At 51.8% G+C, this 115,343-nt stretch carries 101 protein-coding genes, 1 tRNA gene and 3 riboswitches (2 of these 105 cut by a window edge); of the genes, 42 read left to right on the plus strand and 60 right to left on the minus strand.

What is annotated here, in order from left to right; translation table 11 throughout:
• The 4 genes from TREPR_RS16275 to TREPR_RS16290 form a co-directional block, all read right to left on the minus strand.
• Positions 1-1,170: the 5' portion of a hypothetical protein gene (locus TREPR_RS16275; protein WP_015709445.1), read on the minus strand. It extends 108 nt beyond the left edge of the window; 1,170 of the gene's 1,278 nt are visible here — the first part of the coding sequence; the start codon lies at positions 1,168-1,170; its stop codon lies off the left edge, out of view.
• 2 nt (positions 1,171-1,172) lie between these two features.
• Positions 1,173-1,721, minus strand: a complete 549-nt coding sequence (locus TREPR_RS16280) for a hypothetical protein (RefSeq protein ID WP_015709446.1) — start codon at positions 1,719-1,721, stop codon at positions 1,173-1,175.
• A gap of 13 nt (positions 1,722-1,734) precedes the next feature.
• Positions 1,735-3,306: a hypothetical protein gene (locus TREPR_RS16285; protein WP_041611262.1), complete on the minus strand. Its 1,572-nt coding sequence runs from the start codon at positions 3,304-3,306 to the stop codon at positions 1,735-1,737.
• Between the two features lie 173 nt (positions 3,307-3,479).
• Entirely contained in the window at positions 3,480-3,707 is a 228-nt protein-coding gene (locus TREPR_RS16290; protein ID WP_148257356.1) for a hypothetical protein, read from the minus strand.
• 94 nt (positions 3,708-3,801) lie between these two features.
• Here TREPR_RS16290 and TREPR_RS16295 point away from each other — a divergent pair, with 94 nt between their 5' ends.
• Entirely contained in the window at positions 3,802-4,527 is a 726-nt protein-coding gene (locus TREPR_RS16295) for a queuosine precursor transporter (protein ID WP_015709449.1), read from the plus strand.
• On the opposite strand, the gene TREPR_RS16300 is transcribed toward TREPR_RS16295, so the two are convergent.
• Positions 4,524-5,231 (minus strand): DUF3786 domain-containing protein, encoded by a 708-nt coding sequence (locus tag TREPR_RS16300; RefSeq protein WP_015709450.1) that lies wholly within the window; start codon positions 5,229-5,231, stop codon positions 4,524-4,526. The two genes, TREPR_RS16295 and TREPR_RS16300, sit on opposite strands and share 4 nt — an antisense overlap.
• On the opposite strand from TREPR_RS16300, the gene TREPR_RS16305 reads away from it, so the two are divergent.
• From TREPR_RS16305 to TREPR_RS18010, 3 genes are read left to right on the plus strand one after another with little or no spacing between them, the layout of a single operon-like run.
• The gene (locus TREPR_RS16305; RefSeq protein WP_015709451.1) at positions 5,208-6,065 is read left to right on the plus strand and encodes a tRNA threonylcarbamoyladenosine dehydratase; all 858 of its coding nucleotides are present in this window, start codon (positions 5,208-5,210) and stop codon (positions 6,063-6,065) included. The two genes, TREPR_RS16300 and TREPR_RS16305, sit on opposite strands and share 24 nt — an antisense overlap.
• The gene (locus TREPR_RS16310) at positions 6,058-6,804 is read left to right on the plus strand and encodes a tRNA 2-thiocytidine biosynthesis TtcA family protein (RefSeq protein ID WP_015709452.1); all 747 of its coding nucleotides are present in this window, start codon (positions 6,058-6,060) and stop codon (positions 6,802-6,804) included. The genes TREPR_RS16305 and TREPR_RS16310 overlap by 8 nt, the downstream gene beginning before the upstream one ends.
• A gap of 31 nt (positions 6,805-6,835) precedes the next feature.
• Positions 6,836-7,681, plus strand: coding sequence for a glucosaminidase domain-containing protein (locus TREPR_RS18010; RefSeq protein WP_015709453.1), 846 nt, complete (start codon positions 6,836-6,838; stop codon positions 7,679-7,681).
• A gap of 33 nt (positions 7,682-7,714) precedes the next feature.
• On the opposite strand, the gene TREPR_RS16320 is transcribed toward TREPR_RS18010, so the two are convergent.
• From TREPR_RS16320 to TREPR_RS16345, 6 genes are all read right to left on the minus strand, one after another.
• Positions 7,715-8,755, minus strand: coding sequence for an extracellular solute-binding protein (locus tag TREPR_RS16320; protein ID WP_015709454.1), 1,041 nt, complete (start codon positions 8,753-8,755; stop codon positions 7,715-7,717).
• A 69-nt stretch (positions 8,756-8,824) separates the two neighbouring features.
• A complete protein-coding gene (locus TREPR_RS16325) occupies positions 8,825-9,691 on the minus strand; it encodes an ABC transporter permease (RefSeq protein WP_015709455.1) in 867 nt (288 codons plus the stop codon).
• Positions 9,688-10,521, minus strand: coding sequence for an ABC transporter permease (locus TREPR_RS16330; RefSeq protein WP_015709456.1), 834 nt, complete (start codon positions 10,519-10,521; stop codon positions 9,688-9,690). The genes TREPR_RS16325 and TREPR_RS16330 overlap by 4 nt, the downstream gene beginning before the upstream one ends.
• A gap of 47 nt (positions 10,522-10,568) precedes the next feature.
• Positions 10,569-11,747 (minus strand): ABC transporter ATP-binding protein, encoded by a 1,179-nt coding sequence (locus TREPR_RS16335; RefSeq protein WP_015709457.1) that lies wholly within the window; start codon positions 11,745-11,747, stop codon positions 10,569-10,571.
• Between the two features lie 206 nt (positions 11,748-11,953).
• Positions 11,954-13,015 carry a KamA family radical SAM protein gene (locus TREPR_RS16340; protein WP_015709458.1) on the minus strand — a complete coding sequence of 354 codons (1,062 nt, stop codon included), beginning with the start codon at positions 13,013-13,015 and terminating at the stop codon, positions 11,954-11,956.
• A 157-nt stretch (positions 13,016-13,172) separates the two neighbouring features.
• A complete protein-coding gene (locus TREPR_RS16345) occupies positions 13,173-14,126 on the minus strand; it encodes an AraC family transcriptional regulator (protein ID WP_015709459.1) in 954 nt (317 codons plus the stop codon).
• 110 nt (positions 14,127-14,236) lie between these two features.
• Here TREPR_RS16345 and TREPR_RS16350 point away from each other — a divergent pair, with 110 nt between their 5' ends.
• Together TREPR_RS16350 and TREPR_RS16355 are read left to right on the plus strand one after the other, a co-directional pair.
• The gene (locus TREPR_RS16350; RefSeq protein ID WP_041611264.1) at positions 14,237-14,722 is read left to right on the plus strand and encodes a hypothetical protein; all 486 of its coding nucleotides are present in this window, start codon (positions 14,237-14,239) and stop codon (positions 14,720-14,722) included.
• Between the two features lies 1 nt (position 14,723).
• A complete protein-coding gene (locus TREPR_RS16355; RefSeq protein ID WP_015709461.1) occupies positions 14,724-15,332 on the plus strand; it encodes a sugar O-acetyltransferase in 609 nt (202 codons plus the stop codon).
• Between the two features lie 137 nt (positions 15,333-15,469).
• Here the strand turns inward: TREPR_RS16355 and TREPR_RS16360 are convergent, their stop codons facing one another.
• Entirely contained in the window at positions 15,470-16,729 is a 1,260-nt protein-coding gene (locus TREPR_RS16360) for a M20 family metallo-hydrolase (RefSeq protein ID WP_015709462.1), read from the minus strand.
• A gap of 36 nt (positions 16,730-16,765) precedes the next feature.
• A complete protein-coding gene (gene galE / locus TREPR_RS16365; protein WP_015709463.1) occupies positions 16,766-17,737 on the minus strand; it encodes a UDP-glucose 4-epimerase GalE in 972 nt (323 codons plus the stop codon).
• A 207-nt stretch (positions 17,738-17,944) separates the two neighbouring features.
• On the opposite strand from galE, the gene TREPR_RS16370 reads away from it, so the two are divergent.
• Entirely contained in the window at positions 17,945-19,006 is a 1,062-nt protein-coding gene (locus tag TREPR_RS16370; protein WP_015709464.1) for an InlB B-repeat-containing protein, read from the plus strand.
• Positions 19,007-19,275: 269 nt separating this feature from the next.
• On the opposite strand, the gene TREPR_RS16375 is transcribed toward TREPR_RS16370, so the two are convergent.
• On the minus strand, positions 19,276-20,043 hold the full coding sequence (locus tag TREPR_RS16375) for a GDSL-type esterase/lipase family protein (protein ID WP_015709465.1): 768 nt from the start codon (positions 20,041-20,043) through the stop codon (positions 19,276-19,278).
• 290 nt (positions 20,044-20,333) lie between these two features.
• Here TREPR_RS16375 and TREPR_RS16380 point away from each other — a divergent pair, with 290 nt between their 5' ends.
• Positions 20,334-20,666 (plus strand): helix-turn-helix domain-containing protein, encoded by a 333-nt coding sequence (locus TREPR_RS16380; protein ID WP_015709466.1) that lies wholly within the window; start codon positions 20,334-20,336, stop codon positions 20,664-20,666.
• Positions 20,667-20,773: 107 nt separating this feature from the next.
• Here TREPR_RS16380 and abc-f read toward each other — a convergent pair whose 3' ends face one another.
• Entirely contained in the window at positions 20,774-22,882 is a 2,109-nt protein-coding gene (abc-f, locus tag TREPR_RS16385) for a ribosomal protection-like ABC-F family protein (RefSeq protein ID WP_015709467.1), read from the minus strand.
• A 6-nt stretch (positions 22,883-22,888) separates the two neighbouring features.
• On the minus strand, positions 22,889-24,283 hold the full coding sequence (locus TREPR_RS16390) for an SH3 domain-containing protein (RefSeq protein ID WP_041611266.1): 1,395 nt from the start codon (positions 24,281-24,283) through the stop codon (positions 22,889-22,891).
• Positions 24,284-24,436: 153 nt separating this feature from the next.
• Between TREPR_RS16390 and TREPR_RS16395 the strand changes: the two genes are divergently transcribed.
• The 4 genes from TREPR_RS16395 (at position 24,437) to TREPR_RS16410 (ending at position 28,940) form a co-directional block, all read left to right on the plus strand.
• Complete coding sequence (locus TREPR_RS16395) at positions 24,437-25,048, plus strand: hypothetical protein (RefSeq protein ID WP_041611267.1); 612 nt, start codon at positions 24,437-24,439, stop codon at positions 25,046-25,048.
• Positions 25,049-25,227: 179 nt separating this feature from the next.
• Positions 25,228-26,946, plus strand: coding sequence for a glutamine--tRNA ligase/YqeY domain fusion protein (locus TREPR_RS16400; protein WP_015709468.1), 1,719 nt, complete (start codon positions 25,228-25,230; stop codon positions 26,944-26,946).
• Between the two features lie 9 nt (positions 26,947-26,955).
• Positions 26,956-27,741: an alpha/beta hydrolase gene (locus tag TREPR_RS16405; RefSeq protein WP_015709469.1), complete on the plus strand. Its 786-nt coding sequence runs from the start codon at positions 26,956-26,958 to the stop codon at positions 27,739-27,741.
• A 68-nt stretch (positions 27,742-27,809) separates the two neighbouring features.
• Positions 27,810-28,940, plus strand: a complete 1,131-nt coding sequence (locus TREPR_RS16410; protein WP_015709470.1) for a DUF362 domain-containing protein — start codon at positions 27,810-27,812, stop codon at positions 28,938-28,940.
• Between the two features lie 43 nt (positions 28,941-28,983).
• On the opposite strand, the gene TREPR_RS16415 is transcribed toward TREPR_RS16410, so the two are convergent.
• Positions 28,984-30,327: a TolC family protein gene (locus tag TREPR_RS16415; protein ID WP_169313434.1), complete on the minus strand. Its 1,344-nt coding sequence runs from the start codon at positions 30,325-30,327 to the stop codon at positions 28,984-28,986.
• 103 nt (positions 30,328-30,430) lie between these two features.
• On the opposite strand from TREPR_RS16415, the gene TREPR_RS16420 reads away from it, so the two are divergent.
• On the plus strand, positions 30,431-31,528 hold the full coding sequence (locus TREPR_RS16420; RefSeq protein ID WP_015709472.1) for an efflux RND transporter periplasmic adaptor subunit: 1,098 nt from the start codon (positions 30,431-30,433) through the stop codon (positions 31,526-31,528).
• Entirely contained in the window at positions 31,525-34,644 is a 3,120-nt protein-coding gene (locus tag TREPR_RS16425; RefSeq protein ID WP_015709473.1) for an efflux RND transporter permease subunit, read from the plus strand. The genes TREPR_RS16420 and TREPR_RS16425 overlap by 4 nt, the downstream gene beginning before the upstream one ends.
• Here the strand turns inward: TREPR_RS16425 and TREPR_RS16430 are convergent.
• The 29 genes from TREPR_RS16430 to TREPR_RS16570 form a co-directional block, all read right to left on the minus strand.
• Positions 34,641-36,611 (minus strand): TonB-dependent receptor plug domain-containing protein, encoded by a 1,971-nt coding sequence (locus TREPR_RS16430; protein ID WP_015709474.1) that lies wholly within the window; start codon positions 36,609-36,611, stop codon positions 34,641-34,643. The two genes, TREPR_RS16425 and TREPR_RS16430, sit on opposite strands and share 4 nt — an antisense overlap.
• Positions 36,612-36,642: 31 nt before the next feature.
• Positions 36,643-37,491, minus strand: a complete 849-nt coding sequence (locus TREPR_RS16435; protein WP_015709475.1) for an adenosylcobinamide-GDP ribazoletransferase — start codon at positions 37,489-37,491, stop codon at positions 36,643-36,645.
• Positions 37,488-38,534 carry a nicotinate-nucleotide--dimethylbenzimidazole phosphoribosyltransferase gene (cobT, locus tag TREPR_RS16440; protein ID WP_015709476.1) on the minus strand — a complete coding sequence of 349 codons (1,047 nt, stop codon included), beginning with the start codon at positions 38,532-38,534 and terminating at the stop codon, positions 37,488-37,490. Before cobT ends, TREPR_RS16435 begins: the two co-directional genes overlap by 4 nt.
• Position 38,535: 1 nt before the next feature.
• Positions 38,536-39,351 (minus strand): cobamide remodeling phosphodiesterase CbiR, encoded by an 816-nt coding sequence (gene cbiR / locus TREPR_RS16445; RefSeq protein WP_015709477.1) that lies wholly within the window; start codon positions 39,349-39,351, stop codon positions 38,536-38,538.
• The gene (locus TREPR_RS16450; RefSeq protein ID WP_015709478.1) at positions 39,348-39,878 is read right to left on the minus strand and encodes a bifunctional adenosylcobinamide kinase/adenosylcobinamide-phosphate guanylyltransferase; all 531 of its coding nucleotides are present in this window, start codon (positions 39,876-39,878) and stop codon (positions 39,348-39,350) included. Before TREPR_RS16450 ends, cbiR begins: the two co-directional genes overlap by 4 nt.
• Positions 39,879-39,891: 13 nt before the next feature.
• Complete coding sequence (locus tag TREPR_RS16455; RefSeq protein WP_015709479.1) at positions 39,892-41,193, minus strand: nitrogenase component 1; 1,302 nt, start codon at positions 41,191-41,193, stop codon at positions 39,892-39,894.
• Positions 41,162-43,363: a nitrogenase component 1 gene (locus TREPR_RS16460; protein WP_015709480.1), complete on the minus strand. Its 2,202-nt coding sequence runs from the start codon at positions 43,361-43,363 to the stop codon at positions 41,162-41,164. Before TREPR_RS16460 ends, TREPR_RS16455 begins: the two co-directional genes overlap by 32 nt.
• A complete protein-coding gene (locus TREPR_RS16465) occupies positions 43,356-44,165 on the minus strand; it encodes an ABC transporter ATP-binding protein (protein WP_015709481.1) in 810 nt (269 codons plus the stop codon). The genes TREPR_RS16460 and TREPR_RS16465 overlap by 8 nt, the downstream gene beginning before the upstream one ends.
• A gap of 9 nt (positions 44,166-44,174) precedes the next feature.
• Positions 44,175-45,188, minus strand: a complete 1,014-nt coding sequence (locus tag TREPR_RS16470; protein ID WP_015709482.1) for a FecCD family ABC transporter permease — start codon at positions 45,186-45,188, stop codon at positions 44,175-44,177.
• Positions 45,175-46,077, minus strand: coding sequence for an ABC transporter substrate-binding protein (locus TREPR_RS16475; RefSeq protein ID WP_015709483.1), 903 nt, complete (start codon positions 46,075-46,077; stop codon positions 45,175-45,177). The genes TREPR_RS16470 and TREPR_RS16475 overlap by 14 nt, the downstream gene beginning before the upstream one ends.
• Positions 46,070-48,097 carry a TonB-dependent receptor plug domain-containing protein gene (locus TREPR_RS16480; protein ID WP_015709484.1) on the minus strand — a complete coding sequence of 676 codons (2,028 nt, stop codon included), beginning with the start codon at positions 48,095-48,097 and terminating at the stop codon, positions 46,070-46,072. Before TREPR_RS16480 ends, TREPR_RS16475 begins: the two co-directional genes overlap by 8 nt.
• 27 nt (positions 48,098-48,124) lie before the next feature.
• Positions 48,125-48,682 (minus strand): hypothetical protein, encoded by a 558-nt coding sequence (locus TREPR_RS16485; protein ID WP_015709485.1) that lies wholly within the window; start codon positions 48,680-48,682, stop codon positions 48,125-48,127.
• Positions 48,683-48,860: 178 nt separating this feature from the next.
• Positions 48,861-49,120, minus strand: a riboswitch (cobalamin riboswitch).
• A gap of 10 nt (positions 49,121-49,130) precedes the next feature.
• Positions 49,131-50,585, minus strand: a complete 1,455-nt coding sequence (locus TREPR_RS16490; protein WP_015709486.1) for a cobyric acid synthase — start codon at positions 50,583-50,585, stop codon at positions 49,131-49,133.
• Between the two features lie 89 nt (positions 50,586-50,674).
• Positions 50,675-51,487 carry an ABC transporter ATP-binding protein gene (locus TREPR_RS16495; RefSeq protein WP_015709487.1) on the minus strand — a complete coding sequence of 271 codons (813 nt, stop codon included), beginning with the start codon at positions 51,485-51,487 and terminating at the stop codon, positions 50,675-50,677.
• Positions 51,484-52,566 carry a FecCD family ABC transporter permease gene (locus TREPR_RS16500; protein ID WP_015709488.1) on the minus strand — a complete coding sequence of 361 codons (1,083 nt, stop codon included), beginning with the start codon at positions 52,564-52,566 and terminating at the stop codon, positions 51,484-51,486. The genes TREPR_RS16495 and TREPR_RS16500 overlap by 4 nt, the downstream gene beginning before the upstream one ends.
• Positions 52,563-53,201, minus strand: coding sequence for a precorrin-8X methylmutase (locus tag TREPR_RS16505; RefSeq protein ID WP_015709489.1), 639 nt, complete (start codon positions 53,199-53,201; stop codon positions 52,563-52,565). Before TREPR_RS16505 ends, TREPR_RS16500 begins: the two co-directional genes overlap by 4 nt.
• Entirely contained in the window at positions 53,201-53,704 is a 504-nt protein-coding gene (locus TREPR_RS16510) for a cob(I)yrinic acid a,c-diamide adenosyltransferase (protein ID WP_015709490.1), read from the minus strand. Before TREPR_RS16510 ends, TREPR_RS16505 begins: the two co-directional genes overlap by 1 nt.
• Positions 53,701-55,176: a cobyric acid synthase gene (locus tag TREPR_RS16515; protein WP_015709491.1), complete on the minus strand. Its 1,476-nt coding sequence runs from the start codon at positions 55,174-55,176 to the stop codon at positions 53,701-53,703. The genes TREPR_RS16510 and TREPR_RS16515 overlap by 4 nt, the downstream gene beginning before the upstream one ends.
• A complete protein-coding gene (gene cobD, locus TREPR_RS16520; RefSeq protein ID WP_015709492.1) occupies positions 55,160-56,215 on the minus strand; it encodes a threonine-phosphate decarboxylase CobD in 1,056 nt (351 codons plus the stop codon). Before cobD ends, TREPR_RS16515 begins: the two co-directional genes overlap by 17 nt.
• The gene (gene cbiB, locus TREPR_RS16525; protein WP_015709493.1) at positions 56,176-57,165 is read right to left on the minus strand and encodes an adenosylcobinamide-phosphate synthase CbiB; all 990 of its coding nucleotides are present in this window, start codon (positions 57,163-57,165) and stop codon (positions 56,176-56,178) included. The genes cobD and cbiB overlap by 40 nt, the downstream gene beginning before the upstream one ends.
• Positions 57,162-58,655, minus strand: coding sequence for a cobyrinic acid a,c-diamide synthase CobB (locus TREPR_RS16530; protein ID WP_015709494.1), 1,494 nt, complete (start codon positions 58,653-58,655; stop codon positions 57,162-57,164). The genes cbiB and TREPR_RS16530 overlap by 4 nt, the downstream gene beginning before the upstream one ends.
• Positions 58,652-59,911: a bifunctional cobalt-precorrin-7 (C(5))-methyltransferase/cobalt-precorrin-6B (C(15))-methyltransferase gene (locus TREPR_RS16535; RefSeq protein ID WP_015709495.1), complete on the minus strand. Its 1,260-nt coding sequence runs from the start codon at positions 59,909-59,911 to the stop codon at positions 58,652-58,654. Before TREPR_RS16535 ends, TREPR_RS16530 begins: the two co-directional genes overlap by 4 nt.
• On the minus strand, positions 59,908-60,654 hold the full coding sequence (gene cobK / locus TREPR_RS16540; RefSeq protein WP_052299742.1) for a precorrin-6A reductase: 747 nt from the start codon (positions 60,652-60,654) through the stop codon (positions 59,908-59,910). Before cobK ends, TREPR_RS16535 begins: the two co-directional genes overlap by 4 nt.
• A complete protein-coding gene (cobJ, locus tag TREPR_RS16545) occupies positions 60,647-61,378 on the minus strand; it encodes a precorrin-3B C(17)-methyltransferase (RefSeq protein WP_015709496.1) in 732 nt (243 codons plus the stop codon). Before cobJ ends, cobK begins: the two co-directional genes overlap by 8 nt.
• Positions 61,371-62,162, minus strand: coding sequence for a cobalt-precorrin 5A hydrolase (locus TREPR_RS16550; RefSeq protein WP_015709497.1), 792 nt, complete (start codon positions 62,160-62,162; stop codon positions 61,371-61,373). The genes cobJ and TREPR_RS16550 overlap by 8 nt, the downstream gene beginning before the upstream one ends.
• Complete coding sequence (gene cobM, locus TREPR_RS16555) at positions 62,159-62,911, minus strand: precorrin-4 C(11)-methyltransferase (RefSeq protein WP_015709498.1); 753 nt, start codon at positions 62,909-62,911, stop codon at positions 62,159-62,161. The genes TREPR_RS16550 and cobM overlap by 4 nt, the downstream gene beginning before the upstream one ends.
• Positions 62,908-64,113 (minus strand): cobalt-precorrin-5B (C(1))-methyltransferase CbiD, encoded by a 1,206-nt coding sequence (gene cbiD / locus TREPR_RS16560; protein WP_015709499.1) that lies wholly within the window; start codon positions 64,111-64,113, stop codon positions 62,908-62,910. The genes cobM and cbiD overlap by 4 nt, the downstream gene beginning before the upstream one ends.
• A 3-nt stretch (positions 64,114-64,116) precedes the next feature.
• Entirely contained in the window at positions 64,117-64,806 is a 690-nt protein-coding gene (locus TREPR_RS16565) for an energy transducer TonB (protein ID WP_015709500.1), read from the minus strand.
• A complete protein-coding gene (locus tag TREPR_RS16570; RefSeq protein WP_015709501.1) occupies positions 64,803-66,770 on the minus strand; it encodes a TonB-dependent receptor plug domain-containing protein in 1,968 nt (655 codons plus the stop codon). The genes TREPR_RS16565 and TREPR_RS16570 overlap by 4 nt, the downstream gene beginning before the upstream one ends.
• Before the next feature lie 98 nt (positions 66,771-66,868).
• A riboswitch (cobalamin riboswitch) is annotated at positions 66,869-66,998 on the minus strand.
• Between the two features lie 83 nt (positions 66,999-67,081).
• A riboswitch (adenosylcobalamin-variant (AdoCbl-variant) riboswitch) is annotated at positions 67,082-67,161 on the plus strand.
• Positions 67,162-67,329: 168 nt separating this feature from the next.
• On the opposite strand from TREPR_RS16570, the gene TREPR_RS16580 reads away from it, so the two are divergent.
• The 3 genes from TREPR_RS16580 (at position 67,330) to TREPR_RS16590 (ending at position 70,972) form a co-directional block, all read left to right on the plus strand.
• Complete coding sequence (locus tag TREPR_RS16580; RefSeq protein ID WP_015709502.1) at positions 67,330-68,238, plus strand: sirohydrochlorin cobaltochelatase; 909 nt, start codon at positions 67,330-67,332, stop codon at positions 68,236-68,238.
• The gene (locus TREPR_RS16585; protein ID WP_015709503.1) at positions 68,235-69,194 is read left to right on the plus strand and encodes an ABC transporter substrate-binding protein; all 960 of its coding nucleotides are present in this window, start codon (positions 68,235-68,237) and stop codon (positions 69,192-69,194) included. Before TREPR_RS16580 ends, TREPR_RS16585 begins: the two co-directional genes overlap by 4 nt.
• Positions 69,195-69,844: 650 nt before the next feature.
• Complete coding sequence (locus TREPR_RS16590; protein ID WP_015709504.1) at positions 69,845-70,972, plus strand: uroporphyrinogen decarboxylase family protein; 1,128 nt, start codon at positions 69,845-69,847, stop codon at positions 70,970-70,972.
• A gap of 76 nt (positions 70,973-71,048) precedes the next feature.
• Here TREPR_RS16590 and TREPR_RS16595 read toward each other — a convergent pair whose 3' ends face one another.
• From TREPR_RS16595 to TREPR_RS16610, 4 genes are all read right to left on the minus strand, one after another.
• On the minus strand, positions 71,049-71,933 hold the full coding sequence (locus tag TREPR_RS16595; protein WP_015709505.1) for a Sir2 family NAD-dependent protein deacetylase: 885 nt from the start codon (positions 71,931-71,933) through the stop codon (positions 71,049-71,051).
• Positions 71,923-72,468: an epoxyqueuosine reductase QueH gene (locus TREPR_RS16600; RefSeq protein WP_015709506.1), complete on the minus strand. Its 546-nt coding sequence runs from the start codon at positions 72,466-72,468 to the stop codon at positions 71,923-71,925. Before TREPR_RS16600 ends, TREPR_RS16595 begins: the two co-directional genes overlap by 11 nt.
• 95 nt (positions 72,469-72,563) lie before the next feature.
• The gene (locus TREPR_RS16605) at positions 72,564-73,193 is read right to left on the minus strand and encodes a 4Fe-4S single cluster domain-containing protein (protein ID WP_015709507.1); all 630 of its coding nucleotides are present in this window, start codon (positions 73,191-73,193) and stop codon (positions 72,564-72,566) included.
• Positions 73,168-75,495 (minus strand): anaerobic ribonucleoside triphosphate reductase, encoded by a 2,328-nt coding sequence (locus tag TREPR_RS16610; RefSeq protein WP_015709508.1) that lies wholly within the window; start codon positions 75,493-75,495, stop codon positions 73,168-73,170. Before TREPR_RS16610 ends, TREPR_RS16605 begins: the two co-directional genes overlap by 26 nt.
• A gap of 191 nt (positions 75,496-75,686) precedes the next feature.
• Between TREPR_RS16610 and TREPR_RS16615 the strand changes: the two genes are divergently transcribed.
• Positions 75,687-76,718, plus strand: coding sequence for a DUF2804 domain-containing protein (locus tag TREPR_RS16615; RefSeq protein WP_015709509.1), 1,032 nt, complete (start codon positions 75,687-75,689; stop codon positions 76,716-76,718).
• Between the two features lie 6 nt (positions 76,719-76,724).
• A complete protein-coding gene (locus tag TREPR_RS16620) occupies positions 76,725-78,812 on the plus strand; it encodes a hypothetical protein (RefSeq protein ID WP_015709510.1) in 2,088 nt (695 codons plus the stop codon).
• A gap of 139 nt (positions 78,813-78,951) precedes the next feature.
• On the opposite strand, the gene TREPR_RS16625 is transcribed toward TREPR_RS16620, so the two are convergent.
• Positions 78,952-79,024, minus strand: a tRNA-Thr gene (locus tag TREPR_RS16625).
• Positions 79,025-79,185: 161 nt separating this feature from the next.
• Here TREPR_RS16625 and rpmH point away from each other — a divergent pair.
• The 11 genes from rpmH to TREPR_RS16680 all read left to right on the plus strand — a co-directional run bounded on the left by rpmH (position 79,186) and on the right by TREPR_RS16680 (position 88,733).
• On the plus strand, positions 79,186-79,341 hold the full coding sequence (gene rpmH, locus TREPR_RS16630) for a 50S ribosomal protein L34 (protein WP_015709511.1): 156 nt from the start codon (positions 79,186-79,188) through the stop codon (positions 79,339-79,341).
• Positions 79,342-79,364: 23 nt separating this feature from the next.
• Positions 79,365-79,769 (plus strand): ribonuclease P protein component, encoded by a 405-nt coding sequence (rnpA, locus tag TREPR_RS16635; RefSeq protein WP_015709512.1) that lies wholly within the window; start codon positions 79,365-79,367, stop codon positions 79,767-79,769.
• Positions 79,769-79,987, plus strand: coding sequence for a membrane protein insertion efficiency factor YidD (gene yidD, locus TREPR_RS16640; RefSeq protein WP_015709513.1), 219 nt, complete (start codon positions 79,769-79,771; stop codon positions 79,985-79,987). Before rnpA ends, yidD begins: the two co-directional genes overlap by 1 nt.
• A 39-nt stretch (positions 79,988-80,026) precedes the next feature.
• The gene (gene yidC / locus TREPR_RS16645) at positions 80,027-81,829 is read left to right on the plus strand and encodes a membrane protein insertase YidC (protein ID WP_015709514.1); all 1,803 of its coding nucleotides are present in this window, start codon (positions 80,027-80,029) and stop codon (positions 81,827-81,829) included.
• A 60-nt stretch (positions 81,830-81,889) separates the two neighbouring features.
• Positions 81,890-82,630 (plus strand): RNA-binding cell elongation regulator Jag/EloR, encoded by a 741-nt coding sequence (gene jag / locus TREPR_RS16650; RefSeq protein ID WP_015709515.1) that lies wholly within the window; start codon positions 81,890-81,892, stop codon positions 82,628-82,630.
• A gap of 174 nt (positions 82,631-82,804) precedes the next feature.
• A complete protein-coding gene (locus tag TREPR_RS16655; RefSeq protein WP_015709516.1) occupies positions 82,805-84,376 on the plus strand; it encodes an ATP-binding protein in 1,572 nt (523 codons plus the stop codon).
• 231 nt (positions 84,377-84,607) lie between these two features.
• Positions 84,608-84,946 carry a PilZ domain-containing protein gene (locus TREPR_RS16660; RefSeq protein WP_052299744.1) on the plus strand — a complete coding sequence of 113 codons (339 nt, stop codon included), beginning with the start codon at positions 84,608-84,610 and terminating at the stop codon, positions 84,944-84,946.
• The gene (locus TREPR_RS16665; RefSeq protein WP_015709517.1) at positions 84,921-85,907 is read left to right on the plus strand and encodes an SAM-dependent methyltransferase; all 987 of its coding nucleotides are present in this window, start codon (positions 84,921-84,923) and stop codon (positions 85,905-85,907) included. Before TREPR_RS16660 ends, TREPR_RS16665 begins: the two co-directional genes overlap by 26 nt.
• A 39-nt stretch (positions 85,908-85,946) precedes the next feature.
• Entirely contained in the window at positions 85,947-87,170 is a 1,224-nt protein-coding gene (locus tag TREPR_RS16670) for a THUMP domain-containing class I SAM-dependent RNA methyltransferase (protein WP_015709518.1), read from the plus strand.
• 22 nt (positions 87,171-87,192) lie between these two features.
• A complete protein-coding gene (locus TREPR_RS16675; RefSeq protein ID WP_015709519.1) occupies positions 87,193-87,789 on the plus strand; it encodes a TetR/AcrR family transcriptional regulator in 597 nt (198 codons plus the stop codon).
• A gap of 230 nt (positions 87,790-88,019) precedes the next feature.
• Positions 88,020-88,733 carry a pilus assembly protein PilZ gene (locus TREPR_RS16680; protein WP_245534755.1) on the plus strand — a complete coding sequence of 238 codons (714 nt, stop codon included), beginning with the start codon at positions 88,020-88,022 and terminating at the stop codon, positions 88,731-88,733.
• Between the two features lie 70 nt (positions 88,734-88,803).
• On the opposite strand, the gene TREPR_RS16685 is transcribed toward TREPR_RS16680, so the two are convergent.
• The 3 genes from TREPR_RS16685 to TREPR_RS16695 all read right to left on the minus strand — a co-directional run bounded on the left by TREPR_RS16685 (position 88,804) and on the right by TREPR_RS16695 (position 95,606).
• Entirely contained in the window at positions 88,804-90,972 is a 2,169-nt protein-coding gene (locus TREPR_RS16685; RefSeq protein WP_015709521.1) for a methyl-accepting chemotaxis protein, read from the minus strand.
• A gap of 248 nt (positions 90,973-91,220) precedes the next feature.
• Positions 91,221-93,389 carry a methyl-accepting chemotaxis protein gene (locus tag TREPR_RS16690; RefSeq protein ID WP_015709522.1) on the minus strand — a complete coding sequence of 723 codons (2,169 nt, stop codon included), beginning with the start codon at positions 93,387-93,389 and terminating at the stop codon, positions 91,221-91,223.
• A gap of 33 nt (positions 93,390-93,422) precedes the next feature.
• A complete protein-coding gene (locus TREPR_RS16695) occupies positions 93,423-95,606 on the minus strand; it encodes a methyl-accepting chemotaxis protein (protein ID WP_015709523.1) in 2,184 nt (727 codons plus the stop codon).
• A gap of 268 nt (positions 95,607-95,874) precedes the next feature.
• Here TREPR_RS16695 and TREPR_RS16700 point away from each other — a divergent pair, with 268 nt between their 5' ends.
• On the plus strand, positions 95,875-96,981 hold the full coding sequence (locus tag TREPR_RS16700) for an AI-2E family transporter (RefSeq protein WP_041611273.1): 1,107 nt from the start codon (positions 95,875-95,877) through the stop codon (positions 96,979-96,981).
• 85 nt (positions 96,982-97,066) lie between these two features.
• Here TREPR_RS16700 and TREPR_RS16705 read toward each other — a convergent pair whose 3' ends face one another.
• Together TREPR_RS16705 and corA are read right to left on the minus strand one after the other, a co-directional pair.
• The gene (locus TREPR_RS16705) at positions 97,067-98,155 is read right to left on the minus strand and encodes an L-threonylcarbamoyladenylate synthase (RefSeq protein WP_015709525.1); all 1,089 of its coding nucleotides are present in this window, start codon (positions 98,153-98,155) and stop codon (positions 97,067-97,069) included.
• Between the two features lie 10 nt (positions 98,156-98,165).
• The gene (corA, locus tag TREPR_RS16710; protein ID WP_041611274.1) at positions 98,166-99,221 is read right to left on the minus strand and encodes a magnesium/cobalt transporter CorA; all 1,056 of its coding nucleotides are present in this window, start codon (positions 99,219-99,221) and stop codon (positions 98,166-98,168) included.
• 119 nt (positions 99,222-99,340) lie between these two features.
• Between corA and TREPR_RS16715 the strand changes: the two genes are divergently transcribed.
• Positions 99,341-99,787: a PTS sugar transporter subunit IIA gene (locus TREPR_RS16715; protein ID WP_041611800.1), complete on the plus strand. Its 447-nt coding sequence runs from the start codon at positions 99,341-99,343 to the stop codon at positions 99,785-99,787.
• A 100-nt stretch (positions 99,788-99,887) separates the two neighbouring features.
• Here TREPR_RS16715 and TREPR_RS16720 read toward each other — a convergent pair whose 3' ends face one another.
• Together TREPR_RS16720 and TREPR_RS16725 are read right to left on the minus strand one after the other, a co-directional pair.
• Positions 99,888-101,105: a hypothetical protein gene (locus tag TREPR_RS16720; protein WP_015709528.1), complete on the minus strand. Its 1,218-nt coding sequence runs from the start codon at positions 101,103-101,105 to the stop codon at positions 99,888-99,890.
• Positions 101,106-101,133: 28 nt separating this feature from the next.
• The gene (locus TREPR_RS16725; protein ID WP_148257362.1) at positions 101,134-101,988 is read right to left on the minus strand and encodes a hypothetical protein; all 855 of its coding nucleotides are present in this window, start codon (positions 101,986-101,988) and stop codon (positions 101,134-101,136) included.
• Between the two features lie 102 nt (positions 101,989-102,090).
• Between TREPR_RS16725 and TREPR_RS16730 the strand changes: the two genes are divergently transcribed.
• Positions 102,091-103,977, plus strand: coding sequence for a glycoside hydrolase family 5 protein (locus TREPR_RS16730; protein WP_015709530.1), 1,887 nt, complete (start codon positions 102,091-102,093; stop codon positions 103,975-103,977).
• Here TREPR_RS16730 and TREPR_RS16735 read toward each other — a convergent pair.
• A complete protein-coding gene (locus TREPR_RS16735; protein WP_015709531.1) occupies positions 103,941-104,669 on the minus strand; it encodes a transglycosylase SLT domain-containing protein in 729 nt (242 codons plus the stop codon). The two genes, TREPR_RS16730 and TREPR_RS16735, sit on opposite strands and share 37 nt — an antisense overlap.
• Positions 104,670-104,819: 150 nt before the next feature.
• Here TREPR_RS16735 and TREPR_RS16740 point away from each other — a divergent pair, with 150 nt between their 5' ends.
• Positions 104,820-105,503 carry an L-threonylcarbamoyladenylate synthase gene (locus TREPR_RS16740; protein WP_015709532.1) on the plus strand — a complete coding sequence of 228 codons (684 nt, stop codon included), beginning with the start codon at positions 104,820-104,822 and terminating at the stop codon, positions 105,501-105,503.
• 17 nt (positions 105,504-105,520) lie between these two features.
• Here TREPR_RS16740 and pheT read toward each other — a convergent pair whose 3' ends face one another.
• The gene (gene pheT / locus TREPR_RS16745; RefSeq protein ID WP_015709533.1) at positions 105,521-107,278 is read right to left on the minus strand and encodes a phenylalanine--tRNA ligase subunit beta; all 1,758 of its coding nucleotides are present in this window, start codon (positions 107,276-107,278) and stop codon (positions 105,521-105,523) included.
• Positions 107,279-107,756: 478 nt separating this feature from the next.
• Between pheT and TREPR_RS16750 the strand changes: the two genes are divergently transcribed.
• The 8 genes in view from TREPR_RS16750 to TREPR_RS16785 are tightly spaced (at most 23 nt apart) and all read left to right on the plus strand, a layout consistent with a single transcriptional unit that may run on beyond the window.
• Positions 107,757-109,283 (plus strand): ABC transporter substrate-binding protein, encoded by a 1,527-nt coding sequence (locus TREPR_RS16750; protein ID WP_041611275.1) that lies wholly within the window; start codon positions 107,757-107,759, stop codon positions 109,281-109,283.
• 16 nt (positions 109,284-109,299) lie between these two features.
• Positions 109,300-110,217 carry an ABC transporter permease gene (locus tag TREPR_RS16755; protein ID WP_015709536.1) on the plus strand — a complete coding sequence of 306 codons (918 nt, stop codon included), beginning with the start codon at positions 109,300-109,302 and terminating at the stop codon, positions 110,215-110,217.
• A 1-nt stretch (position 110,218) separates the two neighbouring features.
• Positions 110,219-111,058, plus strand: coding sequence for an ABC transporter permease (locus TREPR_RS16760; protein WP_015709537.1), 840 nt, complete (start codon positions 110,219-110,221; stop codon positions 111,056-111,058).
• Entirely contained in the window at positions 111,055-112,068 is a 1,014-nt protein-coding gene (locus TREPR_RS16765) for an ABC transporter ATP-binding protein (RefSeq protein WP_201765747.1), read from the plus strand. The genes TREPR_RS16760 and TREPR_RS16765 overlap by 4 nt, the downstream gene beginning before the upstream one ends.
• Positions 112,065-112,895 (plus strand): ATP-binding cassette domain-containing protein, encoded by an 831-nt coding sequence (locus TREPR_RS16770; protein ID WP_015709539.1) that lies wholly within the window; start codon positions 112,065-112,067, stop codon positions 112,893-112,895. Before TREPR_RS16765 ends, TREPR_RS16770 begins: the two co-directional genes overlap by 4 nt.
• Entirely contained in the window at positions 112,780-113,871 is a 1,092-nt protein-coding gene (locus tag TREPR_RS16775) for a uroporphyrinogen decarboxylase family protein (RefSeq protein WP_201765748.1), read from the plus strand. The genes TREPR_RS16770 and TREPR_RS16775 overlap by 116 nt, the downstream gene beginning before the upstream one ends.
• Before the next feature lie 23 nt (positions 113,872-113,894).
• Positions 113,895-114,944: a C45 family autoproteolytic acyltransferase/hydrolase gene (locus TREPR_RS16780; protein WP_015709541.1), complete on the plus strand. Its 1,050-nt coding sequence runs from the start codon at positions 113,895-113,897 to the stop codon at positions 114,942-114,944.
• A gap of 17 nt (positions 114,945-114,961) precedes the next feature.
• Positions 114,962-115,343: the 5' portion of a M24 family metallopeptidase gene (locus tag TREPR_RS16785; protein WP_015709542.1), read on the plus strand. It continues 809 nt past the right edge of the window; 382 of the gene's 1,191 nt are visible here — the first part of the coding sequence; its start codon is at positions 114,962-114,964; its stop codon lies off the right edge, out of view.

The following is a 115,343-nucleotide window of genomic DNA, read 5'->3' on the forward strand; positions in this document are numbered from 1 at the left end:
AAGGTCCGAAACCGGCGCCCAGATGAGGCTACCTGATACTTCCCCGCCCAAGAGTGGGGAAAGGGAAATCTGGTCCAGATCGAGATCAAAAAAAGTTTTTGTATCAGTTCGGAAAAAATAGACTGCCGAAACTTCCACAAAAAAGCTATTGAGGAGCTTCCGGGCATAACCGCCCTGTACCAGGGCAATACCCGAAAAAGCAGGCTGTAACACCCTGCCTATAGGAATGCTGTTTATGGGGAGAAAGGCCCCTATCCTATCGCTCCATACCCCGGATGAAAAAGATGCACCCAGGGTCAGACGATCATTGGCGGCACTCGGGGGAAACCAGATCAGACCGGTTTGTGCGGCAAAGCTGAACGGCAGAGGCCCGCTCCTGTCCTCAAGTAAACCCAGAATGAGTCCCAGATCCACAGTAAAATTACCCGGGAGAGGCGCTTTCAACATAACTTCCCCGTATTGGGAATGTATCCAATCATCCTTCCCATTCAAATCAAACTGGCCTAGTACGCTCAGATCAAAAACGCCCCCTGAATTGAACAGGCTATTAATTTCCCAGCCTAAAGAAAAAACCATCCGTTTGGAAGCAAAATAAGTATCCCGATCAAAGTAGTTTGCAGAATCGCTGCTATTCATGGCAATATAGGCAGTCTTTTTGTAGAGTAGCCCGGTATAAAAGGCTCCGGCAGATAAACGGGTATTCCCCGGATGCCAAGCTACTGAAACACCGTCAATAAGTCCGTCCAATATGCTGTGCAAAGGTTCCTGATAGAGGATTCGCCCGACGTTGATACGCAGATTGGTTGCGAACCGGTAGGCCAATTCAAAGCGGTAAAGTTCCGGGATCGGCTGCCAGTACCAAGCTTGGAGCTTTGGTTCCGGTTGAAATTCATAGGGGGTCTCTTTTTCCCGTTTCATGGAAAATCCTCCGGAAAGGTAGAGATCTCCCTGTTCCCCCAGGGGAGCGGCGAACCAGGGGCTGATGGCGCCTGAGTATTCAAAATCGCCCTGGTCCTCTTCACCCCGGTTTTCGGTACTCTGTCCCCGCAAGACCAGGCCGAAATCCTGGGCGCCAACGGGACTTATTCCCAACAGGAATAACAGACCGAAAAGAAAAAAGCCCGCCCATTTATGGATACAGTAAAAAGGGTGATTACGAATATAAGTCATTTTCAGTCCCCCTGAGCCGACAGATCGGCGGTATTTTCCATACTGACTTTAGCCGGAGCGTTTTCCCCGGTATTTCCAACGCTAATTTTATTCGGAGAGATCTCCCCGGCATACTCAAGGGCCCGGCTCAGGATCCGCAGCAGCCGTTCACCGGAAACTTCCAGGGAAGCATAGGACCGGCCCTGCAGTACGTTTTGAGAAATCAACTCCCGGTAGGCGTAGCGGGGACCGGGAAAGATCGAATACATGAGGCCGCCCTTCAGGTCCAGGGACTGCATGATCAGGAAGGACACTGCCCCCAGGGTGATGGCTTCATCCGAACGGGCCTTTTTTGCGAGCCACCTATTTTCCTTTGCTAAACCGTAGGCTTCACCGGCGGATATCTCCACGGGAGCCGTTCCCGCCGCAGACAGGATAAGCCAGGCCGCATCCCCAGTACTGACCGCATCTACTACGAGAATCCGTTCAAGCTCCGCTGCAGTTTGGGCATGGGCGAAGGGGACAGAAAAAATAAAGGATAGGCAAAATAGTAACCCTATGTTTTTATTCATCTCTCAGCCTCCCTTAGGGCTCCGGAGCAGCCTGGGTCTGCCAGGACAGCGCCGGGTAGTCGTAGCCGGGTATCCACTTCCAATCAAGGCCGAAGCCGATCCCCCAGTTAAGCAAGGCCGTGTAGGCGCTTTCATTCGCCGCCCCGGTAAAATCGCTGCGGGATCGCGTGGTATTGCCATTCAAGATCATCGACTCAAGGTGTAGTTCTGAAACAGTATAATTGTTGACATAAAGGCCCGGTGTATCTTCTCTTCCGACAATTCCGTGGGTGCTGCCCGGGGTGCTGAGGGAGGAAACGCGGGTATTAAAGGCCGCACACCCTTCGACGACCCCATTAGAAGAAGTTCCTGCAATGCCCCCTGCAGCGGAACTAAGCCCTTCGGCGACAACGTCTCCCAGGGCGTAACAGTAGCGTATTTCGTCACCATATCCCGCGATGCCTCCTGCATACCCTCCTTGGCCTGGCCCCTTGACATTTACCTTTACCCAGGCATAGCAGCTATCTATGATGCTGCCGGATCCTGCGATTCCCCCCGCAATGGCAGACCCGCCGGAGATGACTTCCATGGTTCCCGAGACATAGCAGAGCGTAATACTTCCTGTGCCGGATGTTCCTGCCACGCCGCCTACAGTAGCACTATTGCTGGCGCCCGTGATTGTTCCCTTAATAACCCCGGTAAAGGAACTTTGTTTTATGGCGCCCATATTTTCCCCCGCAATGCCACCCAGGTATATTGAACCCGGGCCGGTATTGGAAAAATGGATATTCCCCAAAACCGTAATCCCCTCAATAATGGTACTATCTGCGGACCCTACAAGGCCGCCTAAATATTGGATGTCGTCGGAAATAATGGGTATTGATGAGGGCCCCAGATTACAGATCAGAGCCAGGTTTTTAATATGCCCCCCGTTGGTACGGCCAAAGAGGCCCAGGTATTGGGTCGGGGTATTTACAAAGCCATTAATAGTAATAGTGTGCCCCCTACCGTCAAATGAGGCTTTAAAGATACTGTCCTCTGCGCCTATGGGCGTCCAGGGCTGAGTCAGGGCTATATCGTTTTCCAGGATGAATTCTACTGCGCTGTCAGTTATGTACGGAATCCCCCAGGGCTCCGCAAGTCGCCGCAGTTCCGCCTCATTGTGGATATAGATACTCCCGGAGGCCGCATAGGCCACCTCGTAATCCGGATCCATCTGCATAGGAATTTTAGCGGCAAGTTCCTCCCCCGCCGTAACGACTATTTCTACGGTCCCGGAGCCCGCCAATACATTCGCCGTATCATAGGCCAAAACTTCAATGATCCATTTCCCCGGTTCCAGTGCGAGCATGAGGGTTTGATTTTCTTCCGCCACCAGGACTATGGTATTTTCAGCGCCTGTAAGGGTAATCCGGTACATAAGACTGCTGAGATTATCCTTGGATACAAGCGAGCGGGAAGAGCTGCCTGACTTGTCCGGCGCCGGGGAAGCCCTGCCCGGCATCTGCAGACTCAGGGTACCCTTGCCATAATCTGCTTCCGGGGGCAGGTCACAGGAAAGTACACTTAAAGCAAAAACGCATAATGCAGCCCCTTGAATCAACATACTCCACCGCAGAGCGACGGAGTATGTTGTTCTGTTGCGAATCAATCGAAATCCTACAACTACACTCAATAGCTTTTTCATACAGCCCTCGTGCTTTAACTATAGCCCGAAAGGCCCGAAGCCTTGTGTAGTATACTATTTTAAAATAGAGGCTCTTTCAAAACTTTCCGGTTTCATGTTCCTCGGACCCGTTGGGGCTTGGAGATGCCGTGCTTAAAGACATAGCCAACCCGGGAGGAAAAATCCCGGTATACCCGGAGCAGTACCGAAAGGTAGTACCCCACAAAGGGGGCGTAGTTGTTCTCCCCTTCGTGCCATTGGGCTGAACTTTCCACCAGGGATTCGTAGTATTGTTCCTTTGTTTCTTCAATCACCTTTTCAATGGAAATGTATTTCCCCACAATTGCCACGGATTGAATGGCATGCTAGGATAGGTACCAGGCATTTTTGCGGCGGTCATCCTGTTACCCGCCTTATCAAAACAAGGAGTTTTCTATGAATACCCGATCCTTCCGTTACCTCGACCTAATCATGGCCTTTTTCGTGGCGGTACTTATCACCAGCAATGTGGCGTCCTCGGCTAAAATCGTGGACCTGGGATTTTCGGTCCTGGGATACCGTCTGGCCTTTGACGGCGGAACCCTGCTTTTCCCCCTGTCCTACGTTTTCGGTGACATCCTCACCGAGGTCTATGGCTTCCGCGCTTCCCGGCGGGTCATCTGGGCCGGATTCGCCGCCCTGGCCCTGTCTTCCCTGATCTTCTTCTTCCTCCGGCTCCTCCCGGCGGACGGCGAATGGGAGGCTTATGCCGGAACCGCCGCCTATGACGCCATCCTGGGGGGCATGAGTACCGGGGGCATAGCCCTGGCGAGTCTTACCGCTTATTTGGTGGGGGAATTCTCCAATTCGGTGGTTCTTTCCCGAATGAAGGTGCTTATGAAAGGGAGGCTGCTCTGGGTCCGTACCATAGGCAGCACCCTGGTGGGGGAATTTCTGGACAGCCTGATCTTTGTCCTTATCGCCAGCATTACCGGGGTCTTTGGCTGGGAATTGTTTGTCTCCCTGGTGCTGACCAACTACCTGCTAAAGTGCTCCATCGAAGTAATCATGACCCCCCTGACGTACCTGGCGGTACATAAACTGAAGAAGGCCGAATCTGCGGATGTCTACGATGTGGGGATAAGTTTTAATCCCTTTAAGAGGGCAGAGGCAAACCCCTAGAGGATATCCGCCCCGTGGGCAATGGCCGCCACCAGGCAGCCGTTTAACACCGCCAGGGGCTCAAAGTCCAGAAATTCCGGGACGGTTTTATCGTAATAGATTTTGATGTCACAGGGGAATTCGTCGTCCGCCTCAAAGTATTTGATCAGCACCGGAATTTTAGGCAGCAGCCGGTATTGCCAGGCGTGTTCACCGGCGCTACGGCTTCCTTCGTAGATCATCCCCATATTTCTCGCAGCCCGGCGGAACAGTTCGTAGTCGTTCCCAAAGGCTTTCAGTATCGGTGCAACCATCCAATCGGGCCCTCTGGCGCCGCCGGAAACGAGCCCGCCGGTAAAGGTATTGAGCAGAGCAAAGTCGTACTGCGGTTCCGTATTGCCCTTTGAGATGGCGTAGTACACCAGGACGCTCAAAATATTGACGTCCACAGCCTTCCCGTCCAAAGGCCGCACCCCTTCCCGATCGACTTCATATTTTCTGCCGAGAAAGTCTATAGCCATGTTGTACCGGTCAACCAGATCAAAGCCCAGTCTGAGTGCGGCGTAGGAAAACTCGCAATCCTTCAGACGGGGAACTATAACTTCGTAGGTTTTTTCATAACCGTTTGCCATTTTATCAATGGTATAATAAGCGGGTCCCCTTGTCCACCACAGCCGCAATGGGTACAATTTAAGGGAATCATGGCTGTTAACCCAATTTTTCAACGGCTCACCCTCCTCACCGGCACTGAAGCCATGGACGCCCTGGCCCATACCCGGGTGATCGTCTTTGGGATCGGCGGTGTGGGGAGCTGGTGCGCCGAAGCCCTGGTCCGTTCCGGGGTGGGGCATATCGCCATAGTGGATTCCGATACGGTCTGCGTTACCAATATTAACCGCCAGGTCCAGGCTACCACTGCCGCCGTGGGGCAGTTCAAGGTTGATGTACTTAAAAAGCGGCTCCTGGAGATCAACCCCGGCTGCGATGTCGCCGCCTTCGGGAAGGTTTTTTCCCGGGAAAGCGCCGGGGATTTTGGCATTGAACAGGCGGACTATGTTATTGACGCCATCGACAGCCTGACCCATAAGCTGGACCTCATTGAGTATACCCTAAAAGCCGGGGTTCCCTTTTTTTCATCCATGGGTATGGCCCAAAAACTCGATCCTACCCGGCTTAAAACTGCGGATATCTGGGAAACCCAGGGCTGCCCCCTGGCCCGACTGGTCCGCGCCGGCCTGCGGAAACGGGCCTTCCAGGGCCACTTCACCGTAGTCTACAGCGCTGAGCGGCTCCCTTTGAACGCCGGCGTCTCTGTTGCCTGCGGTTCAGCCCAATGTCTCTGTCCATCCCGAAACGGCGCCGATGGGGCTACCGAGTGGTGCAGCTCCAAAAAGGTGATCAACGGGAGCGCCGTCACGGTCACTGCAACTGCGGGGATGATCCTGGGGAGCCTGGTGCTTCAGGATGTGTATGCCCGGTATAATCCGGCGCTACTTGCAACGCCGACTTCAGTCGGAGAGTCCCCCGCGCAGCTTCCCGCGGTACCGCTTCATGGCTAACCGCTTCCTCCGTACAGCCCGGGCGGACACGGTGGTGCAGAAGCTTACCGCCAAGGCCATCCTGGAACGGAACCTTATCGCTGAGGGGGACCGGATCCTCATCGCCGCCTCCGGGGGCAAGGACTCTACGGTCATGGCCTGGGCGCTTTCGGCGCTCAAACCGGCGCTGAAACGGGACTATGAGCTGGAGGCTATTCACATTTCCAGCGACTTCTGCGCGTGCTGCAAAAAGTCTGCTCTTTCCCAGCAGCTTGCCGGATGGGGCATCCCCTTTACGGATCTTTTTGTGCCGGTCATTGGCCGGCTCAAGGAGGGGGAGAAGATGAACTGCTACTGGTGTTCCACTCAGAGGCGGACAGAGCTTTTGAAATACGCGGTGGAAAACAATTTCAACAAGATCGCCCTGGGCCATCACCTGGATGACATTATCGAAACCTTCTTTATGAACATGACCGCCAAAGGGGAGCTTTCCACTATGCCCATGCTCCTTTCTTATCGAAAGTATCCGGTAAGCCTTATCCGGCCTTTGGGGTATTTGGAGGAACAACAGATCATAGCCTGCGCGGCGGAAAAGGACATACTCAAGGCGGTCTGTACCTGCCCCTACGGGATCAACTCCAAACGCCGGGATATGCGGAAGCGCATAGCCGAATTTACCGGCAATTCCGGAGCAATGAAGCGGCGTATGCTCAAGGCCCTTTCTACCGGGGAAAAGGCCTTGTCGGCTGAGAAAGAATGAAGTATTTTGGGCTTAACGCCGATAAAATTATATGCGGAAAAATTCGATATTCTTCATATTACTAATTATTGCAGGGGTATCCCTGTTTTTTTCCTGCGCTACTTCCCAGGCAATTCCCGTCTCCCGCTCCCGAACCCCGGTGGAACCGAAAAAACCAACCCTCCTGCCGAATCAGCCGCCTCAGGGAAATTCGCCCGCCGAGTCCGCAGGGGCGGGAAGGACGGCGTCCTCCTCCGGCAGGGCAACAGCGGCGCTTCCTGAACGGGTAACCCCTTCCGGGGCAGCCCCGGAGCGAATGGAAAACCCTTCGGTGAAATGGCCCCTCTTGGGCAAGGGCAGACTGGAAGCGGAAAAATTAGCGGCTTTTTTATTGAAAGTAAATGCAGAAGCGGACCCTGAATTTGTTAATCAGCTTTCAGAGCTTTACATTACGGAAGCAGCCCTGGAGGGTATCGATCACGATGTGGCCTTTTCCCAGATGTGCCTGGAAACAGGGTTCCTCCGCTATGGCGGCTTAGTAACCCCGGAGATGAATAATTTCTGCGGCCTTGGCGCCATAGGCCCGGAACAGCCCGGGGAACGCTTCCCCACTCCCCAGCTAGGCGTACGGGCCCAGATTCAGCACCTTAAGGGCTATGCCACCGAGGAACCGCTGGCCCAGGACCTGGTGGACCCTCGTTATAAGTACGTCCGCTACGGCTCGGCGCCTACCATTGAGGGCTTGGCCGGGACCTGGGCCGCAGACCGCAGTTACGCCGATAAGATCGTCAGTGTTCTGCAACGGCTCTACAATAATGCTGCCGGTCTCGCGAGGAAAGCCGGATCCGCAGCAACTGCCACTACAGCCGCAGCGGATCCGGCACAACCGAATTCGTAAAGAGGACCCCAGAAACGGGGTCCCCGGTTTTAATTACTCTCCGACCCGGATTGAAAGCCAGGCATCGTCGTAAAGTTTCAGGTCCGCTCCCACATCGTCCTTAAGCTCGGTATTGACAAGTTCCTCCGCCTGATAGAGGGGGGTAATCTTTTTCAACTGCCGGGCAGGAACATTGGCCGTAGCGGGAAAGCCGAAGTAATCGGTAAATTCCGCATAGATATCCGGCCGGTGGATGAAGTCGATGAATTTATAGGCCAGGTCCGCATTCTTGGCGCCCTTGAGCAGGCACATACTGTCGATATAGGCGGGACCGCCTTCAGGAGGAATAAAGAATGCGGTATGCGCCCTTTGTGCCTCCGAGATTTCTTCATATACCACTTCGGCGTAACCCTGGACAACCCAGAAGTCTTCGTCCGCGAATCCTTTGCCAAAGGCTTCAGCGTCAAACTTGATCAGGTTTGGCTTCCAGTAATTATTCACCAGATCCCGGGCGGCGGCAATTTCAGCGGGGTTTACGGAATTCACCGAATAGCCCAGATGGACCAGGGCGTCACCGAGCACTTCCCGCATATCGTCCAGCATGGTCATTTTCCCTTGCAGATCCTTACGACCAAAAATAGACCAGCTCTTTTCAAAGGCAGGTATCCGTGCAGTATTTACCGCAATTCCCGCCGCGCCAAAATAGTAGGGCACACTGTACTCCATGTTCGGATCGTAGGCCGCTTTCTGGAGCACTATGGGATCAATATTGCCCAAGTTGGATAATTTTGTTTTGTCGATCCGATCAAGCATTCCCTGCTTGATCATGATGGAAACATAGTCCCCGGAGGGGAAAACCAGATCGTACCCTGTGCCGCCGGACAGAAGCTTTGCGTAGAGCTCCTCGTTGGATGCAAAGGTGTCGTACACAATTTTGCAGTCATACTCTTTCTCAAATTTCCGCAGCACCGAGTCGGGAGTGTAATATATCCAGTTGTAGACATAAAGCTGCGTTTTTTTAGCGCAGCCGCTGAGCATAAACAGTGACAGTAGCGCTACTCCCAGCGCCGCGGCCAATACAGGTATTTTCTTCATCTTTTCTCCTCATGCTGAAAATTAGTTTTCAGCATCCTCCATGTATAATAAGAATCCCCAGGGAATTCTTTATTTTGCTGCGATGTATTTCAGGAAATTCCTGAGCAGATAGGTGAGAGCCACGGTCCCCAGGATCATCACCACCGATAGTGCGTTAATAACCGGGGATACCCCGAAGCGGATTGCCGAGTAGATATACAGCGGCAGAGTGGTCGACCCGGGGCCGGCTACAAAGTAGGTGATCACAAAGTCTTCAAGGGAAATCGTTACGGCGGTTAAAAACCCGGAGACTATGCCGGGCATACAGATGGGCACCGTTACTTTTAAGAAGGTTTGCCTTTCGTTTGCCCCCAGGTCGTGGGCTGCCTCGATGATGGAAAAGTCGAACTCGTCCAGCCGGGCCATTACCATGAGAAACACGAAAGGCAGGTTAAAGGTAGTGTGGGCAATAAAGATGGTGAGCAGTCCCAGCTTCATTTTGATTCCCGCAAAGAAAAGGGACAGGGAAACGCCGATTATGATCTCAGGGAGTATCATGGGAAGGAAGGAAATAGTCTGCACATAATTCCGCAGCTTGAACCGATACCAGTTGACCCCCACGGCGCCCAGAGTTCCGAAAACCGTGGCAGTCCCTGCGGAACTAACGGCGATAAGAATACTGTTCCAAAACGCCCGCCAGAGATCCCGGGAATGGAGAAAAAGCTGCTCATACCAGACCAGGGAAAACCCGGTCCACCGCATGCCCTTGGAGGCGTTAAAGGAGTATAAAATCAGTACCAGCAGGGGAAGAAAGAGAAAAATCAAGGCGGCGATAAAAACGGTCTGGGAAAAGGAAAAGGGCTTACGCTGGTATGCCCGCCGAGCATGACGGGCCGCTTCTCCCCGGGCGAACCCGGGTTTGAGGTTGGTGATGATACCTTTAATGTTGAGCTTCAATTTTCAGCTCCCTTGCTCTTCTGCTCAGAAGTTCTGCTGGCATCTTTCCTCTGGAGATTTATCATGATCAGGACCCCTGCGGTGGTGATCACCGTGAGCACCATGGAGATCGCCGAAGCCAGGGGCCAGTTCCGGGCCTTGGTAAGCTGATCCGCAATAACGTTGCCCAGCATGTAGGAATCCTTGCCCCCCACTAGGAGGGGGACCGCATAGGCCCCGAAAATGGGAATAAAGGTAAAGAGCACCGCCGTATACAGGCCGCTGCGTATGCTGGGGAGCAGTACCCGGATCATGGACTGGGCCTTGGTGGCCCCCAGGTCACGGGCGGCTTCCAGCAGGGAAAAATCGAATTTATCGATGGTGGAAAAAAGGGGCAGTATAGCATAGGGCAGGTACATATAGACCAACACCAATACTACCGTGCTCTGGTTGTAGAGAAAGTGGATATAATCGTCAATGAGCCCTATCCGTATGAGCATTTCATTCAGAAACCCGTTGTTCCCCAGGATGTTCATCCAGGCAAAAACCCTGATAAGGAAGTTGGTCCAGAAGGGAATGATGATCAGGAGCAGTAAAAATGTCTGGTTCCGGCTCCTGGCCATAAAGTAGCCGCAGGGCAGGGCGATAAGAATGGTAATAAAAGTAGCAATCACTGCGGTAACAAAGGTGCGAATGGTGATAATTATAAAGCTGGGGTTTCCCAGGGCCCGGTAAGCTTCCAGGGTAAATTCCCCCATGGACACGCCGCCGTACAGCCCCTTTCGCAAAAAACTGTAGAGCACGATGATTAAAAGAGGCGCCAGAAAAAAAATGGTGAACCAGACCGTCATGGGTGCCGAATAGAAGGGTCCGTAGTTACGCCTGGAGGAATAGGTACTCACGATTCTGCGACCCCGGCGGCTTTCTTGACTTCTACAATGTAGCCGTCGTTGGCGCCCCAGGAAAGGTACACCAAATCTTTCCAGATTATATCGGGCCCTTCGTCGGAATATTTGGCGTGCTGCTTGATCACCCTGATAAGAACGTTATTGGAATCGCTGGTCCCATCGGGCCTGTCCTGATCCAGTTTAACGTAGAATTTGGTCTGGAACCCCGAATAGATGGGCTCCTCAACAAAGCCGTGGAAGAGGTTGATGTCCCCCCGGGTGGTGGTGGGCTTTTCCTTAGAAATAAGTATCTTTTCCGGGCGAATGGTAAAGCTGACCTTCTGGCCCGGAACCACATGATCCACAGTGGTAACCTTGATGAGGCCCAGCTCCGGGATATCCAGTTCCACCATGTATTCGGTTTCGGCCTTTTGGAGCAGCTCAGCGCTCTTTATCACCCCGTCAAAGAGGTTGGTCTCCCCGATGAACCGGGCCACAAAGTCCGTGGCGGGGCTTTCATAAATATCGTGGGGGGTACCTACCTGGAGTACATCCCCCTGGTTCATGACCGCAATGCGGTCCGATACCGAAAGGGCTTCCTGCTGGTCATGGGTAACATATATGAAGGTAATACCGATCTTGTCGTGGATCTGATCCAGCTCGATGAGCATATGCTGCCGCAGCTTGGCGTCCAGGGCCGAAAGGGGCTCGTCCAGGAGCAACACCTGGGGCTCGTTGATCAGCGCCCGGGCAATAGCCACCCGCTGTTTTTGTCCCCCGGAAAGCTGGTTGGGCTTTTTTTCCGCATGGCTCTCCAACTGGACCAGCTTGAGGTATTCGTTGACCTTTTGGTCTATCTCGGATTTCCCGGCCCGTTTGATGCGAAGGGGAAAAGCCACGTTTTCGAACACCGAAAGGTGGGGAAAAAGGGCGTAGTTCTGAAAAACCGTATTGGCCTGCCGCTGGTTAGGAGGCAGGGGCAGCACATCGGCGCCATCAAAGGTAACATCCCCGGAGTCAGGGCTTTCAAACCCCGCAATAATACGCAGGAGTGTGGTTTTTCCACACCCCGAAGGCCCCAGGAGGGAGAAAAACTCCCCTTTTTTAATTTCCAAACTGACACTATTTAATGCCGTAAAATCACCGAAGAGCTTGGAAACACCTTCGATAACCACATCACTCCCTTTCAACCGTGCTCCTTCAACCTCCCTTCAAATACAGCTACGACAAAGTCGTCTACCGCCCCGGTAACCCGGTATTTTTCTTATTTGTTCTAAAAAGTACAATGCGGATTTTAAAGATTGTTGTCAATCAGCTAGCGAGTTTTTTTATTGTTTTTTAAAAGCGGGGTATGGTGTCGGGGATCTCACCCGGATATCTGTTCCACCCCATACCCTTATTCAGCGGGATAGACCCAGCGCTTCCCCCCCGGCCCTTCCAGGAGCAGGACTCGGCGGCCCTCCCGTTCTTCCTCCCCGGCTATTGCTTCCCGGCGCAGCCGTATCTTCCCCCCACCCCCGGGCAAGTCCACAGCATAGGCCGGCAGCCCCGGCCCGCCGATACGGGCCTGAAGCGCCTCGTAGATAGAAAGCCCCTGCTCCAAAGGCACCCGGAAATGGGCAGTCCCCGGGGCCAAGTCCAGCTGGAACAGGTAATAGGGGGAAAGCCCCAGGCAGAGGCATTCCCGGAAAAGCTCCTCCAGGGTTTCCACACTGTCGTTGATCCCCCGCAGGAGCACAGTCTGGACATGGACAGGTATCCCCGCATCCACACAAGCCGCCAGAGCCTCCCGCGCCGGCACCGCCAATTCCCGGGGGTGGTTGATGTGGACCGCCAGCCGCAATGGCCGCCACTGCCGGAACAGGCCGATAAGGCCGGGGCTCAGCCGTGTTGGTTCAGTAATGGGGACCCTGGTACAAACCCGGAGGAGTATGCCGGGCCGGGCTTCCCGAAGCCTCCGGAACAGCTCTCCCAGGGCAGCGTCCCCCGCAGTGAGCGGATCCCCACCGGACACCAGGATTTCCCGTATTTCAGGGTGTTCCCGCAGATAGCCCAGGGCCGCCTCCAGTTCAGCCCCGCCTATAAAGGCCTGCCCCCCGCCCACCCAGACCCGGCGGAAGCAGTAGCGGCAGTATCCCGCGCAAGCTCCCCCTGCCAGGAGCAGCGCCCGGTCCCGGTACTGGTGGACCAGCCGGGGCGAAGCTTGCCACAAGGCGGCGCCCAGGGGATCATCCAGGGCAAAGGAATCGGGGATCGCTTCCCGGGGATCCGGGAAAAACTGGCGGCGTATGGGGTCATCCGGGTCCGGGCCGGCCAGGGAGGCGAAGTGGGGGGTTACGGCAAAGGGCAGAGAAAAGCGACTGCGGAGTTCCCCAGCGTAGGCGCGTTCTGCCGGGCCGGCGGATGCGGCCAGTGCGGGGGGGAGGCGGTCAACAGTGGTGATCAGAGGAAAGGGCATATAGGGCGATAGTATACCTGTCCGGGCGGAAATTGAAAAGTATACTTAATTGGAGCTGGTGGAGGAGATACACTACTTCCAGTCTATCAGGTCAGCCAGCAACGGCTGGAACAGTTCTCGTTGTTTCTTGTCGGGTAATGTACCAAGCATTTTTCTCTTAAAATCTTGGAAGGGAATCCATATCCCTGGCACGCAGCTTCCGGCGGTATTTGCCGGGACTTATACCGATTACCCGCTTGAATATTTCTCCATAATAACTTGTTTTGGAAAAACCGGATATTAGGGCCACTTCGGTGATACTTACGTTTTCATTGGAGAGCAGGTTAAGGCTTCGGCGAACTCTCAAGTTTAACAGGTATTCAAAAACAGTCTGGTGGAGTGTCTGCTTGAAAAGCAGACAGCATTTGCTTCTGCATACCCGCCCTGCTGCGGCAATATCATCAAGCCCTACCTTTTCGCTGTAATGTTCGTTAATGAATGAAATCATCCGTTTGAGCGGGATGTCTCCCGGAACGTTTTTGTCTTCCATGGATAACGAAGCAGCAATCGTGTTAGCAAAGAGCAGCGACCAAAGCGCGTAGAATCGGCTCTGTATTTCCAGAACTGAATCATCGCTTGATTGCAAACAGAGCCGCGCTAGTGCACCAATTCTGACGGAGGCTTCACGGTACCAATTTTTTTCCGAATTGGGATCGTGAATTGAAGAATTGGTATTAGCCGGAAAAAACAAGGTCTCGTAACGGGTATCATAGAGGAGGGGATTAACAAAACGCTTTTCAATATACGGATCAGCACAGAGCAGGGAAGGATGCAGTAAAAGGCTGATAAACACACACTCCACAGCGCCGTGTTTACCGGAGCTGCCGAAATGCAGTTGGTTGGCATTGACAAAAATTACGTCCCCTGCAACAAGGGGGAAAAGTTTGTCATTCACATGATAGGTCATTTCCCCTTCAAGTATGATAATAAATTCAAGATCCCGATGCCAATGACAATCTGCGGCATATCCAATAAATTGGGAGAGCCTCTGGTTAAATGCATATATGGGCAGGTTTGACGAGGTGTACTGAACCTCTTCCGACATATCTTCCCGCACGCGTAATTTTTCCATAACTTACCTCATAAAAATACAATAGTTATAAAAATATAGAAAATATTGGTATACATCACCGATTTTCAAGAATATCCTGATATTCAAGAAATGGCAAGTGAGGAAAGAATATGCCTAAGAAAAGGGTTTTGCTTGTTTTGCCCGCTTTATTGGCAGTCTGTTTTTCAACTTGTGAAAAAGATGGATCCCCGGCCAATATATCAGGGCGGATGGCCGGCGATATCGCCTTTAATCAAGACAGGGCTATTTCTATGCCAGAGGATCTGGACATGAAATTGATGCGTCTGGATATAAAAATGATGCACTTGATAGGAGATTTATTTAGCCCCGGTTTCGCTTTCAACCCGTTCAAATCCGATATCCAGCGAGCTGATGGGGATGCCATGAATAAGGTTCAGGACATCTTAAAACGTGCAATTTATTCAGGAAATATGGAACAGATACAACAGGTAGAAGAAATCTTGGAATTATTTACGGGTTTACCGAAAAATGTCCGCAAACAGATGGACGAAAAAAATACGGTAAACACTCTTTCTGACCGGGAAAATATCGCAAGCTTTCTCGTCGGTATTAAGGCTATAAGCAAAGGAGAATAGTATGACCAATAAAGAGCGGAAAGAGCATGGATTGTATTACCGTTATGATGACCCCGAGGTAATGGGGCCGCAGCTCCAATATATGGAGAAATTGTACGATTACAATAACACCAGGCCCTTGGAACATGATAAGAAGCAGGGGCTTTTAAAAGAAATGTTTGCTGAAATCGGTGATGGCTGCCATATAGAAACACCGTTGAATTCAAACTGGGGCTGTCATCACGTACATTTTGGAAGTGGTATCTATGTTAATTTTAATTTATCCCTTGTGGATGATGCGGACATTTATGTAGGAGATCACTGTATGATTGCGCCGAATGTAGTTATTGCCACTTCGGGTCATCCTATACTGCCCATATTGCGTGAACACAATTATGTATACAACTTCCCGGTACATATCGGTAAAAACGTTTGGATCGGTTCAAGCGTTCAGATACTGCCGGGCGTAACAATCAGCGATAATTCAGTAATAGGCGCCGGAAGCGTAGTTAAAAATGATATTCCTGCAAATGTAGTTGCAGTAGGTACTCCTTGCAGGGTTCTTCGTGAGATTGGCGAAAGAGACAGGAAGTTCTTTTTTAAGGATAAAGAACTGGATGTATGGGAGTAAGGGGGAACAGCCTCCTGTTTACAGAATATATTGGTAGATATTACCAATTACTAAGGATATCCTGATATCCATAAAGAGCAAGGAGGAAAGAATATGCTCAGAAAACGGTTGATACATATCCTAAGTGAGCTAAACCCCTATCGTTCCTCTGTCATGAGCAGCGCCATCACCTTCGCGTCCCCCAGGATGTTATTCACCAGGGTATACTCGTTAGGCTGGTGGGCGGTGTCGTCCATACGGCTCCACACCACCGAATCACTGCCGGCGTTGCGGAGGAAGGCCCCCACGGTGCCGCCCCCTATGCCGATAGGCCGGGTTTCTACCTGATACACTTCCTTGACAATCTTTGAGAGCAGTTTTACTAAAGGCGCATCAGGGGAGGTGGGTTTTGACTCCTGGCACTGGGGAAGGGTATAGCTGATTTTGACCCCGTGCTTGGCTTCTATTTCCGCCTTGATACGGTCGATTTCCGCCAGCACTGTTTTGGCGGGATACCGGGGGAGGACCCGCATATCCATGCAGAACACGTCATCGCCGGGAATAGTATTGATGTTGGGGACGTTGGCCTCTTTTTTGGTGGGCTGGAAGGTGGAGTAATCCGGTTCAAAGAGAGGGTCGTGGTCGGGAAATTTCCGGGTAAGCTCCTCGTGGAGCCGCACCGCCAGTTCCGCCCCGGCAAGGTGGGCGTTTATGCCCTGGTCAGGCCGGGAACCGTGAGCCTGGGCGCCAATGGTGCTGAACCGGGCCCAGATGAGGTTCTTCTCCGCAATCTCGATGGTTTCCCCCTTGGGGTCCCCGCCATCGGGAATGAGGATCATGTCGTCTTTGCGGAATAATTCCGGAATAGCCGTACCCTGATTTTTGATGAGCCAGTCTATGCCGTAGGCGCTGCCATTCTCTTCATCGGCAGCGAAGAGCAGCTTTACTGTGTGGGCGGGGACTATGCCCTGCTTGACCAGGGCCAGGGCCGCTACTACCGATGCGGTAAGCCCCTGCTGGTTATCCTCCACACCCCGCCCGATAAGCCGCAAGCCCCGGCCGTCGCCGCCGTCGGCCTGAATCACTGTCCAGGGGTCGCTCTTCCACAAGGATTGTTCGCCCGGTGGCACTACGTCGATGTGGCTCATGATCCACAGCCGCTTAGTGTCCGCCTTTCCGGGAATGGTAGCGATCAGGTTAGGCCGCACCCCGCCTTTGGCCCGCTTGTCCGGGGCATCGTGGCGTTCCAGCTGGGTGATACCCTGGGCCCGGAGCCATCCTTCCAGATAGAGGCACTTGTCCAGTTCCCCTTCCCCGCCTGAGTCCGGGGAAATCGCAGGCCGTTTGGTCAGTTCCGTTTCAAGCTCCACCACTAAGGGGAAACTTTTATCAATAAAATTAAAAACTTGTTCCTTCATACTTTACACCTTACAATAAAATTATTGTTACAAATACTATTTTTTCCGATTATACGCATCCCAGCTGGTTTTTATCAACGTGTCCAGGTCCGAATACTTCGCGGTCCAGTTCAGCAGTTCGTGGGCCAGCTTTGCGGAGGCGGTGAGCTTAGCCGGATCCCCGGCACGGCGGCCTACGATTTTAGCGGGGATGGGTTTGCCGGTAATGCGCCGGGCGGCTTCCACAATTTCCAGCACCGAAAGGCCGGTCTCGCTCCCCAGGTTTACGATGAGGCTCTTGTCGTTTTTGCTGGTATAATTCAGGGCCGCCACGTGGGCCGCCGCAAGATCGCTCACATGGACATAATCCCTGACCCCGGTACCGTCAGGGGTATCGTAGTCGTTGCCGTAGATCTGCACCTCTCCCCTGATACCGCAGGCGGCTTCCATGATTATCGGGATGAGGTTTGCGGGGTTACTCTCGAGGCCGGGTATGCGGCCCCTGGGATCGTATCCTGCGGCATTGAAGTACCGGAGCGCCGCAAAGCGTATCCCCTTGAGCTGATCATACCAGCCCAGGAAGCGCTCAATTTCCAGCTTGGTAAAGCCGTAGTAGCTTTCCGGGTTGGCAGGGTGCTTTTCGTCAACCGGCAAATACTGGGGCTGGCCGAAAACCGCTGCACTGGAAGAAAAGACGATATTTTTTATGCCCCCCTCCACGGCGGCGTTCAGGATATTGACCGTACCATTGATATTGTTCACCGAATACTTTTCGGGCTTTACCATGGATTCCCCCACAGCCTTATAGGCTGCCAGATGAACCAGGGCGTCAAAGCCCCCCTTGGCCGCCCGAGAGAGGCCGGTATAATCCTGGATGTCCCCGTGGATAAATTCCGCTTCCGAGAAGAGGTTCTCCCGTTTTCCACTGGAAAGGTTGTCATAAATCGTGACCCCATGGCCCTGATCCAGGAATTCCCTGGCAACATGGCTGCCGATATACCCGGCCCCGCCGATAATTAGGATTTTCAAATAAGACTCCTTATTGGTGCAATTTTTTTCTCTGTTTAGACTATACTGGTTTTGAGGTGGTTTTCAATGGGGGGAATACGCTGCGGGTTTTCCGTACTTATTCGCCCTATGGTTCACAGGCAAGGGGCAATCTGCTATACTTACGATAATGGTACTCAGCGCCCATCGGCCCCCGTATGAGGCTAAAGAACAAAAAGGAGATGCCCTATGAAAACCGTTCTTGACAAGTTAATGGGTAATAAAGTATCGCTCACCCCCCCGATGGGTTTGCGCGGGCCTCTCGTCCGAGAATATAACAAACCTACTGTTTCCGTCCGCCCTTTCCGTTCTACCCTCGTCCTTGATTTGAAGAAAATTTCATGGGTTTTGATAATTTTAGCAGGACTTTCCTTAATGGCTTGTCCCGGCCCTGAAGACCCTAAGCCAACTGTACCAAATTATTTTACCATAACTTTTGATGCTACTGGCGGAATGGCTACTCCATCAAGACAAGTAATTTCTGGCGATGCACTAGGAACAGTACCTACACCTACAAGGTCAGGTTATACTTTTGCTGGATGGTTTACGGCTGCGAATGGTGGGGGAACTGAATATACAGCAACAACCACAATTACAGAATCCAAAACTTTGTATGCAAAATGGGTGCCAGCTACAAATCCGAAGCAAGTTATAGTTACCGGACTTTCCGTTTTTAACAGCAAAAGGTTTCAGGTATTGATTTCCACTGCACTAAATTATTCAAACGATACTATCGTCGCTGGCTATTATGATCCCGCTGGACCTACTATTTCCGATGGGTCAACGGGGGCGGTGGTAACATTATTCACAGAGGTTGAGCCTCAGCAGAGTCCCTGGACTGGTTCTGGTTCATATTATGTTGTGATCCTTATTAGAACTCCTGACGAAACTTATCATAAAGAGAGTGCGTTTATATCCATACAAAAAATCCCCTTTACTTCAGTATCCACAACGATTGTGTTTTCACCGCCAGATTATATTCAGGAGGGCGCTGACCCTGTCAAACTTCAAGGAACATGGAATGACACAGGCCCAGGAAATGCTACAGTTAAATTCACAGGGGCTTCTTATATCATTAACGAAGGTGGCCCAAATGAATCTACTGGAACCTTTGTAGTCAATGGTACTAACCATAAGCTAAAGATTACTGCTCCTGATTCAGAATTTGCGTATAGTTTCACAAATGATACTACTCTTGTATTGACAGATGGGCATGCCCAACTTAACGGAACGTATACCAAGCAGCCATAAGGGCATGCCTGGCGCTATGGGCTTGCGCCCGGTGTATCAGATACATGCCGCCTTTGCCGAGGGTTGATTACCACCGCCCACCCTAAAGACTGGGTAAGCCTTCGGTTTGTGTGGTGGCGATTGTCTTGAAACCATTGTAAAACATCGTTTTATACAGCTCGTCCACAATAAAAGCATTCCCCCGATACACCCGTGAAAAAAGCGCGCTGTACCGGTTCAGGTACTTTGTGCCGAATCAGCGGCGAATGAAATTTTTGATATTAGTCAAATTATTTGTTCTTTAAAACTTCTAAAATCATTCCCCCCCATTTCTTATATGCATCTCCAAACAAATGAACCCCGTCAGATGTGTACTTCCATTCTAGCCTGTCATCTTTTGACAGTAGTTCATTTACATCTAAATATAATATATTATTTTTTTCACAATACTCTTCCAATAAATAATTGATAGTTTTAACATACCCATTGAAATCTTTCCAGTACGAAGAATTAAAAGCAGTATATAGAATAGATTCTATACATACATCTATATTATGATTTTGAAGTTCTTTTATTATTTCTTTGATGTTATTCACAATTGTTTCTACAGTATAATAATTGTTATTTATTAATGGAATATCATTTGTTCCTATCATTAAAAAGCAGAGTTTCGGATTTAATTCATATATGTCCTCTAGTCTATGTAATACACCAAGTGTATAATCTCCCTCAATGGCCCGGTTTGATATACCAGGCAACCCTAATAATTCATTCCAGGCAACTCTGGCAGTAATTGAATCACCTAACATTACTATCGCGTATTTGCGTTTGTTGTATACGGAAAAATTTTCACGGCTTACATTTTGAAATACAAAGGCTGGAAGCTGAAAAGGTTCAGGCTTATACTCTATTTTTGTAGGCTCACTATTAATTGCTCTTAATTTTACTAATACCTTCTGCGGTACTTTATAGTGGAGTGAGATAATTGATAAAAAAATTAATGTGACTATATTAATTAAAACCAGCGAAAGTGTTAACCAGGATAGTTTTTTTCTCACAACGGTGCTCCTAAAACATTTCGATCCTGTTATTTCCAGAAAATTGGCGCATAAACAGGCCGCTCCTTAGTGGAAGTTTCATTGGAAATCTTAAGTATGCTTTGGTTCTCCGCCTTTTTTGCCCTGTTTCCCGTTATGGGACCTTTTCACAGAACCTACCGCTAATACATGTATAACAATTTCAATACATGTATTTTATCCGGTATTTTCGCATTGCGTCAACTCTATTACAGTTAAAACAACTGTAATAGAGTGTTTTCAGAATATGAGATTGCCTGTTTTATAGATAAATGACCCATTTCCAGGAGATGTTTATCAAAAACCTTCGCTATTTCCGTAAATTGCGGGGCTTAAGCCAGCTAAAATTTTCTGAATTGATAGATGTATCCCCCAACTACCTTAATGCCGTGGAAAATGGCAAGAATTTTCCTTCTCCGGAGCTTATGCAACGAATATCAGACAGGCTGGAAATATTACCTTATCAGCTTTTTCTGGAGTTTCCGTTGGAATTACACAAGTTATTACCCGGAGAAAAAAATGCAGTTATCCATGAATTGGCCCAAATTCGACAGAAATTCATCAGAGACATTGATGAAATTATAGAAAAGTACGGGCAATTTTAGCTTCCGGGCTACTCTGGAAAAGTCAAATCGAGAATAGTGGCAAATTTATCAAAAATTTCGCGGAATTTTGTCTGTTTTTGGTAAAATTCTCGATTTAATCTTCCCTGCTACCCCGCCGAAGCCTTTTCCAGCTCCGCCGCCTTGGCTTCCCATTCCCGGCCCTTCCCCTCGAGTTCTGCCGTTACCCCGTCCAGCCGGGCTTTTACCGCCCTAGCCTTCTCCCCGTTGCTGTAAACATCGGGCCGGCCCAACTCCGCTTCCAGGGCAGACTTCTCCGCTTCCAGCTCCCCAAGGTGTTTGAGGATTTCCCCTTCCTCCCGTTCCAGCCGCCGGGTAAGGGCCTGCCGCAGTTTGCTCATCTCCCGGTGGGCAGCCGCTCCAAGGGGCAGGGCGGCGGACCCGGCTTTGATCAGCATGGTTTTGGGAAGGCTTTCATGGGCAGACTCCACTTCAAGTTCCCCAAGGGGCAATGGCTCTGTTGAAACAGCAGTATTACTGTTGTCTATAGATCTATCGACAGTGATCCCAACAGTATTACTGCTTCCTACAGAACCGCCGGCACTGTCGCCGGCAAAGCCCCCGACCGCCTCCCGCTCAATGCGGTCCAGGTAGTAGCCGTAGTCCCCGTAGAAAAGCCGGGCTGCTGCGGGCTGTTCGGCGCCCCGGGCGGACAGTTCCAGGGTTTTGGTGGACAGAGCTTCCATAAAGGCCCGGTCGTGGGACACGAAGATGATGGTGCCTGAGTATTTTTTCAGGGTATCCAGGAGTATGTCCTTGGATTGCAGGTCCAGGTGATTGGTGGGCTCGTCCAGAATGAGCAGGTTCATGGGTTTGAGGAGCATCCTGAGCAGGGCAAGGCGGCTCTTTTCGCCCCCGGAAAGGACTGAGATGGGCTTGTACACATCGTCGCCCCTGAACAGGAAGGCACCCAGCATGTCCCGCACCCGGGGGATCAGTTCCGTGGGGGCCTCCCGTTCCAGGTACTCCACAACTTGTTGGGAGCCGGTCATGGTTTCTGCGGCATCCTGGGAGAAGTAGCCCGGCTGTATGCCTGCCCCGTATTGGACTGAGCCGCTGAATTTTGAATCAGAGCCGGCAAGGATGCGCAGTAATGTTGTTTTCCCCGCGCCGTTGCGGCCCACCACCACGAGTTTTTCCCCGGATTCCAGGGTCAGGCCCAGGCCGGACAGAATGGGCCGGTCACCGTAGGACTTGCCTATACCCTCCAGGGTCATGGCTATACGGCCCGAATGGGGAGGCCGGGGAAAGGCGATGCTGATCTTTTTCAGGGACTCGGGGATTTCGATACGCTCCATTTTTTCGAGCTTCTTGATCCGCTCCTGGACCATGGCTGCTTTGGTGGCCTTGTAACGGAAGCGACGTATCAGATCCTCCGCCTTGGCGATCTCCTCCTGCTGGGCGGCGTAGCGTTTAAGCAGGCTGTCCAGTTCGGTCTGGCGGACTTGTTCGTAGGCACTGTAGTTGCCTACATAACGTTTGAGCCGGCCCTGGAAAAGTTCGTACACCTCGTTGACCGTGACATCCAGGAAGTAGCGGTCGTGGGAGACCAGGAGGTAGCCCCCGGTAAAATTTTTCAGCCACAGTTCAAGCCAGGACCGGGCTTCAATGTCCAGGTAGTTGGTGGGTTCGTCCAGGAGGAGTATGTCCGCCTTTTCCAAGAGCACCTTGGCCAGGGCGATACGCATCTGCCAGCCCCCGGAAAATTCTTCGGTCTGCCGGTCCAGGTCCTCGGGGGAAAAACCGAGCCCCGATAGGACCATAGCAATGCTCTGGTCCCGGCTGTAGTAGCCGGAATTTTCCACCGCTTCCTGGAGCCGGTGGTGCTCCTCCAGCAGGGCAACGGTGCGGCTGTCATCGGCCTTTGCTGTTTCCAGGGTCCGGCCTATGGCTTCTATCTCTTCCAGCAGGGCGATGATCCCGCTATAGGCAGTCTCCGCCTCTTCCCGCAGGGTGGAGCCCCGGTGGACTATCCCCGACTGGGGTAGGTAGGAGACCCGGCAACCCTTTTGGACCGCCCGCTCCCCGGAATCGGGGGCGAGTTTCCCGGCGATAACCTTCATCAGGGTGGATTTGCCGGAGCCGTTGATCCCCGCCAGGGCGGCCCGGGAACCGGCTGCCAGATTGAGGCCCACTTCTTTCAGAATGTCCCGGTCCCCGAAGGCAAGGGAAACCCGGGTAAATTGTACAAATGCCATGGCTGCTCAAAACTCCAAGGGGCTTACAGGCTGGGCCGGGGTGATACCTTGCCGATCGGCCTTGAAGAAGTAGATAACCCGGGGGGAGGCTGCCCGGCGCAGGACCGTGATGCCGTTCAGGTTCTCAGGGGGCACATATTCTATCCTGAGCCCCTGCTCATCCGAGCTGTACATAAAGTTGATCCGAATACCGGAACTGCTTATGCCGTCAAAGTGCAGGGTAAAGGCCCCGGTATACCGTTCTTCCAGTTCCGTATCCAGGAAGAGGCCCATGTTCACGGTTCCGCTGCCCAGGGCTGAAGCGGGAATTACCTGGGGGATAAGGATGTTGTTGCCGGTCCAGGTAAAGGCGCCGTTCCGCAAGAAAGAAAGGGTGCCATAATTGGTGCTCTGGAAAACCGGCCCCAGGGCATAGAGGTTTTCCAAGAGGGTTTCCCGCCGTTCCGTTTCCTGGGCGATCAGGTCCCCCAGGTCCATAGGCAGGGTTACAAAGACCAGGGCTTTCAGGGCGCCGCCGTTTTCCGTGTACTGGACGGTCAGGACCGTGTCGGACTGCAAATTCATCTGGAGGGGGGCGCCCTCAAAACGCCAGGCCCGGTTTCTGGTCCGTTCGATCCCCGTATAGGAAAAACTCAGGTCCATGTTTGGCAGGTAGATTTGGGCAACCCCCGTATCCGGGTTCGGCAAAAAACGCCAGTGCATTTGAAGGTCCTCCAGATCCACCCTTCGGGAAGACACCATGGCCCCATACCAGTCGGGATACCATGTATTGGACAGGACCATATCCAGATCCGGGTCTTCCATATCCTCCACCGCCGCCGCAGGGACAACCCGGAGGGCGCCGCCGGTATGTTCAAAGAGTTTAAGCCGATAGGAAAAGCAGTACCCGGTGGAACCATCTTCGGTCAGTACCCGGTACCAATCCCCCGGAAGGGGGTCCCCGGTGGTGCTGATGGCGGGATTCCCCTCGACCCTGGCCAGGACTTTGATAATCTCCCCCATCCGCAAACGGTAGACCCGCCGCGCGCTGTTATCCGGATCATCCCGGATAGGCAGCCCGTCCTGGGCGGTTTCCGCATATAGCCGGGCATATTCGGCAAATTCCGCCGCCCGTTTTTCCGCCGCCTTTTTCCCCCCTGCCAGTTCCAGCTGCCAGACAGGGATTTCAAATTTGTTGGTACCCTTAGTTATCCGGTAGGCTTCGGGAATCCCCACCACCCACACATGGTCTATATTGGAACGGATGTACACGGGCAGCACGGTTCCCGAAGGGATCGGGGGATCCTCGGTAGACCAAAGCAGCACCCCCCAGCCCAAGAGCCGGGAACAGGAGCTTAGCAAAACGCCCAGGAGTATACACAAGAAAAAGCCGGACAACCGGGCTAAACCAAGAGACCGCATAAAGTTTACTTTACCGGAGCATGGGGGAATTGTGAAGGGGGGCTTCGATCTACGCACCCTCCACGCCCTCACAAAGAGTACGACAATTTCACTCAACTATATATCGGCATTTCCCTTGACACTCTTCGCATTTATCAGCATCTTATACCATATATGTACAACTGTTCGCCCCATGCCAACGAAGCCATCCCTCAGGAATACAGGAAAATCGCCGAGGATCTGTTCCCACCGGGGTTTCCCAAGCCAGGACAGGGGCCATCTCTGAAGTCGGCGGAGGCTTTTGCGGAGATTTTGGGGATTGGGGCGGATTATAAGCGGCTGCTTTATACCCAGCGTTCCGGGGCGGAGATGGCCCACTTTCTGGGGCATTTTCAAAACAATCTGGATCTACTGATTCAGAAAACCTGGGTGGAAAAGAGCGACGAGGCCCGGAAAGAAAAGCTCCAGGACCGTATCCCCGGGTTTATCGCGGAAATCGAGGGGGGGGATTACCGGAAGGCGCTGAAGGAATTCGGCGGCGTTCTGGAGGAGTTAACCCATTTGCTTTTCGGCGCCCAGAGCCACAAGGATGATTTTGCTGAGTATGCTTTCAGGATCGATCTTCAAATGGGGCTTTTTTGGTGGTATGGGGGGCAGATTGGCTGCCTCAAGTCGGCTTACGACGGAAAACAGGGGAACGGGGTGGCCAAGGGGGTCAATGATCCCTGTAACGAGGGGCTTTGGGCAGTATTGCTCCTGGGTATCTGTTATCTTACTAATTTTTAAGTGCTTATTGTTAAAAAACCGTTTTTATACTATTTTATTCGAAGCCGGGTCAAAGACCCGGCAGTACAATAAATTTCTTATCGAACGACGATACCCCACCCTTTAGGGTGGGGAGAGTCATTCTCACGGACTGGTGAGCCGGATTACGAGCCCTGTCCGTCGTGAGGGAGAATTTTAATATGCCAGAGAATGTGCCGGAAACCGCATCGGACTTTATCAGCGAATTCATCAAAGAGGACCTCAAAAACGGCCGGTTCGGCTATGTCCATACCCGGTTTCCGCCTGAGCCTAACGGCTGGCTCCATATCGGCCACTGCAAGGCCTTCTATATCGACTTTTCTATGGCGGAACGCTTCAAGGGCAAGTGTAATCTCCGCTTTGACGATACCAACCCGGAAAAAGAGGATATCTCCTACGTGGAGGCTATCAAACGGGATGTCAAATGGATGGGTTATGACTGGGAGGATCGGGAATTTTACGCTTCCGACTATTATGAATACCTTTACGACCTGGCGGTGAAGATCATTAAAAAGGGTCATGCCTATGTGGATGACCTTACGGACGAAGAAATGAGCGAATACCGGGGAACGGCGGTGGAGGATAAAAACAACATCACCAATACTCCCCCGGGGCGGAATAGCCCGTACCGGGACCGGTCGGTCGAAGAAAACCTGGACCTCCTGGCCCGAATGCGGGCGGGAGAATTTCCCGATGGAGCGCGGACCCTGCGGGCCAAGATCGACATGGCCCACCCCAACCTGCTCCTGCGGGACCCGGTGATGTACCGGATCCGGCGGGAAACCCATTACCGTACCGGCAATAACTGGTGCATCTATCCTATGTACGATTTCCAGCACCCCCTTTCGGACGCTAAGGAGGGGATTACCCACTCGCTCTGCTCATTGGAGTATGAGATACACCGGCCTTTGTACGAATGGTTCATTAACGAAGCGGAGGTGTTCCCCAGCCGACAGATCGAATTTGCCCGGCTTAACATCACCCATACGGTGCTTTCCAAGCGCTGGCTGCTCAAGCTGGTCCAGGACAACTATGTCTCGGGCTGGGACGATCCCCGGATGCCCACCATCGCAGGTCTACGGCGCCGGGGCTATACGCCAGAGGCTATACGGAGTTTCATTTCCCAAATCGGGATTGCCAAAACCGACAGCATGGTGGATATCGCCTTCCTCGAATACTGTCTCCGGGAGGACCTGAATAAGCGATCCCCCCGGATCATGGCGGTGCTCAAGCCCTTAAAGCTCATCATCGAAAATTGGGAAAATGGTAAGGCCGAGGAACTGGAAGCGGTGAACAACCCTGAGGACCCGGCGGCGGGGTCCCGGAAGATACGCTTTACCCGGGAACTCTGGATTGAGCAGGACGACTTTGAGGAGACGCCGCCGCCTAAATACTTCAGGCTTTTCCCGGGGAATTCGGTGCGCCTGCGCTACGGGTACATTGTTACCTGCACGGGCTTTGACAAGGATGCTGCGGGTACTATTACTGCGGTGCGCTGTACCTATGATCCGGAAACCAAGGGGGGCAATGCCCCGGACAACCGCAAGGTAAAGGGCACCATCCACTGGCTTTCCGCAGAAGACGCTGTCCCCATGGAGGTGCGTATCTACAACCACCTGTTTGGGGTGGAGCGGCCCATGGATGTGGCGCCGGGGAAAACCTTCCTGGACAACCTCAGCAAGGATTCCCTGGAACTTATTTCAACTGCCTACGGCGAACCGGGCCTGGCCAAGGCGGCGCCGGGGGACCGGTTTCAGTTTGAACGGCTTGGGTATTTTGTACGGGATCCCGATTCCTCTGCCCGGGGTACGCCGGTCTTTAATAAAACTGTGGGGCTCCGGGACACCTGGGCAAAAATCGGACAGAAAACTGTCAAATAGGAGAACAATATGATTGTACGTGGTAATGTGTATTCTGAAGTGCTGCATATCGAGACGGGGATAAGTGTGCTGGCCCCGGACACGCACCGGGACAAGGGCTCCTGTAAAGTTGTGTATCTTTTCCACGGCTTGCATGGGGATCACAATTCCTGGCTTGACAGCACTATGCTTCAGACCCTTGCCAAGGATTATAACGCCATCTTTGTCATGCCTGAGGTAGGGAGGAGTTTCTACGCCGACATGAAACATGGGTATGACTACTTCACCTATGTCAGTGAAGAGCTTCCCGAAATCAGCAAGAAGGTGTTTAATATTTCTGCGAAGCGGGAAGATACAGCGGTGATGGGATGTTCCATGGGAGGTTACGGCGCCTTGAAATGCGCGTTAACCAAACCGGATCAATATGGTTTCTGCGGAGCTATTTCCTCGGCTTGTTTATTTATTGATGAACATCTTAACAGTTTACAGAAAAATGCTGACTATTGGTTAAAGACCGGCGGACCGGAAGCAGAAGCCATACTCCGGGACTTTTATGCCATATTCGGCAACGATCTGTCCTACACCGAGGGTGATGAAATTATTAAACTGACCAGGAAAATTGCTTCCCGCTCGGTAAAACCGAAGATCTACGCCGCATGCGGAACTGAAGATCCTCTCCAGAAAGAGAACATCCGCTTTAAGGACCAGATTGAAAAACTGGAATGGGATTATACCTACGAAGAATGGGCCGGCGTTCATGACTGGCAGTTCTTTAACGATGGGTTAAATAAAGCACTTCAGGTGTGGTACTCTTAGGGATTGTACGGGGTCCTTAATTCTGCCGCATTGAACTACAACAAAACTATAAAAGAGGGGGTATCGGAGTGGGAACATCGAAAGTGTACTTTACCGATATGCGCTGCAAGGTCGGAGACAGTTTGCTGAATAAGCTGGATCGTATAATTACGAAAGCCGGTATTGAGCAAATTGATTTTAAACAGAAGTATGTCGCCATTAAGATCCATTTTGGCGAACCGGGAAACCTGGCTTTTCTAAGGCCGAATTTTGCCAAGGTGGTGGTGGATAAAATCAAGTCCCTGGGGGGTATGCCTTTCCTGACGGACTGCAATACCCTCTATGTAGGAAAACGAAACCAGGGGCTTAACCATCTGGATGCGGCGAACGAAAACGGTTTCTGGCCCCTGTCTACAGGCTGTCAGAACATCATCGCCGACGGTATCCGTGGAACTGATGATGTGGATGTGCCCATAAACGGCGGTGTCCACTGCAAGGTGGCCCATATAGGCAAAGCTATCATGGACGCGGACATTGTAATTTCCCTAAACCACTTCAAGGGGCACGAAAACACCGGCTTCGGCGGGGCCCTGAAAAACATCGGCATGGGGAGCGGCAGCCGGGCAGGTAAGATGGCCATGCACAACGATGGTAAACCCCAGGTTAATGAAAGCGTTTGTGTGGGTTGCAAGATCTGTACCCGGTTCTGTAACCACAACGCCATCAGTTTTGCTGACGGAAAGAAAGCCTCCATCGACCATAATAAGTGCGTGGGCTGTGGCCGCTGTATTGGTGCGTGCAGTAAAAACGCCATCTTTACCAAGTGGGATACCACCAACGCAACCCTGAATGCCAAAATTGCCGAATACACCAAGGCGGTGGTGGATGGCAGGCCGAATTTCCACATCACCGTGGTAAACCAGGTTTCTCCCTATTGCGACTGCCATGGAGAAAGCGACACGGCGATTGTCCCGGATGTGGGCATCTTTGCCAGTTTCGATCCCGTTGCGCTGGATCACGCCTGTATTGACGCGGTAAACGCAGCTCCATCGATCAAGACCAGTATCATCGGTGAACGGGAAGAAACCCACAAGGATAGCCACGGAAACGCGGACCACTTGATGGATATTCACCCCACCACAGACTGGCGGACCCAGATTGCCCATGCGGAAAAGATCGGCCTGGGCAGCGGAGATTATGAACTGATTACGGTAAAATAGTAAAACTGCTCCCCTCCCGGTTTTACCGGGAGAGACTGCCGCCTTAGTTATTGCTGAAGACGCTTTCCAGCTGAATCGCCGTAACCAGGGCGGCAAGTTCCTCCTGAAGCAGGGTGATGCGATCTCGGTACCAGGCAAGTTCCTTTGCCAGGTATTCCCGTTCCTGGCCGTAGCCGCTCTTCCAGGCCGCCTCGGCCTGATCCTTCTGGGCCTCACCAGCCTCAATCTTTAAGGACAGATATTCCTGCCGGTATTGGGAAAGTTCCAATTGGCGCAGAGTCTTTTCCAGATACTCCTCCAAATCCCGCCGGCCCTTTTCTTCCTCCAGCCTGGCCTGGGCAAGGCTCTCATTTTTCTGGCGGACAGTCTGATAAAGGCCCCAGTCAAAGATAGTGCTCCGTATCCCCACGGAAGCAGTGAAATTGAGTGACGGGTCCTGCCAGCCGCTGTACCCAAGCTGGAGGAAGAGGCCCAGATCGGGTTTGCCATAGATTTGCCCACGGGAAGCCGCCAGGAGCCGCTCCGAAGCCTGGGTTTGAAGGGAAAGCATTTTGAGCCCCAGGTTCCGCTCCTTGCTGAGAGCCAGGAGCCGTTCCTTGTCCAATGGGGAATAACCATGATCATCCTGGTCCGTTTCTGAGGAAAAGCGGATCGAGTCGGGGTCCAGATCATTCAGCCCTGTCAGGGTCTTAATCGCCAGAAAGGCATTATCCCAGGTTTCCTGTATGCCGTAGTCCCCCAGTTTCACTTCCGCCGTGAGGAGCTTGGATTCAAGCAGATCCGCCCGGAGGAGGAAGCCGTTGGCAAAACTTTCCTCGGAAATTACTATGAGCCGGTCGGCACTGCGCCGCTGTTCTTCCAGGATTGCACGGATACTGCTCAGGTAGGCCAGGGTATAGAGATGTATGTCCAGGGCGGTCCCGATATTCCGCCGCTCCTGTTCCATTTGCAGCGCCGAGGCACGGCTCCCCAGGTTCGCCGCTTTAACAGAATTATTAATACGGCCCCAGGTAAATAGGGGCTGTTCCAGGCTCAGGCCGAATTCATAGCGGGTATTATCGCTGAGGCTCATAGTGATGTCCTTATCGGGAAGGGCGGGGAAGGGAATCGAGCCCATACCAGGTACCGCAACCGGCCCACCCGGATAGAGGGCGCCTTTTTCAACCTTTACCCCCGGGGGATTGGTCATGTAGCTCATATTGCCGGTGAAGCGCAATACCGGAAACCGGGAGGCACGGGCTGAATTGAGGGCCGATTGGGCTTCACGGCTGCGGCTTGCGGACAGAAGATAGGTATTGTTCCGTCCAAGAGCCTGGGACAAAAGCTTGTCCCGATCCCATTCCTGTCCATGAGATTGTATATAAACACCAACTAAAAACAGTCCCACAAGGAAAAACCTATATATAGGCTTGTGATTTTTGTTCTTTTTTATTATTCTTATCATTGTAATTCTGCCTATAATTGTAATCAAAAGGGACGTTTTTGAATAGATGAGTGCCGCTAATAACAAAAAAAAATCACCTGTAAAAATCACCGCCTTTATTATTTTGGGAGCCTTACTTCTGGCTGCCCTTTGGTCAATTTTTTTGAAGCCCAAGGCTGCAAAGGAAGAATACCTTGCTCCGGTGATTACCCTCTACCCCCAATGGGGAAAAATTGAAAAGAGCATTAGAATCACCAGTCAGGTGGAAACCGGCAGGCTGATTACCCTGGTTCCCCGGGTAGGGGGAACCCTGATACTTCTGGATGCGGACCCGGGAAAACCGGTTACAATAAACCAACTTCTGGCCCAGGTGGATTCCGTGCCCTATGACCTCACCGGACTCCAGGCTCAGTCGGCCTACCATACCGCCCGGTCCACCTATGAGCGGGTCAGCAATCTTTATAACAACCAGGCGGCTACCCAACAGCAATACGAGGAAGCCCAAATGGCCTATGAGGCGGCGAAGGCCCAGAATGACCTGGCCCAGCTTAACCGGGACTATTCCAATATCCGCTCCCCCATAGACGGGATCGTGCTCATGCGCCACAGCACCGAGGGAGCTGTGGTCGCTGCCGGAACACCTCTGATCACTCTGGGGGACCTGGAGGATCTGCGGATCACCGCATCGGTGCCGGAAATACACTACCGGTTTTTTGCGGAACACTGGGAGGATATGCCGGTACGGATGCAGGTTCCCGCTTTTGGGGATGAAGAGTTCCTCCTTCAGAGCAGGAGCCTGGCCCCCTATGTGTCCCCGGAAAACCGAAGCTTCCTGGTGGAATACACCATCCCTGATGCTGCGACACGGGGGCTCAGGCCGGGTATGTTTGCCAATGTATCCTTTGTTCTGGAAAGCCGGGACAATGTTTGCTACCTCCCCTTTAAGGCCATGGGGTCCCAGAACCGGCTCTGGTTTGTGGATGAAAACAAACGGGCCCAATTTATAGAATTTATCCCGGCGTTTTTTAACGAAGAGGTTTTTCAAATCCCCAAGGAATACGGTAAGACCCAATTTATTCTGGAAGGCCAGCATTTCATAACCCCCGGGCAAAGGCTTAACATACTGCCCCAGGTTCCGGGCAGTGCCGGAGCGCCTCTTCCATGAAAATCGCTGATTATGCAATAAAACACCCCGCAGTCATTCTGATGAGCCTGATCATCCTCTTGGTATTTGGCCTGATTGCCGGGCTGAGCCTTAACCGGAATCTTGTTGCGGACATCAGTATTCCTACGGCTATAGTGGCTACCACCTGGCCGGGAGTTGGCCCCGAGGATATTGAAAAGGAAATTACCAATCCTCTGGAGGACGCTCTGGGTACCCTGGAGGGATTAAAGCAGATCAGTTCAAGTTCCCAGAATTCGGTTTCCATGATCACCCTGGAATTGGGATATAACGAAGATATCAATAAACGTATTCCTGATATACGGGAAAAGATCAACGCCGCCATGGTGGATCTTCCCGATGATATTTCCGGCCCCCCGGATATATTTCCTTACAGCACATCCCAACTTCCCATCATGACCATCCTGGTGGAAGGTCAGGGCGACCGGAGCGAGCTGTCCGTCCTCTGCCGGGACGAGGTGATCCCCGCCCTCTCCCGAATTCCCGGTGTGGCGGCAGTGAACATGAGCGGGGACAGCCAGGATGTAGTGGAGATCCTGGCAAATCTTGAGCGGCTTAAGGCGGTGGGCCTTTCGGTACTGGATATTGCAAAAATCATCCCTGCGGCCAACGTTTCCCTTCCCGGCGGGGATGGGGTTTACCAGGGCTACAATCTGAATATCAGGACCGAGGGCCGCTATGGTTCCCTGAGAGAAATCGAAGATCAGGTACTGGCCTTCAAAGACGGCCGGTACATACGGCTCAAGGATGTGGCCGAGGTCGTTGTACGGGAAGATCGTCAGGATAACTACGTGATCAACCATGGCAGAGATTCCCTGGCTCTCTTTATTGAAAAACAGCGCCAAGGTGACAGTATCACCATAAGCGATACAGTCCATGAGATTTTGGGAAACCTGGAAAAAGAATACGCCGGGGGTATCAGCTTCGTGTTTCTCAAGGATGATAGTGGTAATATTTCTACCTCCATGAGTTCGGTATTCCAGTCTGCCATCATGGGGGCTATTCTGGCGGTACTGATACTCTTCCTGTTCCTCCACAACAGAAACACTACCCTTATCATCGGTCTGTCAATCCCTCTGTCGATTCTCTTTACCTTCATCGGACTCTGGGCAAAGGGATCAACCCTGGATCTGATAACCCTGGCGGGACTAACCTCGGCTATCGGCATGGTGGTGGACGCCTCCATAGTAATCCTGGAAAACACTCAGCGCCATTTTGATTCCGGCATGGACCGCAAGAAAGCTGCGTCTCTGGGGGCCGATGAAGTAGGCGCCGCAGTGATAGCCTCCACCGCAACCACACTGGCGGCTTTCTTTCCTATTATATTCCTGTCTGGTCTGGCGGGACTCATCCTTCGGGATGTAGCCTGGACCATTATCTTTGCCCTGTTCAGTTCCGCGTTTGTGGCAATCATCGTGGTCCCCTTCCTCTGCGCACTGTTCCTCAAACCCGAAAACAAAAGCTCCCTGAGCGCCCGGATCGGTGGGATTTCAGAAAAGTGGATAGAAAAACTTTCCGATCTCTACCAGAGGACGCTTCAGGGCGCCATGAATTCCCGGAAATCCTTCCTCCTGGGAACAGTCTTCCTCATGGTATTGAGTTTCCTTTCCATGCGGCTTCTGGGATTTGAATTTCTGGCCCAGACGGACATGTCTGAAATAGAGGTAAGCATAGAGACCCCCGGGGGCTACACCCTGGAAATGACCCGGGCTAAGGTCATGCTTCTGGAACAGGAAATTTACCGGATTATCTCGGAGACCGAAACATCCTATTTTGTGGTGGGCAAGGCAGATGCCTTTGGGGTACGGAAAGAAAAAAATCGGGCCTATGGTTCCATCAGACTTTCCGGGGTTAGCAAGCGGAAACAACATGTTACTAAAATTATCAGCCGGCTCCAGGAAGAGGTCCCCCGGCTTATTCCCGATATACGGGCGACCTTCAGTAATGGCGGGGTATCAAACTTACTTTCCCTGGCCACCGGAGGAAGCGGATTTCTAATCCATGTTTACGGAAACGATATGGATACGGTACTTGCCGGAGCTGAACAGATCCGCGACTATATGCGCCGGGACCCCAATGTGGCGGATACGGATCTTAACATACGCTTTAATCAGCGGGAAATGACCGCCAAACTGGCCCATCAATACCTGGGGACCATGGGGCTCTCCTCTTATGAAACTGCCATGATGAACAGGGTTATCTTTAACGGTCTGTCCCTGGGAACCTATTACGGGGGGATCAATAATATTCCTATTGAACTGCGGACAAACTTTACCGGGGGAACTATTCCTCAGGACATACTCTACAGCCTGGAACTCAACACATCAGATGGGAGACGGGTTTCCATGGCGAATGTAGCGGAACTGGAAACCACAGAAAAAATATCCCAGATAGTCCACCGCAATAAGTCCCGATCTATCACGGTGAGCGCCAGCCTCATGGATCCCAATGTCAGGGAAACTTCCCGCCGGGTCACCAGCCTGATCCACACCCAGGGGCTGGTTCCCGGAGTAAGCTGGGAAATAGGCGGTTCCACCGAGGAAATGCTTTCCTCCTTCCGTTCCCTGATAATCGTTCTTGCTATCGCCATCTTCCTGGTATACGCAGTAATGGTGATACAGTTTGAACGATTCACCCAGCCGTTGTTGATCATGTCCTCTATTCCCTTCACCCTGATCGGCATCACCGGGGGACTCCTCCTCTTCGGTGGCACCCTCAATATTGTCTCCCTTTTGGGGATCATCACCCTGGCGGGGGTGGTGGTTAATAACGCTATTGTGCTCATCGACTACACAAACATGCTCCGGGACCGCTATGGGATTTCTCTGGAGGAGGCGATCATGACCGGCGCAAAATCCAGGTTGAAGCCCATACTGATGACCACCCTGACCACTCTGCTGGGGGTAATTCCCCTGTCCATAGGCCTTGGGGAAGGGTCGGAACTCTACGCGCCCCTGGGGCAGAGTATCTTCGGCGGCCTTTTCAGCTCCACCTTCATCACCCTGTTTTTCATTCCCGTCCTCTACCTAATCATGGAAAAACGAAAAGAACGGAAAAAAGCTGCAAAAGGACAAGTGCTAAATTCTGTACAAAATTAGGTATCACCTTCAAACCCGGTACGCAGCCCCAGCATAAGGGTAAATCCTTGTCCGGGGTACCTATAATAGGATTCGTAGGAATAGTTAAGGGCATTGCGTAGGGTCAGAAAAGCGCTAAAGTTTCTGCTGATTTGTTGGCTGAGGTTCACGGTAAGCAAAACATGGGGATCCAGTTTTTCGCCGTTGTCAGAGTCGCCGTACCGGAGACTTTCCACATGACCGGAAATTAGCAGGGACCCCTCTTTTTGCGGGAGCGGACCGGGCCTGGAGGAACCAATTTTCCAGGGCAGCTCCAAAGAAATGCCCCCGGTGTGGACCGGTGTATAGGGCGCCCGTTTATCCGAAGCAAAACCGTATCCTTCCCCCAGAAAATAGCTTAACTGATACCGGTAGGAAAGGGAGAAAACCAGCCTGTCAAAGAAGCTGTAGAGGGGAATATCAAAACCAATCCTGGTATCGGCGCCGAAAGACGCGGTTTCCCCTACATTCTGAGGAATGAGTATCGTTGATACAGCCGGATCGGGAAGCCAGTGAACAGTATCCTTATTCCACTGGGCAAAAATGGCGTTATCAAAATTCAGCCATTCAGTGATGATCCAGAGCGTACCAAGGTCCCCGCCCCAGCCATCTTCAGGTTTAATGGCGCCGTTACCCTTGGCGTCACCGCTCTCCCAACGGAGCTCCTGTATGTTGGGATACTTAAATATCCGGTAGTAATTGTTTCTGAAAGTAAGAAAATCGGCAGCATACCAGAAGATACCCAGTTTCGGTGCCGGCGCTATATAGAAGCCGCCGCCAGGATCGGAGCTAAGCATAGCCTTAATCGACGGGACAATGAGCAAGCTGTCATGAAGCCTGAATTCTCCGCCAAGAGAAAGACCGCCCTGGTGAAGTTCCTGAGAATTCTTAGCAGTAAGGGAGCTGTAATGATAGTCCCCACCAAACATAATAAGGGACCTTTCCCCGAAACGCCAGCTCCAGCGATTCAACACAGAGATTGTATATTCCTCCTGGTTATGAAAACCCGGTTCCCGATCATAATACAGGATCTGCCAACCGCTGTTTATTCCCAGTTCAAACCCTTTATCCCGATCCGGGGTAACAGGAATATTGAAGAGAAAATTATTCCTGAAGGAAAAATAATCCGGGTTTTCTTCCTTACTACCGTAGTAAAGGTCTCCAGCAACAATTATTTTGGCAGAGTCCGGTAAGTGCATGGTTAAGGCGGCGGATCCTCCCAAGTCCCAGAGACCGCCTTTATCCTGCCGCCGGGTATACCCACCATCCCGGTAGAGAAAGTGATTGCCTGCCTGGTTAAAAAAAATGTCCGCTCCCAGAGAGAACCGTTCCATGCCCACCCCCGCAGAAAAGACAGCGCCCTGGGTATCCAGCAGATCAATTAACTGGGGATTCTGTTCCTCACCATTATTGCGATAATAGCTTCCCGGCAGGGCGGCGGTATTCGAAACCTTTCCCTGAACCCGCCAACCTGATTCCTGCCCTTCACCGGTAATAAGATTGACAACCCCGCCTGAAGATCCCGGTATGTTGTACAGGGTATCCGCGCCGCCGTAGTAAATCTCTATCCGGTCCACTGCGTTAAGGTCCATGTGTATCAGGGTCAATTCCCCGGGAAGCAGGAAATCTATGGGCATCCCATTTATCAGGAAAACGGCGCCCCGGGCATCAAAACCCCGAAGGCTTATATTTCCTGTATTGCCGTAGGGGCCGGAACTGATAACGTTTGCGTCAAGTGCTTCCTGCAAAAGGGTCGCTATATCCGGGGCATTATACTTTTCGATCTCTTCCCTGGTAATAATCCTCTTTAGAACAGCCCTTTCCGGCAGCTCCACCCCCAGCTCATCTGCGGCAGAATAATCCGGCGGAAGCTCAGGGAAATTTACCGGCTGGGCGGAAAGTTCCGAAGGGAATAGCAGCACAAAAAGACAGAGTAATAAGGGAAGCATGATTCATACTACCCAAAGCTGGAACTCTAATCTAGGCGGCAACGCTGAGAATGATATAGGCTACGCTAAGGTGGAGCAGTTCTCCGGTCTCAATTGCGGCGCCAAGTGCATCACCGGTATACCCTCCCAGGGACCGGTGGTAGACCCGGGCGTAAAACAGCGCAGCCAGGGGGCCGGACAGGCACAGTGATATTGCCAGGAGGGGCATTATCGGTATAATTTCCTGGAAATTCCACGTGGGAAACGCCGGACCGCCAAGGACTTCAGCGCCAAAAACAAAGGTGCCCAGCTTAAAAAAGCCCCAGGCCAGGAGGCCCCAAATTATCAATGCGCTTAGAAAACCCAGGATCGCGCGGAAGGCCTTGGCATCCTTAGCCAGTGCGCCGAGGCCGCCAGGATTTGCCGGCTTCGCCAGACAGGGAATCAAGGCGCCGCCGAATCTGCCGCTTATGGGATAGGCCAGGAGCAGGACAGCGTATTGGTGGAAAAAGGGAAGCAGGGCGCTAAGCAGAGCAGCCTTAAGGGAAAGATCCGCAAACCCTGCAAAAAACCCATAGACCCCAACCCGGGAATCCTTCAGTATAGCCAGACGCTTTTCCCGATCAACCGTTCCCAGAAAAGCGTCAGCACTGTCCATAAGCCCGTCTAAATGAAAAAGATTAAAACAGAAATACTGCACTATAAGAACAATAATACTGATGACCAGGGGCTCGCTCATTATCAGAACAAGCCCCTGGGACACCAGAAAGACCAGCAAAGCCGGACATACGCCTATGACAGGAAGGTAGAAATCCATCCTGGAAGCATCAAAGGTAAAATGAATTTTAACCGGAATCCGCGAAACAAGACTGAATGTTGACAGAAACCGGTCTAAGATCAATATTTTTCTTCCTTTGTTTCACCACCTGAAACATGGGCCTGGGAAAAGGAGGCCATCTCCCTCGCTGCCCGGACCCCCAGTTCAATGATGTGTCCGCCGATAACCGCACCGGTACCTTCTCCCAAGCGCATATCAAGGTTCACGATGGGATCAAGCCCCATACGATCCAGCACCGGCTTGTGTCCGACTACCTTGGAAAGGTGGCCCGCAAAAAGCCAGTCAGAAACCTTAGGGTTGATCATATAGGCCATATAGGCAGCGGAAGTAACCGGAAATCCGTCGATAACACAGGCAATGCCCTTACCCTCAAGTCCCAAAATAAGACCGGCCATCATGGCAAAATCAAAGGACCCAAGTTTTTGAAGAATGGCCTTCCCATTCTTGGGAGAATTCCGGAGTTTCACACTTTCCTGGATGATATGCCGCTTATGTTCAAGCATCGTCTTATCGATGCCGGTTCCCCGGTCTACCATATCATCAATATTAAAGCCTGCAGCAACCAGCATTGCTGCGGCAGTACTGGTGTTACTGATACCCAGGTCACCGATAGCAATTATATTCAAACCCCGATCTGCAGCATCCTGTGCCAGGACTTTCCCCTGAGCCAGGGCCTTTTCTGTTTCTTCCGGAGTAAGGGCATCCTCCTTAAAACTGTTCCGGCAGCCGTTGCCAACACGGGCCCGTACAAAGGTGCATCCCGGTTTTACTTCCAGGTCCGGAGGAAATTCCTCCCCTATCACCCCTGCGTCAACCATGATGATTTCCCAGCCTGTACCCCCTGCCAGGGCGTTGATTCCTGCGCCGCCTGAAAGAATGTTCAGTACCATCTGCCGGGTAACCTCCTGGGGATACAGGGATACTCCTTCCGTAGCAATGCCGTGATCGCTGGCAAATACGTAAACCCCCTTTTTCTCAACCCTGGGAGGAACCTTCCCCTGTATTTCAGCCATTTTAATACAATAGCTTTCCAGCTTTCCCAGGCTTCCCCGGGGTTTGGTGAGATCATCCAGATGGGCTTCCATCTTAATCCTGATGTTTTCCATTTTATGCCTCCTTGCGGCTTTTAATTTGGTTATATTGTTTTATTGAGTTTATACCTGCCTCTGCTTCTTCCCAAGAAAAAAGTTCAGTATTGATAACCCCGCTAAACTGTGTGAGCAAGGGGTACAATTCCCGGAACCAGGGATCCTCCCCACGGACTGGCCGGTGATCCACAAGCCGCCCGTCAAGGGCGGCTTTCTCCCGATCAAGGCCGTGAAGATGTATCTCACCAATCCTGTCCCGGTGTTCTGCGAAAAAAGCTGCAGGGCTTTTCCCTTCCAGAAGGAGATGCCCCGTATCCATACAAATCCCCATATTCTCATCAAGATAGGGCAGCAGGGCATCAAATTTTCCCAGATGAGTGTTCTCTACCAGAAAGCGATGGGGTGCGGCTTTCGACGATCCCGATTCCGGTGGGTATTTCTTTGCCCAGCCCTTAACCAGGGATCCTAAGGCCGAGGCGTTTTCAGGATCCCCGGGGTGAACAATAAAATTCCGTACCAGGGGATTAAGCCGCCTCACCAGCTCTTCGTGTTCCGGTAAAACAGTATCCGGCAGGTGAGCTGTAAAAACAAAACGGTTCGTGAATTGCAGTATCCCTTCCCATTCGGCATCAAGCTGTTCCCTGATTTCATCATTGTACAAAAAAAACAGTAATTCTACACCCCGTATTTCCTTCTTATCATCCAGAAAACCCAGATTTTCCAGGTAAGTACCGGGAATAACCCAGGATGGGACCGTAAGACAGCCTTGAGGGAATAAAACTGCGTGGGAAACTGTGTTGCAAGCAGCGCTTTGTATTAAAGATTTATCCATCATTTTACCCTCATGGGAATACCAGAAATCATGAACTCCACCCGATCCGCAGCAAAAGCAATCTTCCGGTTTGCCTCTGCCAGGAGCAGATTGTAGCGCCGGGTAGTTTCATCAAAAGGGACATTCCCCAATCCGGTTTCGTTGGTAACCACAATACAATCTTTCATACCGCCAATAAAAAAATCCAAAATCCGGGAGAAATCATCCTCCCGCTTATAATACATAATATTGTTCACCCACATGGGCAGACAGTCCACCACCGCCCGCTGTCCTGCACCGCTAATTACCCGGTCCAATTCCAGGGGCTCCTCAATGGTTATAAATCCCTGCGCACCCCCATTGACCCCGCCGATTACCGCCCGCTCCTCCTGATGTTTCTTTATGCGGAGTTTCATCTCGCCGTCCAGGGCTTCCGCAGTGGCGATAAAAGAAACCGGTGCCGCCGGAGAGACCCGCCACTCCTGTATCGCTATATCCAGGGCCCGCCGGGATTTGCCCGATTTAATTCCTCCGGTGATAAGAATGATCATAATCCCTTTCCTTCTAATGTATTACATACCGCAGACCGTTCAAAATCTGTTCCAACAGAAAAAGTGCACCCTCACCGCCAAAAATGGACTTTTCGGTGATGTCCATGTATCCCAGGGACGGCAGATAAATTTCTATACCGCAGAATTGCTGCCCATATAATTTTAATTCCGCAATAGTATTACCATCGGCCAGTAAAATATGTGTGGGTGCTTCTATAATAGATTTTTGTAAAGTTTCCCCATAATGTATAACCTCAAGAAAGTCCTTCAGTTTTTGTGTGAAATGCGGGTCAGAATCAGGGAGAACCGAAACCGCCGCAGGGATCATCCCCAGGTAGCCGCAGAACCACCTGGTCAGGGTGTATGCAGTTGAAGCCTCAGCCTTTAGGGAGAATAGGGCCCCCTTGGGCAGCCCCAGGAGGGACGAGAACCGTGAAAGGTACAGGTATGCCCGGCCCCTGGCTTTATCAATGGTATCCAGAGCCTTTCCAGGATCAGTATCCAAGGCTTCACAGACCTGCCGCACAAAGCCGGCGGCGGCGTCAAACCCGATGGGGGGACCTTCCCCGGGACAGAGTGAAGGTATGCCGAAGCCGGTCCGTAGGTACTCTCCAATCTCCCCGCCGTATTCCGCATAAACCACCACGTTCAGGGCGGCTTCGGGGATGCACCGGATCGTTGCAGCGCTGTCCCCCCCGCCTGGGGCAGCTATCACCTCAATACCGCAGAGATCCAGCAGGCGTTTCAGGACCAGGTAATTTTGATCGTAGTATTTCTGATAGATACAAAGCCCAAGGAGATTCACCGCCTTTTTTTTAGGCTTCCCCGAAGCTTCCAGGCCGAGAACTTTTAATGCGCCTATGAGGGCATTTTGATACCCCGAAGCAAAGCTGCCGGAAAACCCTGTGTTCTCCACGGAAAAACAGGGGGTGTCCCGGACTTCCATCTCCAGAAAGCGCTCTAAATCGTCGCCGATAAGGGCCGCTCCGGGAGAATTGATCACAGCTATAAGGGCAAAGTTCTTTTTTACCGCTGATTTGAGCAGGTCCGCAATTTTAGTACCGCTGCCGAAAACATAATCATTCCCATCCAGGTATGTAGAGGGCACCCGGGACTGTCCGAAATAAAAACCCTCGGTATGTTCAAGGGGGTCATAAGTGGGGGTGCGGAAAAACTGGTTGTCGCTGATGGCGCTGTGATAGAATTTACACCCTGTAGGTCCGTTCAACACGGTACAGGCGTCCTTTATTCCCTCTATAGCAAATATGGCGCCGGAGAAGCTGTCAGGAGCAATATTTTCTGAATAGTAATTCATCCTGCCTCCAGCCTTCCTTCAAATTCATCCTGAATATTTCCGCCCAACGTCTTGCCAACAGAATTCCACTCAGAAACCCTGCAGTCGGACTCAGTGGTATGGTATCAGTCAGGATGGACTGATCCTGATCATTTGAGCTGTAGTTCGTAATCAGCAGGTCCGGCATAATTCGGGCAACATCAGCCTTCCGCCGGGTGTTTTCATAGGAGATATGCAGTTCAAGAATATGATCTTTGAAATTTGTAGTAAAATGATTGTCCTGAGAAAAATTCAGAATCCCCACAAAGACGACATTCATTCCCAGATCGACCGCAGTCTGTAATATCCAGTCAATATCCTGATTATAGGTGACCACCATCAGCCGTCTACCTTCTAATTGGGGCCTAATCTGTTCAAGCTCGTCCTGGTATTGTTTCTGATAATCTAGGGTGATAGATTCAATAAGGTCTCTGCTTTTATGAAAATACTCACCAACACTGCGGACCCAGTCACAGCTTTCCCTGAAACCTATGGGGAAGGGCTTGTCCAGGAATTCCGCGCCAAATTCCGTTTCAAGAAAAGTCCTGATGGTTCTGCCCATATAATCCCCGTAGGCCAAAATATTAAGCCGCCCCCGTTTAAACCGGCTGATTTCTTCTACCGTGGTTTCACAGATAAAGTGACAATTCACCCGGATGCCGAAGCGGTCCAGAATGTCCTTCACATACCTGAAGCTTGCATCCCTGGCGTTGGTTTCCGACTTTTCAGCAACAATATTAACCGTGTCATCCTCAGCTTCAAATTCCCGGTCGATAAGCCTCCGGGCGGTTTCCATGTATGCCATCAGTATACCCTGGAGATAATCTCCCTGAAGGTTGCCATCGGTAAGTAATGGGATAATCTTTATAGCATCATCCTCCAGGTCCCGGACAAAGCGGATGTCATCACCGATAATCCCGCTGGGACAGCTTGTGAGGACAAAGATAACCCCTGGCTTGCGCGGGGAACTTCGTTGCAAGTAGCGTGTCTTGGCCTCAATGACTTTTTCCCGCAGTTCTTCTATACCGCCGAAGATCATAACCCCTTCGTTCATTTCCGAAGAAACCACCGGCGGGGAAGAACCGTAGGGGAGGATTATTCCCCGTTCCAGGATAAAGCGCCGGGGAACAGAGGTGATGCTTTGGTAGGTAATATGGGAGCAGCTTCTGGGACCATGGGCGATACTAACGCTGTCATCCACCTGGGTGGTGATGCTCATGGCGCCGCTAAAGGCGCAGCCATGGAGGGGTTCATGTGACACAAGGCTCTTGGAAAAGAAGGCTGGCTTTTTTGCTGCCCTGTCAATATCCTGAGGCAGCTCTTTCCGCACCCCGGCAGCGGGGGCTTTTTTGCCGAGGATCCGTTCTTCCAGGTTCTCGTCAGAAAGGGGCTTGGCAGAATAGAGCTCGCTCTGGGAATAAACCTGATCCGCTAGGAAAGAAAACTGTTCCCCCAGCTCCGAGTCCGGGAATGCCTCCACCAGGCACATACCTGCTTTTTCACTGTCTGAAAAGAGATCGCTCCTTGGGAACTGGGCAATAAGGGGGAGCCCCACGGCATCACAGAAACGCTTAACCCGGTCTTCCTCTTCCGCTAGACCCCGGGAATTGAAAATTATGCCCCCGGCGCGGCCCTTCTTCAAATCATAATTATTCAGCCCCCGCAGAATATTATTGGCGGCATAAATTGACATAAATTCACCGGAAGTAACGATATACACTTTTTCTGCATAGTCCCGGCGTATGGGCACCGCAAAACCGCCACAGACCACATCCCCCAGAACATCGTAGAGTATCCCGTCGTAGTTATTATCTTTAATACCCAGCCGTTCCAGAAGTTCAAAGGTGGTCAGTATACCCCGGCCCGCGCAGCCTACCCCCGGCTCCGGCCCTCCCGCTTCTACACAGTGAACCCCGAAGGCGCCCAGGTGAACCACGTCGGAAAGGCAACACTGATCCGGAGTTTTCCCCTTGAGGTAATCCAGTACCGTAGTGATCCGCTCCCCATGAAGCAGAAACCTGGTAGAATCGTGCTTGGGATCGCAGCCTATCTGTAAAATACGCTTCCCCTGCCGGCCAAGAACCGCAGAAATATTCGCGGAGATAGTTGATTTGCCGATTCCGCCCTTTCCGTATACTGCAATCTCAGGCATGTTTAACTTCCTGTTGATCCATGTCGCATTCTTTGTGTTCCCCGGTACTCCGCCAATTTTCCAAGGATTCCAGCATAAAGCTGCGGATATCCATATCGTAAATGGAATTGAGGGTTTCCCCGTCCAGAACCTGGTTCGGTTTGCCGTAGGAAACCAGAGTGCCCTTGTGGATAATAGCGGCGTTATCGCCGTAATAATGGACCATGTTCAAATCATGTAAAACACCAACAACAGTTTTATTATTATCCTTGGCCCAGGTGATGATATATTGCAGTAACTCTATCTGATGTTTCAGATCCAGGTGGTTGGTTGGTTCATCCAACAGGATGATTTCCGGATTCTGCGCCAGGGTCCGTGCCAGGAACACCCGCTGTAATTGCCCCCCGGATAATTCATTTATCATCCGATCCTTTTCACTGTAGAGTCCCAGCCTGTTAAGTATATCCGCAATAATATCCCTATCCTCAGAAGACAGGCTTTTAAGAAACCCCTCAGTGTGGGCATAACGTCCCAGGGAAACCGTATCATAAACGCTGTAGGGAAAATATATCTCCGACATCTGGCCCATGAGGGCAATTTTTTTCGCAAGCTCTTTTCGGCTGAAGGATGACAGATCCCGGCCATCTATGACCACCTTTCCACGATAGGGAAGGATACGGGCTACAGACTTGAGGAGGGTACTCTTACCGCAGCCGTTAGGTCCCAGGATACAGAGAAATTCTCCCTTCTCCGCCTTCAGATTAATATTGTGGATAACATCAAGGCCATCATACCCGCTGCTTAAATTTTTTATTTCCAACATATATACCCCCTACTTCTTTTTAAAGTATACCCATGCAAAGAATGGCGCACCTATCAATGCGGTTATAGCCCCCACAGGAAGTTCCGAGGGAGACACAATGGTCCGGGCTATAAGATCGGTTACCACCATCAGGCTTCCACCAAGAATAAAAGACATGGGTATCACATACCGGTGATTGGACCCCACAATTTTTCGTGCCATGTGAGGCGCGATAAGATCCACAAAACCGATAACACCGCTTAATGAAACCGCCGCCCCGGAAAGGATGGTTGAAAAAACAAACAGCCGCCTCCGCACCTTTTCTGTTTCCACGCCGACGGATTTTGCCTGCTCCTCTCCAAATGTAAGAATATCCATTTCCCTGGTGTACCGCAGTATCCCCAGGGTTCCAATAACAAAAAAGGGAAGCATCAATCTAACATAGGACCAGCCCTTGAGGGCAAAGCTCCCCATTTGCCAGTATATCAGATTCCGGAGTTCTTCCCGAAACAGGGCGAGCAGGGTGGTAAGCAAGGCGCCGATAAAGAGGGTAAACACCATACCAAAGAGAATGATTGTGTTATTCGACATGGTCCTGTCTAACTTTGAGGAAAGGGAAATGACGATATACACTGTTAACAAGCCGAAAAGAAACCCCGTAAGGGGCAGGGTAAATCCGCCAATCAGAGGGATCGTAAACCCCGTAAGCATGATCAGCGCCGCCCCCAGGGTCGCCCCCGAAGAGACCCCCAAAATATAGGGAGAGGCGATCTGGTTTTTCAGAACCGACTGAATCACGGCGCCGCCCATGGCAAGGGAACCGCCTATGATAAAGGCTAACAATACTCGGGGCAGCCTGAGGGTCCATACGATAGACACATCCCGCATCTCAATACCTTCCGTGAGGTGTATGGAAAATATTTTTTCAACAATAATCCTCAGGGTATCATATATAGAGATATAGGTACTCCCGACAGAGGCCCCAATGCATACTATCACTGCTGCAATTATGACACCGATAAGGATCTTCTTAGAACTTTTCATATTTATCCGGATAAACCGCCTTTGCCATCTGCCGCAAGGCCAGGACTATGCGGGCCGAAGGCCGGGCTGCCGAATTGGTATCCACCAAATAAATAGCATTGTTTTTTACCGCATTGATATATTCAAATCCTTCCCTGTTTTTTATTTCCCCAACGGGATTGTATCTCTCCTGGATGTTAGTGATTATGACATCCGGATTTCTCTCCAGAATAGACTCAGCGCCGGGGAAGATAACACCAATCTGATCGGAAAATATATTTACAGTTCCAATGATGGTCATCATCTCATGCAAATAGGTATTCCGCCCTATGGTTACCAGCTCCGGCGCCGGGGATATTTCGAAATACGCCGTCTTTTTGTCCTCGATTGTATTTCCTATAGCAGCTATTTCATCAATCTGGCTTTTAAAGGATCGTACCAATTCCTTGCCCCGATCCGGCACATTCATCAAATCGGCGATAAATTCTATGTCCCCGCATATACCATCAATATCACTGCTCAAGGGTATATACACCACTGAAATACCTGCTTCCCGGATCAACTTAAAAGGGTCATCCCCTGCTCCGATTTTATTATGACCGTTAGAAATTATCACATCCGGATTGAGGCCGATTATAACCTCCGCATCGGGGAAGAAAAAATCTATCAAGGGCAGGTCCTGGTTAACCCCTCTTACACCCAGAGAGTATTTGTCTATGGCGGTCAGTTTATCTGCAAGTCCCAGATCAACTAATATCTCTGTACTGGATGGAGCAGTGGAAATAACTTTATTGACGGGACCGGATATTGCCACGGAGTTCCCGCCCCGGTCGGTTACAAGCCGTGCATTATTCCCGCCGCATCCGGCTAATAACAAGGCTGCCGCAAACAAGGCAGAAAACTTATTCACTTTTTTTCTCCTTGCCGGGTTCAATGTTTATCCGCATACCTATGGTTGCGGTAAACCCGGGCACGGGATATGATTCTTTGGATTCATAGAATGTATTGAGCAGATTCCGAAGCGCTAAAAAAGATGACAAATAATTATTAATTTTTTGATTCACATTAATATTGAGAAGAAAATAAGGGTCCATGGGAGCACTATTATCTCTATCAGAATACCGCAAAGCCTCATAATGCCCCGAAAGCTGAAGGGAGCCGGTTTTCCATGTAAACTCCAGAGATGCGCCGACAGTGTGCATGGGCATATAGGGGATACGTTTATCCGAAGCCCAGGTAAAGCCATAACTAAGCAGGTAACTTAAAAGATATTGATAGGAAAGGGAGATTCCAACGGTTTGAAAAACACCCTTGGATAGCGGCATCACATATTTTACCCTGGTGTCGTTACCAAAATACATCGCCTCCCCTACATTTTCGGGTCTCCAGGTAGTGCCCACAAAAGGAGCCCAGTGAATTGAGTCCTCTGTCCATTGGGTATACATCGTAGTTTCGATATTCAAAAACTCTTTATAGGCGTACAGGACCCCCAAATCCCCCCCCCAGCCGTCTTCGGGTTTAAGGTCCGGATTACCGTTCATACCCCCGCCGGACCAATAGAGATCCTGAAAATCAGGCTGCTTAAAGCTGCGGAAATAATTGTTTTTCAATCTGAGCGAATCGCTTATATTCCAAAGAAGACCAAGCTTTGGAACTGCTACAGCGGGCATACTGGTTTGGGGGCCGCTAAAAACACCCTTGACCGAGGGTATTATGAGAAATTGCTCAAGGGGCTGAAATTCAGCGGTAAGGTAGATTCCGCCGTCATGCCGGTCATGAAAATTAAACTCCGTTGAATTAAGGAAAGCATACTGGTAATCCGCTCCCATCATCAGGGTAAGTTTTTCACCGGGATACCAGGTCCAGCGGTTTATCCCCATAATAAGATGTTCATCATGCAGTGAAGAAGATGATCCATCAATAGAAGGTGCATAATCTAAAGTTTTCCAGCTATGGGAGAGGGACGCCTCAGTTGCAAAATTGTCATGAAAAACCCGGGGCATATCAAGCAGGAGCTTCTGCCGGGTTGAAAAATCCGTCTGCTTGCCGATTAAATCGCTTGAAGAACCCACACCGGATTTGGGAATATTTTTATCCCCATAGTATATATCGCCGGATGCAATAATTGTTGAATAGTCAGGCAAATTCCGGCTATACGATAGTCCGCCGCCAGTATCAAAAACTTCATTGCCTTCCTTCCGGCGGACCGTATCGAAATTTTCATCCTTAAAGAGAAAATGATTCGCTGCCCGGTTCGTAAATATATTGGCAGTAACAGAGTACTTTTCCGCCCCATAGGAACCAAAAAGGGAGTAATTCTGCGAGTCCAGAAGGTCCTCATAATGAGGCTTTTCCACATTGCCATCCTGCTTCCGGTATTTTCCGGGCATGGCTGACGTGTTCGATATACTACCCCCCAGCCGTAAACCTGGTTTTTCCTTCTTCACTGTAATAATATTGATAACCCCGCCAAGGGCACCTGAAACATTGTATTTAGAATCTGAGCCCCCATAGATAACTTCAATCTTGTCTATGGAAGAGGGATCTATCTGGCTTAAATCAAAGCCGCCGGCTACGAGAGAATTAGCGGGAACCCCGTCAATGAGAAAAGCAATGCGATTGGAATCAAAACCCCTCATATTGATATTCGTCTGGTTCCCGTAAGCACCATAACTGGTTATCCCCATATCCAAGGTTTCCTGAAGCAGGGTTGCAAGATCATGGGTATTCTGTTTCTCAATTTCTTCTTTGCTGATTACCCTCATGTGCTGGGTAGTCTCGGTGCTTTCCGTTACGGTAATACCCTCCCCTTCCATAAAGAGGGTATCATCCCATTCCTCTTCCTGAGAAAAAACCGAGCCGGGGATGCTTAAAAAGAGAATCCAGGCCGAAAGTATCCTTCCGACCCGGAGAAAACGTCCCTTCATCATATTAGTTGAAAGTTTTTATAAAGCCCATTACTGCCTGCTCAGGGGAGCAGCCTGCAATGCTGATGCACCTCCGTACCGTTCAGCATTTACAGGGCTGAATTTTAGTATGGCTTCTTCCAGTGTTATTACTTCCACATGATCGTTGTCAGGGTACTTATCGGAAGTAGCGACATCGTATGCGCTTCCCATTATTACTGAGCCTGATTCCAGCTTACGATAATAAACAGCCTGATAGGAGCCAGGGGCGGTATAAGCTGTAATTGATTTTGGATTATCATATTTAACAATAATAGCTCCTGCGGCTAAACTAAAATTGTAAACATATACAATATTAGCGGAAAACCCCAATCCATATCCCCCATCGTTATAAATGAGCCTGGTATTGCTTATTTCATAACCATCATAGACGTTGGCCCAGGAACCAATAAGTCCCGGGTTGAGCTGGTGACCATCCTCAAATTCTTCACCATCCATATCGCACCCAGTCAGGGATAGTGCCCCCGCAACAAGGCCCAGCACGAGAAACAGGAAAATCGCCCGCCCGAAAGCGCGGGTTTTCCCAACCGAAAAATTGTGTGTAAACATGGCTCTCTCCTTTCCGAAGAAAAGGAGCCCGGGAACAGGAACGGACCTTAATCCGCAGTTCCCCGTGGAAAAAATGCCGATTAAATTTCGGATTTTTTCTCTAGGCTCTATCCTCGAAGCCTGAAAAAATTTGTTTGGCCCCCGCGTTGTCCTCCCGCGGAAAGCCTGGTCCCTAAAGGGGCCTACGCATACCAAAGTCTCCTGGCTTCCGGGTTTTCAGTCGGAACTGAACCAATTCTGCCGGCCTTCCCAGCCAGAATCACCTGTTGGAACAGGGATCCTTTAGCCAGTGGCCGTAAACGGCGGAATCGGCGAACATCAAGGCATTCTGGGCCTTAATGTTGAAATTCGGTTACAGTTACGGGACAGCGGAGGATTTTCACCTCGCTTCCTCTGAAATATGCACTTTTAAGTATATAGGTGATTTGGGACGCCGTCAAGTAAAATTTTATGAGGCGAATGAAGCAATGGTCAGGATACCTTCAATATCGAGGCAGCCCGCAAGTTCCGCCGCAAAGGCATCCAGGGCTGCTTCAACCCTTACGGTTTGATCAATCCCATCTGAGATAAGGCCAAGCTTGGCCAACCACCGCGAGCGCTGCCTGGGATCGTCAAACAGGCGATGAATATAGCAGCCGGCAACACGCCCATCCTGACTGACCGCGCCGTCCAGGGCGCCATTGGAAAATTGGAGCAGGGGGACGGCGCCGGGGTCAAGCTCGGTTCGCCCGCAATGGATTTCATACCCCCGGAAAGGCGTGTGATCGCCCAGGCTGATTCCATCGACTTCCGTCACACGCTTATCCTCGGTAAGCACGGTGCGCACCGGCAGCAGGCCAAGCCCCGGGACTTCCCCCGGCGTTCCTTCCAGGCCCAGGGGATCCGCTATGGTTTTCCCCAGCATCTGGTAGCCCCCGCAGAGGCCCAGCACATGCCCGCCCCGCCTGATATGGGCGGCCAAGTCCAGGTCCCAACCCTGGGCCCGGAAAAACGCCAGGTCGCTGATGGTGGTTTTGCTTCCGGGCAAAATGATCAGCCGGGCATTTCCCGGCAAAGCCTGTCCCGGCGGCACATGGACGATTCGCACCGAGGCTTCAGCATCCAGGGCGTCAAAGTCATCGGAGTTCGATATGTGGGGAAGCAGGGGAATCGCTATGGTCACCCCATCCTTGCCGGCCATATCCGCGGGTATAGCATCTTCCTCGGGCAGGCTGCGCGCTGCGGCAATCCAGGGCACAATCCCCAAACCACGCCAGCCGGTCGATTTTTCAATGGACCGGTAGCCATCATGAAAAAGCCTTACATCCCCACGGAAGCGGTTGATGAGAAAGCCCTTGATCATTGCCGCATCTTCCGGGTCCAGGACTGCCTTGGTACCCACCAAGGACGCGATAACACCGCCTCGATCAATATCACCCACCAAGATGACCGGTACACCCGCAGGCCGGGCAAATCCCATATTGGCGATATCGCCGTTTCTCAGATTTATTTCCGCCGGGCTGCCCGCCCCCTCAACGATCACCAGGTCGCTTTCAGCGCGCAGCCGTTCAAAAGACTGCATCACCGGCCCAATCAAAGAAGTGCGGCCATCATTGAAATCTTCCGCACGAAGCTTGCCGTATACTTTTCCCTGGACAATGACCTGGGCATCGGTGTTCGATTCGGGTTTCAAAAGCACAGGGTTCATGTCGACACTTGGCGGAACCCGGCAGCCCTGGGCTTGCAGGGCCTGGGCACGGCCGATTTCCCCGCCATCGGCGGTGGGCGCCGCATTGTTGGACATATTTTGCGCCTTAAAGGGACGAACCTTCAGGCCCCTATTGGCAAACAGCCTGCAAAGTCCCGCTACCAGAACTGATTTACCGACATCCGAGCCGGTGCCTTGAAGCATGATGGCTGGCATTAGGCGCCTCCTTCATAGGTATTCGAGCAAAACCATGAGACGGTATACCACAGGCGGATAGATCAGGCAAGACGAATTATCAAAGCCGCTTATGGCGATTCACCCATGTTATCGTAAAAAAGAAATCCCCTGCAAGGCAAAATTTCCGCTTTCACCGAAAACACCCCGGCAAAAAATTCCGGGGTAAAGACCCTATCGGGGTTCCCATCGGCGGCGATTCGGCCCCGATTGAGGGCGATGATCCGGCTGGTAAAGCGGTAGGCCAGGTTCAGGTCGTGGTGTATGCCGATAACCGTGAGTCCCCGATCTTTTACCAACCGAGAGAGGAGCTTCATCATGGCGATTCGGGCGGCTATGTCCAGCTCGCTCAGGGTTTCGTCCAGGAGGAGAAGCCGGGAAGGGGCGGCGGCAGAACCGGGATCGGGGAAAATCTGGAGCAGCGCCCGGGCCAGGAGGAGCCGCTGCATCTGGCCCCCGGAAATTTCGGTGACACTCTTGGCGGCCAGGTGCCAGACACCGGTTTCTTCCATAAGTTCCCGGGCCCGGTCCAGGGAAGCTTCATCCCAGGGGGCAAAACGGCTCTGGTGGGGGTGAAGGCCCATGAGGACCGTCTCCAGGCAGGTGTAGGGGAACTCAATTCGCCCGCCCTGGGGCACAAAGGCTATGCGCCGGGCCCGCTCAGGCACGGGGTACCGGTGTATTTCCCGGTTTTCTAGCAGGACTTCCCCGGTAGCGGGGGTAAAATAGCCTAACAGGAGCTGGAAAAGGGTAGTTTTGCCGCTGCCGTTGGGGCCAACCAGGGCTATATGCTCACCACTTTCCACCGAAAGGGCAATGTCCTTCAGCACATCCTCCTTATTGCTGTACGAAAAGGAGAGGTTTTTCACCGAAAGGAGGCTCATAGGCCACGCCCGCCCTTTTGTCTGAGGAAAATGAAGATGAAAAAGGGCCCCCCTAGAAGGGTGGTGAGGACCCCGACGGGTATTTCGCCCCCGGACAGAAGCCGAGCGAAGGTATCGGCGGCGCAGAGGAGGAGTCCTCCAAGGAGGGCGGACAGGGGTATGAGCAGCCGGTTGTCCGAGGTAACGGCCATGCGCAGCAGGTGGGGCACGATGAGGCCTACAAAGCCTATCACCCCGCAGGTGGAGACGCAGACAGCAGAGATGGTGGCGCCCAGGAAAAGGTAGAACAGCCGGGTCCGCTTGACCTGGACTCCCAGGGATTCGGCGCTGCGGCTGCCCAGGGTCAGGATGTTCAGATCCGCCGCAAAAATCCGGGCCAGGACAAGGGCGGCGGGGACCACTGTCGCGAGAAGCAGAGCTTCATTCCAGCCTTTGGCGGAAAGGCTTCCCATGAGCCAAAAAACGATTGCACCAACGTTTTCACCGGAAAGCATTTTCAGAAAACTGATGCCCGCAGAAAGGATGGCGCTGAGTATGATCCCCGCCATGATGAGGTTCGCGCTGACCAGGCCGCTGCTCCGTTGTGCAATGAGCAGCACCAGTGCCAGGGTCAGAGCAGCGAAAACCAGGGCCGCCGAGGATACCGGGAGGAGCAGGCCCAAGGTTATGTTGAAAAATATAGCCAGGGAGGCACCGAAAGCTGCGCCGGTGCTTATGCCTAAGGTATAGGGATCCGCCAAAGGGTTTTGGAGTATGCCCTGGAATATCACCCCGGCTACCGCCAGCCCAGCCCCGGCGAGTATGCTGAGGAGTATCCTGGGAAGCCGCAGTTCCCAGACCACCGCAACCATTCCCGAGGAAATGCCTGCCAGTGCTTCCGGACTGCCGACCGGCCCGAAAAAAGCGGTCCGGAGCTTTGCCGAAAGGATACGGAGTATGCTGGACGCCGGGATATCCATGGCCCCCATACCCAGAGTAAAGATCACAGCCAGGACTAGGGCAACCCAGAGCAGCAGTCCCAGGAGGAAACACCGTTTCCGAATCGCCCTGTAGGCCTGGACCGGGTCCACAGTTTTCACAAAGCTTCCTCCGCCATACGCAGCAGGGCATTGCAGATAGCCGCCGCCACCGGACTGCCACCCTTCCGGCCCCGCACAGTAATATAAGGGGCGGTCCCGGCCATAAGCTTCTCCTTGGACTCCATCACGTTGACGAAGCCCACAGGTACGCCGATGATCAGCGGGGCCATCAACAGGCCCCGGGAATGTAAATCAAAGAGGCGGCCTAAAGCGGTGGGGGCGTTACCGATGGCGAAGATCAGGGGCTTCCCAAGGGCCGCCGCCTTATCCATGGCAGCCAGGGCCCGGGTGGTGCCGTTTTTCTTTGCCGATTCCGCCACATCACTGTCCGCCATGAAACAGTAAACCTCAGCGCCAAATTTTCCCAGCCGCACTTTATCTATGCCGGCCTGGGCCATCCGGGTGTCAGTGACTATGGATGTTCCTTCACGCAGGGCCTGTATTGCCAGAAGGGCGGCGCCTTCTGAAGCACAGAGATTCTGCACAAAGCTGAAATCGGCGGTGGCGTGAATCACCCGTATAAGGACGGCTTCCAGTATCGGGTCCAGTTTAGGCATATCAGGGGCGAGCTCCCGGCGAATGATCTCAAAACTCCGCTTTTCAATGTCCTCAGGCTTATCGTATTGCCAATTCATTAATATTCAATTCCTTCCCGGGCTTTCACGCCCAGATCGTAGGGGTGTTTTATCTTCCGGATCTCCGAAACATAATCCGCCGCCTCCACCAGATGAGGGGGCGGGTCCCGGCCGGTAAGAACCAATTCGGGCTTTTCCCCTGTTTTAAAAACCAGATCGTCTATCAGCTCCCGATCCAGGGCGCCCAGGTTATAGGCGGACAAAACTTCGTCCATGACCAGGAGATCACAGGGCAGGGCCAGGGCTTCTTTAAGGTTACTGTTATTATCATCGGTCATTTCTGTGCGGGTATCTTCGACCAGGTTCCGAAAAAAACCGTAATCCTTCTTGTTCCGCAGTACCGTGATATTCGGAACAAATTTCAGGCTGTGAATCTCCCCGGTATCCCGGCCTTTCATGAATTGCAGTATTACTACGCGCTTTCCGCTTCCGGCTGCCCTCAGGGCAAGTCCCAGGGCGGCGGTTGTTTTTCCCTTACCGTCGCCGGTATAAATATGGATCATGCTCCCTCCTCCAGTATGCGGTATATAAAGGGCATATCCAGGTTTTCCCGTACCGCATCCTCCAAGATATCAAACTGCTCTTCCTTGTACTGGTGCAGATCAAATACATGATCCGACAATGAAGCTATTCCTTTCTTTTCACAGAGGGCCGCAAAAAGGGCTGACCGGCATTCGGCGCTGTCAAAAATACCGTGGAGGTAGGTTCCGTACACATTGCCCCGTTGGGTCAAAAGGGATCGCTCTTCCGTACCATCCGCATTAAAGGTGCTTCCCATGTGGATTTCGTAGCCCTCTACGGCGCAGCCTCCAAAGGCCGTGACAATACCCTTCACCTGTTTCCGCTGTTTTTCCCGCATGAACACTGTCCGCTGGGGCAGAAGGCTAAGCCCCGCCATACTGCCGCCACCCTCGATTTCCACGCCTTCCCCATCTGTGACCTTTTCCCCCAGCATTTGATACCCCCCGCAGATGCCGAAGATCATGGTTCCTGTTTCCGCAAGCCTAAGCAATGCCCCTTCCAGGCCGCTTTCCCGCAGCCACTTGAGATCAGAAATAGTGTTCTTAGTCCCAGGTAGAATCAGCAGGTCCGGTTTTCCCAGGGAACGGAGATCCCCTACATAGCGCACCCCCACACCATCGGTGGCTTCCAGGGCAAAGAAGTCGGTGAAGTTCGATATTTTAGGAAGCCGTATCACCGCCACATCCAGGAGACTGTCCCGCTTTTTTGCCCCAAAACGGTCAGTAAGGCTGTCCTCATCTTCAATATCCACCTGTAGCCAGGGCAGTACCCCTGCTACGGGTTTCCCGCTCTTTTCCTCCAGCATACCCAAGCCGGGGAGCAGTATTTTTGGATCGCCCCGGAACTTGTTGATCACCAGGGCCTTTACCAGGTCCCGCTCTTCCGGGTCCAGCAGCATCAGGGTACCGCAAAGCTGGGCAAACACCCCGCCCCGGTCAATATCCCCCGCAAGCAGCACCGGCGCCCGCACTTTTTTTGCAAGCCCCATGTTTACAAATTCGTCGTCCAGATTGATCTCCGCCGGGCTGCCTGCCCCTTCAATAACGATAATATCGTTGTCTCCTGCCAGGGTTTCGTAGGCAGAGAGCACCTGGGAGAGGAGATTGTTTTTCTGCATAAAATATTCGGCGGCCTTAAGGGTACCCAGAACTTCGCCCATTACGATAACCTGGGAGCCCATATCGGTGGTTGGTTTGAGCAGTATGGGATTCATGAGCACACTGGGCGCAATACCGCAGGCTTCGGCCTGCACTACCTGGGCGCGGCCCATCTCCAAACCTTCATCGGTGATCCAGGAGTTGAGGGCCATGTTCTGGGACTTGAATGGCACGACCTTATAGCCGTCTTTGCTAAAAACCCGGCACAGTCCTGTTACCAGAAGGCTCTTGCCGGCGTTTGACATTGTTCCCTGAACCATGATGGGCCGTGCCTTGCCCTTAATTTTTCTGTTCATCAAGCACCTCCCTGATTGCTGCCATCAGCCGTTCATTTTGTTCCCGTTGTTTTACACAAACACGGTAGTAATGCTCATCCAAACCATGAAAATTACTGCAGTTACGAATCAGGACACCCTTCCCGATAAGTCTTTCCTTTAGAGAAGCCGCGCCGCAGAAAAGCAAAAAGTTGGCGTCACTGTCAAAAACATTAAAACCCGCATCCCTCAGTTCATAGGAGAGGAATTCCCGTTCAGTATCTATGACAGCCCTGCTCTGCTCTACCCAGCCGGTACATTCAAGGGCGACGAGGCCGGCTGCCTGGGCAGGGGCCGAAACACTCCAGCACTGCCCCGTATCAGCCACGGTGGCAATAAGAGCAGCATCTGCGGCCAGGATGTAGCCGAGGCGCAGGCCTGCCATGCTGAAAGTTTTTGTGAAGGCCTTCAATACGACCAAAGAGGATCCTAAGTTTTCCGCCAGGGATTCGGCGGGGGTAAAGGGCAGGAAACATTCATCCATCACCAGCAGGATGCGAAACTCCCTGCACCGCCGCAGTATATCTGCCAGCAGTTCCTGGTCGATCAGGCGGCCTGTGGGGTTGTTTGGATTGCAGAGAAAGGCCATATCAAGGCCGGGGCTAAGGTCCTCCAAGAAGCGTCTGCCCAGAGCAAAACCTTCGGCTTCTTTCAAGTAATGAAAAACAGTTTCGCCCCCCGCCAGTTTTACCGCCCGCTCGTATTCGGAAAAGGTCGGGGCACATATCAGGGCACGGCGGGGTTTGCGGGCCAGACAAAGCCGGAATATCAAATCCGCAGCGCCATTACCGCAGTAAATGCGATCCTCAGAAACCCCCTCGTGGGTAGAAAGGCCGGCCCGCAAAGCCCGGCATGAAGGATCAGGGTAACGCTGGTATTCATCCACATGGGCGCAGATTGCCTCCCTTACCGATGGAGGCATACCCAGAGGATTGGTATTCACCGAATAATCAAGGAACAGGCCTTCCCGGTCCTTTTCTATTAATTGTTCATGACTGTAAATATCACCGCCATGCAGCATATCCGTACCCCCATTGCCAGAATAAACAGCAGTATTGCTGTGCCGTAAAGAAGCCGGTTGGCCCTGATTATATCATCATCCTCTATAGGCCTGGTATCATCCCCGATATAGAGCTTTTCTTCAAGGGCCCCCTCATAGTATGCCGGCCCTGCAAGGCGCACACCCAGGGCTCCGGCGCACACCGCCTCAGTCTGAGCCGAGTTAGGGCTGGCATGGTTGCGGGAATCCCGGCGCCAAATACGCAGGGCATTTTTGGCATCAAAGCGGAACAGCGCCGTTGCGAAGATCATGACGAGGGCGCAAAGCCGGGAGGGCAGGAAGTTAAGGATATCGTCCAGCTTGGCGGCAGCCCTTCCGAAGTAAAGATACTTTTCGTTTTTATACCCCACCATGGAATCCATGGTATTAACGGACTTAAAGAAACAGCCCAGGGCCGCCCCGCCCAGCATAAGGTAAAAAAGGGGGGAAGCCACGCCATCGCCGGTATTCTCAGCTACTGTTTCTACCGCCGCCCGGGTAATCCCCGCCCGGTCAAGCCGATCAGTATCCCTGCCCACGATCCGGGAAACCGCCCACCGCGCTCCATCCAAATCATCAGCTTTTAGGCGATCATAAACCCGCATACTTTCTACCCGCATATCTTTTACGGCGATAAGCTGATAACAGAGAAAGCTTTCTACCAGAAAACCCGCAACAGGATGGATCCCGTAGGCAAAATACAGTAAAGCGAAGGGAATGCCGGTGCTGATCAGGATCACTACGCAGGTAAAGCATAGACCAGAGCAGAACTGAACACCGGGAGATTTTCCGACTTTTAGAAATAATTTTTCTAACCGGGAAACAATTTTCCCCACAAAACGGATGATATGGGGAATAGCCGGCGGGTCGCCAAAGATAAGGTCTAGGATGAAACCTGTTGCAAGGGCGGCAGTGGACCAGAGGAGTATCATGGTAAAACTCCTGCCGCCGATTTCTTATAGGCCGCCATCCGCTCAACAAAACTGCGGGCAAAATTGGGATTTGCCAGGAAATACAGGTGAGGGAATCCGGCGTAAAGGGTTTCTCCGGCGTGGATACAAGGGTAGGCATTCTCCCTGCCGGCTTTGGCTGCAATAAAGCCATCTCCGGAGTTATCGCTTTCCCAGTAGTGAAATTCGTGGGAACGGATGGATTCCCCTGCCTTGCAGAGCAGGTTGTCCTGCTCCGCAGTAAGGGTGATATAACCAAAACGCTGTAGGCGGTCCGTGCGCCATGCTTTACCGGAGATAATAGCCGCCATGGGGTAGTCATCCAGGGTTTCATGAAGGTAGAGGAAGCCTCCGCATTCGGCTATTGTTGGCAGTCCCCGATTTATAACCCTGCGTATATCCTCGCGCATAGAAGTATTATCCGATAACGTTTGTGTGTACAGCTCCGGGTACCCGCCGCAGAGGTACAGGCCCTGCAAATCCGGAGGCAAAGCTTTGTCCTGGATGGGGCTGAAAAAAACCAACTCGCAGCCCAGGCGTTCCAGGAGATCCAAGTTTTCCGCATACAGAAAACAGAACGCCTCATCCCGGGCTACGGCAAGCCTCAATCCGCCGCCTGTGGGTAATGGCGGGGATTCTGGCTGCCAATGCGAAGGACCGCCGGACAAGGTCGGGGGTTCTGGCTGCTGGAGCAAGGACTCACCGAGGAATACCGAAGGCGTTACCCGCCGGAGCTTAGGTCCACCGGGTAAGATCGGCAGATCCGGCGCGGAATCCGCCAAGGCCAGAAGGCTATCCACATCAATAGAATTTTCCGCCTGCCGCCCCAGGGCGAAAAGTTTTTCCTGTATCCCGGGGATCTCTGCTGCTGTGGTAAGCCCTAGGTGGCGGCTTTCAATTTGCCACGAAACATTGCGGGGCAGCCATCCGAAGGCCTCAAGGCCCACACTCTCAGTAATACGGCGCATATCCGGGTAGCGGGACTCATTGATCCCGTTGAAGATCACCCCCCGGATGCCGCTGTCCCCCCGGTAGTGAACAAACCCTTCCAGCAGGGCGCCCAAAGAATTCCCCATACCCCGGACATCGGCCACTAATACTGCGGGTGTTTTAGTCGCCTTGGTAACAGTATAAGGTGAAGCCTTGTCTGTGTTTGCTATACCATCGTAGTACCCCATTGCCCCTTCCAATAGTGATAGTGCGCGGATAACTTCGTTGCAGGTAGCGCTAATTTCTGAAGATCCGTATTCCGCAAGATGGGCTGCCAGTCTCTCATCTTCCATAAAGAAGGGGTCCAGGTTGTAAGCTTTTACTCCGGAGACGGAACGGTGAAACATGGGATCGATGTAGTCGGGGCCGCATTTGAAGGCGGTGACATCAAGGCCCCTGGCCTTAAAAGCCGCCAGGACCGCACAGGCAACAGTAGTTTTACCGCAGCCGCTATGGGTCCCGGTGATGAGCAGCCGCCTCATTCCCACCCTCCCGCACTTATGATCATCACCGGGTTCTGGCCGATAAACAGATGGCTGTCCCCGGCTTTTTTTGCCCTGGCTGCGGAAACCTGGGTAAGCTCGGCCCCAGGCAGCAGGGCCAGGGCTGCAGCGGCGGTTTCCAGGGTAATCGCCGTAATAACAATGCGTGCCCGAGAATTTTTCTCCAGGATCACTGTCAGTATTTCTTTCAGGTTCCCGCCGCTGCCGCCTATAAAAACTGCGTCCGGTGGCGGCAGTTCCGCTAAGCCCCCGGGCGCTTCACCGGCAATGGGCTCCACGTTTCCCAGATGAAAGGCCCAGCAGTTTTGACTGATCAAGCCCAGGACATTGCCCTGCCGCTCAACTGCGTACACCTTCCCCCGGTAAGCCGCCATGGCCATTTCCACGGTCACCGAACCTGTTCCCGCGCCTATGTCCCAGCAGATATCCCCGGGCCGCAGGGCAAGCTTAGCAAGGGACAGGGCCCGAATCTCAGACTTAGTCATGGGGATACCCTCGCTGCGGACAAAGACCTCATCGGGGAGTCCAAAGCGGATGCGGTCATCGGGAGCTTCGTTGACAAAAAGGAGAACCGACAGGGGCGCAATGTGCAAAGAAGTTCTCTCCGCAACTTGCAACGGAGTTTCCCGCGCATTTTGCAACGGAGTTTCCCGCGCAATATCTGAGGCGGAAAGTTCTCTCGCAGTAATAGTGCGAATCCGTTCTTCTGCGGAGCCTAGGTTTTCGCCCGCATGAACCGTGATGTCCCCATAACCGGTGGCGCAGAGAGCTTCCCCCAGGGCGGCAGCGTTATTACCTGTCAGGCAGAAGGTATGATGGTTGCGGCGCACCAATCCGGTGAGGGCCGACAGGTCCCGCCCGTGAACACTGAGCAGCGCCGCATCCTGCCAGGGAATGCCGAGGCGGGCGCAGAAGTACGCAATTGATGAGACGCCGGGAATGAGCCGGGGTTCATAGTCACTCAGGGCCTCGCAAATCCCTGCGGCGGCGCTGTAAAAGCCGGTATCCCCGGAAACCAGCACAGCAAAACTATTTTCATCCCTGTTCTTGATCGCCTCAAGAATCTCGCCAGGCTTGTAGATGGGGTAGACGGTTTTTTCTGCGAAAAAAGGCTTGAGCAGTTCCAGTAAGCGGGATGCGCCGAACCAAACTTCGGCGTCCCCTAGGGCTTTCATCCCTTCCCCGCTTATGGAAGACGGCCCCATGCCGGTCCCGACAATAACGATCTGTTTCATGAGCCAAGTCCCTCCAATTCTGCGATGGCCCTTTCCAGGGGAACACCCCCAGGATCAGGAGGACGGGTCAGCAGGGCTACGTGCATACCCAGGTCCCGAGCCGCCTCCAGCTTTTCTGCGAAGCCCCCGGGGGCGCCGGAATTTTTGGTGACCAGGATGGATGCAGCAGCGGCGGCAAACATGGCCCGGTTAAGGTCCCGGGAGAAAGGACCCTGCATACACATAATGCGAGCGGCGGAATAGCCAAGGTCCAGACAGTTTTTCAAGCCCAAAATATCGGGAAGCATCCTGAACCAGATCCGCTCCTGAAAACCCGAAAGCCCGGTAAAGATCGCCGCTTCCTTCGCTCCGGTAGCCACAAAGATCGCCCCAGAGGTTTTCTCAAGCCAGGCAATAAGATCAGTATGGGTAGAAAAACTAAGGCAATCCTTTGTCACTTCCCCTTCATCTCGCAGAATCCTTACCAAGGCTACCCCAGCTTCCATGCAGGACGCCCGGATATTGGCGCTCACCTCCGCCGCATAGGGGTGGGTGGCATCCAGAACCAGGGCGGGCCGCTCCTGTTGTATCAGAGCCGTCATGGCTAGACTGTCTAGTCTGCCAATCCTGGGGGTGATCCCCGGCAACAGTACGGCCCCCAGTTCAGTGGCAACGCAGTATATGGCGTTTATGCCCCGGGCGGAACAGGCCTCACAGAGAAGCCGGCCCTCGGTGGTTCCACCGAAGATCAGGGCTTTAGGCATTCCGGTATCCCCTGGGGGTAAGCATTTTCCCGCTCACAACACGGGTGCGGGAGCTGCCGATAAAAACGGTAGTGAACATATCAACTTCCGTTTTTCCTAGATCCTCCAGCATGGTAGTAATACTGCTTTCCCCGGACCGCCCTATATTACGGGCAAGGCCGCAGACCCGGCCGGGGGGCAGGGTTTCAAGGAGTATATCACAGGCTGTTCGCAGATGGTCCGGCCGGCCGGCGCTTCCCGGGTTGTACAGACAGATGACAAAGTCCCCCTCCGCCGCCATGCGCAGCCGCTTCTCAATGATTTCCCAGGGGGTCAGCAGATCGCTCAGGCTTATTACTGCAAAGTCGTGGCCCAGGGGCGCCCCCAAAAGGGCCCCGCCGCTTGAGGCTGCGGTCACCCCGGGGATCACCTCAATGGAAGCGGCGGGGTAATCCGCCGCAAGTTCGAACACCAGGGAGGCCATGCCGTAGATGCCGCTGTCCCCGCTGGAAATCAGGCAGACCCTGCGATCCCCCTCGGCCAGTTTCAAGGCTTCCCGGCAGCGTTCAGTTTCGCCGGTCATGGGAGTTTCCAGGTAGGATTTCTGCGGATAGAGATGCTTAACCAGGGCGGTGTAGCCCGTATAACCCGCAATGATGTCCGCCCCTTCCAGGGCATCCCGGCAGGCGGCGGTCATGTGGTCCTCTCCGCCGGGACCGATGCCGGCGATAATCAATTTACCCATGTACATACTCCTTTTCAAACACCGCCAGGGTGACCCCCTCAAAGGCGGTTTTCGGAACAATCAAATGGCCCTTCCCGCCTCCGGCAACAGCGGCCCGCTCACAGACATTGTCTGTGCCGGTGACTTCCTTTACATAATCGGAGGAAGTAAATGTTCCCTGAAGGCCGTTAAGTTCCTCTGCACTGAAACAGCAAAATTGCGCTCCCAGGAATTCTGAAAATTCAATAAGCCCCGGCTCATCCTGTTTCAAATCAATGGTACAAATGCTGCGTACCCTGATGGGGGACAGGTGCTTATCCGCAAAAACCCGCTCAAAGACGAGGCGTATTGTTTCGGCGGAAATACCCTTTCTACACCCCACACCGGCAACCAGGTTTCGCGGGAGGATCCGAGGCGAAGATTCAGAAGCAGTGGTTATCACCGGGACTGAGCCCAGAAGGGCTGCAAGTTCCGCCGCCAGAGCATTGGCCCCGCCCTCGTGGCCGGAAAGCAGGGAAATGGCGAAAGAAGCGGTGTCACCGCAGACCACCACCGCCGGGTCGGTATATTTGGAACTGATATAGGGCGCGATAGCCCGTATCGCTATTCCGGATGCGCAGAGGAACACCAGCCCCTCGTAGGACTCCCACAGTTCCCGAATGATACCGTGCAGGGTTTCAAATGATCCCTGCCCCGGAGCCGCGTGGGGGGCGAACACAAAAACTGCAGATTCTGGAAGGCCTGGGCGCAGAATTTCCGCAAGGGCCGCCCCTGTAGCGGATACGGCAATAATAGCGGTTTTCATGGGCGGCCTTCTCTGAAAGCGGTGGTAAAATCCGGGGCGTAGAGGCGGGAAAGCTCGTACTCATCACCCAGGACATTCCCCACGATGACCAGGGCCGTTTTTTCTGCGGCCCCCAGTTTGGCAAGGGTTCCCACAGTACCCCGGAGTATTTGTTGTTCCGGCCAGCTCGCCTTGTATACAATCGCTGCGGGAGTTTCCGGAGAAAGGCCCCCTTTTATCAGCTCCGCAGAAACCTTATCCAGCATCCCTGCACTCAGAAAAAGTACCATAGTTGCTCCATGAGAAGCTAAAGCTGATAGTTTTTCTCCTTCCGGAACTGCGGTCCTCCCCTCAGCCCGGGTGATTATCAGGGTCTGACTTACCCCGGGCAGGGTATACTCCGCCTCCAGGGCGGCGGCGGCGGCGCAGAAACTGGAAACACCGGGGCAGATATCATAACTGATGCCCAGCGCCTTGAGCCGGTCCATCTGTTCCCGAATTGCCCCATAAAGGCTTGGGTCCCCGGTGTGGAGGCGGACAATTTTTTTACCCTGTTCAGATGCTGTGGTCATGACGGCGATCACCTCGTCCAGGGTCATCTCCGCGCTATTGTGAATTTCAGAGCCCTTTTTGGTATAATCCAACAAGGCTGGGTTAACCAAGGAACCGGCGTAGATAACCACCGCGGCCTGTTCAAGCAAATCCCTGCCCCGCAGAGTCAGTAAGTCCGGTGCTCCCGGTCCGGCGCCCACAAAATGTACGGTACTCATGTTTTAAACACCTCCATAAGGGAAAGGGCATTCGCACTTTGGGCCACAATTTCCCCTTCCTTGTTCAGGGATTCCGGAGAAGGGTCCTCCGGATCAGGGCTGGTTTTACCAAAACAGATAAACCCGGCTTCCATATTGTTTCCGTTATGCCGGGCCAGGGTTTCCTCCATCCGGGAACCCAGAACCGCCATGGTTTGTTCCAACAAGCCTACCTCTCGCAGTACGACCAGAACCCCGTCAGTAGTAACACTGTCATTTACAGCCCGCAGCACTTCCAGCGTTGCCCCCGCCTCAAGGGCGCATGCAACCAGGGTTTCTATGCGCCCGTCTCCCCTGGAAGAATGGGTATCCATAACCCCTATGCCAAGCTTGACCAGCTTGCCGATATGTCCCACCAGGAGGGCCCGGTTAAATCCGAGTTCCACAGCGGCACTAAAGGCATCGCCAATAAAATTTGAGCACTTTATCTGCGCGGAAAGGGACAGTCCCAAAAAATCCCGGGCAAAGGCTGCGGAAAAATTCCCTATGGTGATGAGCACATCCCGGTGTCCCGCAGCGTAGAGCTGCCGCATTTCCACCCGTAGGCTGTCCGCCCAGGCCTTCTCACTCATGGGCTCAACCATGCCGCTGGTACCCAGGATGGAAATTCCCCCGACAATGCCCACCCTGGGATTGAAGGTCCGCTTCGCCAGTTCCTCGCCCCTGGGAACAGTGATGGTCACCGAAAGCCCCCCGCTATACCCGGATTCGACGCACACCCGCTGACATTCACCGGCAATCATCCGGCGGGGGGTCGAATTGACAGCCGCCTGTCCCACGCTCTGATCGAGTCCCGGCTTAGTCACCCGGCCTACCCCCTCGCCGCCATCTATCACTATCCCTGAGGGAATTTTCCGTACCCTGGCATAAACCAGAATACCGTGGGTAATATCCGGATCATCCCCGGAATCCTTCTGCACCCCACAGGAAGCTGATTCAGTATCATAAAAGGGGTTTACAATATCCAGGGTCATGGACACACCCCTGGGGGTAGTCAGAAACCAGGTTTCGCATTTTTTTTGGTTCAACAGCATATCTGCTGCCGCTCCCGCCGCAGCCGCCGCACAGCTTCCGGTAGTATATCCAAAGCGGAGCAAACGACCGTTTACCAGACGGGATGACAGAGCCGGGCCGCCAGCATTATTTTCATGGATCACTGTCATTGCTCAGCCTCCTGAAAACAGAGAAAAGGTTATAGCAACCGAAAAATTTAATTCCGGCTCCAGAATATCTGGTGGAAAGGGCGGATAGGGGGCGGCGTCCCTGACCGCCTCCAAAGCCGCTGTATTGAGGCTGGCGTACCGGCATTTTTTTTCCAGCGCCGGCTCCCCCACCAGTCGGCCGGGGCGTGACACCACAAAGCTGACCTGCACCGTTCCTTCCTGATTGCGCTGCCGTGCCTGATATGGATAGTGCTTGTGACCGTCAATACGAGATCGCAGGTTTCCAAAATACAGGGAAATCGCTTCCTGCCGACGGGATGGATCGTGAACCACAGGGGTTCCGGAGATCACTTCAGGAGCTTCAACAATACTGTACCCTTCAACCACGGCTGGCCCGGAAGGCAGCTCAGGTTCCGGGCTTTCCACGGGGATACCCGCTGTATCCTGCTCAGGGGGAAGCTCAGGCAGCTTTACTGCGGGGCTGCTCAAGGGGGGCCTGGGTGGTTGAATTGCCGGAGCATCCCCGGGGATTAGGGAAAGGTTCACCAGTGAAAGTGTTTTTTGATCCCTAGGCAGCGCCATCAGCGGGGGGGATTGCAAAACCCCTGATACTGATGCAATAAACCCGGCGTGGAGCAATACGGAGACGCTAATCATGATTATCAGCCGGGCAGGGCTCCTTTTCTTCATCATAGGGTGTAGGTGAGCCCCATGGTAACCGTTTGACCGATTTTAGGTCCATAGTAGTAGATATCCCCCAACAGATTATCCACAGAAGTATGAACGATGAAGTGCTTGCCCAATCCGATATTGAAATAAAAATCCAGAATGAACCGAGGATCCTCATCGGCATCATACCTCCCATCACCTCGGAGAGAGAAAAATCGCCCTTGAAAGTAGGTATTAAGCATGGTCATTTTTCGTTCGCGGCTTTTATAATTGAATCCAGCCTTAGCCTTGATCGTATGGGCGGGTTGATCATGCTTTTCCGTATCCCGGGTCCGGTCATAGGCGTATATCCAACTGTAACCTGCGGATACAAAGAAATACTGCAAAAAATTCAGCCGCCCTTCGGTGTCCACTCCAGTCCGCAGGGATCGGGCAATGTTTTCACGTTTATCTATCCGGACACCATCCGGATCAACTAATCCGGTATTATTATTGGTATCGATCTCATTAAAAAGTTCAGTGTAATAGCCGTTTAGTTGAAGGAAGCCCCACTGGTTTGAATATTCTGCGCCTATATTAAAACTGGCCGAATATTCAGGGTCCAGATCCAGAGTGGGAATAATATGATACGGGTCTGAGCCGGTATTGGTATAGTCCCGATAGAGTTCGTTAAAGGCAGGAGCCCGATAACCCATACCTGCACCGCCGAGCACACGGAAGCCATCAAAAAAATAGTACATCCCCGACAGTTTTGGTGCTGCCATAAAACCGAATTGGGAATTCCGTTCTACCCTGACGCCCCCAAGCAGGGAATATTTGTCTTCCCTGAACCATTCGGCCTGAAAGAAAATTGCTTCCTTGTCTATAGCCGCAGTATCAGTAAATTCGAAATGTTCCATAGTATTATAGGCTACCTCAAGGCCTCCGGTAAAAAGGAAATTTGGGAGCCCTTCATACACAGCCTGTGCATCCAGGACAGCGAGGTTTTCATTCTCGTGTTTCTTTCCGGTAGTCCAGGTATCGGTACGTTTTTCATAGGCATCATTATCTCGTTGGTAGAAAGTATCGTAAAGCTTTACCGTAAGGTTTGTGTTTTCAAGGGGCATAAAATCCATTTCAACGTATCCGCCGGTCCGCAAATACTCGTTCTGTGCCAGAGAAAGGTTTTTAGTCCGGCTGTTTCTACTCCAATCACCGGTCTGCATCTGCATAAAGGAAGCGCCAAAGCGCAGTTCGGAGGTATCTCCCAGGGGAATAGCCGTATCAAGACTGCCGCCGCCCTGATAATACTCGGGCAGGATCGAGACATCCTCATCTTCCCCATAGTAAAATGCTCTCCGGCTGCCTTCCAGGGTCAGCAAGTTTCGCAGGGGACCGATGGAAAATCCCGTAGTAACCGTGGCATCCTGTTCCCGAAGGGGATCAAAATCATCAAAGGGGTCCGGTTTGGCGGAAGTTTTTGGGTCGTCATAGGCAAAAAGAAAGCGATTTTGCAGGGATGTTGAGAGAGAAAAAGTCTCTTGAGGCTTTTTAGTAATAATATTTATTACCCCCCCTATGCTTTCAGAGCCATAGAGGGCGGACTGGGGACCCCGGACTATCTCAATGCGTTCCACATCCCCTGCGGGTATGGTTGCACCCCTGAGCCGCTGGCTTGTCCTCCCGGCAATCCGCCTGCCGTTTACCAGATAGAGTATTCGGCCCTGGTCCATGCCCTGGAGCATGACATAGTCGCCCATGGCGCCGCTCCAATACATAAGCCCATAGTCGTCAAGCACATCCCCTACAGTAGCGGCGCCGGAATTTCCGATTTCCTCTGCGGTGATGACCTCGGTCGCCACCGGTGAATCTTTCAGACGCTTTTCGGCACCCGTTCCTGTGACGGTGATATCCTCAAGCTGATGAATTGGCTGGATGTTTTCTTCAGCGGCCAAAGAAGCCCCAAAACCAATGCACAGAACTGCTGCTATTTGAAAAGAAAAACGCATCTTTCCTCCTCGGGAATTTATCTGACCCAAGGAGGATAAGGAAAAAGGTGCAAGAACCGGAAAACGGCTTTTACCCTAACGTCCTTCCTTCGAGGGTTCAGGTAATAAGCACAAGGACCGTCTCCCGGCTTCCGGCTCGTTAGTCCGGTTACGATGGCGGGACCGCTACGGATTCTCACCGTATTCCGATATCCCTGTGCGGGAATTACCATACTCCGGATATTCTGTGCCGTCAAGTCCGAATATTTCAAAATTGAAAAATTATAAAAAAGTTGAAAATTTCTATTGACAAACCATTCCGCATCATACAATAATATAAAAGATATTGGGGAAGTTGGGTGAAAGTCCCACGCAAGTGCGTTACCGTTATAGCCGGGGTACCAAGGTTGTATTTCTTTGCGCAAACCAAGGAATATGAAATGTATTTCATAAGCCATGGTGCGGTGCGCCATGGCTTTTTTATGGCAGCCCACATGACTTACGGTGCTATTTGCCCCAATATACACCAATGGAAATTCGGGAAATTGTTTCCCTGAGATTCTTGCAAGGAGCGAATAGTATGAAAAGTTTCACGAGAACAGGAGTAGTTTTCGCACTACCCCTGTTAATCACCCTTCTCCTTCCGGCTTGCGCGGGGAACTTCGTTGCACGTAGTGGCAGTTCAAAAGCTGCGGTGGGGGAGAAAAAACCGGTTGTCCTGGTGGTCAGTTTCGGCACTAGTTACAATGATACCAGGGCAAACACTATTGGGGCCATTGAAAAAGCTATTGCCGCCGCGTACCCGAACTATGAGCAGCGCCAAGCCTTTACCAGCCAGATCATCATAGATAAGCTGCGCAAGCGGGATGGACTTCAGATTGACAATATCACTGAGGCCATGAACCGACTTAAGGCTGACGGGGTAAAGGAACTGGTGGTCCAGCCTACCCACGTCATGAACGGCCTTGAATATGACGAGATGCAGGAGGCCATCAAGCCTTTTAGTAAAGATTTTACTAAACTCAGCTACGGTCTGCCCCTGCTCATCTCCGACTCGGATTATACCGAAGTGGTCAATATTATAACGAACGATACAAAACAGTACGCTGCAGACGATACCGCCGTTGTTTTCATGGGCCACGGTACAGAGCATGAAGCAAATGCTACCTATTCAAAACTAGATACCCTGTTAAAAGCCAAGGGCTTCAGCCGATATATCATCGGTACCGTGGAAGCCACACCTTCCCTGGACGACGTCATTGCCCAGGTAGACGCATTGAATGTTAAAAAAGTAGTATTATTCCCCTTTATGATCGTCGCCGGGGACCATGCCAATAATGATATGGCCGGAGATGAGGAAGATTCCTGGAAAACGATCCTTGAATCCAAGGGCTATACGGTACGGGCGGTATTGCGGGGTCTCGGTGAATATCCGGGGATCCAAGCCATGTTTGTACGCCACGCCGGAGATGCCATAGGTAATTCGTGAGAATTCAACAGCCCTTACTGTTACTGTGGATTGGCTGCCTCTTTTTTCTGTTAAATTCCTGTAACAAGGGGAGGGATACTGCTCTCTCCCCATCTCAGGAAAACGCCATTAGTTTTATTGATGACGATGGAAAAGCGGTCAGTCTGGATGAAAAGCGGCGGCGGATCATTTCCCTGTATTCCGCCCACACGGAGAACCTTTTCGCCATAGGGGCGGGAAATAGCCTTATCGGCGGCCATACTACCTGTACCTGGCCGCCCGAAGCGGCTTCCTTTGCGGTTTACGATTACAACGGCGACCCAGAGTATATCATCGCTGCGGAACCGGATCTGGTGCTGATCCGCCCCTTTATCCGCAGGCGCAGTCCCGGCTACATCGCGGAAATTGAAAAGGCAGGGATACTTGTGGTATCCCTGTACCCGGAAAATTTTGAAGATTTTGACGGATATATAAAAAAACTGGCCCTGCTTACCGGTACAGAGGAGGAAGCGGAACAACAGCTCATCCTTTTTCATCAGAACCTGGATCAGACAAGCGTCATCACCGGAATAATCGCAGAAAAACAAACCCTGTTCTTTGAATCCACCGAAGCGGAGATACGCACCGCCGCCGCCGGTTCTCTGCCGGCCCTGGCCATAGAAATCGCCGGAGGTCTAAATATAGCCGGTGGCGCCAAATCGGGAACGCCGGGAAGCTCCATCGCCCCATTCGGTGCAGAAAAACTGCTCCAGTACGCTGATAAAATAGATGCCTACATCATCCAGCAGGGTTCCATGAATACCGGAAACGGTGTTGCCCTTTCTGCCCGCCCCGGCTACCACACCATAAAGGCGATACAGAACAACCGGGTGTTCTATATCGACGAAAAACTGATATCCTCCCCCACCTTCCGCTATCTTACGGGGGTGCAGGAACTGGCGCAGTTTTTGTACCCCGGGGAAAAATTCCCTTTTTAGTCCCGGCTCAATCAACAACCTCGCCATTTAGGGCGGAGTATTAGACCTCCTCAATACGAATAGCAGTTCCCGAATGCCCTCAAAAGCCTTCTCCAGGTCCCATAACCTTTTCCAAAATCAACATACCCCGCTGCAGAGCACTAAACCTGACCCACAACGAGCAATAAGAAGAATTTCACCACGAGGGAAACAAAGGAACACAAAGATAAATAGGAAAAGATCATAGAACTACCTGCTCAACCAGTATATCAATTCGGTATTCATAATCATTTCTCTCCCCCCGCAGAAGCGGGCTTTGGGTATTAATCCCGCTTGCGAATAAACGGCCTTGGCGGTTCCTCAGGCATCCCCGACAAACACAGGGCAGAGCCTCCGAAGAGAACTGCGTTGGAAGTACCGGGGGGCATTTGCCCGTAAATTCCCGGGGAAGATATAAAATTAATCGCCAGCCAGCAAAAATATTTCTTGACTTATCGCCAATGAGACTTATAATAATATGTCAATCTTTCCGAAATCAGGAGGCAAAGCCAATGTCCACGTATGAAAAAAGATTAAAACGTTTGAATGACGCTGTAGCATTAAAAGAACCCGACCAGGTGCCTTTTAATGCCATCTGCCAATGTTACCCGATCTTGGAGGCGGGCCACACAATGGCGGAAGCGCTTTATGACTTTTCGGTGATAACCGATGGCTATCTCAAATTTGGTAAGAAGTACCAACCTGATGGCTTATTCGGCCATGCCTACCTCCATGGCGGCATGGGCCCGATATTCGAAATTCTACAACCAAACACGGTGCGCTGGGCCGGAATGCCTGGCAACATCATAGACAAGAATTCCATTCATCAATTTATTGAGTTCCCCCTGATCAAAGAAGAGGATTTTGATCTCTTCGATAATGACCGGACCGGCTGGCTCTTTAGCAAGGGGCTTCCCATGATAGCCAAACTACTTGAGCCGGTAGCCAAATGGAACCTTTCTACCCTAGGCCCGATGTACGCCGCCACTACACAACTGGCGGCGATTTTCAGCTCCCCGGAAACAAAAAAATTATTCGAAGCATTCGATAAGATAACAACCATCAACAACAAAGTAAGGCGTCAATCTGCGGAGCTGGACGAAAAAATTGAAAAAGAATTGGGAATACCGGCGCTTCCCAAGGGATTCGCCGCAGTACCCTTTGACGCATACAGCGATTTTTACCGGGGAACCCTGGATGCCATGGCAGACATGCTTGAACGGGATGATGTTATCGCCCGTTTTAGCGCAAATGCGTTAAAGAATACCCTCCGGTCAATCGAAATGCAGGGGAAAATCATGCCAGGCAAGTGGGTGTTCATGGCGCTGCACAAAGGAATAGACGGGTTTATGTCAGACGCGCAGTATCGCAGGTTCTACTGGAAGGACTTGCAGACCATTATCGAACATATCATTGCCAATGGAATGACGCCGTATATCTACACCGAAGGCTCCTATACGAGCCGGCTTGATTGCCTTAAGGAGGTAACCAAGGGCAAAGTAGTTTATCATTTTGAACAATGTGATATGGCCCAGGCAAAAAAAACGCTCGGCAATACAGCATGCATAGCCGGTGCCTTTCCGATATATTTGCTTGAATTCGGCACAAAGCAGCAGGTAATTGATGAGGCAAAACGGCTGATCGATATTTGTGCTCCTGGCGGCGGATTCATCTTTGAAACCAGTTCTGGTTACGATGCGGTTAAAACGGAAAATGTAGAGGCGCTGTTTGAAACCGTCAGAACCTACGGCAAGAAATAGGTATCTTGTAAATTACAAATAGATCACAGGAGGTTTTGCCTTTTATGATCTATTTTAATTTATTTTTGTACCCCTTTTAGTCCCGGCTCAGCAGCAGCTCCCGAATGCCCTCAAAAGTCTCCTCCAGATCCCAGAGGCGGAGGCTGGCGTCTTCGTCCAGGGGAGTCCCCATATCATTGACGATCGCCAGCTTGCCGCCGCGCTGCAATGTTGTGCGGGGAATAGCGGCGGCAGGCTGCACCGTAAGGCTGGACCCCAGGATGAGCATCAGGTCCGCATCCTGGGCTTCCGTTTCTGCTGCCCGGCGGCTATCCATGGGGAGACTTTCGCCGTAAAAGGTGATGGCCGGTTTCAAAACTCTGCCGCATTGGGGACACCGGGGCATAGTTCCGGCTTTTACCAACCCTGCAACCTCGGCGTAACCCACCCGGATACCGGCGCAGTGGAGACAGTAATGCATACGGGGAGAACCGTGCACTTCTATTACCCGACTGCTCCCCGCCTTCTGGTGGAGAAAGTCGATGTTCTGGGTAATGACCGCCTTAATGAAACCTCTCTGTTCCAGTTCAGCCAGGCAGGTATGCACTATTGAGGGCTCCTTTTCGTCAACCGTATATACCAGGGGGCCGGCGTTAGTATAAAAATATGAGGGGTCCTTCTCAAATTCGTCAATATCAAAGGCCTTTTCCGATAGAAACGGTGTTGACTGTTCCCCAGGGGACGGTGCAGATTCCTCAGGGTGCTGAGACTGCAATGCCTCAGGCAGCCCCGACAGGTACAGGGCGAGAACTTCCGGTGGATATTTGTCCATAAATTCCTGGGGCAGACCGGCGGTATACAGGCCGTTCTTGCCCCGGAAGTCCGGTATGCCTGAAAGGGTACTCACCCCCGCGCCAGTTAGGGCCACGCAATGACGGGCACCGGTAATCAGGGCAAACAGTTTTACTATCTCATCCTTCATTATTCCTGTTTCCCAAGTAACGTTCTTCCTCACTAAAAATGCACCCGCAGTATTTTTGTATATAGAACCCCCGTTCCCTGGCTTGTTTCTGACCTTCCCTGAAACCCGGACGGAAATCCCGGTAGAAGAAGGGTATGCCGTACTTCTCCGCCATCCCTTCAGCAGCTTCCCGGATGAGATCGTGTTTTTGATAGGGGCTTATCAGCAGGGTGGTAGAAAAGCAATCATACCCACGGGCCGCCGCAAAAGATGCGGTTTTTTCAAGCCGGAGGCGATAGCAGAAAGTACAGCGATTAGTGTAGTCCTGCCCAAGCCCTGCCAGAAAGGAGCGGAGGCCGTATTCGTCTTCCATGAGAAGGTTCAGCCCAATGTCAGCGACAAACTGGGCCAGGGTGTCACGCCGGGCTTTGTACTCTGTATAGGGGTGGATGTTGGGGTTATACCAGAAGAGGTCCGGGCGTATATCCTCAGCCCGCAGGGTTTCCAGGCACTGAACGGAACAGGGGGCGCAGCAGGTGTGGAGGAGGAGCTTCATAGGGGAATTATACACCTAAAACCGGGAAAAAGGCAGAGTACGAATTGAACGAAGTTTCAATTACCGAGAATTCCTCGGCAACTACCGCAGATTGCTCACTCCCCCGGCATCACCACAACCATCCCGGCCCCCAAGCTCCGGCCCACGTCAATGAGCCGCTGGTTAGAGGAGCCCCGGAAAAACAGGTCGATGTTCCGCAGTTCCCGGATAAAGGGGCCGTCCACCAGTACGTCCGTGGCCATGATGAGCCGCCACCAGTCCGGATTATCCGCCGCCAGAAGCGCCTCCCAGGTGTAGCCCGTGTAGGTCATCACTGAAAGACCCAGAGCGCGGACTTCTTCCGCAAGAGCGGCACAGGAGGCTGCCTGGGTGAAGGGATCGCCCCCGGAAAGGGTCAGGCCGTCCAAGAGGGGGTTGCACCGGATGGCGTCCAGTAGTTCCCCCACAGTAACACTGCGGCCCCCGGTAAAGGGCTGCAATTGAGCGTTGTGGCAGCCGGGGCAGCGGAAATTGCAACCCTGGACAAACACGGTGTAGCGGAAGCCCGGACCATCAACGATAGATTCTGGCTCTATGCCGCCGATGGAGAGTATCTCCCCCGCTGCGCGGGGAACTGCGTTGCAAGTAGCGCGGGGAACTCCGTTGCAAGTAGCGCGGGGAACTCCGTTGCAAGTTGTACCGTCTATGGTTAAGCCCTCATTACGAGGCTGTGCTATGGTCAACATGGAAATGCTTTACCCGGTCCCGTTCTTCTGCCCGCTTGGCGTTGTTAAAACGGTCCAGGGTGCCCACCAGATAGCCGGTGATACGCCGGATCCGCTCAAAGGGGGCATTTCCCTCAGGGCGGCCGCACTTGGGGCATGTCTCGCCGATGATGCCCCGAAAACCGCAGACCGGGTCCCGGTCTAGTGGGTGGTTCAGGCTGCCGTAGCCTATACCCGCATCCTTCATGGCCCGGACTATCCTCTCAAAAGCCTCAGGGTTCTTGGAGGCGTCCCCGTCCAGCTCTATGTAGCTGATATGCCCGGCGTTGGTCAGGGCATGGTAGGGAGCCTCAACCTCTATCTTCTTCAGAGCACCTGTGGGGTAGTAGACCGGCACATGAAAACTGTTGGTGTAGTAGTCCCGGTCGGTGACTCCCGGAATGGAGCCGAAGATCTGCCGGTCCAGTTTGACAAAGCGGCCGGAAAGCCCCTCCGCCGGGGTGGCGATGAGGGAGAAATTGAGCTTCTTTTCCAGGGAGGCCTGATCCATGCGGCTGCGGAGTTTGCCAATAATCTGTAAGCCCAGAGCCTGGGCTTCCGTGGATTCCCCGTGGTGCTGCCCGGTCAGGGCCTTGAGGCATTCCGCCAGGCCGATGAAGCCCAGGGTCAGAGTCCCGTGCTTGAGGACCTCCCGGATTTCGTCCTCCCATTCCAGTTTGTCAGAATCGATCCAAATCCCCTGGCCCATGAGGAAGGGGAAATTTTTCACCTTTTTCCGGGCCTGGATCTCGAAGCGCTCCAGAAGCTGGGCTATCACCAGGTCGGTTTTTTTGTCCAGCTCGTCAAAGAACAGGTCCAGGTTGCCATTGGCCCGCAGGGCAAGCCGGGGCAGATTTATCGAGGTAAAGCTGAGGTTCCCCCGGCCGTAGGTGAGCTCCCGGTCAGGGTCGTGGATGTTCCCCATCACCCGGGTGCGGCAGCCCATGTAGGCTATTTCGGTTTCCGGCCGGTCCGGGTGGTAGTACTGGAGGTTGTAGGGGGCATCCTGGAAAGAGAAGTTGGGGAACAGCCGCTTGGAACTGACCCGGCAGGCAAGCTTAAAAAGGTCGTAGTTGGGATCGTCCTTATTGTAGTTGATCCCCTCTTTGACCCGGAAAATCTGGATCGGGAAGATTGGGGTCTCCCCGTCACCCAGCCCTGCCTCGGTGGACAGGAGTATGTTCCGGATTATCATCCGGCCTTCCGGGGAGGTGTCGGTGCCGTAATTTATAGAAGAAAAGGGGATCTGGGCGCCGGCCCGGCTGTGCATGGTGTTGAGGTTGTGGATCAGGGCTTCCATGGCCTGGTAGGTGTTGCGCTCAGTCTCTTTCAGGGCCGATGACAGGGCAAAATCCTGGGCCCGCTTCACGGTGTCGGCGTCCAGGTACCGGGCCAGGACCGCAGCCTCGGCCCGGCAGTACTCTTCGGATCCCGCAAGCTTGGGCCGCAGGGGCTTGGAGAAAATCTCCTCCTTGAGGGCCTTTTCCAGCTCCTCCGCCTGGGCAAAGGCCAGGAGTTCCAGGGCCTTCAGCAGGTTCTGCCGGTACATTTTGACGTAGGTCTTGGCCACCCCCGGGGCAAGCCCCCGGTCAAAGTTGGGGATGCTCTGCCCCCCGTGCTGGTCGTTCTGGTTGGACTGGATGGCGATGCAGGCCAGGGCTGAATAGCTGCGAATATCGTTGGGCTCCCGGATAGCCCCGTGACCGGTGCCAAAGCCGCCGGTGAAGAGCTTGTCGATGTCGATCTGGCAGCAGGTGGTGGTCAGGGTGAGGAAATCCAGGTCGTGGATGTGGATATCCCCCTCGTGGTGGGCCTTGGCATGGACCGGGTTGAGGATAAAGAGCTCATTGAACTGCTTTGCCCCCTCGGAACCGTAGCGGAGCATGTGCCCCATGGCGGTATTGCCGTCAATATTCGCGTTTTCCCGCTTTAAGTCCGTATCCTTGGCATCCTTATCGGTCAATTCCTCGTAGGTCCGCATGAGCCGGGTGTTCATTTCCCGGATCCGGGTCCGTTCAGCCCGGTACAGGATGAATTTCTTCGCCACCGGCCCCAGGCCGCTTTCGATCATCACCTGTTCAACCGTGTCCTGGATCTCTTCCACCGCCGGAACCCGGCCTTTGTAGGAGTCCTCCAGCCGGCCCACGGCCTTTTCCGAGATCCCCATGGCCATTTCCCAGTCCATGGTCCCGGCGGCCATCCCCGCCTTGTAGATGGCATTGGTTATCTTTTCAATATTAAACGGCGCCTCCCGGCCGTCCCGTTTCAAAATCCTCGTAGGCATACCCCCCCCCATTTTTCCCAAATTTTTACTTTGTGATCATTATTTATGTTTCGGTTACATACGACACAGTATATAGCGTTAATAGGCATAATATTACTCTATCTATAGCGTGTCAACGGATGGACATACATGTCTGTTTAATTTTATTAAAAAATAATGTATACTAAAAAATAATGTATACAAGGGAAATTATGGCCTCCCGGGGAACTCCTATTGAAAATGGCATTCCCATTTATGGAACCTGGGCCCAGGCCTTTGAATCTGTGGATCTTTTGGATATCCAGCGCCCCTTTCCCTATCCCCTGCCCCGGGGCTTGCGGACTTTGCGAGTAAAAGAATGGGAAGCCTTTACCATTCAGGATGATCATTTCTATTTAGACGCCTTTTGGGCGAATGTCAAATACTACCATATTGCCCAGGTGAGCCTTTACGATAAGGAAACCCAGGAGCAGCTCTGTTTTAACAAGATTATCCCCTTTGGTGGACGGCATTTGCCCCGGAATCTCTGGAATTCTTCGGTAGTCAGCCGTTCTTACGGGTTCTTTTTCCGTATCCACAACTGGCTGGACGCCCAAACCATCAAAGTAGATCTGGATATAGAGGCAACCCACAGGCGGCCCTCCTTTACAGCCCATCTGGAATTTGCCCTGAATCATCTCAAAACTCCCCCCATGGCGGTGAACCTGCCCTTTTCTGAGCGACGCTGTATGTACGCGTTTAAAGCGTTTTCCGCCGTCCGGGGGGATATGGTCTTTGGGGGTAGGCATATTTCACTGGACCCGGCAAAAACCACCGGGATCTTTCGGGACTATAAGGGATTTTTCCCCTACCGTATGCGTTCCACCTGGTGTACCGCTGCAGCGGCGGGGGAAAAAAATTCATGGTTTGGCTTCAGTATTGCCGAAAATCAAGCTAAGGAGACCTTTAAGAACAATGAGAATGCCCTCTGGCAGGAAGGCCGGCTAACCCCCTTACCCCCGGTACGGATAACTATGCCTAACGGGGTTGAATCGGACTGGGTGATCCAGGATGTGGAGGGAATGGTGGACCTCACCTTCACCCCCCAAAAAAAGATCCGCAGTTCCTTTAATTTATTGCTTACAAAGTGGGAATATAACACTCCCCTGGGATATTATAATGGTATGCTGGTAAATGCTGAGGGCGAACAAATTCCAGTCCACAACCTTTGGGGGCTGGGGGAAAAACTCTATCTACGGGTATAAATTATTATGGCAAAACAAAATGCAGTATACGAACCAGGCGAACTGGACCGGGTACGAGGAAAATTAGGCTCCCTTGATCCCAATGAGGCCAAACGTATGGCCCAGGTCCTGGGGGGAAAGGTTGGGGTTGAAAAGTCGGAGACTCCGCCGCCACCCAGGCCTAGAACCCGGACTGAGACCGTGGATGTCCATGTAAAGGGCAAATCCGGCAGCGGCGGCGGAAACCGCAGCCAGCCCAGACGCCGGCCCGAGAGTCCCCTTCCGGTGGATTCAGAAGACGAGGAGTCCCTGCTCAGGACGGTTCCTAAAAAGCCGAACCCGGCGGATGATCCCACTAAACCCTACCGGCTGTCCTACTGGGAACGGACAAAAATGGACCGCATGGCAGGCTCCGCGGAATTCGATATTAAGAACCCTATCCAGGTGCTCCAGTCGATACTGTCCTTTTTCAGCCGCCCTGCGGATCTGGTCAGTTCCTCCTTTGTGAAAGGCCGGATGAACGAATATTACAAACATATTGAAACCCTGGTCACCGCCACCCGGAGCCTCCTGCCCCGGAATAATGTGCTGCGGAACGAGCGGATGAAGCGTATTTCCTACCCGGCCTATCTGATCCTTGATCTTATCCGCCAATGGAATATTGAAAAAATAGCCAGTGATCTGTCGAGGATTCAGGCCAACCCCCGGAGCGCCAGGGTTGAAGATTTCCAGGAAATTCTCAAAATTATATATAGGCCCATGTTTCTTATGGAACAACTGGATCTGGAAAACCATATCAAAGAAGCCTACCGGTTGGTCTACAAGATTCTCTTTATAGAAAACCCCACGGAAGCCCAAAACAAACAGCAGGAACTGCTCCGCAACGCGGTGGCCGCCTTCGGAGTGATACGCCGGGACATACGGTTCCTTTTGTATCCTTTGCTCCTTAAACTGCTGTCGGATAAATTCCTTACCTACAATGCCTTCTTTACCGAGCGGCGAAACCGGTTCATAACCTTTATCGAAGCCACCGAAGCCGATCGCCTTTCTCCCCAAAGCCTTCTGAAGGATTCCGAGGTTACCGAAGAGATGGTCATCGGGAAAAAGGAGGGTGAAGAGGAGGAGAATGCCGCAGACGAAAGCATAGACGAAAGCGACCTGAACGATGCGGAAAAGAAAAAACGGGTGGTCCTGGAGGCGGAACGGAAGGCCCTGGACCGGGGGCTAGATACCCTGGAAACCCTGTTTCCCAAGGCAGGCTGGGACCAGATCTCCGAATTCCCCGACCTGTTCCCCTACTTTTCCGAGTTATTGGATTTGAAAAAGGGCTATATCCTCATTCCGGCCACAGATCCCCTCCAGCAGGTAGCGGTACTCACCCGTATACTGGAGGAACTCCTCTTCGGCCTCAGGTATGTAAACTTCACCACCGTGGATCAGGACGGTAACCCCGAAGATATTTCCGAAGCCATGACCAGCATTATGACTAACTGGCACTTTTACATTGACGATGCCTTTGGCAAGGAATACCTCCCCCGGCTTGATGAATACTGCCACATCCTGGATAACCCCGCCGAATCCCGGAGTTCCCCCTATGCGAAGCGGCTGCTCAATGAAATTCACTGGATCAAGCGCTTGTATTTCCTTCCTTATTATCGTTTTGAAGCAAGCTCCCCCCCGCCCTTCCAGAAAAAGGAAGTCACCGCCCTCTACCCGGAGATACGTCATTTGCGAAAATACCTGACCGCCGTAGCCGCAGGGATAGAACAGGGCATCAAGGTAGGGAGCCCAAAAGAAAACACCCGCTGCGATGGCATCGGCAACCCCTGGGAGCCCTATATATTCCAAGTTCCCAACCCGGTTTCCAAACGCCTGGACTCCCTACTGGGTAAAAAGCAGACCAACGCCTCCCTGATTTTCTACACCCTGGCGGTGACGGTGGTACTGGACAACCTGGTAAACGATGAACGCAGTTGGGCTTACAACGTCGATTGGACCGCCAGCTTCTTCCGCAGCGTAAATAACGCCGGGGTTACCCCGGTCTTCGGTATAGATGAAAAGGTTGACACTGAGGCTATATTTAAACAGTCCCTCAAACAGAAGGAAGAAGGATAAGCCAAGACCGCAGCGTCCTGCTTCGGGCCTCCAGGCCGGGGTTCAGCCCTGACGGGGCCCTCCATGGCCTCTTTTCTTCCCGTTGGTCAGCGGGCTGAACCCTTCGATTCCCGGCCTTAGTTTGGTCGTAAACATCTTGAGCCAAGACCGGGAATCGAACCCGGGACCTACACATTACGAGTGTGTCGCTCTACCGACTGAGCCATCTTGGCATGACTGTAAACCACAATCCTGGGTATTATAACAAATTAGCCCCAAAAAAGACAAGTCATGCCTTTTAAACAAACCCTATTGATCATTTTCCCTCTTTTCCCCTATACTGAACCACTATTAATTTGCTTTCATGACCTTAATATAGATAGGAGAAATTCCCATGAAACGGACTTATCAACCCAGTAAAGTAAAGCGGAACCGTAAATTCGGGTTCCGGGCCCGGATGAAAACCCGGGGTGGAAGGCTTGTGCTGAAACGCCGGCGGGCAAAAGGCCGGACGAAACTGTCTATTTCCGACGAAAAGAAACCCTATTAGGGTTTGTGGAAGGGTCTTTCCCTATGAAAAAGGCGGGTCCTGAAGGGGATTCGGGGAACTTCCAAGAGGAGTTTCGGGGAAAGTTCCGGTTTCGACGGATTGAGCGACTAAAGAGAAGGGAAGAGATAGGGGCGGTTTTTAATCACCGGAAGGGGGTTAGCTGCCAGGGTGCGAAGTTGTTCCGGTTGGAAAATGGACTGCCCTATAACCGGATCGCCTTTACCTTTGCGCGGAAATACGGAAATGCGGTGGAAAGAAACCGGTCCCGACGGGTTAGCCGGGAAGCGTACCGGTACATACGAAACCGTCTGATAGGCGGTTTCGATTTGGTCTTACTGGTTTACCCTGGTAAAGATTTCCTGAAGGACCGGTCCCGGCAGATGGAGGCCCTGTTTTCCAGGGCCGGTTTACTGACGGAAACTGAATAATGACGGTATTACAAAAAGCGGTACTGCTTTTTATCCGGTTCTATCAGCAGGCTATAACCCCCCATTTCCCTTCCAGTTGCCGGTATGTGCCGACCTGTTCCGCCTATACCTATGACGCGGTGCGGAAATACGGCGCCATCCGGGGAGTTGCCCTGGGAATTAGGCGGATCCTGCGCTGCCATCCTTTTCATCCCGGGGGTTACGATCCGGTACCTTAGCGATGGGGAAAGCAGATAGACTTTCCTCTTGGAGTTTACATGGACAAAAGAACCTTATTAGCGGTAGCGCTTTCAATCGTGGTGATTTCGGCGTTTTATCTTATCCAGGGCACATTTTTTCCGCCCAAGCCAAAGACTGCCACTGAAACGGTGGCAGAACAGCCCGGCGGGCAGCAAGTTATAAGCGAAAGCCCGATACAGGCGGATCCCGTACTGATCCAGCAAGCTGCCCCGGATTTTCAAGAAACCGGCATTGAAGCCGGCCCTGCTTCGGAACAACGGATAACTATCAATACCGGGCTTGCTACAGTGGTGCTCAGCAATGCCGGTGGGGATGTGGTTTCCTATAAGCTCAATGAACACAATGACCGGGAGGATTTCGTGGAAATGGTCCTCCCCGGAACAAAGGAATCCCATGCCTTTACGGTGGCCTTGGGGGGGATTAACGCCCAGCCCTTAAGCTCCTTTTTCAATGTTACCCGGGTTTCTAATTATATAGTCGAATTCTACCGTGACTTTGCGGTGAGCGATGGCGGACAGGTCCGGCTGACAAAGCGCTTTGACTTCAGGCCCGATGAATATATGTTTGAACTGACGGTCACCCTGGATGGCGGCAGAACCCTGTCTTCCTTAAATTTTTCCGCAGGAAACGGATCTGCCGCCTATACCCTGGGGTCGGCGCCCCAATTCGGGCCCCGGTTTGAAAAACTGGATCAGCGCTATGAATACCGGCGCTACTATACCTTTACGGATGGCAAATTCAAAACCATAAAGGTAAATAACAATAACCCCTCGCTTATTAATCCCGGATTTGCCTGGGGCGCCGTGGCGGGAAAGTACTTTGCCCTCATTGCCATGCCCCTGACAAATCAGGTTGAGATGGCCTTTTCCACCCGTTCCGAACCGGGTATCCCCGACAGTTCCCGGCTGTACCTGATCCGGCCTGCGGTTCAGAACGGTTCTCGTGTTTCGGATGTGTACCGGTTCTACCTGGGGCCTAAAAGCCAGAACGCCCTGGGGGTCTATGATACAGCGGCCAACAGCTTTAAGCTGCGGGATACCCAGCTTATCAAAGTCGCCAATACCAGCGGTTTCCTGGGACCCCTGGAATCATTACTCAAATGGCTGCTCATGCTTTTCTACCGGATTATCCCAAATTATGGGGCGGCGATTATCCTCCTCACTATCCTGGTTAAGGCGATCATGTTCCCCCTGACCAAAAAAGGCTCTGAATCGACCCTGCGGATGCAGTCCCTTTCCCCGAAGATCAAGGAAATCCAGGACAAATACAAGGATAATCCCCAGAAGATGAATGCTGAGATGGGGGAGCTCTACAAAAAAGAAGGTTACAACCCCCTGTCGGGATGCCTGCCCATGATTATCCAGCTTCCGATTTTCTTTGCCATGTACAATCTCTTTAATACCCATTTTGATCTCCGGGGTGCCATGTTCATTCCCGGGTGGATACCGGATCTTTCCTTGCCCGAATCGATCTGGACTATGCCCTTCAAAGTACCCCTACTGGGCTGGAGCAATCTCCGGGTTTTGCCTTTCCTCTATGTCGGGTCCCAGCTGCTCTACGGGAAGGTGACCCAGACCCCGGATCAGCAGGGTAATGCCCAGATGAAGATGATGCTCTATGTTATGCCCATCATGTTCTTCTTCATCCTCTACGATGTGCCTTCGGGACTATTGCTGTACTGGATCATGTCCAATGTGCTGACCATGGTTCAGCAGTTGACGATCAACAAATATCTGGCAAAAAAGAAAAGCGAAGCGGCGGCGGCAAACCCAACACCGATTATTGCCCCCCATCCTAAGAAAAAAAAGAAGAGAGGCTAATCAGCCGGGGCGGCCATGGGAGTCGCATTATTGTGCAATTTCAATCGCGAGGAGCGCGTTATGGTATATGAATTTGAAGGCCGTACCGAAAAAGAAGCTATTGACCGGGCGGCGGAAGAACTGGGACTTGAAAAGGACGGCTTTGATGTCGAAATCCTTGAAACTCAGCGTTCAGGACTGTTTAAGAAAGGGTATGTAAAAATCCAGGTCCATACGGACAAACCGGTATCTCTGACTCACAAAGTTCATGATAATGAAGATGATGAGCAGAGTCCCAGGACAAAACCGGAGAGCAGCCAATTCAGCCCGGCAGCGGTATTCGGGGATCCGGAATCACAGAATGAATTTGAACAGAAACTGATCGATTTTGTCGTGGGCCTTATTGAACGGATGGGCTATGACGGGAAAGTATCGGTGCTGTTCCGGGAAGAACGGAAGATAGGTCTTAAGATCGATTCCGAATATTCTTCTATCCTGATTGGGAAAAAAGGTAAAAACCTGGACGCCCTTCAGTTACTGGCCAATATCTACGCCGGAAGGCAGGGCCGGGAGGATATGCGGGTCATCCTGGACAGCGAAAACTACCGGATCCGCCGGGAAGAGTCACTAGTTCGCCTGGCCTATACGGTGGCCGACCGGGTCCGGGAAAACCGGGGCTCTATTCTGCTGGAACCCATGAACCCCTTTGACCGCCGGCTGATCCACACTACCCTGAACGACATCGCGGATGTGGAAACCAAAAGCGAAGGCGAAGGGCTTTACAAGCAGGTCCGGGTCTATTATCGGGGCGGTATGCGCTAACAGAAAAGAATATGCCCGGGAAGCTTTATTTGGGGTCCTGGCGGTGGAAATAAATATGGGGCCCCCCTGGGGGTCCCCCCATATTTATTTCCACCGCCACCCCTTATAACATTATTGGGGCATATTCTTTTCTGCCTGGAACATCAGTCCTGTAAACCAGGTGGTGAAATTTTTATGAGCATTGCCGATGATGTTTTGAAAGCCCGGGCGGATATTGCTGGGCTTTCGGTTTTTTCTGCTATTAAGAAAACTCCCCTTGTCCGGGCTTTTGAACGGCTGCTGGAAGAAGTAAGCCGACAGAGCTTGGGGCAACTCGATGAAGGCCCCGGCCTTACCAGAGAGAGGCAGCCCAGGAACAAGGCCCCTATCCGGCTTATCCGAAGCTGGACCGCCTTTACTGAAGCCCTGATTCAACTACCTGTAACGAAGTCCCCCGCGCTACTTGCAACGAAGTTTCCCGCGCAGAGCGGCGCCCCCTCATTTTATTCCCAGATAGCATTCCTGGCCCTTACGGATGATAATCCCTTTACACGCTTGGCTGAACATGGCGCCGGGTCTGAAGGGCAGCGACCGGATTCACAAGCTGAAGCTTCACCGAAGTCGGCACCTATACCGGCGGCCCTGCGGTCCCTGGCGAAGAACGACCTGGCGCGGCTGGGGCGGCTCGCGGCCTTTGACATACCCAGCTTGGGCGCCTACATAGGCGCCATACTCAGGAAAGCGGGGCTGGATGACAGCGCCACCGCCCTGGAGGAAGAGGCCCGGATTATCGGCGCCCAGGGGGACAAAACCCAGGGCGCCCTGTTTCCGGTTGATACGTCTTGGGATAGGGCATTGCCGGATCTGGAAAAATACCTGGAGGCCCAAGGCGCCGGGGAACTTGGCCTGTACAGTGCGTTTTTCTGGGCCGGGACCCGCAGCGGCACTTCCCGTGAAGCTCCCCGTGGCGCAAAATGCCTGCGCGGGGAACTTCGTTGCAAGTTACGCCCGGTGACACATCCGGACCCTATACGGCTTTCCCAGCTTTCCGGCTATGAAGATCAGCGTTCCATCGTGATTGCCAATACCCTCCGCTTCCTGGAGGGGAAGGCCGCCAACAACCTGCTCCTCTATGGGGACCGGGGAACGGGAAAATCCGCCACCGTAAAGGCGGTCTGTAACGAATACGCCTCCCGGAGGCTGCGGCTCCTGGAACTTCGCAAGGGGGACCTGACGGATCTGCCGGCTATACTGGACCTGCTCTCCACCCGTTTCCTGCGCTTCATTGTGTTTATTGATGATCTGTCCTTTGAAAGCACCGGGGATGCCTTTACCACCCTCAAGGCCCTTCTGGAAGGGGGTGTGGAAGCCCGGCCGGATAATGTGGTGGTCTACGCCACCAGTAACCGGCGGCACCTGGTGAAGGAACACATGGCAGACCGGCCTACTACCGCTATGGCCGCAGAGGCTGTGTCTACCGGAGATGTCCGGGCCTTTGACAGTATGCAGGAACAGTTCTCCCTAGCAGACCGTTTCGGGGTTACCGTGGTTTACACAGCCCCAAGCCAGGATGAGTACCTCAATATCGCCTGTTTCATAGCAGAGCAACGGGGTATTCTGAGCCCCTCAGGCGGGGAAGAAGCCAGGCAGCGCTTTCGGGAGGACGCCCTTCGCTGGGAACGGTGGTTCAATGGCCGCTCCCCCCGGACTGCGGTACAGTTTGTTGACTGGGCAGCGGCAGGCGGTGGATTTCCCTGGGAAATTTAAAAAGGCCGCCCACCGGCAAAAGCCAGCCTGGCAGCCTTGCCTACCCATAATGGACAGGCTATATATAAAACGTCCCTTAGGAGGACGCATCAGCACGGACGCAAAATTTTGGCGTCCGTAGTATTTTTATAAATATAATGTGGATTCCTTTCAATCGAAAGGGGGTTTTACTAATGTTTTTATAAAAGACTGTTGACGTAACACCATGTTTTCATACAAAATACAATAACTATGTCTGATAAAAGAAGAAGCGCTCGATACCCAACCCTCGCCAGAGCTCTTATTGCGAATGTATCTGACGGTGAGGCGCTGCTCAAGGATCTCAGTATTACCGGGTGTTGTATCGAATATACCATGTTCGTAGATATAAAACCCGATACTCCCTATAAGCTCCAGATCCTTCCCGACTCCACCGCAGGAATTGACCCCTTTGACCTTCAGGTAGAAAGCCGGTGGATCCGTACCGGGGGCTATTCTTGCGAAATCGGGCTTGCCATAACCGCTTCTCCCAAGGGGCGGGATTTTCAGCGCTACGTCGATTACCTTGCCTGGCGTTCAAGCTCCGTCTGAGCCGGTTTTTCCTGCGGTAAAACCTCTTCCTGGTTGTATTTTTCAGGTTATTCCGGAATTTGAGGACCATTTAGAGCAGGAACTGGGGACCTGGGACGCCTCCTGGGGACCTTTTTACTGGGTGCAAAACCCGCCGGAACAAGTTTTCTGGTTCCAAAACAGATGGCTAAACCCTTTTCGTCTTGAATTTGACTCTATTTCCCAGGCAGCCTCGGCGCTCCGCTCTATGCAGCGTAATTGGGCGCCCTCCCTTTTCACCCAATACCGCCGGGGCACCCTGATTGGAACAAAACTGCCCCCCCTAACGATAAAAAACCGACCCTTCCCCTGGCAACTGCCGGACTCGCCCATGGGAAACTGGACCCTCCTGGACGCCCATACCCTGATAGGCTCCGCTACCTGTTCCAGCCCCTTCCCCGGGGGGCTTATCGAATTTGAGGAGGATAAGCTGGGGCCGCCCAGCCGGGCCTACCTGAAGCTTTGGGAAGCCTTGGTACGCTGCGGCCATCTGCCGACTTCGGGAGAGCGCTGCCTGGATGCCGGTGCAAGCCCCGGGGGCTGGACCTGGGCCCTGGCAAAGCTGGGAGCTACGGTCCTGGCGGTAGACCGCGCCCCCTTGGAAGACCGCGTCATGGAGATGCCCGGAGTCAGCTTTATGCGCCACGATGCCTTTACCCTGAACCCCGAAGAAATAGGCCCCGTAGACTGGCTGTTTTGCGATGTGATCTGCTACCCCAAACGCCTCTACGAGTGGATAGAAAAGTGGCTGGCCTCGGGGCTCTGCAAAAACTACATCTGCACCATAAAATGCCAGGGCAAAGCCGGTTCAGGCAACGAGCCGGAGGATGATGCCGCTTATTTTGAGGTAAGCCGCCAGTTTGCCGCAATACCCGGCAGCAGGGTACTGCATTTATGCCACAACAAGCATGAATTAACCTGGATAAAATGTAATAATTTATAGACGACATTTTTACAAAATGTGTTATAGTGTTAGGTATAAATGGAAACAATAGTTGCTCTTTGCGGCCTTGGAGTAGAAAGGGTTATTTCAAATGAAATACGAAAACTGACCCCCGGTACTTCCAACGAAGCTTCCCCTGGCGAAACAGGGAAATATCGAATTTTGGAGGCCGGGTTCGGAAGGGTCCGCTTTGAAACGGACATCCCGGGAATTTACCGGGCCCTCATGGCCCTTCGGGCGGCGGATCGTATACTCTTGGAAGCCGCTTCCTTCCCTGCCGAGGATTTTGACAGCCTCTTTGAGGGGATAAAGGCGGTTTCCTGGGAAGACTGGATACCCCCGGGCATGGGCCTACGGATTGCCAAGGTCAGGTCCAACCGGTCCAAGCTACAGGGAATCACCACCATCCAGGCAATGGTCCATAAGGCAGCGGCTGACCGACTCTGTGAAAAACACGGGCTGACCAGGTTGAATGATGGGGGGCCCCAGGCGGAAATCCGGGTATACGTGGAAAAGGATCAAGTGTCGGCCCTGCTGGACCTTTCCGGGGACCCCTTGTTCAAACGGGGCTACCGTACCGAAGGAGGCATTGCCCCCCTCAGGGAGACTACCGCCGCAGCCATAGTGCTCCTGGCAAACTGGCGCCGGAAATACCCCTTCTACGACCCTTTCTGCGGGTCCGGGGCCATCGCCATTGAGGCGGCCATGTACGCCTGGGATATGGCCCCCGGCCTGGGGCGGCGCTTTGCCCTGTCGAGCCTGGTTCAAGCGGATTCCAGGGTGGAGCAGTCGATACGGGAGGAACTTCTGGGGAAAGTCAACTTTGAACGAACCATCCGTATATATGGAAGCGATATGGACCTCCGGGCAGTTTCCATGGCCAAATCCAATGTCCAGCGGGCCTACGATCTGGCCCAGGGAAAAAAGCCCGAAGGGGGAATACGCCGGGAAATCCGGCTTCCCTGGCTCCCGGAGTTCCGCACGATCCCTATGAAGGCAGCCCGCCCGGCGGAGGATCTCGCTGGGGAACGGGGTTTTATCATCACCAACCCGCCCTACGGAAAACGGCTGGGAGAACCGGCTGAAGCGGAAGCGCTGTACGGGGAAATGACCTCTCTGATGGAGAGCTTCCCGGGCTGGAAATTGGGGGTAATCACGGATCATCCGGGGTTTGAATCACATTTTGGCAAAAAGGCCGATTCCTGCCGAAAACTGACCAACGGCGCCCTGGATTCGTATTTTTATGAGTTTGAAGGGCTCTGAACCTTTATAGGGAGCGCGGATCATGTCAATTGTAGTGGAACATGACAAAAGACGGCTGGAAATCCTGGAAAAAGCCTTGGATGTCTTTATAGACGAAGGATTTGAAAACGCAACGTTCCAAAAAATCGCGGACCGCTGCGGCATCACCAGGACTACCTTGTATATATACTTTAAAAATAAAAAGGAAATCTTCAATTACAGCATCAAACACCTCCTTCTGGGGGTGGAACGGGATCTCCAACGAGTCAGAAAAAACAATGACCTTAACAGCCCTGAAAAAATAATCAAGGTTATTATCCTGATAATTGAACGACTGGAAGAAAACCGCCGGCTCCTTTCTGTGGTCCTGAATTACCTGCTCTACCTCTCAAAGAGCGATTCCGACCCGGATCAACGGGTACGCCGCAGGACCATACGGCTGCGGCATATTCTGGCGAGCATGATGATAGAGGGTATACGAGTCGGAGAAATTAAACCGGTCAATGTCCGCACCATGGACGATCTGCTTTACGGGCTCATTGAAACCGCCCTTTTCCGCCTGGTGGTCCTGAAACGCAGCGATGTGGGGGAGCTGAAAAAAGCGGTGGAGCAGGCCATAGGCCAGATACGGACCGATTGAGCGCCAATCAACCAACCCCGGCCGCAGAGCGGCCGGGGTTGGTTGTTCTTTAGAGGTATTAGACTCGGGTACATACCCTTTATTACGCCCTAAAGGGCGGGGTATGTACCCTCGCTACGAATCAGACATTAGCTGTTGAAAAATTCCGCGTTATTCAATATCATTAGAGTATGGCCGTAGAAAATTCCGTTGAAATAACAGGCAAAAAAATATTCTTTCTGTATCCTGCAGTGATTGTACAAAACGATATTGTAGAGGCGTTAATACAGGAGGAATTAGAGGTCTATGTCATCAAGGATCACGAAAAACTTCGAAAAATCGTAACTCAATACCCTGATTCGGTTATTCTGGTAAATATCAGCGAACAGATGCCCGAAGGGGATTGGGAACGGTGGATCCGAGGGATCATGGCCGATCAGGCAACTGCCAGGGTGGATATCGGCATACTTTGCCCCAACGGCGATGCAAAACTCCAGCAAAAATATGTCAATATCCTAAAACTGAAGTGCGGGTATATTCAGGTAAAATCGGATTCCAAAGTATTATTCCGCCAGCTTATGGAGGCCCTTAAGGCTGCGAATGCCAGGGGGCAAAGAAAACATATCCGGGCAGCCCTGGAGGGTGATGCCGTAACCGCCATTAACCTGCCGGTAAACGGTGATTTTATTAAGGGAACCCTCAAGGATATCAGTACCGTGGGGCTTTCCTGCGTTTTTGAAAGAGACCCGGGGTTGGGGAAAAACTCCCTCTGCCAGGATGTCCAGATAAAACTCCAGAGCATGATCCTCAAAATTGAAGGGATTGTATTCGGTTCCCGGATTGACGGTGACACAAAAATCTACGTCATCGTCTTTACCCAGCGGACCGATCCGGCGGTGCGTGCAAAGATACGGAAGTACATCCAAACTACCCTGCAATCCCGGATAGACGCCGAATTTAAATAGGCATTTGCCCGTCAAAAGAACAGGCAAATGCCGGCACAAAGCTTACTATGCAAACTTACATGCAGAAACGCTACTCAACCTTAAAACGTGATACTTCCCTGACCAGAATATCAATGCTCTCCTTGTTTTCCACACTGATGGTGTTCACCCGGTTTACCGCCACATTGATCTCATCCGCCCCTACGGACATTTCGTTCATCCCGTTAGTGATCTCCTGGGTTGCCAACTCCAGGTTCTTCCCTTCGGTAATGATTTCTTTACTACCCTCAAGCATTTCTCCGGATCCGTTTTTCACCTGCTGGGTAATATCATTGAGCTGACCTATCTCTTCCAGAATCTGCTGGCTCCCAACACTCTGCTCTTCCATGGCGTTTTTGATGTTTTCTGACTGTTCAGAAACGGTCTTGACCCCCAGGTCTATGGCCCCAAACTTACTCAGAACGCTGTCGGTAGATTTGGTTATCTTATCGATGGAATCCTTTATCTTTTTCAGCACCGTACTGATGGTCTTTGACTGTTCTCCGGAACTCTCCGCCAGCTTGCGGATCTCGTCGGCCACTACCGCGAAGCCTTTCCCCGCTTCCCCGGCGTGAGCCGCTTCGATAGCCGCATTCATGGACAGCAGATTGGTCTGGCTGGCTATGTTCTCCATCACTGCGTTGATTTCCAGCAGACCCTCGGATTCCCGGGCAATTTCCTGAATATCCGCAGACACCCCGGAAAGCCCCGTGCGGCCCACATCGGAGGCTTCCATTAACAGCCGGACATTTTCTGCGTTCTTTCCCAGGGTGTCGGTGACAGATTTAATGTTCGCAATCATCTCCTCAATAGCGCTGGAAGACTTAGCCACGCTGGCGGTTTGATTCTCTACGTGCCCATTGAGCTTGTCGATATTAACAGTAATCTGTTCCATGGTGGCGTTAGTTTCATTCACCGAAGCGGACTGGTTAACAACCCTGGTTTTAATGCTCTGAATATTGGCGGTAATTTCATTGATAGCCGCCGCCGTCTCGGTCATATTACTGGCAAGCTCGTTCCCAATATCGAAAAGGGCTGCGGCCTGTTTTTTTATGATAACCACCAGGTTCCTGATCTTTTCCAGGGTCAGGTTGAAGTACCGGGACAGGTCGCCGATTTCGTCCTTTGTCTTGGTTGCAATCTGTTTGGTCAGGTCCCCCTCACCCTCTGAAATATCCTTGAGCGTATCGGACACCTTAACAATGGGCTTGATAATGGAGAGGGAAATAAAATAGACCAGAATCGACGATATAATAATTGCGATCCCCGCTAACAGTAAGGTAAAGCTGGTGATCGTATTAACATTTGCCATCACTGTTTCCAGGGGCACCAGGGCGACCAGCGCCCAGGGAGTAAGGGTATCCCCAACATAAAAGGGATAGCTTTGAAATATCATTCCGTCAAATATCGCGGTATTCGGTTTCCCATCCGCCAGGGACTGCATGACACTGGTTATCCCCGCCTGGCCTACCACAACGCCGCCGGTTTCCTGGATAAATTCTCCCCGGCGATCCGCTGTGCGATGCGCAATTATCCTGCCGTTATTGGCAAAAAGGGCGGCATACCCCGTTCCATAGGGTTTAATCGGTTCGATAAATTCCTGGGTTGCGTCAAGGCTGATATTGATCCCTACCATCCCCACAATTTCCTTGGTAGCATCCACAATAATGGGTATAACAAGCTCAGTAGTTAACACATCTTTGCCGTTGACATTTTCGTATTCCGGGTTAGTTATGGTCGGAATCGATGAAAGTCTTCCCAATTCGGCTTCCCAATTAGGGTAGGCCTGAAGTTCAATGGGGCCCCGTCTCCGGGTATAATAGGGGATAAAATTACCCGTCCCGTCGGTACCGGGGGTATTGGCAAATTCGGCGTCACTGCCGTCCAGTATCCCGGGTTTCCACACCGAAAAAATCCCCACAAAACGGGGGTTGGCTACCAGAATATCCCGCAGGATAGTATTATAGGTGGACCGCCGGTCCGTCCGGCCCACATCCTGATACCCGTTAAAAACCTGGGTTACCGCCAAACCGATGTCGTAGTACTTTTGATACCGTGCGACCAGGTAGTTGGCGTTCAGGCCGGTCAAGTTTTCCATGTTCTCCAGGGCAGCCTCGGTTACCAGTTCCCGGGACCGGGTAAGAAACACGAAGGTTATGGTCGCAACCACCGCTATCATCATGGCCGCCATTATTATGGTAAGCCGCATTTTTAATTTCATAAATAATTCCTCCGGGAGCCCAATCAATAATTATCGAAACTGTTTCAGATACCTCTGCTTCTAGTCTCGTTTTTAAGCGGGCGGAGGGGGAGCATTATATTATAAGGTTTGTAACTTTGTTGCAAAAAAAGAAAAGCACCGGAATGGCCGGTGCTTAGGTTAAGCAAAAACAATATAAATGGAAAAGCGGACTTTAGGCCACTTTTCCAAGAGACAATTTCAAAACCCAAGCGGGTTTTGAAATTGTCTCATTCTACTTTAAACTTGGACACTTCCTGGACCAGAACGTCGATGTTCTCTTTGTTCTGTCCGCTGATATCGTTTACCCGGTTCACCGCAACGTTTATCTGATCCGCCCCGGTGGCCATTTCGTTCATCCCGTTGGTGATCTCCTGGGTCGCCATCTCCAGGTTCTTCCCCTCGGTGATGATCTCCTTGCTCCCCTCAAGCATCTCCATGGACCCGCCCTTCACCTGCTGGGTAATCTCATTCAGCTGGCTGATCACTTCCAGGATCTGCTGGCTTCCCACGCTCTGCTCTTCCATGGCGTTACGGATATTTTCCGCCTGCTCGGACACGGTCTTTACACCCGTGTCTATAGCTTCAAACTTGTTGAGCACGTTGTCGGTAGATTTAGTGATCTTATCAATGGATTCCTTTATCTTCTTCAATACCGTGCTGATGGTCTTTGACTGCTCCCCGGAGCTTTCCGCCAGCTTCCGGATCTCGTCGGCTACTACCGCAAAGCCCTTCCCCGCTTCCCCGGCGTGGGCCGCTTCTATGGCCGCGTTCATGGAAAGCAGATTTGTCTGACTGGCGATATTTTCCATCACCGCATTGATCTCCAACAGGCCCTCGGACTCCCGGCTAATCTCCTGGATGTCCGTGGATACTTCCTGAAGGCCTGTGCGGCCCACATCGGAAGACTCTATCAGGTCCTGGACGCTTTCGGCGTTCTTCGTCAGGGTGTTGGTTACGGACTGGATATTGGCGATCATCTCCTCAATGGCGCTGGAAGACTTAGCCACACTGCCGGTCTGGTTTTCCACATGGGCGTTGAGTTTGTCGATGTTGACGGTGATCTGCTCCATGGTGGCGTTAGTTTCGGTGACCGAAGCAGACTGGTTGATGACCCGGCCTTTGATGCTCTGGATGTTGGCGGTAATCTCATTGATAGCCGCCGCAGTCTCGGTCATGTTGGACGCAAGCTCGTTCCCGATATCGAAAAGGGCTATGGCCTGACGCTTAATGGTTATCACCAGGTTTTTGATCTTCTCCAGGGTCTGGTTAAAGTACTTGGATAGATCGGCGATTTCGTCGTTGCCCTTTAGAGGAATAGTCTTGGTCAAGTCTCCTTCGCCTTCGGAAATATCCTTGAGGGTCAGGGACACATTGACAATGGGCTTAATAATATTGGTGGCGATAATAAAGGTGATAATCGCAGAAATAATAATGGCGATTGCTGCTAAAATAATGGTGAATTCCGTCAGGTGATTAACCGCCGCAAAAACTACATCTGTGCCTGCAGAGGTCAGCACTGCCCAAGGAGTGGAAGTAGCCCCTACCCAGAAAGGATAGGCGGCGCTTATGCGGCCGTTGTAGATCACAAAATCCGGTTTTCCGTCCCGAATAACCCCCGTGAGCCTGGATATCCCCTCGGGTCCCAGCACTGCTGCAGAGGAAACCTGGGCGCTCTTTCCCACCTCGGAAAAGTTGTAATGCCCGCCGATGGTCAGATCATTGGCATAGAGAACTGCCCGGCCGCCTTCTCCATAGGGATGCATCTCTTCAATGATTTTTTGCGCCTGGTCAAGGTTCACCTCGGCGCCGATCACACCCACTATGCGGCCATCGTCGGTAACAATGGGAGTGGTCATCCTGACGATAAAACCAGGCTTGCCGTTGATGACCTTAGCAATGGGGTTACTCAGGGCTTGGGTAGTGGAGATATTTGCCGCCAGATCCCTGGCCCCGGGGAAAGCCCGCAGCTCTATCTCGCCGGTTTCCCTGGTATACCAGGACATATATTCCCCGGTTTCGTCGGTTCCCGGGGTATTACGCAGAGATGCGGCCCGGCTGTCAACCACTCCGGGCTTCCAGACCGTATACAGCCCCACTATTTCCGTCTTGGATTGGACCACTGAATAAAGCATATCGTTGTACTGGGTACGCCGATCACCTTCAGGCACCGCTTCAAACCCATTTACGATTTGGGCAATGGTAACGATAGAATCCATGGGCTCTTCATAAAGGGCCTGCAATTCCTTGGCCTCAAGGCCCGCCATGTTTTCCATGTTATCCCGGGCGGAGATGGTTTGCAGTCCCCTGGCCTGGGTTAACAAAACGACTGATACGGTGGCAACCACCACGATCATCAGAGCAATAATAATGATAGTAAGTCTGAACTTCAGTTTCACTACGGCCTCCTTGCGGATTTTAAAAATCCGACATTATTCCACTTTAAACTTAGACACTTCGTTAACCAACAAATCGATATTTTCTTTATTTTGTCCGCTGATATCGTTTACCCGGTTCACCGCAACGTTTATCTGATCCGCCCCGGTGGCCATTTCGTTCATCCCGTTGGTTATCTCCTGGGTCGCCATCTCCAGGTTCTTCCCTTCGGTGATGATCTCCTTGCTTCCCTCAAGCATCTCCATGGACCCGCCTTTCACCTGCTGGGTGATCCCATTCAGCTGGCTGATCACTTCCAGGATCTGCTGGCTTCCTACGCTCTGCTCTTCCATGGCATTTCGGATATTTTCCGCCTGCTCGGACACGGTCTTTACACCCGTGTCTATGGCTTCGAACTTGTTAAGTACATTATCGGTAGACTTGGTTATCTTGTCTATCGATTCCTTGATCTTCTTTAATACCGTGCTGATGGTCTTACTCTGTTCCCCGGAACTTTCCGCCAGCTTCCGGATCTCGTCGGCTACTACCGCAAAGCCCTTCCCCGCCTCTCCGGCGTGGGCCGCTTCTATGGCCGCATTCATCGACAGCAGGTTGGTCTGGCTGGCGATATTCTCCATCACCGCATTGATCTCCAACAGGCCCTCGGACTCCCGGCTAATCTCCTGGATGTCCGTGGCCACTTCCTGGAGGCCCGTGCGGCCCACATCGGAAGACTCTATCAGGTCTTGGACGCTCTCGGCGTTCTTTCCCAGGGTATTGGTTACTGACTGGATATTGGCGATCATCTCCTCAATGGCGCTGGAAGACTTGGCCACGCTGGAGGTCTGGTTTTCCACATGGGCGTTGAGCTTGTCGATATTGACAGTGATCTGTTCCATGGTCGCGTTTGTTTCGGTGACCGAAGCGGACTGGTTGATTACCCGGCCTTTGATGCTCTGGATGTTGGCGGTGATCTCATTGATAGCCGCCGCAGTCTCGGTCATGTTGGACGCAAGCTCATTCCCAATGTCAAAGAGGGCAGCCGCCTGCTTTTTGATGGTCAACACCAGATTTCTAATTTTACCCAGGGTTTGGTTGAAGTACTTGGCCAGGTCGGCGATTTCGTCATTGCCCTTTTGAACAATGGTTTTGGTCAGATCCCCCTCGCCTTCGGAGATATCCTTGAGGGTCAGGGCAACGTTCACAATGGGCTTGGTAATGGTCCCTGCCACAAAGAAGATGATCACCGCCGAAATCACCGCGAAAATCAACGCCATGACTATGGTAAAGTAGGTCATCTGGTGTACTTCCGCCAGGACTACGTCCTCCTCGGTGCCTATCATGATGGACCAGGGGGTCTTGGCGTCTCCGATAACGAAGGGGTAGAGCACTATCCGCAAATCATCATCCAAAACCACAGAATGCTCTTTCAGCCGCTGAAGGGAGCCATTTCTAATGACCGCCGCCACACGGGAGCTATCCGAGTAAAGGATACGGTCCGCATCAACAACATTTTTGCCTATCCGGTCCGGGGCATAGCTGGCGATAATCGTACCGTTGGTGGTATAAACCGCCGCAGCGGCAATATCAGTATTTTCCTTGATCATCTGCTCTATAACCGGCTGGAGGTAGCTCAGATCAATGTTGATACCGACCAAACCCACCAGTTCGTTCCGGGAGTTTTTAATGGGAACCGTGACACTCAGGCTATAAGTCGCCTTACCCGCAATGGTCCGGGGTACGGGGTCTGTAATCTTAATTTCGTCCGAAAGGGTATCCAGAAATGGCTGATAATCGGCATATGACCGGTATTCTATTTTTCCGGATTCCCGGGTATACCAGGGGATAAATTGGCCGGTAGGACCGGCTCCGGTCTGACCCGCATACTGGCTGTCGTAACTGTCTATGGTGTTTGGTTTCCAGACCGAAAAGGCACCCACAATACGTTGGTTTGCCTGCAGTATCGAAAGCAGCATGGAGCTGTACATTTCACGGCGCTGGGGCTCAGAATCACCCTCAAAATCACCAAAAACGGTGGCTAAATTCTGGGCGGTAATCATATAAAGGGCATAACGGCCTTCCACATCCCCAGCCTGGGCAAAGGCAAGGCGTTCTATACTTTCAAGGGACAACTCCATCTGGTGGTTGGAGGACTGCTTAAGTAAAATAACGGAGATAGTGGCAACTACCGCTACCATAACAGCGATGACAATTATGCTCAACCTGAAACGAAGTTTCATACAACTTTTCCTCTGCTCTAGAAAATTTAAGTGCTCTTTTCCTAACAATTTAGTTAGATTCTACTTTCGGTTAATTATGTCATTCGTTCATTCGTAACGTCAACTACCCTAAAATTATATTATGCTTTTTATGGAAGTATTTCAATAAGTTGGCCTAAACATACAAAATATTCAGGTTTTAGTGCTTTTTGAGAAAGAAATATATTTTTGCCCAGGTTATGCCGGAATAATCCTGACAAAAAGATTACAATATGCCATACTGAGAGGTATGAAAGATAAATTTAGAAGTTTTAACTCCGGACGGGCAAATTTCTTTCTGGTAGCCTTTATCGCCCTAGTCTTAGGCGGGGCGGTATTGAAGGTCACTGCCCCCATTGTTCTGCCCTTTACCATAGCCCTGCTCCTGGCCTTCGTGATAGAACCTATGGTCATTTTCTTCCTTAAAAGAAAAATCCCCCGGGGAGTTTCGATTTCTCTGGCCATACTCATTATTGTCGCCGGCTTATACCTGCTGGGGATGGTACTTTTTTCCTCTGCCAGGACGATCATTTCCATGTACCCCCGATATGAACGACGTTTGACCGAAATTTATATCGGGGTAGCGGAATTTTTTGATCTTTCCTATGACGCACACCTGAGTTTTATGGAAAACCTTTGGGCCCAGTTGGGGTTCAGAACCAGGGTAAGGAATATGACCTTTACCTTTTCCAACTCCTTCATTGGCTTCCTGAAAGACGCCTTCCTGGTAGTTTTATTCCTGGTTTTTATGCTCTATGAAGCGGCTTTTGCCAAGGAAAAAATCGACCAGGCCTTTGAGGATAAATATTCGGGCCCGATAAAAAAGATAAGCGACGATATAGTTCTGCAAATCATCCGGTACCTTTCTACAAAATTTCTTATTTCTCTGGTTACGGGGATTGTGGTCGGTGTTGCACTCCACCTGGTAGGGCTTGAATTCGCCCTGGTATGGGGGCTAATTCAGTTTGTCCTGAATTTTATTCCCAATATCGGGAGCATCGCCGCCGGTTTGGGGGCGGGTATTTTCGGCCTCCTCCAATTCTGGCCTGAACCCGGACCTATCATCGCGGTAGCCCTGATCATGCTGGCGTCCAACATGGTTATCGGTAATATCCTGGAACCAAAAATAATGGGGGATAACCTGGGACTTTCGCCCCTGGCGGTATTGGTATCCTTGCTTATTTGGGGCTGGCTCTGGGGTTTTGCAGGGATGATCCTGGCGGTTCCCATGACCGTAATCGTTAAAATAATCTGTGAAAATATTCCGGTCTTGGAACCGTTTTCAATAATCCTGGGTTCCCACCGGGCAATAATGGCGGCAAAAACCTCCGAAGAAGGACCGGAAGAAGCGATATAAAAAAAACCACGGGGAGTCCTATGATCTTTTTCTATTCATCTTTTTGTCCCTTCGTGGTTAAAAATTCTTCCTATTCTTTTAGACGTTACAAGGTACTAGCCCGGGAAAGCCGGTCGTTGATTGCGGGGCCAAGTTCATACGGGGGAGCCGCTTCCACCCGGATATAGGCCGCCTCCAAACGGTCCAGTTTATGGAGCAGATCAAAGAGATTTGCCGCCCCGTCCAGGGTGCTACCGCTGTCCGAAAGCGTCCAAATGAGGTCTTTGGGGAAGGTCCGATTTTGTACCGCAAGCCAGGAATCTCTGCTTTTAGGTGAAAAAAAGATGAACAATTCTCCGGGGCTATAGGCCAAGGATGCCATGGCCTCAGGGCTATACAAAACCAGGGGGGTTATCGGCGCATAGTGGCTCTTAAGCTGCCCCGGAGAAACCGGGCCGGACTGACCCGGTGTAAACGCCGTCGGATCCGAAATACCAGCGGCCTCGGAGGCTGAAAACCCCGGCGCCAAAAACTCCACCGGCCCAATTACCGCCTCTATGGCCTCCCGGGAAAGTCCGCCGGGCCGGAGTATGCGGGGTACGGGGGCGGCGGCAGCCGGAGAGCTCCCCCCAGATAGGTCCAGTACCGTAGATTCCACCCCCACTGAAGTGCGACCACCGTCCAAGATAAAGTCCACCCGGTCCCCCAGTTGGTCCCGCACATGCTCCGCCTTGGTGGGAGAAAGCCGCCCAAAGGGATTGGCACTGGGGGCAGCCACTGCACCGGTAGAAAGCCGGATAAGCTCCAATGCAGCCGGATGATCCGGACAGCGGACCGCCACCGAAGGTAGGCCGCTGGTAGCCAGGTCCGGGACTTCCGGCTTTTTGGGGAGGATCAGGGTCAGGGGGCCGGGCCAGAACCGGGCCATAAGGGCGGCGGCCTTTTCCCGCATAAGGGGAGTCAGGGCGGAAAGGTCCGCCAGCCGGTCCAGGGTTTCCAAGGACGCAATGTGGATGATCAGGGGGTCAAACCGAGGGCGGCCCTTGGCGGCAAAAACCCGGGCCAGGGCTACCTGATTGAAAGCGTCGGCGCCCAAGCCGTAGACGGTTTCCGTGGGAAAAGCCACCAAAAGCCCCGCTTTTATCCCATCTGCGGCCCTGCGTATATCCGCTTCCCCGGTGGTGAGTAATTCCATAAAAAGGGCTTTACAGCCAGTTCCTTCTTTTAAAGAAAACAACCATCCCCAGGGCAACGAGGATCATGATGCCCCAAACTATGGGATACCCGTAGACGCTGGACAGCTCGGGCATGTGGACAAAGTTCATCCCATAGACCCCGACAATGAAGGTCAGGGGGATAAATATGGTGGATATAATGGTCAGAACCTTCATGACCTTATTCAGGCGGTTAGAGGCTGCTGAAAGATGGACCTCCATGATCCCGGAAATAGCTTCCCGATAACTTTCCACAGTTTCCGCCGCCTGGATCACGTTATCCTGAAGGTCCTTGAGGAAGGGCGCCAAATCTTGGCTGATGAAATCCGATTCTGCCCGGAGGAGAACGGAAAGACTCTCCCTAAGGGGCCAAATAGCACGCCGGGCATGGTGCAGCTTCTGTTTTGCCGTCTGGAGGTCGGAAATAAAGGCCGTATCCTTATCATCCACCGCCCGTTCCTCAAAATCCTCGACAGTGGCGCCTAATACATCCAGGGCGATAAAATATCGGTCCACCACGGCGTCGATCAGGGCATAGGCCAAATAATCCGCTCCAAGTCTGCGGACCCTACCCACATTATTCAGAATCCGCCGTCTGATCCCGTCAAAGGAGTCCCCGGCGATTTCCTGAAAGGTGATAACTGTGTTCCCTGTCAAAACCAGGCTTATCTGATCAAAAGCCAGGGCATCCTCATTAGGATTACTTATTTCCTTGAGGGTAATATAAAGGTAATCGTCGAATTCCTCAACCTTGGGCCGGTGTTCGGTATTGAGAATATCTTCTATAGTTAAAGGGTGTATTTTATAAACCTCTGCTAAACGGCTTATGGCGCTGCTGTCCTTAAGGCCGTTAACGTTTATCCAGGTAATTCCCGATGAATTCCGGTATTGCAATAGTTCATCAACAGTTTCCGCTGTCCGGGCCCAGGAGCTTACGGGATCATACCCGATCATCAAAAGGGCCATCTCCTCAGGATGGCGATCCCCCACATATACCAAACTTCCCGGAGGCAGCCCTATATCGGAGCGTTCAAAATCTAAGGCCATGGGCAAGGATACTACCATACCGGGGGCAAATCAATAGGGTCCAGTGTTATCGCTATAATTTTATACATTTCAAATTCTTTTTCTTGACTTTTCAGGCTTTGAGTTCTACACTCATGGATATGAACCTAAAGACAGTACTAAACAAAGATACGATTTCCCTTCATTTGAAAGGCGCGTCTAAACCAGAAATTATTAACGAGCTCTTGGATATCCTGGTAGCGGCTGGAAAGATACAGGACAGGGATGCGGCCCATGCCGCAATCATGGACAGGGAAGAAAAAATGTCCACAGGCATGAAGCACGGAATCGCCATTCCCCACGGAAAAAGCGCCACCGTTAAAGATCTAGTCGCCTGTATCGGCATTTCCGACGCTCAGATCGATTTTGATACCCTAGATAAAGAGCCCTGCCGGATTTTCATCATGACCCTTTCCCCATTGGAAAAAACCGGCCCCCATCTCCAGTTTCTTGCAGAAATAAGCCTACTCTTTAAAAGTGCGGAAAAACGGGCGGAAATACTGAAAGCTTCCACCCCCGAAGATATTATGCGTATCCTGGCCGAGTAGAACCTCAGAGCCTTCTATCTCTCATTATATACCCACATAAAAAAACAGGAAAATATGATTCATCATATTTTCCTGTTGGTGTTTTTAGGATTTTCCCGCTCTAATTGAGTTTTGTCAGAGCGTCACTGGCAAGGTTCTTTACTGCCGGAGTCAGGTTTGGCACCGCCCCAACACTCCGCAAGGAGCTTTTAGCGGATTCCCTGACCGGGCCGCTGACATTGGCGGCAGAAACCCCCAGATTGTTGATAAGAGACCGGATCAAAGCCTCGTCGGACCTGTTGTTGGTTTGGCTTGCATATCGGCCGGTAGTAATCTGGAGGAAAGAACTTAACAATTTAACCGCATCCTCGCTTCCCAGAGCAGCCAGAGCCGTGATGGAATCAAGCTTTTCGTTATCATCCCCGCCCTCTTTAAAGGAACGTTCCAGCAAAGGATACACTGCGGGATCAGTGGTGCTATAACGCTTGATCATGTCGATACTGGTTTTGCGTATACGGAGCAGATCCTGCCGCTGCCTGACATCGTTAGTGGCGGCTCGCCAACCCTCAGAAAGGGCCGCTACTGCAACCCCAGCCTTTGGCTGACTTCCTATATTGGCCTCTTCCTCGGTCTGTAAGGCCAAAAATTTAATGCTATAGGGATAACTGGCGCTCCGGATGACCTCGGTCAGAGGAGCCGAAGGATCTTCCAGAATTACCGGAAGGGTTGCCTTAGCCAGTTGTTTTACCGAATCCGGATACCCTCCGGTAGCCATAAAGAACACCGGCAAATACCCCGAAGGATCCCGGAATTTTTCCAGGGCAATAATGGCACCCCGGGCGATCTTCCCCTTTGAATCCGCTTCTTCTCGGCCAGCCGGGGGAGCGGAGTTAAGATCCTGCAATATCCGTACCACCTGGGGCAGGAAATCCGTTGCCCGCATTTTGCCCAAAGCTATCAGCGCTTCAGCTTTAACATTTGGAGCGGTGAAAGCTCCTATAGTACGCCAGAGATCCGGCGCGGCGGTGGTATATTTCTCTTCCCCCAACAATGCCGAGAGGGTTTGGGCTAAATCATCCGCTGCGGTTTTTTCCAAAACAGGGGCGCTTCTCTGAATATTGGGGTATTGATTAACCAGACGATTGAGAGCGGTAGCATAGAATTCACCGGCGCCGTTGAGCTTTAGAGTCTGTAAAACCGTCAATATGGCATACTGATCCGTAACACTCCGGGAATTATTGTAGAGATACATATATATCTCTAAATCCTCAGCAGATGCGGCAAAGCCCATTCCGGCGACACATGATATAAATCCAAGAATCAAAAAGATTCGTTTCATAAATCGGGTACCCCTATCATATTAAAATTTAAGTTCTACCACGATCAGTCCGGAATTCATACTCGAATTCCATGACTTGGACAGAATTACCCTGATAATTTTCTACGGTCTTCTTCAACAGCTCGCCGGTGTTTCCATATTCATTGGTAATCTTCAGCTGGACCTTACCGTCCCCGGAGATCTGGGTATTTTCTATTTCCTTGCCATTCTGCCAAACTGTGGTGATTCGCCTGGAGACATTCCCTGCGGCATTACGAAGCACCTGGGAAACCAGATTTCCATCCCGATCATACTCGTTCTGGGAAGAACTGATAGGTTTGCCCTGGCCGTCCTTGGTTTCCGAAGCAACAACCAAAGTCCCATTGTAGGTATATACGGTTTCGGCAAGCTTGACATTGTTTCCGTTCAGGATAGCCCGGGATGCCACATTGCCCCCGTTGTTATAGGCATATTCGTTGGAAGAAACCGCCTTTCCGGCTTTATTTACCACGGTTTCCTTTGCCAGCTGGTTCTTTTCGTTATACTGATACACGATTCTGGACTTCAGCCTGTTTTCTTCATCCTTGGTCATCTTGACAGTCAGCACCTGCTTTTCTTCCTGGTAGGTAAATTCCACTTGATCCATTAAACCGCCGGAGGCTGAATACCGATTCTGACCTATCAGGGTAACATCTGAAGGGTCATAGTCGGAAATGGTATACTCATCCAAGGTTCCATCCGCAAATTTGACCAAGGCGCGCTTCTCTACTGGAATCGCTCCGGGAGGGGGGACAGCAGTTTTACCCTTGGCAGGAGCAGAGGTAGATCCGGCTTCGGTAGCAGGCTTTGAGCCGCAGGAGGCAAACGCCAACATAACCACGACTAATAAGGTAATTATTCGCACGATAATTCTCCTTTAACCATATAAATATGCATTAATTCAAAAGATAATTCAAGGCTATTAACATGAATATACCAGTTTTCAAAAAAAGAATACACTTATATTATGGACATTGTAAATCAAAAACTTAAGGATGAACAGGGGCGGCAGCTGCTGTTTCGCGGATGTAACCTGGGCGGCAGCAGTAAAAATCCGCTTTTCCCGGATTTTTACTCCCAGGGGCCGGAATCCTTGAAAAATGCAAAAGAAATCTCTTTTATAGGCAGGCCCTTCCCCCTTGAAGAAGCGGAATCCCACCTTGAACGGCTCCGTTGCTGGGGCTTCACCCTGGTTCGGTTCATCATCAACTGGGAAGCCCTGGAACACGCGGGGCCGGGAATTTACGACGAGGCCTACCTGGCCTATCTGCGGAAAGTCCTCAAGCTGGCGGAAGAAAAGGGGATTTTCGTATATATGGATCCCCATCAGGATGTATGGAGCCGCTGGACCGGCGGGGATGGGGCGCCGGCCTGGACCATGGAAAAACTGGGCATGGACTTGGACCGCCTGGAACCCCTGGGTGCCGCCCTGACCAAGCAGCGCTACGCTGAATTCCACCGGGGACCCTACCCGAGGATGGCCTGGCCCACCAATTATAACCGCTACGGTGCGGCAACCATGTTTACCCTTTTCTTCGCCGGCAATACCTATGCCCCGGAAACGAAAATTGACGGGGAAAGCGCCCAGGACTGGCTTCAGGAGCGGTACCTGGCCTGTATGCGCCACTGTTTCCGGCGGCTCAAGAACTGCAAAGCCATAATAGGCTGGGGGACAATGAACGAGCCCCATCCGGGATTTATCGGGTATAAAAACCTGGAGGGCCTAGAAAACTATGCGGTCGCCACCGGGCCCATACCGGGGGGCTTCCAGGCCATGGCCGCCGCTTCGGGGCATAGGGTTTCCGTGCCGGTCTATTCCACAGGCATTCGGGGACAACAGGTGGTAGGCCATGAAACTATAAACCCCGAGGGACTGTCCCTTTTTAGGGAAGGGTTTTCCTGCCCCTGGAAGCAGGCCGGGGTCTGGTCGGATCAGGACGGGGAACCCAGGCTGCTCCGGAAAGACCACTTTGCCCTGTATCAGGGAAGGCCGGCTAACTTTGTCGATGATTTCTTAAAACCCTTTATGCTCCGCTTTACCGAAAGGATGCGGGATGCGGACGAAAAAACCCTTATCTTTATCGAAGGTACCCCCGCCGGGGCTGCTTCCGGGGCAAGCCATCCTTCCTGGGCCGGGGACGATTCCCCCGGAGTGGTCAATGCTTTCCACTGGTACGACGGCCCCACCCTGTTCACAAAATTTTTCCGGCCTTGGCTTTCGATTCGTACCGATACGGGAAAACTCATACTGGGACGCAAAAAGGTGGCGGCCTATTTTGCGGAGCAGCTTTCCCAGGGCGTAGTCTGGGCCAGGGAGCACATGGGAAACATGCCCTGCCTGCTGGGGGAATTCGGCCTTCCCTTTGACATGAACGGGAAGAGAGCCTTTAAGACCGGAGATTACCACCTCCATGAAGAGGCCCTGTCCATGTACTACGACGCAATTGATAAAAACCTGCTCCACGCCCTGATCTGGAACTATACGGCGGATAATACCCATGAGAATGGGGACGGCTGGAATGGGGAGGACCTGTCTATTTACAGCGAAGGGAAAGGCAGGGCTGTTGCCGGCTGGTTGCGACCCTATCCTATGGCCACCGCCGGGGAACCCCTGGAATTCACCTGGGATCGGAAGAAGGGCAAATTCCGGTACCGTTTCCAAGCAGATCCGGCAATAGGGGCGCCCACGGAGATATTTGCTCCAAAGGAGTGTTTCGGGACCAGAGTGGACATTGCTCTCATCCGGGAGCCCTCCGATTCGGAGCCCAGTGCTGCATATGCACCGGATAAAGAAAGGGTTTTACTAGAAAACAACGGCTACCGGGGGGTCTTGGAAATTACAATTTCCCGCTGAGACTGAGGCTCCCGCTGTATATATTCGGCCTGGAAAAGGGACTCTATACCCTTTCGAAAGGCCAGTATCCGGGATACGTGGTCCAGGGTATGCGGGGGGGTGGTTCCGGCTTTAACCCGGTTGGTCCCGGCGTTGTACATAGCCAGGCCGGCTACCTCGGAGCCTCCCACATCCAGACACCAGCGCAGATGGGCCATGCCGTAATAGGCATTCACCGAGGGGTTAAAAAATTCCGCCTCCCTGAGCTTGGGGAAGGAGTCACCATTTAGCTGGAAAAGTCCCCGATCTATGGTTTGGTTCCGGTTTTTCCGGTTAACCGCCAGGGGATTAAACCGGCTTTCACCCCAGGAAAGGGCAAAGGCCAGGGAAGGGGGAATATCAAAGGTGTCCGCATTTTCTAATATCGCCTGGGCGATTTCTTCTGACTGAACCAAGGCGCCGAAAAAGGCAAGAATCTCCTGATGGGTTGCCTCGTCCCGGTAATATTCCAGGATAGGATCCGGTTTTTCCAGGGATTCCAAAATTTCCGCAGTGTAGGCAGCATTTTCCCGGGCAGTCCAGGAATATATCTGGGCCATTTCTTCCTGAACGCCGGGATCATTTTCTGTGCAGACCTCAGCCCGGCGATACAGGTTCAGTCCCAGCAGTCCCGCCAGGACCAAGCTGGTGGGAATTAAAAATTTAATATTCACTTTCTGTAAATATCCTCTCAAAAATATAAAGTTATGCTAATATACTGCTTTTTTATCAAATACAGAAGACATTTTTTAAGAATTTGTCATGGGCGCTGTGAAAGCCCTCCCCTTGCGGATACCGCCGCCATTATGCCATGATCAGATATCATGATCGAGTATGTGACAGCGGGAAATACCGATGACCGCATCCTCAGCCGAAGCGCGGAGATGCTCTCCAAGGGGGGGCTCCTGGCCTTGCCTCTGGACACCAGCTGGGCCGTGGTCTGTTCCCTCCAGTCAAAGGAGGGCATCAAAAAACTGCGGCGCATCTCCGGGGAACGGGACGAGCGGCACTTCACCCTGCTCTGCCGGGATATTTCCCAGTTCGGGGAACTCTGCGACCTGGACAATACCCGGTTCCGGCTGGTCAAACGGCTTTCCCCGGGCCCTTATGTGTGGATACTCCGCACACTCCTGGGTACCGAAAAAGCCCTGGGCCTCCGCCGGAAGGAAGTGGGAGTCCGCATCCCGAATCACCCCCTTCCCCTGGACCTAATCAAGGCCCTGGGCTGCCCCCTCTATGCGATAACCGCCAAGCGTTCCATGGCCGCAGACCCGGGCTTCCCGGATCAGGATGACAGCGCCGGAAGCGCCACGGACAATTCGAACGAACTCCCCCCCATCCCCGAGGAGGACCTCTTCGACGGCGGCTGGGAGATGGAAGATATACGCGACCTTGACCTGATCCTGGACACCGGGGAAGAACGGCCCCGGATATTTTCCACCATCCTGGACATAAGCGGTCCCGAGGTTCACCTGCTCCGCCCCGGCGCAGGCCCCTGGCCGGTTTAAACAGAACAGTATTACTGTTACTCTAGAAGGGTGTCCAAATCGACTTCCGCAGCGATACAGGGAACCGTGACCCCCCAGTTTTCCAGCACCTCAGGGTGGATTTCACCGAAGACGCCGGCTTGTTTTCCTTTGTACAGAATCACTGCGGCCCGGCCCGGGATAAACCGGGTATCCGTTGACTCCTCCACTTCGTATTCCCGGGAAATGTAATAGAACAGGGTTTGCAAATCCGCGGCTGCTGTATTGAAGTTGGCATCAGGCCCGGCGTGGAGGAAACCTGCGTACTGCCTGGTACTGGTACCGGAGTTTTCCGCACTGTTCAGGTAGGCTACCTTACCCACTTCAAAGATACGGTGCGGGAAAACTGCCCCGGACACGGACTCGCTCTGCATCAGGGAAGCCAGGACCGAATCACGGACATATTCGTAGTTTTCCGACATGGGATTGGCGATGCGGATAATCTTCCCGCCGTCACCCCGCATATTTTCTACCAGGTTCTTCCGGGAACCCAGGTAGTTGTAGATCATCTCCTGGTAGCTCATGCCCACCAGTAGTTCCTTAACCCGACGACTGAAGTAGGTAATGGGGGTAAGCCGGCCCACGGTAAAGTCCCGGGGGCGTTCGGGTTTGAAAGACTTGAGGGTGCGGCCTATCATCACATCCTCCGCCACATCCGCAGCATGGAGAAAATCGTTCCGGTATTCAGGCGGCCAGGCCCGGACCCCTTCCTGTTCAGTGACGCCCCCGCGCTCGGCGGCCTTCGTTTTTTCGGCAATAACCCCCATGCGCTCCAGGGCATTGAGGCATTCATCAGCGCTGAGTTTTTCGCCCAGGAATTTTTCTACCCGGGCAAGGGAACAGAAAACCGGTTCCTGAAAGTAATAGGGGGTTGTGACGGTTTTGCCAAAGGGCGTGTCGTATTCGTACTCCACTTCCACAGGTTTTATGGTATAGCCCTGGTCCGCCAGGTCGCAGGCCATGATGGAAGCCGACAAAGTCACCGAAGGCTGATCCGTGCCGGTAAGCTCCACGAAGAGATCCGTGTCTCCCACCTGGACCGCCCCCAGATCGGCGGAGTTGATAATAGGCGGGTAGGAGAGAATTGCGCCCTGGGAATCCAGCAGCAGGGGGTGCAGGGGTTCGTGTTCCTGGATGAAGGCGTATTCCTTGCCCTTGGGGTGCTGCTTGAGAATCTCCCGCAGGGTAAGGGGAACATCCCACTGGAGGGGCACAAAGGACACCGAGTCCGGGTCCACCGCTTTGTAGCTAATAGGCCACCGGATTCTGGCGATACGATAGAGTCCCATGGAAATGGTCCGCCGCTTTCGGCCAAAGTTCCAGGCCAGCTTCTCCTGGGTCTGGATCATATCCCTCAGGGAGGCGTCGGTAACCGGCTTCCCGGAGGCGATGAACCCCGCAAGATAGGGCCGCACTCCCTTAACGGAAGCCTCCACCAGCACCTTGTGGTCCGCCTTCTGAAGTTTTCCGGCCCTGGAAAAGAAGGGGTACTCAGGCCGTTTGCCGCCGTTATGAATACGCAGCTGCCGGGCGCAGCCTGCGGTGGCCCAGAGATCGGGCCTGTTGGTATCGTTTAGTTCGATTTTAAGGGTCCGCTCCGTCTGGGGGAGGCTTTTGTCCGAATCCTCGTCCAGTTCCGCCTTGGCGCAGGTCAGGGCGTCCTCGAGGGAAGCCCTAGCTTCCCCAGCGTCCCGGGTATCCCAGCGGCGGCCCGCTAATGAATAGAAAACATCTTCGTTCACTTCAATCTTTGGCATGGTAACGTGATTCTACGGTATAATTTGTCTGTGTTTCAATAGCCGGAACAAAAACCCCCTGGACAGCCCCGTCCAGGGGGTGTATAAGGGGGAATGGAGCCGGAAGAGGAGGCGTTTTTGGAGCAAATACAGGAGTCCAGGATTGAGCGGAAAAAGAAAGCTGCCCGGGAGTGGATTCTTTTAGTATTTTGCCTAAGGCAAATAACAGAGTGATTTATTCCCAAAGGGATATGACCGGGATTCTGGACGGTTTAGAAGATATAATAAACAATTTCAGAGAACTATAAAACTTACTATGAAAGTATTTTATTAGTCTTTTATTAAACAATTGATATTATCTTCAACTTGACAATAAAAAAGAAATATCATATATTCCATAGGTAATAACTAGGTTATGTTACTGGAAGTAAAATAAAGGCCATGAAATGATTGCGTCATGCCTTTTTCTAGCTGCAAACCTAATAAAAGGAGAAATTTCATGAAAAGAACAATTTTGTTGTGTGGAATCTTGTCGATAGCAATGCTTACAGGTATTACCGGATGTAAAGCAAAAACTGCGGCGGAAACTTCATCCACCCCGACCAAGACTGAACTGGTTTATGTGGAAAGCACAGATATTTCTACAATGGATCCCCGGAACGCTACGGGGACCGTCACAGCCGGCATATTGGCAAACGTTTTCAGCAGCCTGGTAAAGACCGATGAAAACGGCACTATACTGCCGGATTTAGCCGAATCCTGGAAAAATATAAATGACCTTACCTGGGAATTCAAGTTGCACGATGGGATCAAATTTCATGACGGTTCCCAGTTGACTGCCGAGGACGTAAAGTATACTATAGATACCATCAAAGATAAGAATAATAAATTCAGGCTGGCATCGGACTTTTCATTCATGGATGTAGAGGTTGTAAACCCCCTTACCCTGAATATCATTACCGACGGCCCCTTCCCCGAAATACTGTTGCGTCTTAACTATGTAAAGATACTGCCCAAAGCATACGTTGAAAAGGTTGGAAACACTGAATTCGCAGCTAAACCTATTGGTTCGGGCCCCTTCAAATTCGTGGAATGGCGCAAGGACGACCGGGTTATTCTGGAGGCTAACCAAGACTACTTTGGGAAAAAACCGATTATACAAAAGGCAACCATGAGAGTAATACCCGAATCGGCCGCCAGGATAGCCGCTCTGGAATCCGGGGAAGTGGATATTATTACTAAAGTGGAAACCAGTCAGATTTCGCGGCTTCAGGGATCTTCAAGCTATACCGTTACAAGCGGCCCCACCACCCGGGTTATGTATTTTGGTATCAACACTTTAAAAAAAGGCCCCCTTCAGGATAAGCGGGTAAGGCAGGCTTTAAACTACGCCATAGACAAGCAGGCTCTCATAACCGGTGTGCTTGATAATTTTGGCAAACAGCTAGCCACAATTTCTACGCCGGAATACCGTGGTTTTGATCCTTCAATTACCCCTTATGAATACAATCCGGCTAAAGCAAAAGAACTGCTGGCTGCGGCGGGCTATCCCAATGGTTTAAACCTGGAAATATCCACCACATCCGGTTTCTTAAATGGATCCGATTTTGTACAAGCCTTCGCTTCCCAACTGAAGGACGTCGGAGTCAACGCTACGATTCTTGAAGAAGACGGAACCGTCAGAAATGAAAAAATCATTAAAGCTACCATTTCGGATTTGTATTTCTTTGGGTTTGGCGGACCCTATTCAAGTATGGATAATCTCGGAAAAAATTCATTTGGAACCGGAGAACGTTATTCAACCTATAACAATCCGGAATTCGATGCCCTGCGGAAAGGCGCCGGCGCCGCAATTGACACAAATGAAGCTAATAAACTGTATTCCCAGCTTCAGGCTTACATAAAAGAAGATGCTCCGGCTATTTTCAGTCACCAGCAATACGGCATTTATGCCATTAATACCCGGCTCAAAGACTGGAAGCCCAGGACCGACGAAATGATTGTGATCAATGACGCCCATTTCTAATTGAAGGAGATTCCTGTTGAAGGCGTACCTTTTTAAAAAGATAACTCAGATGGTAGTTGTCCTTTTGGGTATTACCCTGGTGGTTTTTTCAATACTCCATCTGGTGGGAGATCCGGTACAGTTGTTGCTGCCTCCCAGCGCTTCACAGGAAAATGTCGAACAGTTACGGGAAGAAATGGGGTTTAACGATCCTTTACTGGTACAGTACGGCCGTTTTCTCTCCGGAATTTTCCGGGGAGATTTCGGCATGTCTTACAATTACAACCAACCCGCATTGAGCGTGGTACTTGAAAGGGTACCGCAAACCTTAAAGCTTGCGGGGATAGCTTTTTTAATATCCCTGGTCATAGGCATACCCACAGGGGTTCTGTCGGCAATAAAACAGGACACCGTGACCGATGCGGTTATACGAGTTCTTTCTTTTCTTGGACAATGTACGCCGTCTTTTCTTTTAGGCATCATGATGATGCTGCTTTTTTCGGTTAAATTAAAATGGCTGCCCACATCAGGAAACGATGGCTGGAAAAATATAATCATGCCATCCTTAACCCTGGGCCTGTTTTCCACCGCAACAATCATACGGCTTCTTAGATCCAATATGATAGAGGTGATGGAAAAAGAATTTATAGAAGTGGCCCGCGCCAAGGGTCTCAAATATCGCCTTATCGTTTGGAAGCACGGTTTTAAAAATGCATTCAGTTCGGTCATGACAGTGCTGGGAATGCAGATTGTCTCGCTAATGGGCGGCGCGGTGATAATTGAAACCGTATTTGCCTGGCCGGGCATAGGCAGGCTGGCGGTTCAGTCAATCAGGAACAACGATTTTATGGTAACCGAAACAATAGTCATTCTCATGGCTTCTTGTTTTGTAGTTATGAACCTGATTGTGGATCTTCTTTATGCAGTAATCAATCCCCGAGTAAAGGTTCAATAAAATGTTAAAAAGCCTTTTAAAAAGCAAAACCGGCCTTCTGGGGGCGGCGCTGGTAATACTGGTGATCTGCATTGCGCTTTTTGCGAATATTATTGCGCCTGCGGACCCAAACAAACAGAACCTTTTAAATAAGTATAAACCGCCCGCCTGGTACGAAGGGGGCAGCATAGATCACCTCTTAGGAACCGATTCTTTAGGCCGGGACGAACTCTCCAGGCTTGTACACGGCAGCCGTTATACCCTGATGGTAGCTTTTGTCGGCACCATAGTAGCGGGCGCTGCGGGCGTTTTGTTAGGTTCTCTCAGCGGGTATTATGGCGGAATTATTGACGTGGCGATCATGCGGATTGCGGAAATCCAACTGGCCTTTCCTTTTGTGCTTCTTGCCCTGTTTATTGCGGCGGTTTTAGGGCAGGGCCTTGGCAATGTCATATTCATTGCCGGACTTTCAGGCTGGGTGCGGTACGCCCGAGTTGTCCGGGGTGAATTTATGGCTATAAAAGAAATGGAATATATTGAAGCGGTTAGGGCTTTAGGCTGCAGAAATATGCGTATTATTTATCATCATATCATGCCGAATGTGATCAGCCCTATCATTGTTATCGGAACCCTGGAAATAGCTAAAATCGTGCTTATGGAAGCATCTTTAAGTTATCTTGGAGTAGGAATCCCAATCATCATTCCTACCTGGGGACGTATGCTTTCGGAAGCGCAAGTGGCCATATTCAACGCGCCTTGGCTTTCCGCGCTACCCGGCTTATTTATACTTTTAACGGTCCTTGGGGTAAATCTTTTCGGCGACTGGCTTCGGGATTACCTGGATCCGAGACTGGATGTATGAACGGGCAAACGATGGACGAAGAAAACCTAAAAGATAAAGACCTTATTTCTGTGGAAGATCTGAGCGTACTATTCCGTACAAAGTATGGAAGCGCCAAGATAATCAACAACATCAGTTTTAAACTGAAGCCGGGAGAACGGCTGGGCATAGTCGGGGAATCCGGCTCAGGAAAAAGCATTACCGCCCGGGCAATTATGGGCATACTCCCTAATCTGGATAAGGAAGTCAAGGGGCGCATTGTTTTTCAGGGAAGGAACCTGCTGGAACTCGGTGAAAAAGAAATGCGGGACTTAAGAGGGAACAGGATGGCCATGATTTTTCAGGAGCCTATGATCTCATTGGATCCTCTGTTTTCAATAGAAAACCAACTTATAGAAGCATTGAACGCCCATAAAAAAACATCCGCCACGGAAGCAAGAAAAAAAATTCTGGACTTGCTGACCATAACCGGCATTAAGCAGCCGGAAATAAGAATGAAACAATACCCCTTCGAATTTTCGGGAGGGATGCGCCAGCGGGTAATGATCGCCATGGCGCTGCTCTGCAATCCGGAGCTATTGGTGGCGGATGAGCCTACTACTGCGCTTGATGTGACTATACAAGCGCAAATCATGGATCTGCTGCATAAAATAAACAAGGAATTCGGAACGGCTATAATATTGATTACCCATGATTTAGGCCTTGTGTATGAACAGGTAGACCAGGTAGCGGTTATGTACGCAGGAAGCCTGGTGGAAAAAGGGCCCGTGGAAAAAATATTCAGCAATCCCCTTCATCCGTATACCAGAGGGCTCTTCAATGCCATGCCTTCAATCGAAGAAAAGCGGGAAAAGCTCGAAACCATAGAAGGGAATGTACCCAGCCTGTACGAGCTGCCGCCGGGCTGCGCTTTTGCCCCCCGCTGCGGCAAAGCCCGGGATTTCTGCCATTCAAAAATACCCCCAATTAAAAACATTGGCAGCCAGGAAGTTCAATGTTGGCTTTACGCGAACCAGGAGCATGCTCCGTGAACAGTGAAAAGAAAGATATAATCATGGAAGCCCAGGATCTTACTAAATACTTTCCCCTGAGACGAGGCCTCTTCAGCGGGAGCGGCGAATCCATTAAAGCGGTAGAGGGGGTAAATCTTCAGATAAATCCCGGAGAAACCTTGGGTATAGTAGGCGAATCCGGATGCGGCAAATCAACACTGGTACGGATGCTGCTGGGTTTACTCAAACCCACACGGGGCAAGGTGATATTCCAGGGAAAGGATATTTCATCCATGGATCAGGATGCATTACGCAGGATGCGCCGGGACATGCAGGTTATTTTCCAAGATCCCTATGCGGCGCTTAACCCCAGACACCGGATCAGGGATATGCTGATTGAACCGCTCCTGATACATAAGATCTCAGAAAAAAAAGAAGCCTTAGCGCAAGCTGGCGAGATGCTGGAAAAAGTGGAACTCTCCAGGGAGAGCCTTTCAAAATTCCCTCATGAATTTTCCGGAGGACAACGCCAACGTATATGTATCGCCAGGGCTCTTATGACAAAACCAAAGCTTTTAATATGCGATGAATGTGTTTCGGCTTTGGATGTTTCAATACAGGCTCAGGTATTGAACCTGTTAAACAAGGTGCAGCGAGAATTAGGCTTGACCATGGTATTTGTGTCCCATGATCTCCGGGTTATACACCATATGTGCCGTAATATCATTGTTATGTATATGGGGTGCGTAGTTGAAAACGCCAACAAGGATGAACTTTTTACAAACCCCCAAGATTCGTATACCAAAACCCTGCTTCAGGCAATTCCAAAGGCTATTATCACACAAAGAGGAGCCAATGATGAATAAAAATGAGCGAATAAAAGCGGCAATAACGGGCGAAAAACCGGACACCATTCCCTATTCTTTTTGGGCCCACATGCCGGCTATTGATCGGGATCCGCCGCTAATCGCGGAAAAAACCTGGGAATTCTTTAACCGATACAATCTGGATCTGGTTAAAACAATGAATAACGGCATGTACAGCGTGGAAGACTTTGGTTGCGAAGTTGATTTTTCGGAAATAGAAAACGGTGGGGTCGCTAAAATAAAAACTACGCCAATAAACAGGGCGGAAGATTTTGAAACCATCAAGGCCCTGGGAAGAAAAGCCCTGGATCGGGAACTCGAATACCTGTCAAGGCTTATGGAAAAAATTCAAAATCAGGCACCGGTTGTCTTTACCGTATTCAGTCCCCTTACAACAGTGAACAAGCTCTGCAACGGAAGGATCCTTGAATTTATAAAAGCTGGTGTGGGAAAATCTGTACATAAGGCCCTGGAAGAAATTACCGAAGTAACAAAATTGTTAGTGGAAGAATCCATAACCAAGGGGGCTTCGGGGATATTCTTTGTATCCCAAATGGGAAATTACAATATTATGACGGAAGAACTATACCGGGAGTATGGCAAAACCTATGACGAGGAAATAATAAAAGCTTCAAAAGGGTGGTGCAATGTTATTCATGCCCATGGGGAACAAATAATGTATACTGTTTTCAAAGACTACCCTGGGGAAATACTCAATTATCATGTATGGGAATCTCCTCCGGCAATAGAAGAAGCAATGAAAAGTGGAAAATGTATACTGGGGGGGCTTAAACGCATGGATATTACAAACAGGAAAAAAGATGCTGTTGAAAAACAGATCCATGACACTATTACAAAGCTTAATGGCAGAAAACTCATCTTAGCCCCTGGTTGCGTTATCCGTTATCCTGTATATGAAGAAATGCTTGATTTTATATATAATACCAAGGAAAGTGAAGAAGCAAAACTATTTTAAGGTTTGATTATAAGGAGGACTTTATGCCACAGGTTATTAATCTTAAAGGGACGCACTACGAACAAGGGGTACAGGAGGGCAAGCTTCTTGCAAAAGAAATTCAGGTAAACTGCGATTTTGTGAGAAAGAGCCTGGAAGAAAAAAAAATCAACAAAAGTAAATATGCTGATTTTTTAGCGCAAAACGCCGCTTTCATGAAGGAAAACCAAAATGATTTATACTCGGAGATGGAAGGAATTGCCAAAGGATCTGGTATTTCATGGCAAGAAATTTTAGAGCTGAATATCCCAGCTTATTTCATGTCATCCAGCTTTACACAGGAATGCAGCCAGCTTCTAGTCCGAGGAAAGGCTACGGCGGATGGTCATACATATATTATTAAGAACAGGGATCTGAGCTGGCGTCTCGACCAGGCGCTAATACACCGGGAATATCCTAATGGCCTTAAAGTAACGGAATCAAGCGGCATGGGCACTCTCACATATCCGGGAGCGGGAATAAACAGCTATGGTCTTGCAGCGTCAACAACAGGATCATGGCCAAAAAGCATAAAACCGGATCTGAGCTTGGCATCAAAAACCTCTATATTTATAAACATCAGGTTGATTTTAGATCAATGCAAGACGGCCAAGGAAGCTGTAGAATATGTAAAATCCAGCCCGCGAATGAATGGCATTAACCTTCTGATTGCAGACAGCAATGATGCCTTTGCGGTAGAAGTAACTAAAGATGAGATTGATGTACAGGCAGCCGGCGATGATGGTATTTTATTCCGGACAAATCATTATATGTCAGAAAAATTTTCTCCTCTTAATGATAAAAATTATGCTTCGACATTTTACAGAGCCGAACGGATCAAGGAATTAACAGAAAAAATAGCAGGAAAATTCCGTTTTCAGGATCTCTTCAAAATTATGTCGGATCATGAAAATGGGATAAACAGCATATGCAGACATCCGCAGGGGGATATAAAAACCTCGACCATATCTACTACGCTGGTTTCAATAGAAGATAAAGAAGTATGGCTCACACCTGGTAACCCATGTGAACATATACAGCAGTCATCATTATAAGAAGCAAGAGGTTGAATATGGAAACTATCAAAACATATGTAAAACGGCGCATAGAGAAATTCCAAACCGCCTTAAAAGAGGCGGACATTCCCGGCGCGCTCTTGGCAAAACCCGAGGATGTCTTCTATTTGAGCAATTTTAATCCGGTGCTAAATAGTCATCCGGTGTATCTTTTAATACAGCCGGAAGAAGAGCCTTGCCTATTAGTACATTGTTTACGGTATAATCATGCCAGAGAGGAATCCGTCACGGACAATATCCGCTGTTACGCAAAATGGGGAGATGCCCCATCTATGGCGCCGACGGCGGATGAAGCAATAGAAAAGCTCCTCATCCCGCGAAAATTTCGACGGTTTGCATTTGAAATGGATTATGTTTCAGTGAATTTTCATCGCGGGA

It is taken from the genome of Treponema primitia ZAS-2, from assembly GCF_000214375.1.
Classification (GTDB): domain Bacteria; phylum Spirochaetota; class Spirochaetia; order Treponematales; family Breznakiellaceae; genus Termitinema; species Termitinema primitia.

Bases quoted from the DNA above. Each gene is read 5' to 3' on its own strand.
- TREPR_RS16715 (WP_041611800.1), top strand. From the start codon at position 99,341: ATGAACCTAAAGACAGTACTAAACAAAGATACGATTTCCCTTCATTTG.
- rnpA (WP_015709512.1), top strand. From the start codon at position 79,365: ATGAAAAAGGCGGGTCCTGAAGGGGATTCGGGGAACTTCCAAGAGGAG.
- TREPR_RS16355 (WP_015709461.1), top strand. From the start codon at position 14,724: ATGACCAATAAAGAGCGGAAAGAGCATGGATTGTATTACCGTTATGAT.
- TREPR_RS16295 (WP_015709449.1), top strand. From the start codon at position 3,802: ATGAATACCCGATCCTTCCGTTACCTCGACCTAATCATGGCCTTTTTC.
- TREPR_RS16340 (WP_015709458.1), bottom strand. From the start codon at position 13,015: ATGCCCTTTCCTCTGATCACCACTGTTGACCGCCTCCCCCCCGCACTG.
- TREPR_RS16465 (WP_015709481.1), bottom strand. From the start codon at position 44,165: ATGTTGGAAATAAAAAATTTAAGCAGCGGGTATGATGGCCTTGATGTT.
- jag (WP_015709515.1), top strand. From the start codon at position 81,890: ATGGTATATGAATTTGAAGGCCGTACCGAAAAAGAAGCTATTGACCGG.
- TREPR_RS16760 (WP_015709537.1), top strand. From the start codon at position 110,219: ATGTTAAAAAGCCTTTTAAAAAGCAAAACCGGCCTTCTGGGGGCGGCG.
- TREPR_RS16570 (WP_015709501.1), bottom strand. From the start codon at position 66,770: ATGCGTTTTTCTTTTCAAATAGCAGCAGTTCTGTGCATTGGTTTTGGG.
- TREPR_RS16720 (WP_015709528.1), bottom strand. From the start codon at position 101,105: ATGAAACGAATCTTTTTGATTCTTGGATTTATATCATGTGTCGCCGGA.
- TREPR_RS16655 (WP_015709516.1), top strand. From the start codon at position 82,805: ATGAGCATTGCCGATGATGTTTTGAAAGCCCGGGCGGATATTGCTGGG.
- TREPR_RS16515 (WP_015709491.1), bottom strand. From the start codon at position 55,176: ATGAACAGAAAAATTAAGGGCAAGGCACGGCCCATCATGGTTCAGGGA.
- TREPR_RS16660 (WP_052299744.1), top strand. From the start codon at position 84,608: ATGTCTGATAAAAGAAGAAGCGCTCGATACCCAACCCTCGCCAGAGCT.
- TREPR_RS16750 (WP_041611275.1), top strand. From the start codon at position 107,757: ATGAAAAGAACAATTTTGTTGTGTGGAATCTTGTCGATAGCAATGCTT.
- TREPR_RS16430 (WP_015709474.1), bottom strand. From the start codon at position 36,611: ATGCTTCCCTTATTACTCTGTCTTTTTGTGCTGCTATTCCCTTCGGAA.
- TREPR_RS16460 (WP_015709480.1), bottom strand. From the start codon at position 43,363: ATGCCTGAGATTGCAGTATACGGAAAGGGCGGAATCGGCAAATCAACT.
- TREPR_RS16600 (WP_015709506.1), bottom strand. From the start codon at position 72,468: ATGAAGCTCCTCCTCCACACCTGCTGCGCCCCCTGTTCCGTTCAGTGC.
- TREPR_RS16565 (WP_015709500.1), bottom strand. From the start codon at position 64,806: ATGATGAAGAAAAGGAGCCCTGCCCGGCTGATAATCATGATTAGCGTC.
- TREPR_RS16530 (WP_015709494.1), bottom strand. From the start codon at position 58,655: ATGAGGCGGCTGCTCATCACCGGGACCCATAGCGGCTGCGGTAAAACT.
- TREPR_RS16490 (WP_015709486.1), bottom strand. From the start codon at position 50,585: ATGCCAGCCATCATGCTTCAAGGCACCGGCTCGGATGTCGGTAAATCA.
- TREPR_RS16280 (WP_015709446.1), bottom strand. From the start codon at position 1,721: ATGAATAAAAACATAGGGTTACTATTTTGCCTATCCTTTATTTTTTCT.
- TREPR_RS16320 (WP_015709454.1), bottom strand. From the start codon at position 8,755: ATGAAGAAAATACCTGTATTGGCCGCGGCGCTGGGAGTAGCGCTACTG.
- TREPR_RS16595 (WP_015709505.1), bottom strand. From the start codon at position 71,933: ATGAAGGATGAGATAGTAAAACTGTTTGCCCTGATTACCGGTGCCCGT.
- cobD (WP_015709492.1), bottom strand. From the start codon at position 56,215: ATGCTGCATGGCGGTGATATTTACAGTCATGAACAATTAATAGAAAAG.
- cbiB (WP_015709493.1), bottom strand. From the start codon at position 57,165: ATGATACTCCTCTGGTCCACTGCCGCCCTTGCAACAGGTTTCATCCTA.
- TREPR_RS16405 (WP_015709469.1), top strand. From the start codon at position 26,956: ATGATTGTACGTGGTAATGTGTATTCTGAAGTGCTGCATATCGAGACG.
- TREPR_RS16685 (WP_015709521.1), bottom strand. From the start codon at position 90,972: ATGAAATTAAAAATGCGGCTTACCATAATAATGGCGGCCATGATGATA.
- cbiR (WP_015709477.1), bottom strand. From the start codon at position 39,351: ATGATGGATAAATCTTTAATACAAAGCGCTGCTTGCAACACAGTTTCC.
- TREPR_RS16425 (WP_015709473.1), top strand. From the start codon at position 31,525: ATGAAAATCGCTGATTATGCAATAAAACACCCCGCAGTCATTCTGATG.
- TREPR_RS16780 (WP_015709541.1), top strand. From the start codon at position 113,895: ATGCCACAGGTTATTAATCTTAAAGGGACGCACTACGAACAAGGGGTA.
- cobK (WP_052299742.1), bottom strand. From the start codon at position 60,654: ATGCCTAAAGCCCTGATCTTCGGTGGAACCACCGAGGGCCGGCTTCTC.
- TREPR_RS16310 (WP_015709452.1), top strand. From the start codon at position 6,058: ATGGCTAACCGCTTCCTCCGTACAGCCCGGGCGGACACGGTGGTGCAG.
- abc-f (WP_015709467.1), bottom strand. From the start codon at position 22,882: ATGGCATTTGTACAATTTACCCGGGTTTCCCTTGCCTTCGGGGACCGG.
- TREPR_RS16590 (WP_015709504.1), top strand. From the start codon at position 69,845: ATGGCGGAAGCGCTTTATGACTTTTCGGTGATAACCGATGGCTATCTC.
- cbiD (WP_015709499.1), bottom strand. From the start codon at position 64,113: ATGACAGTGATCCATGAAAATAATGCTGGCGGCCCGGCTCTGTCATCC.
- TREPR_RS16740 (WP_015709532.1), top strand. From the start codon at position 104,820: ATGATCGAGTATGTGACAGCGGGAAATACCGATGACCGCATCCTCAGC.
- TREPR_RS16305 (WP_015709451.1), top strand. From the start codon at position 5,208: ATGGCTGTTAACCCAATTTTTCAACGGCTCACCCTCCTCACCGGCACT.
- TREPR_RS16505 (WP_015709489.1), bottom strand. From the start codon at position 53,201: ATGAATTGGCAATACGATAAGCCTGAGGACATTGAAAAGCGGAGTTTT.
- TREPR_RS16370 (WP_015709464.1), top strand. From the start codon at position 17,945: ATGAAAACCGTTCTTGACAAGTTAATGGGTAATAAAGTATCGCTCACC.
- rpmH (WP_015709511.1), top strand. From the start codon at position 79,186: ATGAAACGGACTTATCAACCCAGTAAAGTAAAGCGGAACCGTAAATTC.
- TREPR_RS16420 (WP_015709472.1), top strand. From the start codon at position 30,431: ATGAGTGCCGCTAATAACAAAAAAAAATCACCTGTAAAAATCACCGCC.
- TREPR_RS16510 (WP_015709490.1), bottom strand. From the start codon at position 53,704: ATGATCCATATTTATACCGGCGACGGTAAGGGAAAAACAACCGCCGCC.
- pheT (WP_015709533.1), bottom strand. From the start codon at position 107,278: ATGCCAAAGATTGAAGTGAACGAAGATGTTTTCTATTCATTAGCGGGC.
- TREPR_RS16700 (WP_041611273.1), top strand. From the start codon at position 95,875: ATGAAAGATAAATTTAGAAGTTTTAACTCCGGACGGGCAAATTTCTTT.
- TREPR_RS16610 (WP_015709508.1), bottom strand. From the start codon at position 75,495: ATGCCTACGAGGATTTTGAAACGGGACGGCCGGGAGGCGCCGTTTAAT.
- TREPR_RS16390 (WP_041611266.1), bottom strand. From the start codon at position 24,283: ATGCGGTCTCTTGGTTTAGCCCGGTTGTCCGGCTTTTTCTTGTGTATA.
- TREPR_RS16470 (WP_015709482.1), bottom strand. From the start codon at position 45,188: ATGAAAAGTTCTAAGAAGATCCTTATCGGTGTCATAATTGCAGCAGTG.
- TREPR_RS16480 (WP_015709484.1), bottom strand. From the start codon at position 48,097: ATGATGAAGGGACGTTTTCTCCGGGTCGGAAGGATACTTTCGGCCTGG.
- TREPR_RS16485 (WP_015709485.1), bottom strand. From the start codon at position 48,682: ATGTTTACACACAATTTTTCGGTTGGGAAAACCCGCGCTTTCGGGCGG.
- TREPR_RS16620 (WP_015709510.1), top strand. From the start codon at position 76,725: ATGGCAAAACAAAATGCAGTATACGAACCAGGCGAACTGGACCGGGTA.
- TREPR_RS16330 (WP_015709456.1), bottom strand. From the start codon at position 10,521: ATGACGGTCTGGTTCACCATTTTTTTTCTGGCGCCTCTTTTAATCATC.
- TREPR_RS16455 (WP_015709479.1), bottom strand. From the start codon at position 41,193: ATGAATTACTATTCAGAAAATATTGCTCCTGACAGCTTCTCCGGCGCC.
- cobJ (WP_015709496.1), bottom strand. From the start codon at position 61,378: ATGGGTAAATTGATTATCGCCGGCATCGGTCCCGGCGGAGAGGACCAC.
- TREPR_RS16605 (WP_015709507.1), bottom strand. From the start codon at position 73,193: ATGTTGACCATAGCACAGCCTCGTAATGAGGGCTTAACCATAGACGGT.
- TREPR_RS16730 (WP_015709530.1), top strand. From the start codon at position 102,091: ATGGACATTGTAAATCAAAAACTTAAGGATGAACAGGGGCGGCAGCTG.
- TREPR_RS16765 (WP_201765747.1), top strand. From the start codon at position 111,055: ATGAACGGGCAAACGATGGACGAAGAAAACCTAAAAGATAAAGACCTT.
- corA (WP_041611274.1), bottom strand. From the start codon at position 99,221: ATGGCCTTAGATTTTGAACGCTCCGATATAGGGCTGCCTCCGGGAAGT.
- TREPR_RS16450 (WP_015709478.1), bottom strand. From the start codon at position 39,878: ATGATCATTCTTATCACCGGAGGAATTAAATCGGGCAAATCCCGGCGG.
- yidD (WP_015709513.1), top strand. From the start codon at position 79,769: ATGACGGTATTACAAAAAGCGGTACTGCTTTTTATCCGGTTCTATCAG.
- TREPR_RS16550 (WP_015709497.1), bottom strand. From the start codon at position 62,162: ATGAAAACCGCTATTATTGCCGTATCCGCTACAGGGGCGGCCCTTGCG.
- TREPR_RS16535 (WP_015709495.1), bottom strand. From the start codon at position 59,911: ATGAAACAGATCGTTATTGTCGGGACCGGCATGGGGCCGTCTTCCATA.
- TREPR_RS18010 (WP_015709453.1), top strand. From the start codon at position 6,836: ATGCGGAAAAATTCGATATTCTTCATATTACTAATTATTGCAGGGGTA.
- TREPR_RS16345 (WP_015709459.1), bottom strand. From the start codon at position 14,126: ATGGAAAAATTACGCGTGCGGGAAGATATGTCGGAAGAGGTTCAGTAC.
- TREPR_RS16380 (WP_015709466.1), top strand. From the start codon at position 20,334: ATGACCCATTTCCAGGAGATGTTTATCAAAAACCTTCGCTATTTCCGT.
- cobT (WP_015709476.1), bottom strand. From the start codon at position 38,534: ATGGAAAACATCAGGATTAAGATGGAAGCCCATCTGGATGATCTCACC.
- TREPR_RS16285 (WP_041611262.1), bottom strand. From the start codon at position 3,306: ATGTTGATTCAAGGGGCTGCATTATGCGTTTTTGCTTTAAGTGTACTT.
- TREPR_RS16615 (WP_015709509.1), top strand. From the start codon at position 75,687: ATGGCCTCCCGGGGAACTCCTATTGAAAATGGCATTCCCATTTATGGA.
- TREPR_RS16580 (WP_015709502.1), top strand. From the start codon at position 67,330: ATGAAAAGTTTCACGAGAACAGGAGTAGTTTTCGCACTACCCCTGTTA.
- TREPR_RS16350 (WP_041611264.1), top strand. From the start codon at position 14,237: ATGCCTAAGAAAAGGGTTTTGCTTGTTTTGCCCGCTTTATTGGCAGTC.
- TREPR_RS16675 (WP_015709519.1), top strand. From the start codon at position 87,193: ATGTCAATTGTAGTGGAACATGACAAAAGACGGCTGGAAATCCTGGAA.
- TREPR_RS16360 (WP_015709462.1), bottom strand. From the start codon at position 16,729: ATGAAGGAACAAGTTTTTAATTTTATTGATAAAAGTTTCCCCTTAGTG.
- TREPR_RS16695 (WP_015709523.1), bottom strand. From the start codon at position 95,606: ATGAAACTTCGTTTCAGGTTGAGCATAATTGTCATCGCTGTTATGGTA.
- TREPR_RS16705 (WP_015709525.1), bottom strand. From the start codon at position 98,155: ATGGAATTACTCACCACCGGGGAAGCGGATATACGCAGGGCCGCAGAT.
- cobM (WP_015709498.1), bottom strand. From the start codon at position 62,911: ATGAGTACCGTACATTTTGTGGGCGCCGGACCGGGAGCACCGGACTTA.
- TREPR_RS16495 (WP_015709487.1), bottom strand. From the start codon at position 51,487: ATGAGCCTCCTTTCGGTGAAAAACCTCTCCTTTTCGTACAGCAATAAG.
- yidC (WP_015709514.1), top strand. From the start codon at position 80,027: ATGGACAAAAGAACCTTATTAGCGGTAGCGCTTTCAATCGTGGTGATT.
- TREPR_RS16670 (WP_015709518.1), top strand. From the start codon at position 85,947: ATGGAAACAATAGTTGCTCTTTGCGGCCTTGGAGTAGAAAGGGTTATT.
- TREPR_RS16400 (WP_015709468.1), top strand. From the start codon at position 25,228: ATGCCAGAGAATGTGCCGGAAACCGCATCGGACTTTATCAGCGAATTC.
- TREPR_RS16395 (WP_041611267.1), top strand. From the start codon at position 24,437: ATGTACAACTGTTCGCCCCATGCCAACGAAGCCATCCCTCAGGAATAC.